The organism is Roseicella sp. DB1501 (genome assembly GCF_013112485.1).
Taxonomy (GTDB): domain Bacteria; phylum Pseudomonadota; class Alphaproteobacteria; order Acetobacterales; family Acetobacteraceae; genus Paracraurococcus.
In genome coordinates this window covers 1-112,755 of record NZ_JABFHG010000010.1, presented here as the reverse complement: position 1 = coordinate 112,755, position 112,755 = coordinate 1, and the positions used below count along the sequence as shown (strand labels likewise).

Annotated in this window: 102 protein-coding genes and 1 riboswitch (1 of these 103 only partly in view); of the genes, 59 read left to right on the top strand and 43 right to left on the bottom strand. The window is 72.5% G+C overall.

All coding sequences use genetic code 11. The features are described from left to right. From malQ to HJG45_RS19355, 6 genes are all read right to left on the bottom strand, one after another. Positions 1-380, bottom strand: the beginning of a protein-coding gene (malQ, locus tag HJG45_RS19380) for a 4-alpha-glucanotransferase (RefSeq protein WP_171614057.1). It extends 1,657 nt beyond the left edge of the window; the window shows 380 of its 2,037 coding nt (coding positions 1-380); the start codon lies at positions 378-380; the stop codon falls past the left edge of the window. Positions 381-393: 13 nt separating this feature from the next. Continuing rightward, complete coding sequence (treZ, locus tag HJG45_RS19375) at positions 394-2,190, bottom strand: malto-oligosyltrehalose trehalohydrolase (RefSeq protein ID WP_171614055.1); 1,797 nt, start codon at positions 2,188-2,190, stop codon at positions 394-396. Continuing rightward, entirely contained in the window at positions 2,187-4,292 is a 2,106-nt protein-coding gene (gene glgX, locus HJG45_RS19370; RefSeq protein ID WP_171614053.1) for a glycogen debranching protein GlgX, read from the bottom strand. Before glgX ends, treZ begins: the two co-directional genes overlap by 4 nt. 185 nt (positions 4,293-4,477) lie before the next feature. Then, positions 4,478-6,640: a 1,4-alpha-glucan branching protein GlgB gene (glgB, locus tag HJG45_RS19365; RefSeq protein WP_171614051.1), complete on the bottom strand. Its 2,163-nt coding sequence runs from the start codon at positions 6,638-6,640 to the stop codon at positions 4,478-4,480. After that, a complete protein-coding gene (gene treS, locus HJG45_RS19360) occupies positions 6,637-10,002 on the bottom strand; it encodes a maltose alpha-D-glucosyltransferase (protein WP_254452642.1) in 3,366 nt (1,121 codons plus the stop codon). The genes glgB and treS overlap by 4 nt, the downstream gene beginning before the upstream one ends. Further along, complete coding sequence (locus tag HJG45_RS19355; protein ID WP_368040639.1) at positions 10,002-13,220, bottom strand: maltotransferase domain-containing protein; 3,219 nt, start codon at positions 13,218-13,220, stop codon at positions 10,002-10,004. Before HJG45_RS19355 ends, treS begins: the two co-directional genes overlap by 1 nt. A 427-nt stretch (positions 13,221-13,647) precedes the next feature. Here HJG45_RS19355 and HJG45_RS19350 point away from each other — a divergent pair, with 427 nt between their 5' ends. From HJG45_RS19350 to HJG45_RS19330, 5 genes are all read left to right on the top strand, one after another. Then, the gene (locus HJG45_RS19350) at positions 13,648-13,839 is read left to right on the top strand and encodes an AtzG-like protein (protein WP_171614048.1); all 192 of its coding nucleotides are present in this window, start codon (positions 13,648-13,650) and stop codon (positions 13,837-13,839) included. Then, a complete protein-coding gene (locus HJG45_RS19345) occupies positions 13,836-15,275 on the top strand; it encodes an AtzE family amidohydrolase (protein WP_368040638.1) in 1,440 nt (479 codons plus the stop codon). The genes HJG45_RS19350 and HJG45_RS19345 overlap by 4 nt, the downstream gene beginning before the upstream one ends. Positions 15,276-15,370: 95 nt before the next feature. Next, positions 15,371-15,610: a cupin domain-containing protein gene (locus HJG45_RS19340; RefSeq protein WP_254452641.1), complete on the top strand. Its 240-nt coding sequence runs from the start codon at positions 15,371-15,373 to the stop codon at positions 15,608-15,610. 58 nt (positions 15,611-15,668) lie between these two features. Next, positions 15,669-17,003 (top strand): oxygen-independent coproporphyrinogen III oxidase, encoded by a 1,335-nt coding sequence (hemN, locus tag HJG45_RS19335; protein ID WP_171614046.1) that lies wholly within the window; start codon positions 15,669-15,671, stop codon positions 17,001-17,003. Between the two features lie 150 nt (positions 17,004-17,153). After that, positions 17,154-20,540, top strand: a complete 3,387-nt coding sequence (locus tag HJG45_RS19330) for a PAS domain-containing protein (protein WP_171614044.1) — start codon at positions 17,154-17,156, stop codon at positions 20,538-20,540. A 169-nt stretch (positions 20,541-20,709) separates the two neighbouring features. Here the strand turns inward: HJG45_RS19330 and HJG45_RS19325 are convergent, their stop codons facing one another. Then, a complete protein-coding gene (locus tag HJG45_RS19325) occupies positions 20,710-21,069 on the bottom strand; it encodes a response regulator (protein WP_171614042.1) in 360 nt (119 codons plus the stop codon). A 192-nt stretch (positions 21,070-21,261) separates the two neighbouring features. After that, positions 21,262-23,637 carry a xanthine dehydrogenase family protein molybdopterin-binding subunit gene (locus HJG45_RS19320; protein ID WP_171614040.1) on the bottom strand — a complete coding sequence of 792 codons (2,376 nt, stop codon included), beginning with the start codon at positions 23,635-23,637 and terminating at the stop codon, positions 21,262-21,264. A 145-nt stretch (positions 23,638-23,782) separates the two neighbouring features. On the opposite strand from HJG45_RS19320, the gene HJG45_RS19315 reads away from it, so the two are divergent. After that, positions 23,783-24,781, top strand: coding sequence for a tripartite tricarboxylate transporter substrate binding protein (locus HJG45_RS19315; protein WP_171614038.1), 999 nt, complete (start codon positions 23,783-23,785; stop codon positions 24,779-24,781). 225 nt (positions 24,782-25,006) lie between these two features. After that, positions 25,007-25,336 carry a multidrug DMT transporter permease gene (locus HJG45_RS19310; protein WP_171614036.1) on the top strand — a complete coding sequence of 110 codons (330 nt, stop codon included), beginning with the start codon at positions 25,007-25,009 and terminating at the stop codon, positions 25,334-25,336. 21 nt (positions 25,337-25,357) lie between these two features. On the opposite strand, the gene HJG45_RS19305 is transcribed toward HJG45_RS19310, so the two are convergent. The 3 genes from HJG45_RS19305 to HJG45_RS19295 all read right to left on the bottom strand — a co-directional run bounded on the left by HJG45_RS19305 (position 25,358) and on the right by HJG45_RS19295 (position 27,529). Then, a complete protein-coding gene (locus HJG45_RS19305) occupies positions 25,358-26,164 on the bottom strand; it encodes an N-acyl homoserine lactonase family protein (protein WP_171614034.1) in 807 nt (268 codons plus the stop codon). Positions 26,165-26,228: 64 nt separating this feature from the next. Further along, positions 26,229-27,131 carry an NAD(P)-dependent oxidoreductase gene (locus tag HJG45_RS19300; RefSeq protein ID WP_171614032.1) on the bottom strand — a complete coding sequence of 301 codons (903 nt, stop codon included), beginning with the start codon at positions 27,129-27,131 and terminating at the stop codon, positions 26,229-26,231. Beyond that, a complete protein-coding gene (locus HJG45_RS19295) occupies positions 27,131-27,529 on the bottom strand; it encodes a carboxymuconolactone decarboxylase family protein (RefSeq protein ID WP_171614030.1) in 399 nt (132 codons plus the stop codon). The genes HJG45_RS19300 and HJG45_RS19295 overlap by 1 nt, the downstream gene beginning before the upstream one ends. A 207-nt stretch (positions 27,530-27,736) precedes the next feature. On the opposite strand from HJG45_RS19295, the gene HJG45_RS19290 reads away from it, so the two are divergent. Both HJG45_RS19290 and HJG45_RS19285 read left to right on the top strand, forming a co-directional pair. Continuing rightward, complete coding sequence (locus HJG45_RS19290; RefSeq protein WP_171614028.1) at positions 27,737-28,594, top strand: metallophosphoesterase; 858 nt, start codon at positions 27,737-27,739, stop codon at positions 28,592-28,594. Between the two features lie 52 nt (positions 28,595-28,646). Then, positions 28,647-29,525, top strand: coding sequence for an alpha/beta fold hydrolase (locus HJG45_RS19285; RefSeq protein WP_171614026.1), 879 nt, complete (start codon positions 28,647-28,649; stop codon positions 29,523-29,525). A gap of 151 nt (positions 29,526-29,676) precedes the next feature. Here HJG45_RS19285 and HJG45_RS19280 read toward each other — a convergent pair whose 3' ends face one another. From HJG45_RS19280 to HJG45_RS19250, 7 genes are read right to left on the bottom strand one after another with little or no spacing between them, the layout of a single operon-like run. After that, positions 29,677-30,669, bottom strand: coding sequence for a GNAT family N-acetyltransferase (locus HJG45_RS19280; RefSeq protein WP_171614024.1), 993 nt, complete (start codon positions 30,667-30,669; stop codon positions 29,677-29,679). Positions 30,670-30,685: 16 nt separating this feature from the next. After that, entirely contained in the window at positions 30,686-31,888 is a 1,203-nt protein-coding gene (locus HJG45_RS19275; RefSeq protein WP_171614022.1) for a pyridoxal phosphate-dependent aminotransferase, read from the bottom strand. A 4-nt stretch (positions 31,889-31,892) separates the two neighbouring features. Beyond that, positions 31,893-33,095 carry a pyridoxal phosphate-dependent aminotransferase gene (locus HJG45_RS19270; protein WP_171614020.1) on the bottom strand — a complete coding sequence of 401 codons (1,203 nt, stop codon included), beginning with the start codon at positions 33,093-33,095 and terminating at the stop codon, positions 31,893-31,895. A gap of 55 nt (positions 33,096-33,150) precedes the next feature. Beyond that, positions 33,151-33,963, bottom strand: coding sequence for an ABC transporter permease subunit (locus HJG45_RS19265; protein ID WP_171614018.1), 813 nt, complete (start codon positions 33,961-33,963; stop codon positions 33,151-33,153). Positions 33,964-33,980: 17 nt separating this feature from the next. Next, the gene (locus tag HJG45_RS19260) at positions 33,981-34,841 is read right to left on the bottom strand and encodes an ABC transporter permease (RefSeq protein ID WP_368040637.1); all 861 of its coding nucleotides are present in this window, start codon (positions 34,839-34,841) and stop codon (positions 33,981-33,983) included. After that, positions 34,838-35,908 carry an ABC transporter ATP-binding protein gene (locus HJG45_RS19255; RefSeq protein WP_217362980.1) on the bottom strand — a complete coding sequence of 357 codons (1,071 nt, stop codon included), beginning with the start codon at positions 35,906-35,908 and terminating at the stop codon, positions 34,838-34,840. Before HJG45_RS19255 ends, HJG45_RS19260 begins: the two co-directional genes overlap by 4 nt. Before the next feature lie 4 nt (positions 35,909-35,912). Next, positions 35,913-37,013 (bottom strand): extracellular solute-binding protein, encoded by a 1,101-nt coding sequence (locus HJG45_RS19250; protein ID WP_171614014.1) that lies wholly within the window; start codon positions 37,011-37,013, stop codon positions 35,913-35,915. Between the two features lie 274 nt (positions 37,014-37,287). On the opposite strand from HJG45_RS19250, the gene HJG45_RS19245 reads away from it, so the two are divergent. From HJG45_RS19245 to HJG45_RS19210, 9 genes are all read left to right on the top strand, one after another. Then, positions 37,288-37,941: a hypothetical protein gene (locus tag HJG45_RS19245; protein WP_171614012.1), complete on the top strand. Its 654-nt coding sequence runs from the start codon at positions 37,288-37,290 to the stop codon at positions 37,939-37,941. 133 nt (positions 37,942-38,074) lie between these two features. Beyond that, positions 38,075-40,672 (top strand): glycosyl hydrolase family 28-related protein, encoded by a 2,598-nt coding sequence (locus tag HJG45_RS19240; RefSeq protein ID WP_171614010.1) that lies wholly within the window; start codon positions 38,075-38,077, stop codon positions 40,670-40,672. A 25-nt stretch (positions 40,673-40,697) separates the two neighbouring features. Then, a complete protein-coding gene (locus HJG45_RS19235; protein ID WP_171614008.1) occupies positions 40,698-41,000 on the top strand; it encodes a hypothetical protein in 303 nt (100 codons plus the stop codon). A 208-nt stretch (positions 41,001-41,208) separates the two neighbouring features. After that, positions 41,209-41,583 carry a hypothetical protein gene (locus HJG45_RS19230; RefSeq protein WP_171614006.1) on the top strand — a complete coding sequence of 125 codons (375 nt, stop codon included), beginning with the start codon at positions 41,209-41,211 and terminating at the stop codon, positions 41,581-41,583. Between the two features lie 147 nt (positions 41,584-41,730). After that, positions 41,731-42,459, top strand: a complete 729-nt coding sequence (locus tag HJG45_RS19225; protein ID WP_171614004.1) for a Crp/Fnr family transcriptional regulator — start codon at positions 41,731-41,733, stop codon at positions 42,457-42,459. A 102-nt stretch (positions 42,460-42,561) separates the two neighbouring features. Next, complete coding sequence (locus tag HJG45_RS28460; RefSeq protein WP_217362979.1) at positions 42,562-43,251, top strand: acetamidase/formamidase family protein; 690 nt, start codon at positions 42,562-42,564, stop codon at positions 43,249-43,251. 120 nt (positions 43,252-43,371) lie between these two features. Beyond that, the gene (locus HJG45_RS28455; protein ID WP_217362978.1) at positions 43,372-43,989 is read left to right on the top strand and encodes an acetamidase/formamidase family protein; all 618 of its coding nucleotides are present in this window, start codon (positions 43,372-43,374) and stop codon (positions 43,987-43,989) included. 154 nt (positions 43,990-44,143) lie between these two features. Next, complete coding sequence (locus HJG45_RS19215; protein ID WP_171614002.1) at positions 44,144-44,728, top strand: D-sedoheptulose 7-phosphate isomerase; 585 nt, start codon at positions 44,144-44,146, stop codon at positions 44,726-44,728. Positions 44,729-44,736: 8 nt separating this feature from the next. After that, a complete protein-coding gene (locus HJG45_RS19210; protein WP_171614000.1) occupies positions 44,737-45,270 on the top strand; it encodes an HAD-IIIA family hydrolase in 534 nt (177 codons plus the stop codon). On the opposite strand, the gene HJG45_RS19205 is transcribed toward HJG45_RS19210, so the two are convergent. After that, entirely contained in the window at positions 45,173-47,191 is a 2,019-nt protein-coding gene (locus tag HJG45_RS19205; RefSeq protein WP_217362977.1) for a glycosyltransferase, read from the bottom strand. The genes HJG45_RS19210 and HJG45_RS19205 overlap by 98 nt on opposite strands. A gap of 226 nt (positions 47,192-47,417) precedes the next feature. On the opposite strand from HJG45_RS19205, the gene HJG45_RS19200 reads away from it, so the two are divergent. The 3 genes from HJG45_RS19200 to HJG45_RS19190 all read left to right on the top strand — a co-directional run bounded on the left by HJG45_RS19200 (position 47,418) and on the right by HJG45_RS19190 (position 50,779). Next, entirely contained in the window at positions 47,418-48,620 is a 1,203-nt protein-coding gene (locus HJG45_RS19200) for a hypothetical protein (protein ID WP_171613996.1), read from the top strand. 183 nt (positions 48,621-48,803) lie between these two features. After that, positions 48,804-50,210 (top strand): M17 family metallopeptidase, encoded by a 1,407-nt coding sequence (locus HJG45_RS19195; RefSeq protein WP_171613994.1) that lies wholly within the window; start codon positions 48,804-48,806, stop codon positions 50,208-50,210. 161 nt (positions 50,211-50,371) lie between these two features. After that, positions 50,372-50,779 (top strand): MarR family transcriptional regulator, encoded by a 408-nt coding sequence (locus tag HJG45_RS19190; protein WP_171613992.1) that lies wholly within the window; start codon positions 50,372-50,374, stop codon positions 50,777-50,779. A 166-nt stretch (positions 50,780-50,945) separates the two neighbouring features. Here HJG45_RS19190 and HJG45_RS19185 read toward each other — a convergent pair whose 3' ends face one another. From HJG45_RS19185 to HJG45_RS19155, 7 genes are all read right to left on the bottom strand, one after another. Continuing rightward, a complete protein-coding gene (locus HJG45_RS19185) occupies positions 50,946-51,878 on the bottom strand; it encodes a glyoxylate/hydroxypyruvate reductase A (RefSeq protein WP_171613990.1) in 933 nt (310 codons plus the stop codon). Continuing rightward, positions 51,878-52,345 (bottom strand): hypothetical protein, encoded by a 468-nt coding sequence (locus tag HJG45_RS19180; protein ID WP_171613988.1) that lies wholly within the window; start codon positions 52,343-52,345, stop codon positions 51,878-51,880. The genes HJG45_RS19185 and HJG45_RS19180 overlap by 1 nt, the downstream gene beginning before the upstream one ends. Continuing rightward, positions 52,342-53,970: an ABC transporter ATP-binding protein gene (locus tag HJG45_RS19175; RefSeq protein ID WP_171613986.1), complete on the bottom strand. Its 1,629-nt coding sequence runs from the start codon at positions 53,968-53,970 to the stop codon at positions 52,342-52,344. Before HJG45_RS19175 ends, HJG45_RS19180 begins: the two co-directional genes overlap by 4 nt. Further along, the gene (locus HJG45_RS19170; protein WP_171613984.1) at positions 53,967-55,007 is read right to left on the bottom strand and encodes an ABC transporter permease; all 1,041 of its coding nucleotides are present in this window, start codon (positions 55,005-55,007) and stop codon (positions 53,967-53,969) included. Before HJG45_RS19170 ends, HJG45_RS19175 begins: the two co-directional genes overlap by 4 nt. 181 nt (positions 55,008-55,188) lie before the next feature. Then, positions 55,189-56,298 carry a microcin C ABC transporter permease YejB gene (locus HJG45_RS19165; protein WP_171613983.1) on the bottom strand — a complete coding sequence of 370 codons (1,110 nt, stop codon included), beginning with the start codon at positions 56,296-56,298 and terminating at the stop codon, positions 55,189-55,191. A 104-nt stretch (positions 56,299-56,402) separates the two neighbouring features. Further along, on the bottom strand, positions 56,403-58,265 hold the full coding sequence (locus HJG45_RS19160; protein WP_171613981.1) for an extracellular solute-binding protein: 1,863 nt from the start codon (positions 58,263-58,265) through the stop codon (positions 56,403-56,405). Between the two features lie 38 nt (positions 58,266-58,303). Next, positions 58,304-59,092 (bottom strand): inositol monophosphatase family protein, encoded by a 789-nt coding sequence (locus HJG45_RS19155; RefSeq protein WP_171613979.1) that lies wholly within the window; start codon positions 59,090-59,092, stop codon positions 58,304-58,306. 113 nt (positions 59,093-59,205) lie between these two features. Here HJG45_RS19155 and HJG45_RS19150 point away from each other — a divergent pair, with 113 nt between their 5' ends. Next, the gene (locus HJG45_RS19150; RefSeq protein WP_171613977.1) at positions 59,206-60,054 is read left to right on the top strand and encodes a prephenate dehydratase; all 849 of its coding nucleotides are present in this window, start codon (positions 59,206-59,208) and stop codon (positions 60,052-60,054) included. Between the two features lie 328 nt (positions 60,055-60,382). Next, the gene (locus HJG45_RS19145) at positions 60,383-61,864 is read left to right on the top strand and encodes a SulP family inorganic anion transporter (RefSeq protein ID WP_368040636.1); all 1,482 of its coding nucleotides are present in this window, start codon (positions 60,383-60,385) and stop codon (positions 61,862-61,864) included. Between the two features lie 168 nt (positions 61,865-62,032). On the opposite strand, the gene HJG45_RS19140 is transcribed toward HJG45_RS19145, so the two are convergent. The 3 genes from HJG45_RS19140 to HJG45_RS19130 all read right to left on the bottom strand — a co-directional run bounded on the left by HJG45_RS19140 (position 62,033) and on the right by HJG45_RS19130 (position 65,082). After that, positions 62,033-62,464, bottom strand: a complete 432-nt coding sequence (locus HJG45_RS19140; protein ID WP_254452640.1) for a DUF2237 family protein — start codon at positions 62,462-62,464, stop codon at positions 62,033-62,035. Between the two features lie 137 nt (positions 62,465-62,601). After that, positions 62,602-64,197, bottom strand: coding sequence for a phosphoenolpyruvate carboxykinase (locus tag HJG45_RS19135; RefSeq protein WP_171613973.1), 1,596 nt, complete (start codon positions 64,195-64,197; stop codon positions 62,602-62,604). 153 nt (positions 64,198-64,350) lie between these two features. Further along, positions 64,351-65,082, bottom strand: a complete 732-nt coding sequence (locus HJG45_RS19130; RefSeq protein ID WP_368040635.1) for a HugZ family protein — start codon at positions 65,080-65,082, stop codon at positions 64,351-64,353. A gap of 95 nt (positions 65,083-65,177) precedes the next feature. Between HJG45_RS19130 and HJG45_RS19125 the strand changes: the two genes are divergently transcribed. The 7 genes from HJG45_RS19125 (at position 65,178) to HJG45_RS19095 (ending at position 72,132) form a co-directional block, all read left to right on the top strand. Beyond that, positions 65,178-65,879, top strand: a complete 702-nt coding sequence (locus HJG45_RS19125) for a response regulator transcription factor (RefSeq protein ID WP_171613969.1) — start codon at positions 65,178-65,180, stop codon at positions 65,877-65,879. Between the two features lie 198 nt (positions 65,880-66,077). After that, the gene (locus HJG45_RS19120; RefSeq protein ID WP_171613967.1) at positions 66,078-66,668 is read left to right on the top strand and encodes a phosphatase PAP2 family protein; all 591 of its coding nucleotides are present in this window, start codon (positions 66,078-66,080) and stop codon (positions 66,666-66,668) included. 84 nt (positions 66,669-66,752) lie between these two features. Continuing rightward, entirely contained in the window at positions 66,753-68,429 is a 1,677-nt protein-coding gene (locus tag HJG45_RS19115; RefSeq protein WP_171613965.1) for a stimulus-sensing domain-containing protein, read from the top strand. A 362-nt stretch (positions 68,430-68,791) separates the two neighbouring features. Next, on the top strand, positions 68,792-69,724 hold the full coding sequence (locus tag HJG45_RS19110) for an NAD(P)-dependent oxidoreductase (protein WP_171613963.1): 933 nt from the start codon (positions 68,792-68,794) through the stop codon (positions 69,722-69,724). Between the two features lie 36 nt (positions 69,725-69,760). Further along, positions 69,761-70,729 (top strand): tripartite tricarboxylate transporter substrate binding protein, encoded by a 969-nt coding sequence (locus tag HJG45_RS19105; protein ID WP_171613961.1) that lies wholly within the window; start codon positions 69,761-69,763, stop codon positions 70,727-70,729. Positions 70,730-71,095: 366 nt separating this feature from the next. Next, the gene (locus HJG45_RS19100; RefSeq protein ID WP_171613959.1) at positions 71,096-71,374 is read left to right on the top strand and encodes a hypothetical protein; all 279 of its coding nucleotides are present in this window, start codon (positions 71,096-71,098) and stop codon (positions 71,372-71,374) included. A 56-nt stretch (positions 71,375-71,430) separates the two neighbouring features. Then, positions 71,431-72,132, top strand: coding sequence for a hypothetical protein (locus HJG45_RS19095; RefSeq protein ID WP_171613957.1), 702 nt, complete (start codon positions 71,431-71,433; stop codon positions 72,130-72,132). Between the two features lie 218 nt (positions 72,133-72,350). Here HJG45_RS19095 and HJG45_RS19090 read toward each other — a convergent pair whose 3' ends face one another. Continuing rightward, positions 72,351-72,809 carry a DUF3237 domain-containing protein gene (locus HJG45_RS19090; RefSeq protein WP_254452639.1) on the bottom strand — a complete coding sequence of 153 codons (459 nt, stop codon included), beginning with the start codon at positions 72,807-72,809 and terminating at the stop codon, positions 72,351-72,353. A 130-nt stretch (positions 72,810-72,939) separates the two neighbouring features. Between HJG45_RS19090 and HJG45_RS19085 the strand changes: the two genes are divergently transcribed. The 5 genes from HJG45_RS19085 (at position 72,940) to HJG45_RS19065 (ending at position 77,537) form a co-directional block, all read left to right on the top strand. Further along, entirely contained in the window at positions 72,940-73,710 is a 771-nt protein-coding gene (locus HJG45_RS19085) for an RNA methyltransferase (RefSeq protein ID WP_254452638.1), read from the top strand. Next, complete coding sequence (locus HJG45_RS19080; protein ID WP_171613953.1) at positions 73,707-74,825, top strand: ABC transporter permease; 1,119 nt, start codon at positions 73,707-73,709, stop codon at positions 74,823-74,825. The genes HJG45_RS19085 and HJG45_RS19080 overlap by 4 nt, the downstream gene beginning before the upstream one ends. Positions 74,826-74,827: 2 nt before the next feature. After that, the gene (locus HJG45_RS19075; protein ID WP_368040634.1) at positions 74,828-75,595 is read left to right on the top strand and encodes an ABC transporter ATP-binding protein; all 768 of its coding nucleotides are present in this window, start codon (positions 74,828-74,830) and stop codon (positions 75,593-75,595) included. Positions 75,596-75,786: 191 nt separating this feature from the next. Further along, a complete protein-coding gene (locus HJG45_RS19070) occupies positions 75,787-76,809 on the top strand; it encodes an MlaD family protein (protein WP_171613951.1) in 1,023 nt (340 codons plus the stop codon). A 104-nt stretch (positions 76,810-76,913) separates the two neighbouring features. Further along, the gene (locus tag HJG45_RS19065) at positions 76,914-77,537 is read left to right on the top strand and encodes an ABC-type transport auxiliary lipoprotein family protein (RefSeq protein WP_171613949.1); all 624 of its coding nucleotides are present in this window, start codon (positions 76,914-76,916) and stop codon (positions 77,535-77,537) included. Positions 77,538-77,713: 176 nt separating this feature from the next. Here the strand turns inward: HJG45_RS19065 and apaG are convergent, their stop codons facing one another. From apaG to HJG45_RS28445, 4 genes are all read right to left on the bottom strand, one after another. Beyond that, entirely contained in the window at positions 77,714-78,130 is a 417-nt protein-coding gene (apaG, locus tag HJG45_RS19060) for a Co2+/Mg2+ efflux protein ApaG (protein ID WP_171613947.1), read from the bottom strand. 4 nt (positions 78,131-78,134) lie between these two features. Further along, positions 78,135-78,332: a hypothetical protein gene (locus tag HJG45_RS28450; protein ID WP_217362975.1), complete on the bottom strand. Its 198-nt coding sequence runs from the start codon at positions 78,330-78,332 to the stop codon at positions 78,135-78,137. Between the two features lie 123 nt (positions 78,333-78,455). After that, positions 78,456-79,688 (bottom strand): O-succinylhomoserine sulfhydrylase, encoded by a 1,233-nt coding sequence (gene metZ, locus HJG45_RS19050; RefSeq protein ID WP_171613945.1) that lies wholly within the window; start codon positions 79,686-79,688, stop codon positions 78,456-78,458. 62 nt (positions 79,689-79,750) lie between these two features. Further along, a riboswitch (SAM riboswitch) is annotated at positions 79,751-79,829 on the bottom strand. A 170-nt stretch (positions 79,830-79,999) separates the two neighbouring features. Continuing rightward, positions 80,000-82,660, bottom strand: coding sequence for a tetratricopeptide repeat protein (locus tag HJG45_RS28445; RefSeq protein WP_217362974.1), 2,661 nt, complete (start codon positions 82,658-82,660; stop codon positions 80,000-80,002). A 467-nt stretch (positions 82,661-83,127) separates the two neighbouring features. Between HJG45_RS28445 and rph the strand changes: the two genes are divergently transcribed. Beyond that, the gene (rph, locus tag HJG45_RS19040) at positions 83,128-83,850 is read left to right on the top strand and encodes a ribonuclease PH (RefSeq protein ID WP_171613943.1); all 723 of its coding nucleotides are present in this window, start codon (positions 83,128-83,130) and stop codon (positions 83,848-83,850) included. After that, positions 83,850-84,503 carry a non-canonical purine NTP pyrophosphatase gene (locus tag HJG45_RS19035; protein ID WP_171613942.1) on the top strand — a complete coding sequence of 218 codons (654 nt, stop codon included), beginning with the start codon at positions 83,850-83,852 and terminating at the stop codon, positions 84,501-84,503. Before rph ends, HJG45_RS19035 begins: the two co-directional genes overlap by 1 nt. On the opposite strand, the gene HJG45_RS19030 is transcribed toward HJG45_RS19035, so the two are convergent. Continuing rightward, on the bottom strand, positions 84,487-85,758 hold the full coding sequence (locus tag HJG45_RS19030; RefSeq protein ID WP_171613940.1) for an FAD-dependent monooxygenase: 1,272 nt from the start codon (positions 85,756-85,758) through the stop codon (positions 84,487-84,489). The genes HJG45_RS19035 and HJG45_RS19030 overlap by 17 nt on opposite strands. Before the next feature lie 365 nt (positions 85,759-86,123). On the opposite strand from HJG45_RS19030, the gene HJG45_RS19025 reads away from it, so the two are divergent. From HJG45_RS19025 to HJG45_RS19005, 5 genes are all read left to right on the top strand, one after another. After that, on the top strand, positions 86,124-86,462 hold the full coding sequence (locus HJG45_RS19025) for a P-II family nitrogen regulator (RefSeq protein ID WP_171614311.1): 339 nt from the start codon (positions 86,124-86,126) through the stop codon (positions 86,460-86,462). A gap of 37 nt (positions 86,463-86,499) precedes the next feature. Continuing rightward, on the top strand, positions 86,500-87,834 hold the full coding sequence (locus HJG45_RS19020; protein WP_171613938.1) for an ammonium transporter: 1,335 nt from the start codon (positions 86,500-86,502) through the stop codon (positions 87,832-87,834). Positions 87,835-87,943: 109 nt separating this feature from the next. After that, positions 87,944-88,753 (top strand): TorF family putative porin, encoded by an 810-nt coding sequence (locus HJG45_RS19015; protein ID WP_171613936.1) that lies wholly within the window; start codon positions 87,944-87,946, stop codon positions 88,751-88,753. 181 nt (positions 88,754-88,934) lie between these two features. After that, the gene (locus HJG45_RS19010) at positions 88,935-91,427 is read left to right on the top strand and encodes a DNA translocase FtsK 4TM domain-containing protein (RefSeq protein ID WP_254452637.1); all 2,493 of its coding nucleotides are present in this window, start codon (positions 88,935-88,937) and stop codon (positions 91,425-91,427) included. Further along, a complete protein-coding gene (locus tag HJG45_RS19005; RefSeq protein ID WP_171613934.1) occupies positions 91,427-92,038 on the top strand; it encodes a DUF4412 domain-containing protein in 612 nt (203 codons plus the stop codon). The genes HJG45_RS19010 and HJG45_RS19005 overlap by 1 nt, the downstream gene beginning before the upstream one ends. Positions 92,039-92,047: 9 nt before the next feature. Here HJG45_RS19005 and HJG45_RS19000 read toward each other — a convergent pair whose 3' ends face one another. Further along, positions 92,048-93,088 carry a hypothetical protein gene (locus HJG45_RS19000; protein ID WP_171613932.1) on the bottom strand — a complete coding sequence of 347 codons (1,041 nt, stop codon included), beginning with the start codon at positions 93,086-93,088 and terminating at the stop codon, positions 92,048-92,050. A gap of 180 nt (positions 93,089-93,268) precedes the next feature. Between HJG45_RS19000 and HJG45_RS18995 the strand changes: the two genes are divergently transcribed. The 6 genes from HJG45_RS18995 (at position 93,269) to HJG45_RS18970 (ending at position 98,379) form a co-directional block, all read left to right on the top strand. Continuing rightward, positions 93,269-93,910 carry an outer membrane lipoprotein carrier protein LolA gene (locus HJG45_RS18995; protein WP_174890513.1) on the top strand — a complete coding sequence of 214 codons (642 nt, stop codon included), beginning with the start codon at positions 93,269-93,271 and terminating at the stop codon, positions 93,908-93,910. Positions 93,911-94,116: 206 nt separating this feature from the next. Continuing rightward, on the top strand, positions 94,117-94,908 hold the full coding sequence (locus tag HJG45_RS18990) for a gamma-glutamyl-gamma-aminobutyrate hydrolase family protein (protein ID WP_171613928.1): 792 nt from the start codon (positions 94,117-94,119) through the stop codon (positions 94,906-94,908). A gap of 597 nt (positions 94,909-95,505) precedes the next feature. Beyond that, complete coding sequence (locus HJG45_RS18985; protein ID WP_171613926.1) at positions 95,506-96,192, top strand: fumarylacetoacetate hydrolase family protein; 687 nt, start codon at positions 95,506-95,508, stop codon at positions 96,190-96,192. Positions 96,193-96,303: 111 nt separating this feature from the next. Continuing rightward, positions 96,304-97,131, top strand: coding sequence for an exodeoxyribonuclease III (locus tag HJG45_RS18980; RefSeq protein WP_171614307.1), 828 nt, complete (start codon positions 96,304-96,306; stop codon positions 97,129-97,131). A 130-nt stretch (positions 97,132-97,261) separates the two neighbouring features. Then, a complete protein-coding gene (gene tsaB / locus HJG45_RS18975; protein ID WP_171613924.1) occupies positions 97,262-97,936 on the top strand; it encodes a tRNA (adenosine(37)-N6)-threonylcarbamoyltransferase complex dimerization subunit type 1 TsaB in 675 nt (224 codons plus the stop codon). Then, positions 97,933-98,379, top strand: coding sequence for a GNAT family N-acetyltransferase (locus HJG45_RS18970; RefSeq protein ID WP_368040633.1), 447 nt, complete (start codon positions 97,933-97,935; stop codon positions 98,377-98,379). The genes tsaB and HJG45_RS18970 overlap by 4 nt, the downstream gene beginning before the upstream one ends. A 52-nt stretch (positions 98,380-98,431) precedes the next feature. On the opposite strand, the gene HJG45_RS28890 is transcribed toward HJG45_RS18970, so the two are convergent. Continuing rightward, entirely contained in the window at positions 98,432-98,779 is a 348-nt protein-coding gene (locus HJG45_RS28890) for a sulfurtransferase TusA family protein (protein ID WP_171613922.1), read from the bottom strand. Here HJG45_RS28890 and HJG45_RS18960 point away from each other — a divergent pair. The 3 genes from HJG45_RS18960 (at position 98,778) to HJG45_RS18950 (ending at position 100,820) form a co-directional block, all read left to right on the top strand. Continuing rightward, positions 98,778-99,248: a MucR family transcriptional regulator gene (locus tag HJG45_RS18960; RefSeq protein WP_171613921.1), complete on the top strand. Its 471-nt coding sequence runs from the start codon at positions 98,778-98,780 to the stop codon at positions 99,246-99,248. The genes HJG45_RS28890 and HJG45_RS18960 overlap by 2 nt on opposite strands. Positions 99,249-99,420: 172 nt before the next feature. After that, positions 99,421-99,918 carry a Fur family transcriptional regulator gene (locus HJG45_RS18955; protein ID WP_171613919.1) on the top strand — a complete coding sequence of 166 codons (498 nt, stop codon included), beginning with the start codon at positions 99,421-99,423 and terminating at the stop codon, positions 99,916-99,918. Beyond that, positions 99,915-100,820: a GNAT family N-acetyltransferase gene (locus tag HJG45_RS18950; RefSeq protein WP_171613917.1), complete on the top strand. Its 906-nt coding sequence runs from the start codon at positions 99,915-99,917 to the stop codon at positions 100,818-100,820. Before HJG45_RS18955 ends, HJG45_RS18950 begins: the two co-directional genes overlap by 4 nt. A 19-nt stretch (positions 100,821-100,839) precedes the next feature. Here the strand turns inward: HJG45_RS18950 and HJG45_RS18945 are convergent, their stop codons facing one another. Continuing rightward, entirely contained in the window at positions 100,840-101,406 is a 567-nt protein-coding gene (locus tag HJG45_RS18945) for a carboxymuconolactone decarboxylase family protein (RefSeq protein WP_171613915.1), read from the bottom strand. Positions 101,407-101,546: 140 nt separating this feature from the next. Here HJG45_RS18945 and HJG45_RS29475 point away from each other — a divergent pair, with 140 nt between their 5' ends. The 8 genes from HJG45_RS29475 to HJG45_RS18905 all read left to right on the top strand — a co-directional run bounded on the left by HJG45_RS29475 (position 101,547) and on the right by HJG45_RS18905 (position 107,431). After that, on the top strand, positions 101,547-101,840 hold the full coding sequence (locus tag HJG45_RS29475) for an SH3-like domain-containing protein (protein ID WP_171613913.1): 294 nt from the start codon (positions 101,547-101,549) through the stop codon (positions 101,838-101,840). Beyond that, positions 101,837-102,202, top strand: coding sequence for an SH3-like domain-containing protein (locus tag HJG45_RS29470; RefSeq protein ID WP_171613911.1), 366 nt, complete (start codon positions 101,837-101,839; stop codon positions 102,200-102,202). Before HJG45_RS29475 ends, HJG45_RS29470 begins: the two co-directional genes overlap by 4 nt. Positions 102,203-102,245: 43 nt before the next feature. After that, the gene (locus HJG45_RS18930) at positions 102,246-102,845 is read left to right on the top strand and encodes a nitrile hydratase subunit alpha (protein WP_171613909.1); all 600 of its coding nucleotides are present in this window, start codon (positions 102,246-102,248) and stop codon (positions 102,843-102,845) included. A 105-nt stretch (positions 102,846-102,950) separates the two neighbouring features. Then, positions 102,951-103,379: a nuclear transport factor 2 family protein gene (locus tag HJG45_RS18925; RefSeq protein ID WP_171613907.1), complete on the top strand. Its 429-nt coding sequence runs from the start codon at positions 102,951-102,953 to the stop codon at positions 103,377-103,379. A 102-nt stretch (positions 103,380-103,481) separates the two neighbouring features. Beyond that, positions 103,482-104,852 (top strand): MFS transporter, encoded by a 1,371-nt coding sequence (locus tag HJG45_RS18920; protein WP_171613905.1) that lies wholly within the window; start codon positions 103,482-103,484, stop codon positions 104,850-104,852. A 203-nt stretch (positions 104,853-105,055) separates the two neighbouring features. Further along, a complete protein-coding gene (locus HJG45_RS18915; RefSeq protein ID WP_254452636.1) occupies positions 105,056-105,958 on the top strand; it encodes a DUF2272 domain-containing protein in 903 nt (300 codons plus the stop codon). Then, positions 105,955-107,073 (top strand): NADH:flavin oxidoreductase/NADH oxidase, encoded by a 1,119-nt coding sequence (locus HJG45_RS18910; RefSeq protein ID WP_171613903.1) that lies wholly within the window; start codon positions 105,955-105,957, stop codon positions 107,071-107,073. The genes HJG45_RS18915 and HJG45_RS18910 overlap by 4 nt, the downstream gene beginning before the upstream one ends. Before the next feature lie 61 nt (positions 107,074-107,134). Continuing rightward, entirely contained in the window at positions 107,135-107,431 is a 297-nt protein-coding gene (locus tag HJG45_RS18905; protein ID WP_171613901.1) for a DUF1330 domain-containing protein, read from the top strand. Between the two features lie 284 nt (positions 107,432-107,715). Here the strand turns inward: HJG45_RS18905 and HJG45_RS18900 are convergent, their stop codons facing one another. From HJG45_RS18900 to HJG45_RS18880, 5 genes are all read right to left on the bottom strand, one after another. Continuing rightward, positions 107,716-108,459, bottom strand: coding sequence for an SDR family NAD(P)-dependent oxidoreductase (locus tag HJG45_RS18900; protein WP_171613899.1), 744 nt, complete (start codon positions 108,457-108,459; stop codon positions 107,716-107,718). Positions 108,460-108,673: 214 nt separating this feature from the next. Continuing rightward, positions 108,674-109,480 (bottom strand): c-type cytochrome biogenesis protein CcmI, encoded by an 807-nt coding sequence (gene ccmI, locus HJG45_RS18895; RefSeq protein WP_171613897.1) that lies wholly within the window; start codon positions 109,478-109,480, stop codon positions 108,674-108,676. Then, positions 109,477-110,001, bottom strand: coding sequence for a cytochrome c-type biogenesis protein (locus HJG45_RS18890; protein ID WP_408902027.1), 525 nt, complete (start codon positions 109,999-110,001; stop codon positions 109,477-109,479). The genes ccmI and HJG45_RS18890 overlap by 4 nt, the downstream gene beginning before the upstream one ends. Then, positions 109,998-110,636 carry a DsbE family thiol:disulfide interchange protein gene (locus HJG45_RS18885; RefSeq protein ID WP_171613895.1) on the bottom strand — a complete coding sequence of 213 codons (639 nt, stop codon included), beginning with the start codon at positions 110,634-110,636 and terminating at the stop codon, positions 109,998-110,000. The genes HJG45_RS18890 and HJG45_RS18885 overlap by 4 nt, the downstream gene beginning before the upstream one ends. Further along, a complete protein-coding gene (locus HJG45_RS18880; RefSeq protein ID WP_171613893.1) occupies positions 110,633-112,597 on the bottom strand; it encodes a heme lyase CcmF/NrfE family subunit in 1,965 nt (654 codons plus the stop codon). Before HJG45_RS18880 ends, HJG45_RS18885 begins: the two co-directional genes overlap by 4 nt. Positions 112,598-112,755 lie beyond the last annotated feature (158 nt).

Below are 112,755 nucleotides of genomic sequence, written 5' to 3'. Positions count from 1 at the left end.
TGCGCATCGTCGAGATGCAGCCGGTGGTAGCCCGGCGTGGAGATGCCGGGCAGGCGCGGCTCGCCGCCCCAGCCGCGTTCGAGATGCCCCTCCACCCGGTCACCGCCCTCGATCTCCAGCCGGAAACGCTGGCCGACCGCGGCGCCGGGGATGTGCACGCCGTCCGGGCCGATGGTCATGGTGATCAGCGGCGGCAGGCGCTCGGCCAGCGCCTTGAGCGTCGCCTGCGCCTCGCCGGCATCGAGCGGCACGCCGATGGAGGCGAGCACGGCGCGCAGAGTCTCGGGCGCGACGTGCTTCTCCTCGCCGCGCACGTCACGCCAGGCGGTGGCGATGCCCACCGCCTCGGCCATGTCGCGCAGCTCCTGGTCCGTGGTCATGCCAGTCCCTTCGTCATCCGCCCGCCGCCGGTGGCGGCGACAGCAGGGCGATCGTGCAACGCGGCAGCAGCGTTCCGGTGGCAAGCCTGCCGGCGGCCCCGGAAAGACCCTCGAACAGCGTCTCGCCGCCCGCGCCGTCAGGCAAGGTGCAGGGAGCCGGCGCCTCGCCGAGATTGACGGCGAGGGTCAGGATGCTGCCATCGCCGAGGCGCCAGCGGGCCAGCACCGCCTTCTCCCCCACCGCCTGTGCGCCGAGGGCGCGCGCGCCCGGCAAATGCGGGACGATCCGCTCGCGCCGCAGCGCGAGCAGCCGCCGGTGCAGCGCCAGCACCGCATCATGCGGCGGCCGGCTCGCCTCCCCCGGGTCGGGGATGGAGTCGCGGAAGGTCTGCTCGGCATTGGGGTCCGGGATGCGCTCGCGCCGCGCCGGATCCTGGAAGGCGGCAAACTTGGCGAATTCCTTGCGCCGCCCGGCGGTGACCAGCGGCGCGAGCTCGGCATTGTGGTCGGTGAAGAAGAGGAAGGGCGCGCTGGCGCCCCATTCCTCGCCCATGAATAGCATCGGGATCTGCGGCGAGAGCAGCAGCAGCGCCGTCGCCGCCGCCAGCGCCTGTGGCTCGGCGAGGGCCGTGAGCCGCTCGCCGAAGGCGCGGTTCCCCACCTGGTCGTGGTTCTGCAGGAAGAGCACGAAGGCGGTCGGCGGCAGATGCGCCGAGGGCTCGCCGCGCTTCTCGCCGAGATGGGCGCTCACCTGCCCTTGGAAGAAGAAGCCCTCGGCCAGCACCTTGGCCAGCTTGGTTGCGCCGTCCTCGGCGAAATCCTCGTAATAGCCTTCGCGCTCGCCGGTCAGCAGCGGGTGCAGGATGTTGTGGCCATCATCGTTCCACTGGGCATCGAATTCGCCGGCGGGGCGCAGGTGATGCGCGCCGTTGCGCTCGTTCTCCAGCACCAGATGCACATGCCGGTCGGGGATCTCGCGCCGGATGCGGGCGGCGAGCGCGTCGAGCCAGGACTCCTCGGCGATGGCGTGCACCGCGTCGAAGCGCAGCCCGTCGAAGCGGTACTCGTTCAGCCAGTAGAGGGCGTTGTCCTCGAAGAAGCTGCGCACCGCCGGCTTCTTGAAGTCGATCGCGGCGCCCCAGGGAGTGTGGATGCCCTCGTCGAAGAAGGTCTTCGCATAGGCGTGCAGATAGGCGCCGTCCGGGCCGAAATGGTTGTAGACGACGTCGAGGAAGACCATCAGGCCGAGGCCGTGCGCGGCGTCGATCAGGGACTTCAGCGCCTCGGGCGTGCCAAGCGTGGCATCCGGCGCATAGGGCAGCACGCCGTCATAGCCCCAGTTCCGTTGGCCCGGGAAAGCGTTGATCGGCATCAGCTCGATGGCGGTGACGCCGAGTTCGGCGAGCCGCGGCAGCGCCGCCTCGACGCCGGCGAAGCCGCCCATGGTGCCGGCATGCAGCTCGTAGAGCACCGTCTCGTGCCAGGGCCGGCCCGTCCAGCCTGGCTGCCGCCAGGCATAGGCGCGGGGGTCGAGGACCACCGAGGGGTCGTGCACGTCGCCCGCCTGCAGCCGCGAGGCCGGGTCGGGCACGGCGAGGTCGGGCGAGACCCGGAAGCGGTAGCGGGCGCCGGCGCCGACGGCTGCGACCGCCTCGTGCCAGCCCTCCTCCTGCGCCGTCATCGGCTGCGGCGCTTGCCCTTCGACCTCGAGCGCCACCTCGGGCGCATCCGGCGCCCAGAGGCGGAAGCGCGTCCGGCCATCCGCGAGCAGCGTCGCGCCCCAGGCGGTTTCCTGCGCGAAGCCGCTCATGCCGCGGGCAGCCGCGCCGCGAGCAGAACGGCGCCGTGCGGCGCGACAGGGACGGCCTCATCCAGCACCGGCCGCTCCTCCGCTTCCGGATGGCCGCTGTCCAGCACCAGGGTCCAATCGAGCCGCGGCGCCGGCAGGGCAAAGGCATGCCCGGCGCTGTTGGCATTCAGCAGCAGCAGCGTCACCTCGACGCTGCCATCCTCGGCAGCAGCGGCGCGGCGCAGCGCGAGGGTGCGCCCCTCGGGATCGTTCCAGGCCTCGGGCGTCATGGCTCTTCCGTGCTGATCGAACCATGCAATGTCGTTCAGGCCGGGCCGGAGTTCCGTGACGCCGTGCAGGAAGATCGGCGGCCGCAGCGGGGCGAGGCGCCGCCGCAGGCCGATCAGGCGGGTGGCAAAGCGCTGCAGCGCCAGCGCCTCCGGCGTCGCCGCCCGTTCCCAGTCCACCCAATTCGTCTCGTTGTCCTGGTTGTAGGCGTTGTTGTTGCCCTTTTGGGTCCGCAGCATCTCGTCGCCGGCGAGGAGCATCGGCGTGCCGGCGGAGGCGAAGACGGTCAGCAGCATCGCCCGCAGCACCGCATGCCGGACGGCGAGGATCTCCGGGTCCTTCGTCTCGCCCTCGACACCCCAGTTGCGGCTGCAGTTCTCGCCGTGGCCGTCCCGGTTGTCCTCGCCATTCGCCTCGTTGTGCTTCTGCTCGTAGGAGACGACGTCGAGCAGCGTGTAGCCGTCATGCGAGGCGGCGTAGTTGACGCTCGCCCAGGGCCGGCGCCGGCGATGGTCGAAGAGCTCGGCCGAGCCGGTCAGCCGCGCCGCCAGCTCGGCCCGCATGCCGCGGTCGCCGCGCCAGAAGCGGCGGATGCCGTCGCGGAAGCGGTCGTTCCATTCGGCGAAGCCGGGCGGGTGGTTGCCGAGCTGATAGCCGCCCGGGCCGATATCCCAGGGCTCGGAGATCAGCTTGACGCGGGAAAGGACGGGGTCCTGACGCACCGCGTCGAAGAAGCCGCTGCCGGGATCGAAGCCGGTGCCCTCGCGGCCCAAAATCGTTCCGAGATCGAATCGAAAACCGTCGATGCGGTACTCCGTCACCCAGTAGCGCAGGCTGTCCATGACCATCTGCAGCACGCGCGGATGGCTGAGGTTGACGGTGTTGCCGGTGCCGGTGTCGTTGATGCAGTGCCGCTCGTCGCCCGGCATCAGCCGGTAGTAGGAGGCGTTGTCGAGGCCGCGCCAGCACAGCGTGGGGCCGAGCTCGCTGCCCTCGCAGGTGTGGTTGTAGACCACGTCCATGATGACCTCGATCCCGGCGCCGTGCAGGCGGCGCACGGCCACCTTCAACTCGTTGCGCATCCAGGATTCGATCAGGTAGCGCGGCTCCGGCGCGAAGAAGGCGAGGGTCGAGTAGCCCCAGTAATTCCGCAGGCCCTTGGCGACGAGGAAACGGTCCTGCAGGAAGGCTTGGATCGGCAGCAGCTCGATGCTGGTGATGCCGAGCCGCTGCAGGTGCTCGATCACCCGCGGATCGGCCAGCGCCCGGAAGGTGCCGCGCTCGCGCGGCGCGATATCCTCCCGCCGCATGGTCAGGCCGCGGACATGCGCCTCGTAGATGACGGTGCGGTCCCAGGGCACGCAGGGATTGCGGTCGTCGCCCCAGGCGAAGCTGTCATCGACCACCACGCATTTCGGCATGGCCGGGGCGCTGTCGCGCCGGTCGAAGGACAGGTCGGTGCGGCCGCCGCCTGGCCGGTAGCCGAGTAGCACGTCCGACCAGCGCAAATCGCCATGCAGCTGCTTCGCATAGGGGTCGAGCAGCAGCTTGTGCGGGTTGAAACGGTGGCCCCGGCGCGGCTCGTAGGGACCATAGGCGCGGTAGCCGTAGATCTGCCCGGGCCGCGCCTCGGGCAGGTAGCCGTGCCAGACCTCATCGGTGCATTCCGGCAAGGGCAGGCGGGCAATTTCCCGCCGCCCGGAGGGATCGAAGAGGCAGAGATCGATCCGCTCGGCATTCGCCGAGAAGACGGCGAAATTGACCCCGAGCCCGTCCCAGTTCGCCCCCAGCGGGTCGGGCCGGCCGGGATGCAAGCTGTTCGGAATGGGCGGCATACTATCCCTTCGGGCTGGACGTTCCATGCCCCGACCCGCCCTGCCGTCCCAGGCCTGCGGCCCGGAAGGGCAAGGTCAGGCGCTAGAGCATTTTCCGTTCACCTGCGTTCACGGCAAATGCTCTAGCCTGTTGTTTTCAGAGCATCTTCACCTGTTCGAGTGTTTCCATTCGAACGGGATCTGCTCTAGCTGCCGCCCTGCGGCACGAGGACAAGAACGGCGAGCGGCGGCAGGAACAGGTTGAGGCTTTCGCCGTAGCCGTGCGCCGGGATCGCCTCGGCCGTGATCCAACCACCGTTGCCGCTGTTGGTCCCGCCATAGGCGGCACCGTCAGAGTTCAACATCTCGTGCCAGGCGCCGCCGCGGGGAACGCCGATCCGGTAGTCGTGGCGCGGCAACGGTGTCATGTTGCAGACGACGAGGGCCGGCGGATCATCCGCGCCGCCGAAGCGCAGATAGGCGAAGACGCTCTGCGCCCGGTCGTCGCCGACCACCCAGCGGAAGCCCTCCGGCGAGGCATCCAGGCGGTGCAGCGCCGGCATCGCGCGATAGGCGGCGTTGAGGTCGCTCACCAGGCGCTGGATGCCGCGATGCCCGGCATCATCGAGCAGCGGCCAGGCGATGCTGGCATCGTGGTTCCACTCGGCCGGCTGGGCGATCTCGCCGCCCATGAAGAGCAGCTTCTTGCCGGGATGCGTCCACATGAAGCTCAGATAGGCGCGGAGATTGGCGAGCTTCTGCCAGGTGTCGCCCGGCATCTTCCCGAAGAGCGAGCCCTTCCCGTAGACCACCTCGTCATGGCTGAGGGGCAGGATGAACTTCTCGCTCCAGGCATAGACCAGGCCGAAGGTCATGCTGTCGTGGTGGTACTGCCGGTGCACGGGATCCTGCTCGATGTAGTGGAGCGAATCGTGCATCCAGCCCATGTTCCATTTGTAGTCGAAGCCGAGGCCACCTTCGCCGGTCGGCCGGGTCACGCCGGGCCAGGCGGTGCTCTCCTCGGCGATGGTGACGGCGCCAGGGCAGCGTTCCGCGACGACGGCGTTCATCTCCTGCAGGAAGGCGACGGCCTCGAGATTCTCCCGCCCGCCAAAGCGGTTCGGGATCCACTCGCCAGCCGGGCGGGAGTAGTCGCGGTAGAGCATGGAGGCCACGGCATCCACGCGCAGCCCGTCCACATGGTAGTGCTCCAGCCAATGCATCGCGCTGGCGAGCAGGAAGCCGCGCACCTCGTTGCGGCCGAAATTGTAGATCGCCGTGTTCCAGTCGCGGTGGAAGCCCTCGCGCGGGTCGGCATGCTCGTAGAGCGCGGTGCCGTCGAAGCGGTAGAGGCCATGCGCATCGGTCGGGAAATGCGCCGGCACCCAGTCGAGGATGACGCCGATGCCGGCGGCATGGGCGCGGTCGACGAACCGGGCGAAGCCTGTGGGCGGGCCGAACCGGGCGCTGGGCGCGAACATGGAGAGCGGCTGGTAGCCCCAGGAGCCGCCGAAGGGGTGCTCCATGATGGGCAGGAATTCGAGATGGGTGAAGCCCATGCCCTGCACATAGGGCAGCAACCGGTCGGCCAGCCGGTCCCAGTCGAGCGATTCGCCATCCGCGTCGCGCCACCAGGAGCCGGCATGCACCTCGTAGATCGAGATCGGCGCGCCCGGCGCCTGCGCCGCGCCACGCCGCGCCATCCAGGCCTCGTCCGTCCAGGCGAAAGGCGCTGGATCGAGGACGCGGGAGGCGGTGGCGGGCGGCAATTCCGTTGCCTGGGCGATCGGGTCGGCCTTCAGCGGCAGCAGCGCCCCGTCCGGCCCGACCAGCTCGTACTTGTAGACGGCCCCGGGCTGCAGGCGCGGGATGAACAGCTCCCACACGCCCGCTTCCGGCCGCAGCCGCATCGGGTGGCGCCGCCCGTCCCAGCCGTTGAAGTCGCCGACGACCGAGACGCGGCGCGCATTCGGCGCCCAGAGCGCGAAGCGCACGCCGGGCACCCCCTCCACCTCCATCGCCTGTGCGCCGAACACCTTGGCCAGTTCGAAATGCCGGCCCTCGCCGAAGAGATGCAGGTCGAGCGCCCCGAGGAGCAGGCCGAAGGCATAGGGGTCCTCGGTCTCCTGCGTCAGCCCCGGCCACTCGATCCGCAAGCGATAGGGCACCTGGCGCGACACCCGGCCGGAGAAGAGGCCGGCCGGATGCACCTTCTCGAGCCGGCCGATCTCCTCGCCGCCGTCGCGCGCCAGCACCACGACGCTGCGCGCCCCGGGCTGGAAGCTGCGCACCTCGCCATCATGCGGACCGAGGAGGGAGAACGGGTCGCCGTGGCGACCCGCGGCCAGCGCGTCATAGGACTGATTCATGCAGTGATCCGCTCCGCCAGGGAGGCAAGGCCACGCAGCGGCACACCGATCCAGGCCGGACGGTTCGCCGCCTCGTAGCGGATTTCGTACGCCGCCTTCTCGATCAGGAAGAGATCGAGCAGGGCAGCCTCGGCGTCCGCTGGCACCCAGGGATTGGGCGCGGCGGCCTCCGCCGCGTGATAGGCCTCGAGGAAGGCGTGCTCGGATTGCTGCTGCCAGCGGGCGATCAGCGCCGTGCGCCGCTCGGTGGGCGCGGCGGCCGAGGCGCCCGAGCCCTCCGTCGAGTTCGCCACATGCGCCACGTAGTCGAAGCTGCGCAGCAGGCCGGCGACGTCGCGCAGCGGGCTGCCCTTGGCGCGTCGCTCGGAGAGCGGCCGCGCCGGCTCGCCCTCGAAGTCGACGATGACGGCATCGCCCTGCGCCACCAGCACCTGGCCCAGGTGGAAGTCGCCATGCACACGCGTCTTCAGCGCGCCCGCCGCCGATTGCGCCAGCCGGTGCGTCGCCGCGCGCAGCGCATCGGCCCGCGCCAGCAGCCGCTCGGCGAGCGGGGCGATATCCTCCGGCAGCTCGCGCGAGCGCAGCAGCTCGAGCGCCGGATCAAGCTGTTCCAGCGCCCCCTTCGCCCAACCCTCGCGGTCCTGCTCCGTCGCCGTCTCCGGTGCGAAGGCCGGCTGGTCGGTCGGCTGCGCCAGGGCCGCGTGCAGCTCGCCCAGCCGGCGGCCGAGCGCGCCGGCGAAGGCCAGATAGCCGGCGAAGGGATCCTCCGGCGGCGTTTCGGTCAGCGCCGCCTCATCCACGGCCCGGCCAAGCCAGTCGAGCGTCCAGGCCCAGCCATCGCCCTGGTTGCGGACGAAGCCCTGGGCCAGCATCAGCGTGTTCGGCGTGCCATCCGGCGCGATGCGAACCACCTCGCCGAGCAGCGGCGCCGTATTGGCGAAGCCTGCCTCGGTCAGGTAGCGCGTCATCTCGGCTTCCGGATGGATGCCCGGATTGATGCGCCGGATGATCTTCAGCACCACCTGCTCGCCGTAGATGAGCGAGGAGTTGGACTGCTCGGCCGAGAGCCGGCGGATCTCCGGCGCTTCCGGCAGGGTCAGCTCGGCGAGGCGCGAGGTGGACCGGAAGTGGATCTCGCCGTCATCGGTCTTCAGCACCGGGCCATCGCGCAGCGCCTGCAGGATGGAGGGCGGGAGCCGGTTGTCGGCGAAGGCGTCGGTCAGGAAGCCGACCCGCCGACCCTGCCGCAGCCGCGTGAGGGCGAGCTGCGCCGGCAGCGGTCCGATGCCGTCGGTGTCCTCGACGCCGCCGAGCGGCAGCGCGTAGCGCTCGACCCGGCCCGGCAGCCTGGCCTCGACCTCGGCCATGACCACCGCGCCCTTCGCCTCGGGCAGGGCGGCGATGGCGGTCAGGCGGACGCCTTCCAGCGTCTCGCCCTTGGCGGCGAACCAGCGCCGCTTCGGGAGGTAGGCGGGCAGGATGTCCCGCTCGATCTCGCCGCGAACGGCGTCGCCAAGGAGTTCCTTCACGTCGGCCTTCAGGACAAGGGTTCGGAGGTCAGGCAACGGCTCGGGCGAGGGGGCGTGCCAGGGCGGCAGCGCCTTCTCGGTGGCAAGGACGAACCAGTAGAAGCCATAGGGCTGCAGGGTCAGCAGGTAAGGAAGCTGGCCGATCGGCGGGAAGCTCGTGCCACCCAGCATCTCCACCGGCACCTGCCCGCTGCAGGCGGAGAGGTCGAGCTCTACCGCCTGCGCCGAGCGGGAGAGGTTGAAGACGCAGAGGATGGTGTCGCCGTCGTATTCCCGCAGATAGGCCAGCACCTTGCGGTTCGCCGGATAGAGCAGCCGCATGCTGCCGCGGCCGAAGGCGCGGCTGCGCTTGCGCACCGCCAGCATGCGGCGCATCCAGTTCAGCAGGCTGTGCGGGTCGCGCGACTGCGTCTCGACATTCACCGCCTGGTAGCCGTAGAGCGGGTCCTGCAGCACCGGCAGGACCAGCGCCGCCGGATCGGCCTTCGAGAAGCCGCCATTGCGGTCGGGCGACCACTGCATCGGCGTGCGCACGCCGTCACGGTCGCGCAGGAAGATGTTGTCGCCCATGCCGATCTCGTCGCCGTAATAGATCACCGGCGTGCCGGGCATGGAGAGCAGCAGGCCGTTCATCAGCTCGATGCGGCGGCGGTCGCGCTCGAGCAGCGGCGCGAGCCGGCGGCGGATGCCGAGATTGATGCGCGCCCGCTTGTCGGCGGCATAGGTGTTCCAAAGATAGTCCCGCTCCCGGTCGGTGACCATCTCGAGCGTCAGCTCGTCATGGTTGCGCAGGAAGATCGCCCACTGGCAGCCATCCGGGATGTCGGGGGTCTGCCGCAGGATGTCGGTGATCGGGAAGCGATCCTCCTGCGCGATGCCCATGTACATCCGGGGCATCAGCGGGAAGTGGAAGGCCATCTGGCATTCGTCGCCGTTGCCGAAATATTGCTGCGTGTCCTCCGGCCACTGGTTGGCCTCGGCGAGCAGCATGCGGCCCTGGAAGCCCTGGTCGAGCTTGCTGCGGATCAGCCGCAGCACCTCATGCGTCTCCGGCAGGTTCTCGTTGTTCGTGCCCTCGCGCTCGCGCAGATAGGGCACGGCGTCGAGCCGCAGCCCGTCGATGCCGATATCGAGCCAGAAGCGCATCACGTTCAGCACTTCCGACAGGACGCGCGGATTCTCGAAATTCAGGTCCGGCTGGTGGCTGTAGAAGCGGTGCCAGAAATACTGCCCGGCCACCGAATCGAAGGTCCAGTTGGACTTCTCGGTGTCGAGGAAGATGATGCGCGTGCCGTCGTATTTCTGGTCCGTGTCCGACCAGACGTAGTAGTTGCGGTGCAGGGAGCCGGGCGGCGCGTTGCGGGCGCGCTGGAACCAGGGATGCTGGTCGCTGGTGTGGTTGATGACCAGCTCGGTGATGACCTTGAGGCCGCGGGCATGCGCCTCCCGCACGAAGCGGCGGGCATCCTGCAGCGTGCCGTAGCTCGGGTTCACCCCGCGATAGTCGGCGATGTCGTAGCCGTCGTCGCGCAGCGGGCTCGGATAGAAGGGCAGCAGCCAGAGCGTGTCGACGCCGAGCTCGGCGATGTAGTCGAGCTTCTGCAGCAGGCCGGCGAAATCGCCGACGCCGTCGTCGTTGGCGTCGAAGAAGCTCTTCACGTGCAGCTGGTAGATGACCGCGTCGCGGTACCAGAGCGGGTCGCGCGGATGCGTCGTGGCCCGCGACGCCGAGCCCGGCCCGCGGCGCGGCGGCGCGGCGGCCGGCTGGGCGGCCGCGCGCAGTTCGGACATGGAGGGGCTGAGATCCCGCCCGTCATCGCTGCGACGGGACATCACAGGCCCCCCGCCGGTCGCACCCGCCAGATCCCGAAGGGCAGGCCGCCGGGATCGAGCCGAAGCCGCTGCACTTTGCCGTGCCAGGTGAACTGCCAACCCGTCATCAAATCCTCCGCCTCCAGCGCCGCATGATCCGGCAGCCCCCATTCCCAGAGCGGCAGCTCGACCGCCGCCTCCTGGACGTTGTGCGGGTCGAGGCTGACGGCGCACAGCACCACGTTGCTCCGGTCCGCGGTGGCCTTCCGGTACCACAGGACCTGTTCATTGAAGGCGTTGTGGAAGGCGATGCCCAGATGGGTCTGCAACGCGGGGTTGGCGCGGCGGATCATGTTCAGGCGGGTGATCTCGTCCACGATGTCGCCAGGCCGCCGGTCCGGCCAGACGCGGATCTCGTACTTCTCCGAATCCAGGTACTCCTCCCGCCCCGGCAACGGCGTCGCCTCGCAGAGCTCGAAGCCCTGATACATGCCCCAGAGACCGGAGAGGGTGGTCGCCAGGAAGGCGCGGATGAGATGGCCGCCGCGGCCGCCGGTCTGCAGGAAGGGCGGGTTGATGTCGGGCGTGTTGACGAAGAAATGCGGGCGGAAGAAGTCGCGCTGCGCCGTCGTCGTCAACTCGGTCAGGTATTCCTGGATCTCCGGCTTGGTGTTGCGCCAGGTGAAGTAGGTGTAGGACTGGCTGAAGCCGACCTTGGCCAGCCGGTTCATCACCTTCGGCCGGGTGAAGGCCTCGGCCAGGAACACCGCATCCGGGCATTGCGCGCGGATATCGGCGATCAGCCATTCCCAGAAGGGGAAGGGCTTGGTGTGCGGGTTGTCCACGCGGAACAGCCGCACGCCCTGATCCACCCAGAAGCGCACCACGTCGCGCAGCGCCGTCCAGAGCGAGGGAACGGAACCCTCGTTGTAGAAATCGACGTTGACGATGTCCTGGTACTTCTTCGGCGGATTCTCGGCGTAGCGGAGCGAGCCGTCCGGCCGCCAGTCGAACCACTCGCGGTGCTGCTGCAGCCAGGGATGGTCCGGGCTGCACTGGATGGCGAAGTCGAGCGCCAGCTCGAGCCCGTGCTCCTTCGCCGCCGCGACCAGGCGGCGGAAATCCTCCAGCGTGCCGAGCTGCGGATGGATGGCGTCGTGCCCGCCCTCCTCCGAGCCGATGGCATAGGGGCTGCCGGGGTCGTCCGGCCCCGGCGTCAGCGTGTTGTTGCGCCCCTTGCGGAAAGCCCGGCCGATCGGGTGGATGGGCGGGAAGTACAGCACGTCGAAGCCCATTGCCCGGATATGCGGCAGGCGGCGGATGACGTCGTCGAAGGTGCCGTGCCGCGTCGCCTCGCCGCTCTGGCTGCGGGGGAAGAGTTCGTACCAGCTGGCGAAGCCCGCGCCGGTGCGCTCGGCATCGAGCGGCATCTCGGGGCTGCGGGCGCGGAAGGGGCGGTCGTCGGCCTCGGCCATGAGGCGCGCCGTCTCGGGCGCCATCAGCAGCGTCAGCCGCTCCTGGTCCGGCGCGCCCTGGAGGCGCTCGGCGAGGCCGGTCAGCGCGCCGCCGGCCCGCTTGCCGGCCTTGGTCACCAGGATGCGGCCTTCCTCCAGCTCGAGGCCGATCGGCACATTGGCCGCGTGCTTCTTCTCGAGCTCGTCGCGGAAGGTGGCGAAGGCGTCGCGCCAGGTCTCGACGGCGAAGAGGTAGCGCCCCATCCGCTCCAGCGGGAAGCGCGCCATCCAGCGGTCGTTGCCGAGCGGCACCATGCGGGTCTCGGACCAGGCCGTCTCGTCGACGGCGCGCCAGAGCAGGACGGCGCCGAGCTTGTCATGGCCGTCGCAGATCAGGTCGCAGGTGACCTCGACCACCTCGCCGACCGTGCGCTTGACCGGGAAGCGCCCGCCATCGACCGCCGGCGTCACCGCCTCGATGCCGATGCGCGGCGCCGCCGCGGCGGCCGCGACATCCGGCGCCGGCGTGGCCGCGGCGGCGGTGAGGATCGGCCGCGGCGGCTCCGCGGCATAGAGCCGCACCTCGCCGGCGCCGAGCTGCACCGTCGCGCCGGGCGCCAGCAGCCCGGCCGTCGCCGGCGAGACCGGGCGGAAGCGGGCGAAGGCGGCGCCGGCGCCGGGCAGCAGCGTGGTGAGCGCGACGCTGGCGCCGTTGTGCAAATCCGGATTGGCCAGGACCAGCGTCGCCGCCTGGGCCTCGCGCACATCCGGCGTGGCCGCGCGCAACAGCGCCACGACCGGGCCGCCGGGGCCGGCGAGGGGCCGCAGCTCCGCCTGCGTCATCACGCGGTCGGACAGCATGGCATTCGCCGCGCGCAGCTCGGCCGAGAGGTCGAAGCCGGCATGGTCGCGCAGCCAGTCCCAGTCCCCGGGCCGGTCGCGCGCCGGGTCGAGCGGCCGGCGGGCGCCGTATTCGAAGCCCATCGGCACCAGGATGCCGCTGCCGATGCCGCAGGCGAGGCGAAGCTGGCGCTGCGCCTCCCGCTCGGCGCTCCAGCTATCCGCGTTGCGGGCGGCGAGGCGCGGGCCGAAGGGGGGCTCCACCGTGGCGATCACCGGCGCGATGGCGGCGAGGCGCGCGGCCTCCTCGGTCAGCCAGCCGCCCTTCAGGTCCCACCAGCCCAGGCTGTCGAAGACGGCGGCGAAGCCGGCCTCGGCGAGCGGCGCCAGCGCGCCGGCCGGCACGCCGGCCGTCCAGGCGAGGAAGCGGCATTGCGGCAGGGCGGCCGTCAGCCGCCGCCACAGCGCGACGGGGACCTGGTGCGGGGCGTTGCAGCGAAAGCCGACGATGCCGGCCTCGGCGAAGCCGCGAAGCCGCTCCTCCCACCAGCCGCCGAGCGCCTCGGCGACGGCCGGATCCTCCCAGCGCGGGCGCACGGTGCCCTGCTCGGGCGGGGCATGCCGCGGGTCGGGCAGGCCGGACGGGCCATCTCCCTCGAACCAGGCGCGGTGCTCGGCGCGCATGGCGCCCTCGGCGGCGACGCGGTCGAGCACGATGTCGAGATAGAGGGCCAGGCCGGCGGCCTTCGCCTTGGCGGCAAGCTCGGCGAGGGTCGCGGTCGCGTCGCCGCTGGCCTCGAGGATGGGATGCGGCGCGCCCGGATCGGCCAGGTGGAAGATGTTCCCGGTGGGGCCGGCGGCGAAGGGCGGGGCGATCAGCGCCGTATCGAAGCCGAGCTCCGCCGCGCGCGCGAAGGCCCCATCCCACCTGGGCAGTGCGCCCACCAGGAGGGGATGCAGCAGATAGATGCGGGGCGCGGGCGGCCCGGCCACGGGCGTCGGCGCAGGCGCCGCGGCAGGAGATGACGCAGGCGCCGCGGCAGGAGATGACGCAGGCGCCGCGGCAGGCGCCGGCGTGGGCGTCGCGGCGGGTTTCGGCGCGGGCACCGCCTCGGCTGTCGCCGCGGGTGCCGTCATGGGCGCTGCCGCAGGTGACGGCGCGGGCGCCGTCACGGATGTCGCCGCAGGCGCCGCTGCTTTCGGCTTGCTGCCGCGTCGTGCTGCCATAGTGTCCCCCGTAGCCATGTCCGGCGCGAAACGCCCCGACACCCGATCGGCGCCATCACGGAGATTCACGGATGCGCGAGATGTGCGCCAGAGGGGGCCGGCATGAAACCGGCATGGCTTTGCCGGGACATCGATGGAGGCCTGCATGCTGGATCCCGATCGCTTCGACCCGGCCGCGCATGTCGCCGCGGTCACCCCCGCGGTAGGGTTGCGGCTCGACGCCGAGCGCCAGGCGCGGGTGGCGGCGGCGCTGGCGCTGGTGGCGCGGATCGGCGCCCCAGCCCTCACGCTCCCGCTCGACGAGACCGCCGAACCGGCGCCGGTCTACCGGCCGTGAGCAACCCCCCCATCGGCCCCTCCACTGGTCCAGCCCTCGCCCTCGCCGTCCGCATCCGCAGCGGCGAGACCACGGCGCGGGCGGTGACGGAGGCGGCGCTCGCCCGAATCGAGGCCCGCGGCCCTTCGGTGAACGCCTTCACCGCCCTGCTCGCCGACCGGGCAATGGCCGCCGCCGCTGCCCTCGATCGACGCATCGCCGCGGGCGAGACGGTCGGCCCTCTGTCCGGGGTGCCCTTCGCCGCGAAGAACCTGTTCGACCTCGCCGGCCTCCCGGCGCTCGCCGGCAGCCGCATCCGGCGGACGGCGCCGCCCGCGGCGCGCGATGCCTTCCTGGTCCGGCGATGGGAGGCGGCCGGGGCGATCTGCCTCGGCGCGCTGAACATGGACGAGTTCGCCTATGGCTTCACCACCGAGAACAGCCATGACGGGCCGGTGCGGAACCCGCACGACATGGACCACCCGCTGGGCCGCATCGCCGGCGGCTCCTCCGGCGGCTCGGGGGCGGCCGTCGCCGCCGGGCTGGTGCCGCTCAGCCTCGGCACCGACACCAATGGCTCGATCCGCGTCCCCGCCTCCCTGAACGGCATCTGGGGGGTGAAGCCGAGCTATGGCCGGCTCTCCCGGCAGGGCGCCTTCCCCTTCGTCCATTCCCTTGACCATGTCGGGCCCTTCGCCCGCAGCGTCGCCGACCTCGCCACCGGCTACGACGCGCTGCAGGGCCTCGATCCCGAGGACCCGGCGCAGGCGGCCGAGCCGCCGGCCCCGGTGCTGCCCGGCCTCGGCGCCGGCATCGGGGGCCTGCGCATCGCCGTGCTCGGCGGCTGGTTCGCGCGGCAGCAATCGGTGGCGGCGCGCGACGCCGTCGCCACGGTGGCGCGGGCGCTCGGCGCGACGGCGACGGTGGAGTGGACGATGGCGGAAGCCTCGCGCGCCGCCGCCTTCCTCATCACCTCGGCCGAGGGCGGCGCGCTGCACCTGCCGACGCTCCGCACCCGGCTCGAGGAATATGAGCCGCTGATCCAGGACCGGCTGCTGGCCGGCGCGCTGCTGCCGGCGGCCTGGATCGGCCAGGCGCAGCGGGTGCGGGCGCTGGCGCGCGACTCGATGCGGGCCCTGCAGCGGGACTGGGACATCCTGCTCGCCCCGGCGACGCCGGTGGCCGCCACGCCGATCGGCCAGGAGGTGCTGGAACTGGACGGCGCGACCCTGCCGCTGCGGCCCTCGATGGGCCTCTTCACCCAGCCGGTCAGCGGCATCGGCCTGCCGGTGATCGCCGCCCCGGTGCCGCGGGCCGAGGGCGCGCTGCCGATCGGCGTGCAGCTCATCGGCCGGCCCTTCGAGGAGGCGCTGCTGTTTCGCGCCGCGGCGGTGCTGGAAGCCTCCGGGCTCTGCGCCGCGCCTGTGGCGCCCGCCTTCGCGGAGGGGGCGTTCTGACCCAGCCCCGCTTCGGCCGGATTGGCGAGGGGCCAGCCGCCCCGGCGACCGGCGGCGAGACCTTCACCGAGCTGCTCGCCAGCGGCGGCGCGCGGGTGGAGCGCATCGCCTCCCTCGCCCAGGCCGGCCCGCCCGGCCAGTGGTACGACCAGGCGGGGGACGAGTTCGTGCTGCTGCTGGCCGGCGCGGCACGGCTCGGCTTCGCCGATGGCAGCGAGCGGGCGCTGGCGCCCGGCGACTGGGCGGTGATCCCCGCCCACTGCCGGCACCGCGTCGCCTGGACCGATCCGGCGCGGGAGACGCTCTGGCTGGCGGTGCATCTGCCGTCGCGATGACGGCCGCCCTTTGATCCGCCGCAAGGCGCGCACCCCGCCGCTGGCCGAGGATGGCGGCATGAGCAGGCCCATCCCCGTCGGCTATGCGCTGGCGAGACTCCCGCGCTACACTTCCTATCCCACGGCGCCGCACTTCGGACCTCTGGACGAGGCGGAGTACCGCGGCTGGCTGGCGGGCATCCGGCCGCAGGACACGCTCAGCCTCTACCTGCACGTCCCCTTCTGCCGGGCGCTCTGCTGGTATTGCGGCTGCCACACCGCCGTCACCCGCAATCCGGCCCGCATCGAGCGCTATGGTGCCGCCCTGCAACGGGAAGCCGGGCTGCTCGCCGCCGCGCTGCCCGCCCATGCCGGCCTCGCCGCCCTGCATCTCGGCGGCGGCACGCCGAGCATCCTCGGCGCGGCCGGCCTGCGCGCCCTGCTCGCCGAGCTGCGCCGCCGCTTCCCGCTCCGGCCCGATGCCGAGCTCGCCATCGAGCTCGACCCGCGGGTGCTGGACGAGGCGATCGTCGCGGCGCTCGCCGAGGGCGGCATCACGCGGGCCTCCCTCGGCGTGCAGGACATCGACCCGGCGGTGCAGCGCCGGATCGGCCGCCCGCAGCCCGCGGCGGTGGTCGAGCGCAGCGTCGCCTGGCTGCGGGCGGCCGGCATCCGCGGCGTCAACCTCGACCTGATGTACGGCCTGCCGGGGCAGGGCGCGGCGCAGGTCGCCGCCACGGCGCGCTTCGCCGCCGGGCTCGGGGCCGATCGGGTCGCGGTCTTCGGCTATGCGCATGTCCCCTGGATGAAGCCGCACCAGAACGCCATCCACGCCGATGCCCTGCCGGGCGCGCTGGAGCGGCTGCTGCAGGCCGAGGCGGCCGAGCAGGCGCTGGTGGCGGCCGGCTACCAGGCGATCGGCCTCGACCATTTCGCCCGGCCCGGCGACCCGATGGCGGCCGCCGCGCGCGAGGGCCGGCTGCACCGCAACTTCCAGGGCTACACCACGGATGCCGCGCCGGTGCTGCTCGGCCTCGGCGCCTCGGCCATCGGCAGCATCGCCGAGGCGGGCTATGCCCAGAACGAGCCGAACGAGCGCCGCTGGGTGGCGGCGGTGGAGGCCGGCACGCTGCCGGTGCGCCGCGGCCTGGCGGTGACGGCGGAGGACCGGCTGCGGCGGCACTGCATCGAGCGGGTGATGTGCGACTTCGCCCTCGACCTCACCGGCCTGCCGGGCGGGCTGCTGGCGGCGGTGCGGCCTGCCCTCGCGCCGCTCGCCAGCGATGGGGTGATCGAACTGACCGCCGAGCTGCTGCGCGTCACCGCCGCCGGGCGGCGCCATGTCCGGCACGTCGCCGCCTGCTTCGACGCCTATCTCGGCACGGGCGCCGGGCGGCACAGCGTGGCGGTCTGATCCCGGGCGACGTCGAGAGAAAGGAAGGATCATTACGTCACGCGGTCTTTGAGGCCGGACCGGGAACCGGACCGCAGCGCTCGGGTTTGACATCCAAGTGATTGCGCAGCATGGCGCCACGGGAGCCGTGCGGGAGTTCTTCTTCGGCCCATGGCGCTGTCGCATCCCCCCCTCCGCGTCATCCTTGCCGTCGGATTCGGCGGCATCGCCTTGCTGGCCGCGCTGGGCACCAGCGTGCTCGCCGGGCACGAGGCGGCGCGCCGCATCGAGGCGAGCCAGCACGAGGCGCTCGACGCCGCCGCATCGCGTCTCGCCGAGCGGCTCGACCAGGCCCTGTCGGCGCGCTGGCGCGACCTGCGGATCGTCGCCGGCCTGCCCCTGATACAGGACACGGCGGCCTCGCCGGCGCTGCGCCGCTCCATCCTGCGGCAATTGCACGACAGCTTCCCCGATTACGGCCTGCTCGCCCTGGTCGCTCCGGATGGCCGTGTGATCCTCGACAGCCGCGAGGCGATCGAGGGACGCGACCTCGCGAACCGGGCCTTCCTGCAGGCCGCGATGCTCGGCCCTGTGGTCGAGGACGTGCACGAGGCCGGGCTGCTGGCCGAGCCGCCGAAGGAGGCGCGGCCGCGGCAGCTGCTCGACCTCGCGGCGCCGGTCCGCGACGCGGCGGGCCAGGTGACCGGCATCGTCGTCGCGCAGCTTGATTGGCGCTGGATCGCCGCGCTGGTCGGCCAGAAGCGGCCAGGGGAGCCGGAGATGCTGATCCTGGCGCGCAACCGGGACGTGCTGCTCGGCCCCGCGCCGCTGCTCGGCCGCGCCCTGCCCGAGCTGGCGCCGGCGCAGGGCGCCACGGCCTTTCCCGATGGCGCCGGCTTCCTCGCCGCCAGCCGGGCGATGCCGGCCGATGGCAGCGATCCCGGGCCGGGCTGGCAGATCGTCGCCCGCCGGCCGACCCGCACGGCCCTCGCGCCGGCCCGGGCGCTGGAGCGCAACATCCTCGTGGTCGGCCTCGGGGCCAGCCTGGTGACCGCCCTGTTCGGCTGGGCCGCCGCCGCTTGGCTCGCCGGGCCGCTGTGCCGGCAGGCCGAGGCCGCGGTGCGGCAGCAGGCCGATGGCAGCCGCGACCCGCTGCCGCCCGGCAGCGGCTTCGCCGAGGCGGTGATGCTGGCACGCGCCTTCGACGGCCTGCTCGGCGATTGCCGCCGCTCCGAGGCGGCGCTGGCCGAGAGCGAGCAGCGGCTGCGCCTGGCGCAGCGGGCCGGACAGATCGGCGCCTATGAATGGGACATCCTGGCCGATACCGGCAAGGCCACGCGCGAATATGCCGCGCTGCACGGCGAGATCCTGCCCGAGGGCGACCAGACCTGGCCGGGCCATTACGCGCATTGGCTGGCGCGGCTGCATCCCGAGGACCGGCCGCTGCTGCGCCAGCGCCTCCGCCGCATCCTCGAGCAGCCCGGCCCCTTCGCGCTGGAATACCGCATCCTGCTGCCGGATGGCCGGGTGCGCTGGTTGCACGACCGCGGCGAGATCCTCGCCGACGCGGCCGGCCGGCCGGCGCGCGCCCTCGGGGCGGTGCGCGACGTCACCGCGCGGCGCGCGGCCGAAGACGCGCTGCGCGAGAGCGAGACGCGGCTGCGCCTGGCGCAGGAGGCGGGCGGGATCGGCATCTGGGACCTCGACCTCGCCAGCGGCCGGCAGGTCTGGTCGGAGCGGCAATACGCGCTCTTCGGCCTCGACCCGGCGTTGCCGCCGCCCGACATCGCCGCGGTGGCCGCCCGGCTGCACCCGGCGGACCGGGCGGCGCTGCTCGCGGCGCGCGACGCGGTGCTGGCGGGGGAGGAACGGAGCCTCTCGGCCGAATTCCGGATCCACCGCGCCTCCGACGGGTCCGAGCGCTGGCTCGCGGCCACCGGACGGCTGCTGCGCGACGCCGCCGGCCAGCCGGTCCGCATGCTGGGGGTGAGCCGCGACATCACCGAGGCGCGTCTCCACGAGGCCGAGCTGCGCGCCATGCTGGAGGCCAACCCGATCGGCGTCCTGCGCGGCGACATCCATGGCCGGATCCTGGATGCGAACGACGCGGCGCTGCGGCTGCTCGGCCATGACCGGGCGGCGCTCGCGGCCGGCGCGCTGCGCTGGGATGCGCTGACCCCGCCGGAATGGCTGCCGGTCGACGCGGCGAAGATCGCCGAGGCGCGCGAGAGCGGCATCTCCCAACCCTATGAGAAGGAGTACCGGCGGCCGGACGGCACGCTCGTGCCGGTGCTGATCGGTTTCACCCTCATCGGCGAGGCGCGCGAGGAGACCATCGCCTTCATCCTCGACCTGACCGACCGGAAGCGGGCGGAGGCGGCGCTCCTCGCCGATAAGGCGGCGCTGGAGCAGGCCGTCGCCGCCCGCACGGCGGAGCTGGCGGCGCGCGAGGGCGAGCTGCGCCGCATCTACGACCGCACGCCGGCGCCCTTCCACTCGGTCGATGCCGAGGGCCGGCTGCTGCGGGTGAGCGAGGAATGGCTCGCCTTCCTCGGCTACCGGCGGGAGGAGGTGCTGGGCCGGCGTACCGGGGAGTTCATGCTGCCCGAGAGCGCGACGCGCTGGGAGGCGGCACTCGCCCGGCTGAAGGAGACCGGCGACGAGGTGCGGGAGGTGGAGTACCGCATGCGCCGCGCCGACGGGCAGGTGGTCGAGGTGCTGCTGCGGGCCCGCGCCGACCATGACGCGGAGGGCCGCTTCCGCCTCAGCTACTCCGTCCTCTTCGACATGACCGAGCGCAACCGGTCGGAGGCGCGGCTGCGCGAGGCGCAGAAGCTGGAGGCGCTCGGCCGCATCGCCGGCGGCGTCGCGCACGACTTCAATAACCTGCTGCAGGTGCTGGACGGGGCGCTGCAATTGCTGGCGGACAATGCCGAGCGGCCGGACCGCGTGCGGCGCTATGCGGGGGTGGCGCTGCAGGCGGCGGAGCGCGGGGCGGTGCTGACGCGGCGGATGCTCGCCTTCGCCCGGCGGGACCGGCTGGCGGCCGAGCCGGTGACGCTGCCCGCGCTGCTGCAGGGCGTGGCGACGCTGCTGCATGGTCCGCTCGGCTCCGCCATCCGGCTGGAGATCGTGGCCCCGCCCGGCCTGCCCGCGGTGCAGGCCGACCGCTCGCAACTGGAACTGGTGCTGTTCAACCTCGCCCTGAATGCGCGCGACGCCATCGAGCAGGGTGGCCGGATCCGGCTGGAGGCCGCCGCCGAGCGGCTGGGCACGGGCAATCCGCAGGGCTTGGCGCCCGGCGCCTATGTGCGGATCCGCGTCGCGGATTCCGGCCATGGCATGGATGCGGCGACCCGCGCCCGGGCCACCGAGCCCTTCTTCACCACCAAGGAGACGGGCCAGGGCAGCGGCCTCGGCCTCGCCATGGCGCATGGCTTCGCGGTGCAGTCGGGCGGCGCGCTGCAGATCGAGAGCGTGCCGGGGGAGGGGACGGTGGTCTCGCTCTGGCTGCCCGAGCGCGTGCCTGCCCAGGGCCTCGCCGCGGCGGCGACCTGAGGCCGCCGGTCCGCATGGCCCCCTGATCGGCGCGGGCGATGCCGAAGCGCCGCCTCATACCAGCGGTCCGGTCCCTTGACCGGTCCGAGGCCCCGAACAGGGCCTGCGGCTTATGCTGCGAAGCCAAGCGAACCGGAGGTTTGCGCCCGGCGCCCGAGGGGCGTCGATATTACCCGCAGAGCCGGCCGAGAGCGGCGGTCAGGTCGTCGGGGTCATAGGGCTTGGCGAGCACCGGCACATGCGCGTGGCTCGGCGGCAGGCCCTCGGCGCCATAGCCCGTCGCAACCACGAAGGGCACGCCCCGCTGCGCCAGGACATCGGCGACCGGAGTCGAGGTTTCGCCGGCAAGGTTGAGATCCAGCACCGCGACGTCCGGATTCTCCTTGCTCAGCAGCGACAGGGCCTCGGACACCGTCGCGGCGGGACCGACCACGGCCGCGCCGGCATCGAGAAGGGCATCCTCGACCAGCATCGCGACCAGAGCCTCGTCCTCGACGACGAGCACCCGGCGTCCCGTGAGCCTTGTCATGCCTGCACTCCCTCCTCGGCCACCGGATTCGACGAACCCGATCCGGCGCGCAACGCGACAGCACATGGCCGGGGGCCTTGGTTCCCAGGCCGGTGCCGCGATGGCCGTCGCGCGCCCCTATTCGATGATTTTGCAACCATTCCATGGTGCATGGAATGGGTTACACACGCAAATGGCTATGTCCTCCAGGCCTCACGCCGCGGCCTTCGCATCGGCGATGGCGCGCCAGACCCGCTCGGGCGTCGCCGGCATGTCGATATGGGTGACGCCGAATTCCGCGAGCGCATCGACCACGGCATTCATCACCGCGGGCAGCGAGCCGGCGCAGCCGGCCTCGCCGCAGCCCTTGGCGCCGAGCGGATTGGTGCGGCAGGGCGTCGGATGGCTGAGGAAGCCGAAATCCGGCAGGTCGCCGGCGCGCGGCAGGCAGTAATCCTGGTAGCTGCCGGAGAGAAGCTGCCCTTCCTCGGAATAGGCGACCTTCTCCATCAGCGCCTGGCCGATGCCCTGGGCGATGCCGCCATGCGCCTGCCCCGCCACCATGAGCGGATTGACGATGACGCCGAAGTCGTTGACCGAGGTGTAGCGCACCACCTCGACATGGCCGGTCTCCGGCTCGACCTCGACCTCGCAGATGTGGCAGCCGTTCGGATAGGCCATCGGCGCCTCGCCGAAGACATGCCGCACGTTCAGGCTCTCCGGCATGTCGGGCGGCGGGTTGTTGGCGGTGCGGATGCGCTCGGCGAGCTCCATGATTCCGATGCTGCGATCGGTGCCGGCGATGGTGAAGCGGCCGAGCCCCTGCGGGTCCCGGTCGAACTCGATATCCTCGACCGAGGCCTCGAGCATATGCGCCGCCGCCGTCCGGCCCTTCTCGATGACGAGCTGCGCCGCCTCGACGATCGCCGCTCCCGAGGCCATCAGCGACTTGGAGCCGCCGGTGCCGCCGCCGGCGATCAGCAGGTCGGAATCGCCCTGGACCAGGCGGATGCTCTCGAAGGGCACGCCGAGGGCTTGGTGCAGCACCTGGGCGAAGGGCGTCCAGTGGCCCTGGCCGTAATCCAGCGTACCGGTGATGATGGTCACCGTCCCATCCGCCTCGAAGCGGATCTCGCCCTGTTCCTTCATCGGCGGGGCGGTGCATTCGAGGAAATTGCCGATCCCCCGGCCGCGCAGCCTGCCGCGGGCCTGGCTCTCCGCCTTGCGGGCCGGGAAACCCTCCCAGTCCGCGGCCTGCAGCGCCTGCTCCAGCACCGCGGTGAAGTCGCCGCTGTCATAGACCGAGCCCGAGGGCGCGCTGAAGGGGAAGGCGTCCGGCTTGATGTGGTTGATCCGGCGCAGCGCGATGGCGTCCCGGCCGGTCTCCCGCGCTGCCTGCTCCAGCAGCCGCTCGAAGAAGTAGTTCCCCTCGGGCCGGCCGGCGCCGCGATAGGCCGAGACGGGCGTGGTGTTGGTGACGAGGCATTTCGTCGTCACCTCGATCAGCGGCGTCGCGTAATTCGACTGGATGTTCTTGACGAAATTGCCGGTGCCCATCAGCGGCGCCACGGTGGAGAGGTAGCCGCCCATATTGGCATAGGCGGTCAGCCGCACCGCGAGCGCCCGCCCCTCGGCATCGAGGGCGAGCTCGGCATCCACCTCGTGGTCGCGGCCATGGCTGTCGGAGAGGAAGGAGCCGGTGCGCTCGTCGGTCCACTTCACCGGCTTGCCGAGCAGCTTCGCCGCATGCAGCAGGCAGAGATATTCCGGATAGGCGCTGGCCTTCATGCCGAAGCTGCCGCCGACATTGCCGGTCAGGATCCGCACCTTCTCCGGCGGCACCTTCAGCACGTCGTTCGCCATCTGGTTCTTCAGGCCGAAGACGCCCTGGCTGCCGACATGCAGCGTGTAGCGGCCGGTTCCGGCATCGTACTCGCCGATCGCGCTGCGCGGCTCCATGGCGCAGACCACGATGCGGTTGTTGCGGATGGAGAGCTTCGTCACATGCGCGGCCGCGGCGAAGGCCTCGGCCACCTTGCCGGCATCGCCGTAATGGAAGTCGAGCACGCAATTGCCGGGGATGTGGTCGTAGAGAAGCGGCGCGTCCGGCGCCGCGGCGGCGGCGGCGTCGGTGACCGCGGGCAGCACGTCGATATCGACGAAGACCGCCTCCGCCCCGTCCTTCGCCGCCGCCCGGCTCTCGGCCACGACGAAGGCGACCGGATCGCCGACGAAGCGGACCTTGTCGGCGGCCAGCGAGGCGCGCTCGATGTTGCGGAGCGGCGAGCCGTCGGCATTCTTCAGCGGCAGCACGCAGCGCATGGTGCCGTAGCCATGGCCCTCGAGGTCGGCGGCGGTGTAGACGCCGACCACGCCCGGCACCTCCTTCGCCGCCGCCGTATCGATCCCGCGGATGACGCCATGGGCATAGGGGCTGCGGACCATCACGGCGTAGAGCTGGCCGGGGAGGCTGATATCGTCGGTGTAGCGGCCGCGGCCCTGCAGCAGGACCGGGTCCTCGTTGCGCGGCACGGCCTGGCCGACGCCGAATTTCAGGCGCGTGGCATCCGGCATGGTGCTGTCGGGCATTCGTCGCTCTCGGCTGCTGGAATGGGTGGGGTCGCCGCCAAGCCTAGGCCAGCTTCGCGTCGGACGCGACCCCACAGCCCCGCCGCATTGACACCCCATCGCCTCTCCCGGAGCCTGCCCGGCACGAGGATGGGATGGAACGGCCATGCGGATCGGACGGCGAGGCGCGGCGGGCGTCCTGGCGGGGCTGCTGGCCGCGACCGGGCCAGGGCCAGGGGGAAGGGCAGGGGCAAGGGCAGCGGCGGAGGACTGGCCGACGCGGCCGCTGCGGCTCGTCGTGCCCTTTGCCCCGGGCGGCGCCTCCGACCTGCTGGCGCGGCTGCTGGCGGAGCGGCTGGGGCCGGCGCTCGGGCAGCCGGTGGTGGTGGAGAACCGGCCCGGCGCCGGCGCGACCATCGGCGCGGATGCCGTGGCCAAGGCGAAGCCGGACGGCACCACCTTGCTCTACGGCACGCCGGGCCCGCAGATCGTCAATCCGAGCCTGATGCCCAGCCTGCCCTATGATCCGGAGCGCGACTTCACCCCCGTCGTCAGCCTGGTCAGCGCGCCGAACCTGCTGGTGGTGAACCCGGCCCTGCTGGTGCGGAGCGTGCCGGAGCTGATCGCGCTGGCGAAGGCGCGGCCGGGCGAGCTGACCTTCGGCAGCTCGGGCATCGGCGCCTCCTCCCACCTCGCCGGCGAGATGCTGAAGCTGCGCGCCGGGATCGAGGTCACGCATGTGCCCTTCCGCGGCAGCGGCCCGGCGATCCAGGAGCTGATCGCCGGCCGCATTTCCTTCCTCATCGACACCCTGCTGCTCTTCGTCGAGCACCGGGCGAGCGGCGCGGTGCGGGCCGTCGCGGTGGCGAGCGCGCATCCCTCGACGCTGATGCCCGACCTGCCGACCATCGCGGAAACCCTGCCGGGCTTCGATTCCGCGGCCTTCAATTACCTCGCCGGGCCGGCCGGGCTGCCGGCGCCGGTGGTCGCGCGGCTCAATGCCGAGACCAACCGCATCCTGGCCGAGCCGGGCTTCCGCCGCCGCCTGGCCGAGCTCGGGCTCGAGCCGATCGGCGGCCGGCCCAAGGAGACCGCGGCCACCATCCGCGGCGAGGCGGCGCGCTGGCGCGAGGTGATCCAGGCGGCGCATATCCGCATCGAATAGGCGCCGGCTTCGCGGCATGCCGATGGCCCGACTGCGTGATCGCATGCGGGCCCGTTCGGGGCCCCGGACCGGTCGAGCGACCGGTCCGTTGGTCTGCGGCGGCCAAGCGGCTAGACCATGATCCGTTCACCCGGGTTCGCGGACCATGGTCTAGCTTGTTGTTGTGTCGCGTGATTCACGCCTTCGATGTTTCCACCGCGGGCGATCACGCTCTAGACCCTCGGGATGCAGGTCTATATCGCGGCGCTGATCCTTCTCTCCCTCGCCGGCGTCATCGAGGCGCGCTGCTCGACACCCGGGCTGCGGCCATCGGCGGCGGTCGCCGACCGCGTCTTCCACTTCATGGGCCGCGCCGCCTTCGGCTTCTGGCTGTTCCTGCTCGGCTGGGGGTTCTGGAAGCTGCCCTGGTCGCAGCCGGTGGCCGGGCTGATCCTCTCGCTCGGCGCCAATGCCCTGCTGGTGCGGGGCGGGGCCCGGCCCTACTGGCCGGGCCTCTCCATGGGGCTGGCGCTGCTCGGCTTCTTCCTCGTCACGGTGGTGCTGAACCGGATCTGAGCGAGGCGAGCCGGCGCCGCCTCAGCCAACCGGCGGCAGGTGCAGGGCGACGATCTCGCCATCCTGGCCCGGCACCGCCGGGAAGCGCGCGCGCACCGCCGGGTCGTGGCCCGGGATCACCCGCGTCTCGTCGCCGCCGGCGAGGCGCTTCGCGATGCGCCAGCCCTGGGTCATGGCGCCGAGGTCGAAGATGATCGGGAAGGGGTTGCCGGTGGCGTTGTTGGCGTAGAAATGCATGGCGTCCGAGGCCAGCACCACCGGCCCGCGCGCCGTCTCCACCCGCACCACCTGCAGCCCGTCCGAATGCCCGCCGACGCGGTGCACGGTGACGCCCGGCGCCACTTGGCCCTCGCCGTCGTGGAACTGCACCTTGTCGGCGAAGAGGGCGCGCACCATGGCGACCACATGGTCCGCCTCGAAGGGCAGGCGGATGCAGGCGGTGCACATGTGCCGCCCCGTGGCGAAGGCCATCTCGCGGTCCTGAATGTGGATGCGCGCGCCGGTGAAGATGTCGATGCTGCCGGCATGGTCGTAGTGCAGATGCGTCACGACCACGTCGCGCACCCGGGCCGGGTCGCACTCCATGGCGCGCAGGCTGTCGGCGACGCTGCGGTTCAGCTTGCGGCCGCGCCTGGCGGCGCAGGCGGCGTCGAAGCCGGTATCGACGACGATCTCATGCCCCTCGGCGTTGCGCACCAGCCAGACATAGTAGTCGAGCGGCATGGCGTCGTGCGGGTCGGCGACCGGCAGCAGGAAATTGCTCTGCGCCTCGCGCTCGTGGCGGCCGTAGCGGATGGCGTAGATGTCCCATTGGGGCGCTGTCGTCATCGGCGGTCCCTTCCTCCCGGTATCGTTGCTGCATGGGGCCCGGCGCGCGGGCGCCGGGCCGGTATCACTTGTTGCCGCCGAGGATCTCGCCCGCGAGCTTCTCCGAGAGCTGGGCAAGGGCGGTGTGGTTGTGCCCCGGGCCGAGCGAGGCCAGCGCCGCGGCCCACATCTCCCGGCAGAGCGCCGAGAAGGGGACCGGCGTCTCCGTCTCCCGCCCCACCTCGAGCGCGATGCCGAGATCCTTCACCATCAGCTCCAGCGCGAAGCCGTCGTCGAAGCGGCGGTTCAGCACGTATTGCTTGAACTTGCGCTGGCTGCTGTTGCTCATGCCCGAGGAGGCGTTGAGCACGTCCACCATGGTGGCGGGGTCGAGCCCGAAGCGCTGGCCGATCAGCAGCACCTCGATCCCCATGAGGAAGGTGCCGGCCGAGGAGAGGTTGTTCAGCGCCTTCATCGCCTGGCCGGCGCCGACGCCGCCGCAGCGGTAGAGGCTGCTGCCCATCGCCTTCAGCACCGGCTCGGCGCGGTCGAGCGCCGCCGCCTCGCCGCCCAGCATGATGGCGAGGTCGCCGGACTTCGCCCGCGGCACGCCGCCCGAGACCGGTGCATCGATCATCGGGATGCCCCGCTCGGCCAGCCGCGCCGCGATCTCGCGCGTGCGGGCCGGCTGGCCGCTGGTCATGTCGATGACCAGGGTCCCCTCGGCCAGCGCCGGCATGACCTGCGCCGCGACCTCCGCCACCTGCTTGCTGGTGGGCAGGATGGTGACGAGGGCATCCACCCCCTTCGCCGCCGCGGCCGGGTCGGCCACCGCCGTGCCGCCCACCTCGCCGGCGAATTGCGCGCCGCGGCCGGGCACCGCGTCGCAGACCACGAGTTCGAAGCCCGCCTTCACCAGGTTGGCCGCCATCGGCCAGCCCATGTTGCCAATGCCGACGAAGCCGATGCGCCTGATGGGGGAGGGCATCACTTCTTGCCCGGCAGGGCACCCTCGGCGACCAGCACCTCATGCGCCGCCTTGAAGGCGTCGAGGCCGGCGGGAATGCCGCAATAGGCCGTCGCGTGCAGCAGCACCGCCTTGATCTGCTCGACCGTCAGGCCGTTGTTCAGCGCGCCCTTCACATGCAGCTTGATCTCGGGCGTCTTGCCGAGCGCGGTCAGCATGGCGAGGTTCAGCATGGAGCGGGTCTTGCGGTCCAGCGTCGGGTCGCCCCAGGCCCAGCCCCAGGCCCAGGCGGTGGTGGCGCGCTGGAAGGACATCATGAACTCGTCGGCCTTGGCCATCGAGCTGTCGACATAGTCCGGTCCCAGCACTTCGCGACGGATGGGCAGGCCCTTGTCGAACAGGGCGCTATCCTCGGACATGGCATTCCTCCTGGCATCGGGGCCGGAAGGCTCGCGCGGGCGGCGGCGGCGGTCAACCGGCCCCGGCCAACCAACCATGCCCGGCCACCCCATCAGCGATGGCGAACCCGGGCGGTGCCCGCCTGTTGAGGCGGAACCATGCGAGGCAGGGCCATGCCGCCGAACCATACCGCCTGGCGTCGCAGCCGCGGCCTCCCGGGCTGAGCGATGTACCGCATCGCGCATCTCTCGGACCTGCATTTCGGCGCCGAGCGCCCCGAGGTGGTCGCCGCCCTGGTGGCGGAGCTGCGGCGCGCCCCGCCGGACCTCGTCGCCATCAGCGGCGACCTCACCATGCGCGCCCGGCATGAGGAGTTCCTCGCCGCCCGCCGCTTTCTCGACGGCTTGCGCTCGCCCGTCCTCGCCGTCCCTGGCAACCACGACCTCGTCAATTACTGGCGGCCGCAGCGCTACCTGCATCCCTATGCCCGCTGGCGCCGCTACGTCGCGCCGGAGGTCGAGCCGGTCTTCCGGGATGGCCGCGTCGGCGTCGTCGGGCTGAACACGGCGCGGCGCGCCGGCCTCTACCTCGACTGGTCGCGCGGCCGGGTGAGCCGCGAGCGCCTGGCCCGCTGCGAGGCCCGGCTGGCGGCGCTGCCGCCGGGCCTGGTGCGGATCGTCGTCGCGCACCATCCCTTCCTGCCGCCGCAGGCCGACCCGATGGCGCGGGCCGTCGGCGGCGCCGCCCGGGCGCTGGCCGCCTTCGCGCGGGAGGGGGTGCGGCTGGTGCTGTCCGGGCATCTGCACGTCGCCGACATCGCGCAGCCGGCCCGCGAGGCCGGCGTGCGGGCGCATGGCACCGCCGCCGCCAGCACCCGCGCGGAAGGGCCGCTGACGGTGGTGCTCTCGGCCACCACCACTTCCCGCCGGCTGCGCGGCGAGCCGAATGCCTTCAACGAGATCCGCATCGCCCGGGATGGCGGCGTCGAGGTCTTCGCCCGCGCCTGGGACGGAGAGGGCTGGGCAGCGGTGGCGCCGCAGGCGACGGACGCGGCGCCCTCCGTCGCGGTGGTGCCGGCCCCTTGACCGCTGGCCGGGTGGTCCGGCGCGTTGCAGGATGCCGCCGGAGGAGGCGCCGATGTTCTTCGAGGGGTTCACGCTGGAAACGCGCGAGGCGAACGGCCAGCGCATCCGCCTGCGCCGGGGCGGGGAGGGACCGCCGCTGCTGCTGCTGCACGGCAACCCGCAGACCCATGCCATGTGGCATCGGGTGGCGCCGGCGCTCGCCAGGCGCTTCACCGTCATCGCGCCCGATATCCGTGGCTACGGCTTCAGCGGCAAGCCGCCGGTCACGCCGGACAGCCGCCACTACGCCAAGCGGGAAATGGCGAAGGACGTGGTGGCGCTGATGCGCGACCTCGGCCATCCGCGCTTCCGCCTGGTCGCGCATGACCGCGGCGCCCGCGTCGCGCACCGGCTGGTGCTCGACCATCCGGAGGCGGTCGAGACGCTCTGCACCATGGACATCATCCCGACCCTGGCGCATTTCGAGCGCACGACGATGGAATTCGCGCTCGGCTACTATCACTGGTTCTTCCTCGCCCAGCCGCATGACCGGCCCGAGCGCATGATCCTGCGCGACACGGAGGACTGGTTCGACCTGCACACGGCGCGCGAGCCGAAGGACAAGGGCTTCTTCCACCCCGAGGCGCGGGCGGACTACCTGGCGGCGCTGCGCGAGCCCGGCACCGTCGCCGCCATCTGCGAGGATTACCGCGCCGCGACGGCGATCGACCTCGAGCACGACCGCGCCAGCCGCGCCGCCGGGGAGAAGCTGCGCTGCCCGCTGCTCGCCCTCTGGGGCGCCAAGGGCGCGATCCCGCGCTGGTACGATGCGCTGGCCATCTGGCGCGACTACGCCGCCGGGCCGGTGGAGGGCGGGGCGGTCAACAGCGGGCACTACCTCGCCGAGGAGGCGCCGGAGGAAGTGCTGGCGCGGCTCGACCGTTTCCTCTGATACCGGCGTGCATTGATGTTGCCACATCGATGCCCTCACTCGCCGGCGCCACCTCCGGTGGCTTGGCTGCGCCACACTGGCGGCGGCGCCCGTTCGGGCGCTCAGCCGGCTGCGCCGGCTGCACGCCAGGATTGAAGCAAGCCCGTCGCCGTCAGGGATCGAGCCGCTTCCAGAAGATCATGGTGGCGTGCTCGGCGCCGGCGGCATCCAGGGCGAAGCCGGGGATGATACCCACCTCCTGCCAGCCCATGGCGCGGTAGAGCGCCTCGCCCTCGCTGCCCGCCAGCGTGTCGAGCACCAGCAGTCGCCGGCCGAGCCGCAGCGCCTCGGCCTCGATCCGCCGCATCAGCGCCCGGCCGATCCCGCCGCGGCGGGCGGCGGGGTCCACCAGCACCTTGGCCACATCCGCGCGGTGCGGCTGGTTCTCCGGCATGTCGAGGATGAGCTGCGCCGTGCCGACCAGCGCACCCTCCTGCCAGGCGGCGAGCAGCAGCTTGCGCCCGCCCGCGACATCGGCCGCGACCCGGTGCCAGAAGGCGCGGGCGCGCGCCGGCGCCAGCGGCGGCAGGAAGGAGACGCTGGCGCCGGCCTCGACGCAACCCGCCAGGATCTCCGCCAGGCGCCGCTCGGCGCTGGCGGCGCCGGCCGCGTCCAGCACCTCCACCGCGACGCCGCGGAGCGGCTTGGCGTAGCGGAACTCGATGGAATGCGAGAGGTCGTCCAGCACCCGGACCGGGCCCTGCCGGAGGAAGGAGTGCTTCTCGTAGAAGGCATGCGCCCGGTCGAAGCGCGTATCGGAGAAGAGGAGGAGGCGCTCGGCGCCGCCGGCCCGGGCCCGCGCCTCGGCGGCGGCGAGCAGGGCCGCGGCGAGGCCGCTGCCGCGCGCCCCGGCCTCGACATAGAGGCGGCCGATCTCCCACGCGCCCGGTTCAGGGCCCGGCCGGGCGGCGATCATGCCGACCACGCGGCCGTCCCGCTCGGCGGCCCAGAGCGCGCCGCCCGCCGCCGCGTAGTGGCTGGCCAGGGCCCGCAGCTCCGGCAGCTCGCCATCGACATCGAGGACGCAGCCCGGATACTCGGCCCAGCAGGCGCCGATCAGGGCGACGAAGCCCGCGGCGTCGTCATCGCGGCCTGGTCGCAGCATCGGGCGGCCCACTGGTTCAGGACAGCTCGCGGCAGAATTCCTGAATGCGGCCGCAGGCCTCGGTCAGGCTCGCCGTATCGGTGGCGTAGGAGATGCGCATATGCGGCGACATGCCGTAGGCCGCGCCCTGCACCGCCGCCACATGCTTCTCCTCGAGCAGCGCTGCGACGAAATCGGTATCCGTCTCGATCTGCCGTCCGCCCTTGGTCCTCCGGCCGAGGCAGCCGGCGATGTTCGGGAAGACATAGAAGGCGCCCTCGGGCTTGTGGCAGGTGACGCCGGGCGCGGCGTTCAGCATCTCGACCGCGAGGTCGCGCCGCTGCTCGTAGATGCGGCGATGCTCCTCGACCAGCTCCTGCGGCCCGTCCAGCGCCGCCGCGGCCGCCGCCTGGCCGACGGTGGAGACGCCCGCCGTCGCCTGGCCCTGCATGTTGAACATGCCCTTGATCAGCTTGGCCGGCCCGCCGCCGAAGCCGATCCGCCAGCCGGTCATGGCATAGGTCTTGGAGCAACCGTTGACGGTGAGGGTGCGGTCCTTCAGCCCCGGCGTGACCTCGGCGATGGTCGAGAAGCGGTGCCCGTCATAGAGCAGGTGCTCGTACATGTCGTCCGACAGCACCCAGAGCTGCGGATGCCGCAGCAGCACCTCGCCGATCTCGGCGAGCAGCGCGCGCGAGGGCACGGCGCCGGTCGGGTTGCCGGGGAAGTTCAGCATCACCCATTTGGTGCGCGGGGTGATCGCCGCCGCGATATCCTCCGGCCGCGGCAGGAAGCGGTTGTTCTGCGGGCAGGAGACGGTGACCGGCACGCCGCCCGGCACCTTCGCCATGTCGGCGTAGGACACCCAGAAGGGCGAGGGGATCACCACCTCGTCGCCCGGGTCGAGCGTCGCCATGAAGGCGTTGAAGATGACCTGCTTGCCGCCATTGCCGACGAGGATCTCGCCCGGCCCGTAGTCGAGCTTGTTGTCGCGCTTGAACTTGCGCGCGATCGCCGCCTTCAGCGCCGGCGTGCCGCCCTGCGGCGGGTACTTGGTGTCGCCCGAGAGGGCGGCCTGGTAGGCGGCCTCGATGGCGTGCCGGGGGGTGGCGAAATCCGGCTCGCCATTGGCGAGGCTGATGACGGGGATGCCCCGTGCCCGCATCTCCCGCGCCTTCGCCGTCATGGCGGCGGAGGGCGAGACCTGGACGTTGGCGAGGCGCTGGGCGAGCTCGGGCATCGGCCTAGTTCAGCCCTTCGCAGAAACGCCGGATGCGCGTGCAGGCATCCTGCAGCGCCTCGTCGCTGGTCGCGTAGCTGATGCGGAAATAGCCGGGATACATGAAGGCGGCGCCGTGCACGCAGGCGACCCCCTCCTCCTCGAGCAGGGCGAGGCAGAAATCCTCGTCCGTCTCGATCCGCTTGCCCGATTTGGTGGTCTTGCCGATGCAGCCCTGCATGGAGGGGAAGACGTAGAAGGCGCCTTCCGGCTTGTGGCAGCGCAGGCCGGGGGCGGCGTTCAGCATCTCCACCACCATGTCGCGGCGGCGCTTGTAGGCCACCTTCATGGTCTCGATGCCGTCCTGCGGCCCGGTCAGCGCCTCGACCGCCGCGGCCTGGCTGATGCTGCTGGTGTTGCTGGTGGACTGGCTCTGCAGCTTGTCCATCTGCTTGATGAGATGCGCCGGCGCGCCGGCATAGCCGATGCGCCAGCCGGTCATCGCATAGGCCTTGGAGCAGCCGTTCATCGTGACCGTGCGGTCGCGCAGCCGCGGCTCCACCTCCAGCACCGTCGCCGGGCGGAAGCCGTCATAGGCCAGCTTGTTGTAGATGTCGTCGGTGAAGACCCAGACATGCGGGTGCTTCATCAGCACGTCCGTCAGCGCCTTCAGCTCCGCGGCGGAATAGGCGGCGCCGGTCGGGTTGGACGGGTTGTTGAGCAGGAACCACTTGGTCTTCGGCGTGATCGCCGCCTCGAGCTGCTCCGGCCGCAGCTTGAAGCCCATATTCTCGTCGCCGCGGACGATCACCGGCTTGCCCTCGGCCAGCTCGACGATGTCCGGGTAGGAGACCCAGCAGGGGGAGGGGATGATCACCTCGTCGCCCTGCTGCACGGTGGCGAGGAAGGCGTCGAAGATCACCTGCTTGCCGCCGGTGGCGATCAGGATCTCCTCCGGCTTGTAGTCGATGCCGTGATCCGCCTTGAAGCGGGCGGCGACGGCCTGGCGCAGCGCCGGCGTGCCGGCGACGTCGGTATACTTCGTCTCGCCGCGCTGGATGGCGGCGATGGCGGCATCCTTGACGTTCTGCGGGGTGTCGAAATCCGGCTCGCCGGCAGCCAGGCCGATGACGTCCTTGCCCGCCGCCTTGAGGGCCCGCGCCTTGCTCGTCATGGCGATGGTGAGCGAGGGGGAGATGCGGTCGAGGCGGTCGGCGATCAGCTTCATGGGGTCCTGCCGGACATGCGGGGAGGCCGGACCCTAGCTGCGCCCCCCCGATGCTTCAACCCGCGCTGTCGCCGACCCGGCCATTCCGCCCGAGAATGAGTGCCGCCGCGCCGGCCAGCAGCGCGGCGAGGCCGAGCACCATCGCGGCCAGCGCGTTGATCTCCGGCGTCAGCCCCATGCGGAGCTGGGAGAAGACCAGCATCGGCAAGGTCGTCCCCGCCGGGCCGGAGACGAAGCTCGCCACCACCACGTCGTCCAGCGACAGGGTGAAGGCGAGCAGCCAGCCCGCGGCGAGCGCCGGGGCGATCAGCGGCAGGGTGACGGTGCGGAAGACGGCGAAGGGCCCAGCGCCGAGATCGGCCGCTGCCTCCTCCAACGCCGGGTCCAGCCCGGCGAGCCGCGCCTGCACCACCACCGCCACATAGGCGAGGCCGAGCGTCGCATGCGCCAGCAGCACCGTCCCCGCCCCACGTCCGGGCGCCCAGCCGAAGGCGGCCTCGGCGGCGCCCTGCAGCACCACGAAGAGCAGCAGCAGCGAGAGGCCGGTCACCACCTCCGGCAGCACCAGCGGCGCGCCGGCCAGCAGGCCGAACAGCGCGCGGCCGCGGAACCGGCCGAAGCGGGCCAGCGCCCAGCCCGTCAGGCCGCCGAGCAGCACGGCCAGCGTCGCGGCGCCGGCGGCGATCCGCAGCGAGAGCCAGGCGGCCTCCAGCATCCGGTCGTTCGCCGCCAGGGCGCGGAACCAGCGCAGCGAAAGCCCGCCCCATTGGAAGGGGATGCGGTCGGCGCTGAAGGCGTAGCCGACCAGCAGCAGGATCGGCAGCCAGAGGAAGCCGAGGCCGAGGACGAGGCCGATGCGACTGCCCATGCCACCTGGGAACCACCTCATGGCGCCCGCCGCCCGGAGAGGCGCTGGAACAGGCTGATCGGCAGGACCAGCAGCGCCAGCAGGGCGAGGGCCAGCGCCGCGGCCAGCGGCCAGTCGCGGTTCTGGAAGAACTCCACCCAGAGCGCCCGGCCGACCAGCATCGCCTCCGGCGGGCCGAGCAACTCGGGGATCACGAATTCCCCGGCCGCCGGGATGAATACCAGCAGGAAGGCGGCCAGCGCGCCGGGCAGGGAGAGCGGCAGCGTCACGGTGCAGAAGACCCGCCAGGGCCGGGCGCCGAGATCGGCTGCCGCCTCCTCCACCGTGCGGTCGCGCCGCAGCAGCGTCGCGGCCAGCGGCAGCACGGCGAAGGGCAGATAGGCATGCACCATGCCGAGCAGCATCGCCCCCTCGGTATAGAGCAGCGGCAGCGGCCCCGAGGTCAGGCCCGCCGCCTGCAGCAGGCGGTTCACCCAGCCGCCGTCGCGCAGCAGCCCGATCCAGGCGCCGAGCCGCGGCAGGAAGCCGGTCCAGAAGGGCAGCAGCACGAGGGAAGCGAGCGGCATCTGCCAGCGCGCCGGGCTGGCGGCGATGCCGAGCGCCATCGGATAGGCCAGCGCCAGGCAGCAGGCCGCGGTGGCGAAGGCGACCAGGAGCGAGCGGAGGAAGGCATCCAGGTAGTACTGGTCCGCGACGAGGCTCCGCAGCGGCTCGAGCGTGCCCTGCCAGCCGGCATCGAAGGTGAAGGGCGGGCGGAAGGGCGGCACGCCGGCCGCGCTCTCGGAGAGTGCGATGCCGGCCAGGATCGCGACCGGCGCCGCGACCAGCAGCAGCAGCCAGAGCAGGGGCGGCAGCAGCAGGAGGGCGCGGCGCATCATGCGGCGAGCGGCACCAGGCTCTCGGCCGCCCAGGCCAGGCTGACCGTGGCGCCGGGCGCGGGCGGCGAGGCCCCGGCGGGCAGGGCGACGCGCCATTCGCCGCCCCCCGGCAGCGCCACCACCAGCATCCAGCCATCCCCGCGATAGGCGAGATCCTTCACCCGGGCGGCGATGCCGTTCTCCGCCGGCGGCGCGCCGGCGAGGAGGCGGATGCGCTCCGGCCGCAGGGCGAAGGCCGCCGCCGCGCCGGGCGGCCCCAGGATGGCCAGCGCCGGCGGGGCGGGGCGGAGCCGGCAGCCGCTCGCGCAGGTCACCGCGCCATCCGCCTCCAGACGCCCCTCCAGGATGTTCGCCGCGCCGAGGAAGGTGGCGACATGGCGCGTCGCCGGCCGTTCGTAGAGCGCCTGCGGCGAACCGAGCTGCGCCAGCCGGCCGCCCTCCATCACCGCCACCCGGTCGGCCAGGGCCAGCGCCTCGCCCTGGTCATGCGTCACCATGACGAAGCCGGCGCCGGTCGCCCGCTGCAGGGCGCGCAGCTCCAGCCCCGTGCGCTCGCGCAGACCGGCATCGAGCGCCGCCAGCGGCTCGTCCAGCAGCAGCAGGGGCGGGCGCTTCACCAGGCTGCGGACCAGGGCGACGCGCTGCCGCTGCCCGCCCGAGAGCTGCGCCGGGCGGCGGCGCTCGAGCCCCGTCAGCCCGACCAGCGCCAGGGCCTCGGCGACGCGGCGGGCGATCTCGCCCCTCGCCACCCCCTCGCGCCGCAACCCGTAGGCGACGTTGTCGAAGACCGAGAGATGCGGGAACAGCGCATAGCTCTGGAAGACCAGGCTCACCGGCCGCGCATGCGGCGGCAGACCAGTGATGTCGCGCCCCTGCAGCAGCACCCGCCCGGCATCGGCCGGCTCGAAGCCGGCGACGATCCGCAGCAGGGTGGACTTGCCCGAGCCGCTGCCGCCGAGCAGGGCGAGGAACTCCCCCGGCATGACATCGAGGCTCAGCCCATCGAGGGCGAGCGTCGCGCCGAAGCGCCGGGTGACGCCTTCGAGGCGCAGCAGCGGCTCGGCCAAGGCGTCAGCGGCCCGTCCGGAAGCGGTTCCAGAGCCGGCTGCGCAACCGCTCCGCGCCCTGGGCCGGCGTGCCGGGGACGAAGGCATGGGCGAGGGCGGCCTCGGGCGGATAGACGTTCGGATCCTCGCGCACCGCCTCGGCCACCAGCGGGCGGCTGGCGGGGACGGCGTTCGGGTAGCGCACCTTGCTGGTGATGGCGGCCATGATCTCGGGCTGCAGCAGGAAGTCGATGAAGGCGAAGGCGGCCGCGGGGTTCGGCGCATCCGCCGGCACGGCGAGCATGTCGAACCAGAGATGCGCGCCGCCCGGCGGCACCAGGTAGCGCAGCTCCACGCCCTTGCCGGCCTCCCGCGCCCGGGCGGCGGCCTGGATGACGTCGCCGCTATAGGTCAGGGCGGCGCAGATCTCGCCGCTCGCCAGCATGTCGAGCATCGCGCCGGAGCCGGGGATGGCGCGCAGATGCGGCCGGATGGCGAGCAGCGCCTGCTCGGCGGCGCGGAGGTCGGCGGGATCGGCCGAGTTCGGGTCCTTGCCCAGCCAGGCGAGGACCGAGGGCAGCACATCCGTCGCGCTGTCGATCACCGCGAGGCCGCAGGAGGCAAGGCGGGCGGCATTCTCCGGCTTCAGCAGCAGGTCGAGCCCGCCGGTCAGCGGTGCCTCCGGCCAGAGCGCCCGTACCCGGTCCAGCCGCACCCCGAGCCCGACCGTGCCCCAGAGATAGATGGCGCCGAAGCGGTTGCCCGGATCGGTGGCGGCGACGCGCTGCATCAACGCCGGATCGAGGTTCCGCCAGTTCGGGATGCGGGCGCGGTCGAGCGGCTGCAGGGCGCCGGCGCGCACCAGCCGGGCGAAGGTCGGCTCGCTGGTCGGGACGACGATGTCGTAGCCGGAGCGGCCGGCCGAGAGCTTCCCCTCCAGCGTCTCCAGGCTGTCATAGACGTCGTAGCGGATGCGGATGCCGGTCTGCGCCTCGAAGCGGGCGATCACCGCCGGGTCGATATAGTCGCTCCAATTGTAGACGTTCAGCACCGTCTCCGCCGCGGCGGCGCGGGGGAGGAGCAAGGCGGGCAGCAGCAGGCAGGCGAGCAGGACGAAACGGTGCATCAGCCATCCCGTTCGGATCGGAGGGAGAAGGCGAGGCTAGCGCGGATCACGCATGCTTCCGACCGGCAATCGGCGGCCATGCCGGCCGGTTGTTAGGAGCTTTTTCCTTGACGCTGGGGATCGTTTCCGAATAACACAGGCAAGCCGACGGCCGAACCGCGCCCGAAGCTCCCCCGCACCATCCACGCCCGCCGCCGGCGGCATCCCCGAGGAGCGCATTCGCGCCCCGCGGGGTGTCGTCGCGACCGGGTGCTGCCGAGACGGAGAGAACCCCGTGCCCTTCAGCCCGGCCAGCTTCAACGCGTTGATCCAGACCAGCGCCTTCAACCTCTGGCACTACCGCACCGCGGACACCCGCGCGATGGTCAGCGCCGACGGCTATTTCGCCCCGGTCGCCGCGAGCCTGCAGCCGGGCGACCTGATGGTGCTGCAGACCGTCGATGCCATGGCGATCGTGCCGCTGCGCAGCAACGACACGCTCGGCCCCGGCGTCACGCTGGACGGTACGGTCGGCCCGGTCAGCCTGCTGCGCGCCTCCGCCCAGGGCTTCCGCTTCGGCCAGGCCGCCTCGGCGGTGGTGCGGACCATCCTGCTCGCGCCGATCGCGGCCGGCATCCTGGTCGGCGGCAGCATCCCCGTCTCGGCGAGGGTCGCCGGCCCGATCAGCCAGGTGGTCTTCAGCCTCCGACAGGCCGACGGCACGCTGGTGCCGCCGGCCAAGGTGGTGACGGTGCAGGGCGGCCAGGCGGTGGCGAGCCTCGCCGCGCCGCCCTCCGGCAGCGGCTACCGGATCCGCGTCGAGGATGCCGCCGACCCCGCCATCGCGGCGCTCTCCGGCAGCTTCAGCGTCGCGCCGGAAACCGGGCTGCTGCTCGACGAGGTCGCGGATGTGCTGCTGACCGAATCCGGCAACCGCCTGCGGCGCTGACCGCGACGCCTTTCGCCCCCACCCGTCCCGCCGCTTCGCCGCCCCGCCTCCCGGGCGGCGCGCCGGCCCCATTCCCGCCCGCGCCGCGCCGGTCCTCCGGCCCGCCGCGCGCGCCCATCCGGACCGGAGACCGATGCCCGACGTCAGGATCAGCGAGCTTCCCGCCGCCAACGCCCCCGCCGACACGGATTTCGCGCCGTTGGTGCAGTCCAGCGGCGGCTTCTCCGAGACGCGCCGCGCCACCCTCGCCCAGCTCCGCGGCGCCGTGCTCGCCGATCGCGGCGCGCATGTGCGCGACTACGGCGCCGTCGGCGACGGCGTCACCGACGACGCGCCCGCCATCCAGGCCGCGATCAACGACCTGAAGGGCAAGGGCGGCGGCACGCTCAGCTTCGGCCCGCATGTCTACCGCATCGCCTCGGCGATCAGCATCTACGGCGCGACCATCCGGCTGCAGGGTGCGGGCTTCACCGAGGGGCCGGGCCCCGGCCAGGGCACCTGGCTGCGGATCGACAGCACGGGCTTCACGCCCTTCACCTTCACCGGCGACATGGCCCGCGGCTCGGCGGTGCGCGACCTCGCCGTGGTGCAGCAGCACAACGCCGCGCAGGATGCGGGCTGGGCGCCGACCGGCTACGACTATGTCTTCCGGGTGGAGGATTGCTACGGCGGCGTCGATTTCGACAACGTCTTCCTCTGCGCCGTCAATCGCGGGATCTATGCGCGGAATTCCGGCCGGGTCGATATCCGCCGGCTGCGCGGGCAGGTCTTCACCACCGGCGTCGAGATCGACCAGTGCTATGACATCCCGCGCATCCATAACCTGCATTTCTGGACCTTCTGGACCAGCGACGACGACGTGGTCCGCTGGCAGCAGGCCAATGGCGACGCCATGGTCTTCCGCCGCTGCGACGGCGTCTTCATCGACCAGGCCTTCGTGCTCGGCTACCGGAGCATGTTCCGCTTCGCCTCCTCGACCGCGGGCGTGACGACGAAATTCTACATCGGCCAGGCCTATGTGGATTTCTGCCAGTACGGCGTCTGGATCGAGGGCGGCGGCACGGATGGGCAGATCGCCAGCCTCACCCATCAGGGCGAGATCTTCAACGCCGGCGGCCCGCCGCTGGCCGGCGGCATCGGGCTCTACGTCAACGCCTCCAACACGCGGCTGCATGTCGGCAACCTGCGCGTCGACGCGGTGGAGGACAATGCCGTCCGGGTGAACGGCACGGGCAACCGGCTCGACATCTTCTCGCTGCGCTGCGCGCGCTACAACTACCGCAACAACGGCGCGACGGCGATCTACCTCGCCGATAGCGGCAGCGGCACGGCGAACCAGCTCTATCTTGGCGCGCCGCCGCTGCTCGAGCGCGGCAATGGCGGGGCGCTGGTCAATGCCGGCACCAATGCGCTCTGCGCCGCCGGCGCGCCGGCCGGGCGCGTGGCCCGGCCCGGCTTGGCGCTGGGCAGCGCCGATACCGGCCTCTTCCAGCCCGGCACCGGCAGCCTCGCTCTGGCGGCGGGCGGGGCGGAGGTGCTGCGCGCCACCAGCGCCGGCACGGTCACGCTCGGCGATGCGCCGGGCGCGCATGCGCTGGAGGTGGCGACCCCGGTCTCGGGCGCCAACCACCTGACGGTCAGCGGCGGCGCGACGGGCAGCCAGGTCGCGCTGCAGGCGCAGGGGATCGATGCCAACATCGATCTCAGCCTCGCCGGCAAGGGCAGCGGGCTGCTGCGCACCGCGACGCCGCCGACCGCCGATGCCTCCACCGCCGTCGCCACCACCGCCTGGGTGCGGGCGCAGGGCTATTCGACGGGCGGCGGCACCGGCGCGGTCTCGAGCGTCGCGGGCCGGACCGGCGCCGTCACCCTCGCGGTCGCGGATGTCGCCGGCGCCGCGCCGCTCGCCTCGCCGGCGCTGACCGGGACGCCGACCGCCCCCACCCCGGCCGCGACCAACAGCAGCGCGGCGCTCGCCACCACGGCCTTCGTCTGGTCGCGCCCGGCGCAGCGGCAGCCGGCCGATGCCTCGGCGAGCGGCGGCAATGCCCGCGGCAGCAACGCCACGGACTGGCAGGGCAGCCGGGACCAGGCGACGCAGGTGGCGAGCGGCGCGCTGGCGGCGATCGGCGGCGGCGCCGGGAACACCGCCTCGGGCACCGGGGCGGTGGTCGCCGGCGGCAGCGGCAACGTCGTGGGTGGTGCCTATGGCTGGGTGCCGGGCGGGGCCCAGGCGGATATCCGCGGCACCTATGGCCGCGGCGCCTGGTCGAGCGGCGCCTTCAGCACCGCCGGCGACGCCCAGGCCGGCGAGTTCCTGCTGCGCCGGCAAACCACGGACAACGCGCAGACCGTGCTGACCACGGATGGCCAGGCGCCCGGCGCGGGCAACCTGGCGACGCTGCCGAACAACGCCGTCTACGCCGCAAGGCTGATGGTGGTGGCGCGGCAGATCGGCGGCAGCGCCGGCACGGCGGGCGATTGCGGCTGCTGGATCCGCGACGTCCTGGTCAAGCGCGGCGCCAGCGCCGCCGCGACCACCGTGCTGGTCCCCGGCACCTCCACCCTCGTCGCCCCGACCGCCGGCGGCGATTCGGCGGCGAACAGCGCCTGGAAGATGGGCGTCGGCGCCGACACCACGAACGGTGCCCTCGTCGTCACCGTCCAGGGCGAGACGAACAAGACCATCAACTGGGTCGCCCGCATCCTCTCGGTCGAGGTCGTCGGCTGACCCCCCCAACCGTGGAGCCCCTCCCATGGCCCTGATCAAGCCGATCGAGATCCGCAACACCGGCCTCGTCGCCACCTATTGGCGGTTGACGCACTGCCAGATCGACCACGCCGCCGGCATCGCCGAATTTCGGCTGCACGGCTACCCGACCCGCGAGGCGCGCCTCGCCGGCAAGGCGCCGCTGCCGGCCATCGCCTTCCGGGTCGAGGCCGGGACGCTCGGCCTGCCGGACCTGCATGCGGTGACCAGCACGGCGCTCTACGCCGCCGCGCGCAGCCAGCCGGCGTGCGACGGCGTGGTCTGGTTCGCCGATGCCGAGGAGGGCTGAGGCCACGCGCCTCCCGCCGCCTGCCATCCCGGAGGCCTGGCCGTCACGCAGGCTTGCACGAAGCCTGACCTACGGCCGGCGCAGCCGGCTGAGCGCCCGAATGGGGCCGCGACCTGTGTCGCGTAGCCAGGCTGCAGCAGGCAGCGCCGGCGACCGAGGGCATCGATGGGGCACCATCGATGCATTTCCGCACCATAGGAGAGTGAGCATGCCCGATCTCACCGATTACGCGAAGAACCTCCTCGGCCGCGCCCTCTGCGCCCGCGCGCCCGCCCTGCCGAGCCAGGTCTATCTCGGCCTCGGCAACGGCGGCAGCGACGCCACCGGCCTGACCGGCGAGCCTGCCGGCAACGGCTATGCCCGGCAGCGGGTGACCTTCACCGGCACCGGCGCGCAGCAGAACACGGACGCCATCCGCTTCACCTTCACCGCCGCCGCCGGCACGATGACCCATGTCGGGCTCTTCGATGCGGCGAGCGGCGGCAATGCGCTCACCTGGTCGGCGCTGTCGCAGCCGGCCGCGGTCACCGGGCCGGGCAGCGTGACGCTGAACGCCGCCTCGCTGGTACTGGGCGCGAGCTGAGGCGGCGGGCGGCACGGCCCCAGCCGTGCCGCCAGGCGCCGCCTCCGGCGGGGCGCGAACATGCCTGACCGGATCGGTCCGCATGGGCTGCGACTTGTATCCGAGGATGGCGCTCAGCTACCTTGCGGCTGAGCCTCGGAGACCGCCTTGAACCCGTTTGACGCCGCGCAGCATGCCCCGGAGAGCCGGGTCCAGATCTGCGATCGTTGCGGCAGCCGCATCGCCGGCCTGTGCCAGCCGCTCGACGCCGCGGCGCTGGACGAGATCTCGGCGGAATCGCAGCAGGTCGTCATGCCCGCGCACAGCACCATCTTCCGCGAGGGCGATGCGGCCGGCAAGGTCTTCACCCTGATCGAGGGCTTCGCCAAGCTCTCCCGCCTGCTGCCGGATGGCAAGCAGCAGGTGGTCGGCTTCCGCTTCGCCGGCGACGTCATCGGCTACACCACCCTCGCCGCCTATCCCTTCGATGCCGAGTTGCTGACCGAGGCGCGGATCTGCCGGCTCGAGCGGCGGCAGCTCGATGCCTTGCTGCAGCGCTACCCGAAGCTCGAGCGGCGCATGCTCGACCTCTGCGTGCAGGAGCTCACCGCGACGCAGGAGCAGCTCGTTACCGTTGGCCGCCGCTCCGCCGAGGCGCGGGTCGCCGCCTTCCTGCTCTCCCTCGTCGAGGCCGGCCGCCGCCGCGGCGCGGTGCCGCAGGTGCTGGAGATGCCGATGACCCGGGCGGACATCGCCGATTTCCTGGGCCTGACGCTCGAGACGGTGAGCCGCAGCCTGACCGCCTTCCGCAAGCGCGGCTGGATCCGCGAGCCGATGCACCACCGGGTCGAGCTGCTCGATCCCGAGGCGATCTCGGCCCTGGCTGAGGGCCTCTGAGCCGGGCCTTTCCGCCCCGCGCATCCGTCCTTCCCTTTGGCACCTTCCCCTGGCACCGCCCTTGCACCATCCCCGGCGACCCAGAGCGAGGGGAGAGGGCGGATGTGCCAGGGTGACGATCCGAATTGCCGCGATTTCGAGAAGCATCGCCTCGATTTCCGCACCGGCCTCGCCAAGGAGCGCCGGTCCTTCCTGAAATCCGGCTTCGCCGCCTCGGGCGGCGCGGCGGCGCTCGCCACGGCCGGCATCTCCCTCGTGCCGCCCGCCCTGGCCCAGGCCTCGGCCGCGCGCGGCGGGGCGGGGCCGCGGCTGCACAGCCTGCCGGCGAATGCCGAGACGGTGCATTGGGGCTATTTCAGCAAGAGCCTGGCGCCGCGCCTCGAGGTCAGCTCGGGCGATTACGTCACCATCGAGACGCTGACGCATCACGCCAATGACGATGCCGAGCGCATGGTCCAGGGCGATCCCGGGGCCGAGAGCGTCTTCCTCTGGACCAAGGACAAGAAGGGCGTCATGCGCCGCGGCGCCGGGCCGGGCGATGGCGGCGGCCTCGGCGTGCATATCTGCACCGGGCCGGTCGCCGTGCGCGGCGCCGAGCCGGGCGACGTGCTGGAGGTGCGCATCCTCGATGTCGCGCCGCGCCCCTCGGCCAATCCCGCCTTCAGGGGCCTCGCCTTCGGCAGCAACGCCGCGGCCAATTGGGGCTTCCACTACAAGGACCTGCTGACCGGTGAGAAGCCGCGCGAGGTGGTGACGATCTACGAGCTGGACGCCACCGGCAGCCGCAACTAGGCGAGCGCGGTCTACAACTTCAAATGGGTCCCGGTCACCGATCCCACCGGCAAGCTGCACCCGACTATCGACTATCCCGGCCTGCCGGTCGATCACGGCCGCACCGAGCGGCGCTTCGGCGTGCTGAAGAACATCCGCGTGCCCATCCGGCCGCATTTCGGCACCATGGGCCTGGCGCCGAAGGAGGCGGATGTCGTCAATTCCATCCCGCCCAGCTACACCGGCGGCAACATCGACAATTGGCGCATCGGCAAGGGCGCGACCATGTACTATCCGGTCGCGGTGCCGGGCGCGCTGCTCTCGGTCGGCGACCCGCATGCCAGCCAGGGCGATTCCGAGCTCTGCGGCACCGCCATCGAATGCTCGCTCACCGGCACCTTCCAGGTCATCCTGCACAAGAAGGCGGATCTCGGCGGCACGCCGCTCGAGGCGCTCGACTTCCCGATGATCGAGACGGCCGAGGATTGGGTGATGTCCGGCTTCAGCTACCCGAACTACCTGGCCGAGCTGGGGCCGGACGCGCAGAACGCGATCTTCGCCAAATCCTCCATCGACCTCGCCATGCGCGACGCCTTCCGCAAGATGCGCGGCTTCCTGATGCATGCGAAGGGGCTGACGGAGGACGAGGCGATCTCGCTGATGTCGGTCGCCGTCGATTTCGGCATCACCCAGGTGGTGGACGGCAATTGGGGCGTGCACGCCATCATCAAGAAGAACGTCTTCGCCGGGCAGGCCTAGGACGTCCCCACGGCGCCGCTGCCCGGCGCAGCAGGGGCCCCGGTGAGTCCCTCCTGGGCCGGCATCCGTCACAGCCTGTCGCGGCGGGGCAGCGGGAAGCGACAGGCGACGCGATTCGCGCTAGAGCATCGGCCCAGCCACAGACGGGGATCCGATGCCCGCCGAGATCCGTGACGCCATCCTGGCCGCCGCCGAGAGCCTGCGCCGCCTGGCCGGGGATGCGGCAGCGGTCGAGACCATCGAGGCCATCGCCGAACGCTCCGTCGCCGCCCTCGCCGCCGGGCGCAGGATCCTGCTCTGCGGCAATGGCGGCAGCGCCGCCGATGCGCAGCACTGGGCGGCGGAGCTGGTCGGGCGCTTCCATTACGACCGGCCCGGCCTGCCGGCGATCGCGCTCACCACCGACAGCTCCATCCTGACCGCCATCGGCAACGATTATGGCTATGATCGCGTCTTCGCCCGGCAGGTGGAGGCGCTGGGCCAGCCCGGCGACCTGCTCTACGCCCTCTCCACCTCCGGCCGTTCCCCCGGCATCCTGGCGGCGCTGCGGGCGGCGCGGGAGCGGGGGATGGGGACGATCGGCTTCACCGGCGCCGGGGGCGGCGCCATGCCCGAGCTTTGCGACCTTTGCCTGCGCGTCCCGGCCGAGGCCACGCCCCGCATCCAGGAGGCGCATGAGGTCGCCGGCCACCTGATCTGCGAGCTGATCGAGCGGCGGCTCTTCCCGCAGGCCGGCTGAGCCGCCCCATGCCGCGCCGCGCCCTCTTCCTCGACCGCGACGGCATCATCAACATCGACCACGGCTATGTGCACCGGCGCGAGGATTTCGTCTTCGTCGAGGGCATCTTCGACCTCGCCGCGGCGGCGGCGCGCCGGGACCTCGCCCTCGTCGTCGTCACCAACCAATCCGGTATCGGCCGGGGCCTTTATACCGAGGCGGAGTTCCAGGCGCTGATGCGCTGGGTCGCCGGCGTCTTCGCCGCCCACGGCACGCCGCTCGCCCGCATCGAGCATTGCCCGGACCATCCCGACCGGGCCACGGAGCGCCGCAAGCCCGGTCCCGGCATGCTGCGGGACGCCGCCGCCGCGCTCGGCCTCGACCTGCCCGGCTCGATCATCATCGGCGACCAGATCAGCGACATGGAGGCCGGGCGGCGGGCCGGGCTGCGGACCCGGCTGCTGGTCAGCGACCATCCCGCGGCGCCGCCGGCGACGCTGGTGCTGCCCTCGGTGCGGGCGGCGGCGGCGTGGCTGGCCGTGCCGGAGGCACCCGCGCCGTGAGCCAGGGCGCCCACGGCCTCTCCCGCCGCGGCTCCCGCGCCAGGGCGCAATGCGCGCCGTCCAGGCTCATCCAGCGGCTGTAGAAGGGATCGCGCAGCAGCGTCTCGCCCCAGCGGCGCTTCATATAGGCGATCTCGCGGGCGAAGCGGCGCGCCTTCTCCGGCGCATGGTCCTTCCCGCGCGAGGCGGATTCCAGGTGGTAGAGCTGTGCGAAGGGCGTCCAGAGAATGCGCCAGCCCGCCTCGCGGATGCGCAGGCAGAGATCGATGTCGTTGAAGGCGACGGCGAGGTTCTCGGCATCCAGCCCGCCCACCGCCTCATAGACCGAGCGGCGCAGGGCGAGGCAGGCGCCGGTCACCGCCGCGACCTCCCGCACCAAGGCGAGGGAGCCGAAATAGCCGGAATCCCCCGGCGGGCTGCGCAGCAGGTAGTGGTCGGCGACGCCGCCGATGCCGATGACCACGCCGCCATGCTGCAGCCTGCCATCGGCATAGAGCAGCTTGGCGCCGACCGCGCCGACCTCAGGCCGCATCGCCTGGCCGACCAGCTCGCGCAGCCAGCCCGGCTCGATCACCTCGATGTCGTTGTTCAGCAGCAGCAGCACCTCGCCCCGCGCCGCGGCGGCGGCCTCGTTGTTCAGCGCCGCGTAATTGAAGGGGCCGGGCGAGGCCAGGATGCGCACCCGCGGATCGGCGCGCAGCCGCTCGAACAGCGCCAGCGTCTCCGCCTCCTCGCTGCCGTTGTCGAGGATGAGGAGCTCGATCGCCGGATAGTCGGTCTTGTGCAGCACGCCCTCGGCGCAGGCGGCGAGCAGCGCGGCGCGGTCGCGCGTCGGGACGATGACGGAGACCAGCGGCGCCGGCTCCGGCAGCGGCCAGACCACCCTTGTGTGGGAGGGGGCGAGGGGGGAGGGCTCCAGCCGCGCCGCGACGCCCTGCGCCGCCAGCAGGTCGGCGACCGCCCGCCGGCTCGCCGCCGTGCAGCGCTCGAGCTGCGCCTGGGAGAAGCTGTCCGCCTGGCCGGTCTGCCGCCAGTGATAGAGGATGGCCGGGATGTGCCGCACCCGCGCCGGGCCGACCGCCGCCGCGGCGCGCAGGGCGAGGTCGTGGTCCTGGCTGCCCTCCAGCCCCTCGCGCAGCCCGCCCAGCCGCTCCAGCAGGTCGCGCCGGTAGACGCCGAGATGGCTGACGAAATTCTGCCCGAGCAGCAGGTCGGGGTCGAAATCCGGCTTGAAATAGGCGCCGAAGCGCTGCCCCTCGGCGTCGAGCTTGTCCTCGTCCGAGTAGAGGACCGCCGCCTCCGGGTCGGCCTCGATCGCCGCCGCCACCTCGTAGAGCGCCGTCTCGGCCAGCAGGTCGTCATGGTCGAGCAGCGCCACGTAGTCGCCCCGCGCCAGGGCGAGGGCGCTGTTGCTGGCGGCCGAGATATGGCCGTTGCGCTCCCGCCGCATCCAGCGCAGCCGCGGCTCCTCGGCGGCGATCTCGGCCAGCACCCGCGCCACATGCGGCGAGGGCGAGGCATCGTCGGCGATGCAAAGCTCCCAATGCGGCCAGAGCTGGGCCCGGACCGAGGCGATGGCGGCGCGCAGCAGCGGCTCCGGCGTCTCATAGGCCGGCATCACCACCGAGATCAGCGGCGGCGCCGGCATGGCGGCGATATGCGCGCGGATCGCGGCGCGGTCCGTCTCCCGCAAGGTGTCGAAGCGGGCGATCCAGCGGGCATAGCCGCGCCGGTCCTCGGGCTCGTAGCGGCCGGTGGGCGGCTCGCCGACCAGCCACTGCGCCAGGCCGGCGAGGCGGATGCGCAGCGGCAGCACCCAGTCGGGCAGCATCCCCCAGGCGCCGCGCCAGATCCGGTGCAGGACCTGCCGCGGCCCCTGCATCCGGCTGCGCGGCGGCGGCTGCCCCCCAAGGGGCGGCACAGGGGGCGCCACAGGCGGTGTCGGGACGGGGGCTGGCTTGGGCGTCGCTGGCATGCGGGGGCGGGTAATGCCTGCCGCCGGGAGGGGAAACAGCGGGTGGGTCACGAAAGCTTGATGCGGGGTTTGACGGCCCGCCCGGCGGCGACCATTGTCCGGCCCGTCGCAGCCTGCCCCTTGGGGCCGGCTCGCGCCGCCATCCGCATCCCCCTCTCCGAAGGTTCCGCCCATGCCCACCGCCGCGCGGCCACTCCCGGCCGCGGCGCCCGAGCCCTATGTGCTGACGCCGCTGATCCTCGACCCGCCCGGCCTGCGCCGGGCCGTGCATGGCTACAGCACCGCCGGCACCTGGCGCCGGCTGGCCTGGCGGATCGGGCAGGTGCTGGCGGAGGTGGCCGGCGCCCTGCCGCAGGATGCGCTGCGGCGGGCGCGCGGCGGCGCCCCGCCGCTGCTGCGGCTGGAGGCGGGCACCGATCCGCGGGCCGGGGCGCGGTCCGTCGCGCTCTACGTGCATTTCGCCGCCTCCGGCCAGGTCTCGGAGATGGTGCGGCGGCAGCTCGCCATGCTCGCTGGCCAAGGCTTCGCCATCGTCTTCATCACCATGGCCGAGGCGGTGCCGGAGGCCGACTGGCAGGCGGCGCGGCAGCATTGCGCGCTGGTGGCGCAACGGCGGAATTTCGCCCGCGACTTCGGCGCCTGGCAGGACCTCGCCGCCGAGGCGCGGCGGCGCTGGCCCGGCGCCACCGAGCTGCTGCTCGCCAATGACAGCGTGCTCGGCCCCATCCTGCCGCTCGATCCGGTGCTGGCGGCGCTGCGCGGCGGCGGGGAGGGGCTGTTCGGCCTCACCGAGAGCATCCAGGGCGGGCCGCATCTGCAGAGCTACTTCCTGCTCGCGCGCGGCGGCGCGGCGGTCGCCGACCTGTTCCGCTTCCTCCTCGCCATGCGCATGAGCCATTCGAAATGGCTGGTCGTGCAGCGCGGCGAGCTGCGCGTCGCGCGCTGGATGCGGGCCCGCGGCCACCAGGTCGCGGCGCTGTTCGGCTATCGCCGGCTGATCGAGGCGACGCTGGCCGATCCGGCGGAGCGGGCGCAGCTCGCCGCCTCCCACCCGCTGCTGCGCGCGCTCGAGCGCATGCCGGTGGCCGAGCGCGACGCGCTCTTCGCCACCCAGCCGCTGAACCCGACGCATCATTTCTGGCTCGCCCTGGTGCGGCGGCTCGGCTTCCCCTTCCTGAAGACGGAGCTGATCCGCCGCAATCCCGGGCGGCTGCCGGGGGTGGAGGGCTGGCCGGCCCTGGTGCCGGCGGCGGCGCCCTGCCCGGTGCCGGTGATCGAGGCGCATCTGCGGATCATGGATTCACCGGCAGCCGGTACTTCGGCGAACGATCCCGCAGCGCAAGGCACTGGACAGGAATCACGTAACACCGCATGAATTCCCCGGAAGTATTTCGGCTCCGGGGCATTGCCGCCAGGCAAGGCCGAGGGGCAGGCCCGCTTGCGCCGGGAGGGTGCCGCCGTTGCCGGTGGAATGCCCTTGAAGGTTCCTCGCGGGCCCAATGAAACGGGGAGCGTCGTGGCCGCGGTCGCGGGGCGACTTGCCGGTATGGGAGACCGCATGACCCTGGGCGCGCTGCTCGATTGCCTCGCTTCGCCGGATGCGGCGGCCCTGCCGCTGCATTGCGTCGCGCCGGCCGGGCTCGAGGCATGGCGTGCGGGATTGGCGCCCTCGGTCGCGGCCTTCCTCGATGCCTCCGGCTTCACCGCCGCCGCGCAGCAGATTCGCCTGCTGCCGGGTGGCGAGGGACTCGCCGGCGCCGTGCTCGGGCTCGGCGCCGGGGCGGTCACCCCCTGGTCCTTCGGCGGGCTGCCGACCGGCCTGCCCGCGGGCAGCACCTGGCGCCTGGCCGCGCCCGGGCATGCCGCGGAGGCGGTGCTCGGCTGGGGGCTGGGGGCCTATCGCTACACCCGGTTCAAGCCCGCCCCGCAGGCCCCGGCGCGGCTGGTCGCGCCGGAGGGCACGGAGCGGTCGCGGCATGTCGCCGAGGTCACCTGGCGGGTGCGGGACCTGATCAACGCCCCGCCCAACCTGCTCGGCCCGGCCGAGCTGGCGGAGGCGGTCGCGGCGCTGGCGGCGGCGCATGGCGCGCGTTGCGAGATCATCGAGGGACAGCGGCTGCAGGACGGCTTCCCCGCCCTGGCGGCGGTCGGGCGGGCCAGCCCGCGGGCGCCGCGGGTGGCGGTGCTGGAATGGACGGCGCCGGAGGCGCCGGACGGGGTGCCGCTGGTCGCGCTCTGCGGCAAGGGCGTGTGCTTCGACACCGGCGGGCTCGACCTCAAGCCGGCCTCCTCCATGCTGCGCATGAAGAAGGACATGGGCGGCGCCGCGATCCTGCTCGGCCTGGCCGAGCTGGTCATGCGGCTGCGCCTGCCGGTCCGGCTGCTGCTGCTGGTCGGGGCGGTGGAGAATGCCGTCGCGGGCAATGCCTTCCGGCCGCTCGACGTGCTGCGGACGCGGGCCGGGCTGACGGTCGAGATCGGCAACACCGATGCCGAGGGGCGGCTGGTCCTGGCCGATCTGCTGGCCTGCGCCGCGGAGCGCGCGCCGGACCTGCTGCTCGACTGCGCGACCCTGACCGGGGCGGCGCGGACGGCGCTCGGCCCCGACCTGCCGGCGCTTTTCACGCCCGATGACACGCTGGCGGCCCTGCTGCAGGAGGCCGGCGAGGCGGCCGGCGACCCGGTCTGGCGGCTGCCTTTGCACGCCGATTACGATTCCTGGCTCGACAGCACCGTTGCTGATATGAACAACATGTCAGGACGCCCCATGGCGGGCGCCATCATCGGCGGGTTATTCTTGCGTCGATTCGTCCCGGCCGGCCTGCGCTGGGCGCATTTCGACGTTTATGCCTGGAACGACAACAACAGGCCGGGAAGGCCGGAGGGGGGTGAGGCACAGGCACTGCGGACGCTTCTGGGCGCCCTGGAAACTCTGTTCGGTGGCATACCGGGGCCGGGCCGGTAACGAGACCGAGATGGGGTGGAAACTTTTCGGGGCAGACGGCTCTCAACACGCCAGGATGCGTTACCCGTCTGTAGTGCCTTTGACACTCATTGTACCGGCGGGACACGGGCGTTCCGGTCCGGTCAGCACAAGAGCCCATTGCGGGCGAGGGGATTAGAGCTATGGCGGTACAGAGCAATCCCGACCAGCTGGTCGGCATCCTCCGGGACACGGTCGTCGCCCTGGTGCGGCGGGACGGACCCGATCTCTCGGCGCGTCAGCTCGGCGTGTTCCTGACGGTCTACCTGACCGACGGGCCGCATACGGTGCGTGGCCTGGCGGCGGAGCTGAACGTCTCCAAGCCGGCCATCACCCGGGCGCTCGACCGTCTCGGCGAACTCGACCTGGCACGCCGCAAGGTCGACCCGATGGACCGCCGCAGCGTGATCGTGCAGCGGACGCTGAAGGGCACCGCCTTCCTCCGCGACATGCGCCAGATCATGTCCGAGGCTGAGACCCATCTGCGCGACATGCCGGTGGGCGAGGCCGTGGCGGCGAATGCCGATCCGGGACAGCGTCGCGCGGGGTAATAAGCGTGGCGGCCCGCCTTCCGGGCGGGCCGGGTCTTGGTGCGGTCCCTGGCCGCGCTTGCGCCGTCGCCCGCCTACCTATGCCTGTCCGCTCATGCCTGTTCGCTCACCGGGGGGTGAGGTAGTGACGCGTGGCCGGGCAGCCGTGCTTTGGCGGGGTGGACGGTCAGTAGCCGGCGGCGAAATCGACCAAATTGAGCAGCGGCCGACCCTCCCGGGCGCGATGGATGTTCTTCACCACCTGCGGTGCGGCGCTGCGGGGGATGGTGATGCTCGCCGCATGCGGCGTCAGCACCACCTTCGGATGCCCCCAGAAGGGATGCTCGGCCGGCAGCGGCTCGGGCTCGAAGACATCGAGCGCGGCGCCGCCGATCTGGCCCGACTCGAGGGCGGCCAGCAGGTCCGGCTGCACCACATGCCCGCCGCGGGCCCCGTTGATGAGGAAGGCGCCGCGCGGCAGCAGGGCGAGGCTCTGGGCATTGATCACCCCGCGCGTCTCCGGCGTCAGCGGCAGCAGGCAGACCAGGATGTCGCTCCGCCCCAGCATGGCGGCGAGCCCCTCCGGCCCGTGGAAGCCCTCGACGCCCGGCACCTGCTTCGGCCGGCGCGACCAGCCCATCACCGGGAAGCCGAGATGCAGCAGCAGCCGGGCCGCGGCGGTGCCGAGCTCGCCGAGGCCGAGGATGCCGATTCGCCGGCTGGAGGTCTCCGGCGCCGGCAGCTCCTCCCAGATCCGCTGCGCCTGCTGCGCCCGGTAGTCCAGATCCTGCCGGTGGAAGCGCAGCACGTTCAGCAGCACCCATTCGGCCATGCCGGTCGTCAGCCGCTCATCCACCAGCCGCGCGACGGGAATGCCGGGCGGCGGCCCGGGCGACCGCAGCAGATGGTCCACGCCGGCGCCCATGGAGACAATCAGGCGCAGATTCGGGTAGCGCCGCAGCTCCGCCATGTCATGCGCGGTCCAGACCACCGCCGCCTCGATCCCGGCCGGGTCGCCCGCCTCGGGGAACATCCGGATCTCGAGCGACGGGTCGAGCGCAAGGAGGGCCTCGCGCCAGTCCTGCATCGCATTCGCCTTGGTCGAGAGCAGTACCGCCATCACCCCTCCTGCATCACGCTGTCCCGGGGCTCGGCCCGGGGGTCGGTCTCGAGTCCCTCGGGCAGGGCGCGCACCCAGGCGCGCCAGTCGTCGCGCCGCGTCGCCGCGCGCTCGCTGCCATCCGGCAGCCGGGCATAGAGGCTGAGCGCGCCCTGCGCCCACCAGGCGTCGAAATGCCGGGCATCCGCCAGCACCAGCGCCGCCGTGCGCTCGAAGACGCCCTCCTTCACCTTCGGCATGTGCCGGCCCAGCCACCACCAGCAGCCGGCGGCGAGGATCACGGCGCCAAGGTAGAAATGCACCAGCGCCGTGCCGGCGAGCGAGGCGACCAGGATGGCGCCGGCCGGCACGACGTTCTCCATGGTGCGGTAGACCGGGCTGCCCGGGCTGTTCATGCGCCGGATATCGACGCCGAGCTTGGCCTGCCCGCCATCCAGCAGGCTCCGCAGCCTTTCGAGCTCATTCATCCGCGCGTCACCCCCTCCACGGCCCGCAGGTCGAAGGCGGCCGCCATGAGGGCGCGGGTATAGGGCGCAACGGGGGCAGCGGTCAGCCTCTCGGCCTCGCCTTCCTCCACCACCTGCCCGTCCTTCAGCACGATGATGCGATGGGCGAGGGCGCGGACCACCCGCAGGTCGTGCGAGATGAACAGATAGGCGAGGCGGTGGCGCGCCTGCAGCTCGCGCAGCAGCTCCACCACCTGCGCCTGCACCGAGACGTCGAGCGCGCTGGTCGGCTCGTCGAGCACGACGAGGCGCGGCTTCAGCACCAGGGCGCGGGCGATGGCGATGCGCTGGCGCTGGCCGCCGCTGAACTCATGCGGGTAGCGCCCGGCCATGGTGGGATCGAGCCCGACCTCGGCCAGCGCCGCCGCCACCGCCGCCTCGCGCCCGGCGCGCGACAGGCCGGGCTCGTGCACCTCCAGCCCCTCGCCGATGATCTCCCCGGCCGAGAGCCGCGGCGAGAGCGAGCCATAGGGGTCCTGGAAGACGATCTGCATGCGCCGCCGCAACGGCCGCAGCGCGGCGCGCGAGAGGGGCTGGATGTCCCGCCCCTCGAAGGTGATGGCGCCCTCGCTCCCCTCCAGCCGCAGCAGGGCCAGGCCGAGCGTGGTCTTGCCGCTGCCGCTCTCGCCGACCAAGCCCAGCGTCTCGCCCTCGCGGATCGAGAGGCTGACGCCGTCCACTGCCTTCACATGGCCGGTGGTGCGGCGGAGCAGGCCCTGGCGGATGGGAAAATGCACCCGCACCGCGTCGCCGCGCAGCACCTCGGCCGCGCCGTCGGGCACCGGCGCCGGGCGGCCGCGCGGCTCGGTGGCCAGCAGCATGCGCGTATAGGGATGGCGCGGCGCGACGAAGACGGCGGCGGCCTCGCCCTGCTCCACCGCCTCGCCATCCTTCATCACCACCACATGGTCGGCATGGCGGCGGACGATCTGCAGGTCGTGGGTGATCAGCAGCATCGCCATGCCGAGGCGGCGCTTGAGGTCCTGCAGCAGCTCGAGAATCTGCGCCTGGATGGTGACGTCGAGCGCCGTGGTCGGCTCGTCGGCGATCAGCAGCTTCGGGTCGTTGGCGAGGGCCATGGCGATCATCACCCGCTGCCGCTGGCCGCCCGAGAGCTGGTGCGGGAAGGCGCCGAGCCGCGCCTCGGCATTCGGCAGGCCGGCCTCGTGCAGCAGGTGCAGCACGCGGGCGCGCAGCGCCGCGCCGGCCAGCGGGCGGTGCAGGGTGACCGCCTCGCCCACCTGCCGGGCGATGCTGTGCAGCGGGTTGAGCGAGGTCATCGGCTCCTGGAAGACGATGCCGGCGGTGCCGCCGCGGAGCTGCCGCAGCCGGCGCTCATCGGCCTGCAAGACCTCGGTGCCGTCGAGCCGGATGCGGCCCGTGGGCGTGCGGCCGCCCGGCGGCAGCAGCCGCAGCGTCGCCAGGGCGGTGACCGACTTGCCGCTGCCGCTCTCGCCGACCAGCGCCAGGGTCTCGCCCGGCGCCACGGTGAAGGAGACGTTGCGGACCACCCGGCGGCTGCCGAAGGCGATCGAGAGATCCTCGACCGCGAGCAGCGGCGCGGCGGGCGAACCGGGCGCGTTCACCGCGTCGCCCCGCTCGGCAGCTTGCGCGGATCGAAGGCGTCGCGCACCGCCTCGCCGACAAAGATCAGCAGGGTCAGCACACCGCCGAGGACGATGAAGCCGGTGAAGGCGAGCCAGGGGGCCTGCAGGTTGTTCTTGCCCTGGCCGAGCAGCTCGCCGAGCGAGGGCGAGCCCGGCGGCAGGCCGAAGCCGAGGAAGTCGAGCGAGGCGAGGACGATGACCGAGCCCGAGAGGATGAAGGGCAGGAAGGTCAGCGTCGCCACCATGGCGTTCGGCAGGATGTGGCGCGTCATCAGCCGGGTGTCGGAGACGCCCAGCGCCCGGGCGGCGCGGACATAGTCGAGGTTGCGGCCGCGCAGGAACTCGGCCCGCACCACGCCGGTCAGCCCCATCCAGGAGAAGAGCAGCAGGAAGATCAGCAGGGTCCAGAAGCCCGGCTCGATGACGCTGGCGAGGATGATGAGCAGGAAAAGCTGCGGCATGCCCGACCAGATCTCGATGAAGCGCTGGAAGAGCAGGTCGGTCAGCCCGCCATAGAAGCCTTGCACCGCCCCGGCGGCGATGCCGAGCACGGAGGAGACGATGGTCAGGGTGAAGCCGAAGAGCACCGAGATGCGGAAGCCGTAGATGACGCGCGCCAGCACGTCTCGCGCCTGGTCGTCGGTGCCGAGCCAGTTGCGCGCGCTCGGCGGCGAGGGCGCCGGCTGGCCGAGGTCGCGCACCACCGTGTTGTAGGCATAGGGGATCGCCGGCCAGACCATCCAGCCCTGCCGCGTCACCTCCTGCACCAGGGTCGGGTCGTGCCAGTCCGCCTCGGTCGGCAGCCCGTCCGGGATGATGTCGCTCTCGGCATAGTCGGCGAGGACGGGGAAGAACCAGCGGCCATCGACGCGCGCCACCAGCGGCCGGTCATTGGCGATGAACTCGGCGAAGAGGGTGACCGCGAAGAGGGCGAGGAAGATCCGAAGCGACCAGACCCCGCGCCGGTTGGCCTGGAAATTGGCCAGGCGCCGGCGGGTGAGGGGGGAGAGGGTCATTGTGCGGATGCCGGCGCCCCGGATGCGTTTCCGCATCCGGGGCCCCTCAGACGCCGGGCGCAAACCTCCGGTTTGCTTGGCTTCGCGGCATAAGCCGCGGGCCCCGTTCGGGGCCTCGGACCGGTCGGGCGACCGGTCCGCTGGCAGGACGCGCAAAGGCCTGGCGGGCCGGCGCGCCCGGTCACCGCCGCGCCTCGAAGTCGATGCGCGGATCGACCAGGGTATAGGTGAAGTCGCCGACGATCTGCATGATGAGGCCGAGCAGGGTGAAGACGTAGAGGGTGCCGAACATCAGCGTGTAGTCGCGGCGCATCGCCGCCTCGAAGCCGAGCAGGCCGAGCCCGTCGAGGGAGAAGATGATCTCGACCAGCAGCGCGCCGGTGAAGAGGATGCCGATCAGCGTCGCCGGGAAGCCGGCGATGATCAGCAGCATGGCGTTGCGGAAGACATGGCCGTAGAGCACGCGCGTCTCGCCCGCCCCCTTGGCCCGCGCCGTCACCGTGTACTGCTTGTGGATCTCGTCGAGGAAGGCGTTCTTGGTCAGCATGGTCAGCGTGGCGAAGCCGCCGATCACCAGGGAAAGGGTCGGCAGCACCATGTGCCAGGCATAGTCGGCCGCCCGTTCGAGGAAGGGCGCGTCCTGCATGTCGGGCGAGAGCAGGCCGCGCAGCGGGAACCATTGCAGGAAGCTGCCGCCGGCGAAGAGCACGACGAGCAGGATGGCGAAGAGGAAGCCCGGGATCGCGTAGCCGACCAGCACCACCGCCGAGGTCCAGAGATCGAAGCGCGAGCCGTCCCGCACCGCCTTGCGGATGCCGAGCGGGATGGAGACGAGGTAGATGATCAGCGTCGACCAAAGGCCGAGGGAGATGGAGACCGGCAGCTTCTCGAGGATGAGCTGCGAGACGGGCCGGTCGCGGAAGAGCGAGCGGCCGAGATCGAAGCGGGCATAGCCCCAGAGCATGTCGAGCAGCCGGTCCTGCCAGGGCTTGTCGAAGCCGAAGGCCTTCTCGATCTCGGCGACAACGGCGGGGTCGAGGCCGCGGGCGCCGCGATAGCGGGTGCCGCTGCCCTCGCCGGACTCGTTGCCGGAGCGCCGCTGCGGCCCGAGCTCGCCCTGGCTCTCACCGGAGAGGCGGCCGAGCGTGCTGCCGGCCTGGCCCTTCAGCTCGGCCAGCATCTGCTCCACCGGGCCGCCGGGGGCGAATTGCGCGACGGCGAAGTTGATCAGGATGATGCCGAGCAGGGTCGGCACCACCAGCAGCAGGCGGCGGAGGAGATAGGCGCCCATGGTCAGAGCGTGATCGCGTGAGGGGGAAACACCGAAACGCGTGAATCGCGCGATCCAGCGACAACTAGAGCGTGGGCCATGAGCGGATGCGAATGGATCATGCTCTAGGGCTTGGTCTGCTGCGCTTCGCGCTTGCCCTGTTCCACCGTGCCGACGCGGGCCGGCTCCACCCACCAGCTGTCGAGCGCCAGCGCGAAGCGCGGGTTGCGCGGCGGCCGGCCGAGCTTGTCCCAATAGGCCACCCGGAAGGTCCGGCTGTGCCAGTGCGGGATCATGTAGTCGTTCCAGAGCAGCACGCGGTCGAGCGCCCGGGTGCGGGCGACCAGCTCGGCGCGGTCCGGCGCGGCGATGACCAGTTCGACCAGCGCATCCACCACCGGGTTGCAGATGCCGGCGACGTTCTGGCTGCCCGGCTCCTTCGCCTTGGCGCAGGTCCAGTAGTCGCGCTGCTCGTTGCCGGGGGAGAGGCTCTGGCCCTGGCTGTCCACCGTCATGTCGTAGTCGAAGGCGTCCATTCGCACCTGGTACTGCGCCGGATCCACCGTGCGCACCCGCGGCTCCATGCCGAGCCGCTGCAGATTCTGCATGTAGGGCAGGGCGACGCGCTCGAAGCTCGGCCCGTTCAGCAGGATCTCGAAGGCGAAATTCTCGCCCCGGGCATTGACCAGCTTGCGGTCCTTCACCGTCCAGCCGGCCTGGCGCAGCAGGTCGAGGGCGCGGCGCAGCCCCTCGCGGTTGTTGCCCGAGCCGTCGGTGACCGGCAGCCTGTAGTCCTCGGTGAAGAGCCGGTCCGGCACCTGGCCGCGATACGTCTCCAGGATCTCCAGCTCGCGGCCCTCGGGCACGCCGGAGGAGGCGAGCTCGGAATTGGAGAAATAGGAGGTGGTGCGGGCGTAGCTGCCGTAGAAGAGGTTGGCGTTCATCCACTCGAAGTCGAAGACCTCGATCAGGGCGCGGCGCACCCGGGCATCCTGGAAGAGCGGCCGGCGCAGGTTCATGGCGAAGGCCTGCATGCCGGTCGGCAGCTCGTGGCGGATCTCGTCGAGCTTCACCAGGCCGCGGCGCACCGCCGGGAAGTCATAGGCCGTCGCCCATTCCTTGGCGATGTTCTCGGTGCGGAAGTCGATCTGCCCGGCCTTGAAGGCCTCCAGCGCCACGGTGCTGTCGCGGAAATACTCGTAGCGCATGGTGCCGAAATTCGCCGTGCCCTTCATGGTCGGCAGGTCGCGCGCCCAGTAATCCTCCACCCGGCGATAGACCAGGCTGCGCCCCGCCTCGAAGCGGTCCAGCCGGTAGGGGCCGGAGCCGAGCGGGATGTCGAGCGTCGGCCGGGCGAAGTCGCGCCCTGCCCACCAGTGCTTCGGCAGCACCGGCATCTGGCCGAGGATGAGCGGCAGCTCGCGGTTCTCGCTGGTGGCGAAGCGGAAGACGACGCGCTGCGCATCCTCGGCCGCGACGCTCGCCACATCGCCCCAATAGGCGCGGTAGAAGGGCCGGCCGTGCTCGCGCAGCGTGTTGAAGCTCCAGACCACGTCCTCGGCGGTGACCGGCCTGCCGTCGTGCCAGCGCGCCTCGGGCCGCAGCAGGAAGGTGACGCCCTTGCCGTCCGCCGGCATCTCGATGCTGCCGGCGAGATGCGCGTATTCCGTGCTCGCCTCGTCGCTGCTCTCCTTCAGCAGCGTGTCGTAGAGATTGGCGAGGCCGACCGCGGCGGTGCCGCGCAGGATATACTGGTTGAAGCTGTCGAAGCTGCCGAGCGCGGTCAGCGCGATCTCGCCGCCCTTCGGCGCCGCCGGGTTCACCCAGGGCCAGTGCGGGAAATCCGCCGGCAGGGCCGGCTCGCCGAGCAGCGAGACGGCATGCAGGCGGCGGCTGCCATCCGGGCCGGCGGGCGTGGCCGCGCGGGCCCGGCCGGCGAGCAGCGCGGGAAGGGCGATCGGGGTGGCCAGCAGGTCGCGGCGGTTCATGCCGGCAGGATGGGGGTTCGGACCCCCGGCGGCAACCGTCACGCGGCGCCGAGCAGCCCGACCGCCTCGGGCAGCAGGGCGGGATCGCCGACCGCCAGCACCCGGCCATCGGCCTCGAGCGTCAGCGCCTCGCCGCGCCAGCCGGTGACCCGGCCGCCGGCCCCTTCGATCACTGGGACCAGCGCCGCCCAGTCCCAGACCTGCATCGTGCTCTCGCAGACCGCATCCACCAGGCCGAGGGCGAGCAGCCCATAGGCGTAGCAGTCGCCGCCCCAGGTCAGCCGCCGCGCCGCGCCGCGCAGCCGCTCGAAGCCCGGCCGGTCGGCGGGGGCGAACATGTCCGGGCTGGTGCAGGAGAGCTCGGCCTCGGCCAGCCGGGCGCAGGGGCGGCAGCGCGGGGTGCCGCCGAGGGGCGCGCGGAAGCGGGTCGGCTGGCCGGCGAGGCCGATCCAGCGCTCGCCGGTCACCGGCTGGTCGATCAGCCCGAGCACCGGCCGGCCGCGATGCAGCAGGCCGATCAGCGTGCCGAAGAGCGGCCGGCCGGTGACGAAGGCGCGGGTGCCGTCGATCGGGTCGAGCACCCAGAGCCATTCGGCCTCGGCCCGCTCCCGGCCGTATTCCTCGCCCCAGAGGCCGTGCGCCGGGAAGCGCTCGGCTAGCAGGGCGCGCATCGCCCGCTCGGCGCCGCGATCGGCCTCGGTCACCGGGCTGGCATCGCCCTTGGCCTCCACCAGCAGGGGCGAGCGGAAGAGCGGGCGGATGACCTGGCCGGCCAGGTCGGCGGCGGCCTCGGCGGCGGCGAGCAGGGCGGGGTCGAGCGCCGTCACGCGCCGCGCCCCGACCCGGTGCCGCGATCCATCCCCAGCATCCCCGCCTCCCGGTTTGCGCCGCAACAGGGGGGCGATTAGAAGCAGCGCACCCTTCTGTCCACGGCGGCCGCATGTCGAACCTCATCGCCTTCCAGGGCCTGCCCGGGGCCTATTCCGACCTCGCCTGCCGGGCCGCCTATCCCGGTTGGCGGACGCTGCCCTGCGCCAGCTTCGAGGCGGCGATGGATGCGGTGCGCGGCGGCGAGGCGAAGCTCGCCATGCTGCCCTGCGAGAACTCGCTGGCCGGCCGGGTGCCGGACATCCACCGCCTGCTGCCCGAGAGCGGCCTCGCCGTGGTGGGCGAGCATTTCGAGCGGGTGGAGCACTGCCTGCTGGCGCCGAAGGGGGCGACGCTCGGCTCGCTGAAGCGCGCCCACAGCCATCCGGTCGCGCTCGGCCAGGTCCGCACCATCCTGCGCGAGCTGCGGCTGGAGCCGGTGATCGAGGCGGATACCGCCGGCGCGGCGCAGATCATCGCCGGGCGCGGCGGCACCGAGGATGCGGCCATCGCCTCGGCGCTCGCGGCCGAGACCTACGGGCTCGAGATCCTGCGGCGCAATGTCGAGGATGCGGCGCACAACACCACCCGCTTCTATGTCTGCGCCCGCGACCCGGCCTGGCCGCCGGCGGATGCGACGGATTGCGTCACCACCTTCGTCTTCCGGGTGCGCAACATCCCCGCCGCGCTCTACAAGGCGCTCGGCGGCTTCGCCACCAACGGCGTGAACATGACGAAGCTGGAGAGCTACATGCTCGACGGCGAGTTCACCGCGACGCAGTTCCTCGCCGATGTCGACGGGCATCCGCACCAGCCGCCGGTGCAGCGGGCGCTGGAGGAGCTGGCCTATTTCTCGCGCGAGCTGAAGGTGCTCGGCGCCTACCGGGCGCATCCGCACCGGCTGGCGCATCAGGGGCGCTAGGTCTTTCCCCGCGACGTCGCTGCGCGCCGTCGCGGGGGCCCCGGAGATTCGCAAGGGGCCCGAGAGGCATCACAGCCTGTCGCGGCAAAGCCGCGCCAGGGCAACGGGTGGCGACTGGGGCAGGGGCTAGGCGACATGGATGGCGGCGATCGCGTGTTGCGGCGCAGCATCGGCTGGCCTAGGCTCGGGGTATGCTTTCCTGCCGCGCATCCCCCAAGGGTCGGACCGAGCCGCCGTAAGCGCCGGGCCATCGCCCGCCTGCTGGCCATTCCTCCCTTTTCGTTCCTGCGCCGCCGCCCCTCCCGGGCGCTTTCCGGAAGCACGCCCCGTGTCCCTCTCCCGCCTGCGCGCCGAATGGGCGCCGAACGTCACCCGTGACCTGCTCGCCGGCACCGTCGTCGCCCTCGCCCTGATCCCGGAGGCGATCGCCTTCTCGATCATCGCCGGCGTCGATCCGAAGCTCGGCCTCTACGCCTCCTTCTGCATCGCCGTCGTCACCGCCATCGCCGGCGGGCGGCCGGCGATGATCTCGGCCGCGACCGGCGCGACCGCCGTCGTCATGGTCTCGCTGGTGAAGGAGCACGGCGTCCCCTACCTCTTCGCCGCCACCGTCCTGACCGGGGTGATCCAGCTCCTGGCGAGCGCGCTCCGCCTCGGCGACCTGATGCGCTTCGTCTCGCGCTCGGTCATCACCGGCTTCGTCAACGCGCTGGCCATCCTGATCTTCATGGCGCAGCTGCCGGAGCTGGTCGGCCATGGCCCGGCGGTCTATGCCATGGTCGCGGCCGGGCTCGGCATCATCTACCTGTTGCCGCGGCTGACCACCGCCGTGCCCTCGCCGCTGGTCGCCATCATCCTGCTGACCGGCTTCGCCATGGCGACGGGGATGCCGTTCCACACTGTCGGCGACATGGGCGCGCTGCCCTCCGAGCTGCCGCATTTCGCCCTGCCGGTGGTGCCGCCGACGCTGGAGACGCTGCGGATCATCCTGCCCTATGCGCTGACCCTCGCCATGGTCGGGCTGCTCGAGAGCCTGATGACGGCCGCGATCATCGACGAGATGACGGACACCGCCTCGGACAAGAACCGCGAATGCGCCGGGCAGGGGCTGGCCAACATCACCTCCGGCCTGTTCGGCGGCATGGCCGGCTGCGCCATGATCGGCCAGTCGGTCATCAACGTCTCCTCCGGCGGGCGCGGGCGGCTGTCCTGCCTCTGGGCCGGCCTGTTCCTGCTGTTCCTGATCGTCGTGCTCGGCCCCTGGGTGAAGCAGATCCCGATGCCGGCGCTGGTCGCCGTCATGGTCATGGTCTCGATCAACACCTTCCAGTGGCGCTCGCTGCGGAGCCTGGTGACGCATCCGCGCAGCTCCAGCGTCGTCATGCTGGCGACCGTCGCCGTGGTGCTGGCGACGCATGACCTGGCGAAGGGCGTGCTGGTCGGCGTGATCCTGAGCGGGCTGTTCTTCGCCCAGAAGGTGTCGCGCTTCTTCGGCGTCGACTCCACGCTGCAGGAGGCCGAGGGGGTGCGCACCTACCGCGTCACCGGGCAGATCTTCTTCGCCACGGCGGAGGCCTTCCACAATGCCTTCGACTTCCGCGAGGCGCCGCGGCGCGTCGTCATCGACGTGCGGGACGCGCATTTCTGGGACCTGACCGGCGTCAACGCCCTCGACCGGGTGGTGCTGAAATTCCGCCATCACGGCGTGCCGGTCGAGATCGTCGGCATGAACGCGGCGAGCCGCAGCCTGGTCGAGCGCCTCGGGCGGCACGACAAGCCGGGGGCGGCGCTGGCCGGCGGAGGGCACTGAATTCTTCCCACGAAACCGCTGCGCGGCTTCGCGGGGGACCCGAGAGGTCGCCTCAGGCCCGGGGCGCGTCACACCCTGCTGCGGCAGGGCGGCGATCGGCGACAGCCCCGCAGATGCCGGCGCCGCCCGTGGAACCCGGTCTGGCGGTGGGCAGGGGCCGCGCCGGGGTCACGCCTCGACCGCATGCGCCTTCAAATCATTGAGGCTGCAGACCTCGAGCGCCGCGATATGCGTCGCCTCCAGCAGCACGTGCGGCGCCTGGCCGGCGCTGCGCGCCTCCTCCCAGCGCGCGGCGCAGAGGCACCAGCGGTCGCCGGGCCTGAGGCCGGGGAAGCCGTGATCCGGCCGCGGCGTCGAGAGGTCGTTGCCCTGCGCCTTGGAGAAGGCGAGGAAGCCCGCCGTCATCTCGGCGCAGACGACGTGCAGGCCGAGATCCTCCGGCCCGGTGTTGCAGCAGCCGTCGCGGAAGAAGCCGGTCAGCGGCGCCACCGAGCAGGGCAGCAGCGGCCCGCCCAGCACGTTGCTCGCCGGGGGCTCGCCCCCCGGCCCGCGCCGCCCCGGGCCAAGCCCGCCATCCGGCATCTCAAGGATCCCCTTCATGATAGCGGACCGGTCGCTTGGCCGGCCCGAGGCCCCGAACGGGGCCCGCCACGAATGCGGCGAAGGCCCGGGCGAACCGGAGGGTCGCGCCCGGCATCCGAGGGGGCCTGGCCGCTGGCACGGCCAGGCCCGTCGCATCAGGCGGCCGCGCGGATGGCGACGGCCTTGACCTCCTCGTCGACGGCGCCGGCGAAGCTCTCGAAATTCGCCTCGAACAGCCCGACCAGCTTCTTCGCCGTCGCGTCATAGGCCGCCTTGTCGGCCCAGGAATCGCGCGGGTTCAGCACCTCGGCCGGGATGCCCGGGACCGATTTCGGCATCATCAGGCCGAAGAAGGGGTCCTTGACGAACTCCACCTTGGCCAGGCTGCCATCCAGCGCCGCGCGGAGCAGGGCGCGGGTGTGCTGGATGCTCATGCGCTTGCCGGTGCCATAGGCGCCGCCGGTCCAGCCGGTATTGACCAGCCAGCAATCGGCGCCGTCGCGGGCGATCCGCTCGGCCAGCATCTTGCCGTAGACCTCGGGGTGGCGCGGCAGGAAGGGGGCGCCGAAGCAGGTGGAGAAGGTCGCCTGCGGCTCCTTGCCCAGCCCCTTCTCGGTGCCGGCGACGCGCGCCGTGTAGCCCGAGAGGAAGTGGTACATCGCCTGCGCCGGGGTCAGCTTGCTGATCGGCGGCAGCACGCCGAAGGCATCCGCCGTCAGCATCACCACGTTCTTCGGCAGCTTGCCCTGGCCGCCCGGCACCGTGTTCGGGATGAAGTCGAGCGGGTAGCAGGAGCGGGTGTTCTCGGTCAGCCGGTTGTCGTCGAGGTCGAGGGTGCCGAACGCGTCCGCCACCACGTTCTCGAGCACCGCGCCGAAGCGGTGCGAGGCGGCCCAGATCTGCGGCTCGGCCTCCTGGCTCAGCTTGATGACCTTGGCGTAGCAGCCGCCCTCGAAGTTGAAGACGCCCCTGTCGCTCCAGCCATGCTCGTCATCGCCGATCAGGCTGCGCTCGGGGTCGCTGCTCAGCGTCGTCTTGCCGGTGCCCGACAGGCCGAAGAACAGCGCCGTGTCGCCGGCCTTGCCCTGGTTGGCGCTGCAATGCATCGGCAGCACGCCCTGCGCCGGCAGCAGCCAGTTCATGACGGTGAAGATGCTCTTCTTGATCTCGCCAGCATAGGAGGTGCCGGCGATCAGGATGGTCTTCGCCGCGAAGGAGAGGGCGATGCAGGTGCCGGTGCGGCAGCCATCCGTGGCCGGGTCGGCCTCGTATTCCGGGGCGTGCAGGATGGTGAAGTCCGGCGTGAAGCCGGCCAGCTCCTCCCGCGCCGGGCGGATGAACATGTTGCGGGCGAAGAGCGCGTGCCAGGCATTGGTGGTCACCAGCCGCACCCGGATGCGGTGCGCCGGGTCGGCGCCGGCATAGAGATCCTGGGTGAAGAGCACCGGGCGGGCGCCGAGCCAGGCGCGCACCTTCTCCGAGAGGCCGCGGAACTTCTCCGGCGCCATCGGCTGGTTGATCTTGCCCCACCACACCGCGTCATGGACCTCGGGGTCGTCGACCACGAACTTGTCCTGGACCGAGCGGCCGGTATGCACGCCCGTCACCGCCATGAAGGCGCCATCGGCCGAGAGCCGGCCCTCGCCGCGGCGAAGGGCGTGGTCGTAGAGGCCGGGGGCCGTCAGGTTGGCGTGGACGTCGGACCGGGTGGTGACGCCGGTGCCGGCGAGGGCGGTCTCAGCCAAGGTCATAGAAACTCCTTTGGGCGGGCCCCCGGGGAGTGCTGCAGCGCCAGCGCATCCGGGGCAGGCCCGCTGTGTCCAAGCTCTCGGAGGCTAAATTGCGGCGGCTGTTAAGGGTTGTAATACAACCGCTGATACCGATGCGCAACGGACGCCTGCGCCTCATGCTGGGCGAACCGCCCGTATGGCGCGAATCAATTCGTCGCGGACCCCGCCGGCATCGACGACCGGAGCGCTGAAGTTAAGCCGCAGCACCCGTTCCTCCTGCGCCAGCCAGGCGCCGTCCGGATCGACCGCCGCCAAGCGCCACGGACCCGATTCACCACCCTTGGGCCCGCCGCCTGGCAGGCCGGCGGCGATCTCGGCCATCGCGCCGGCATGGTCGGCGTTCACATGGTCGATGATGCCGGCCTCCGCCGCGGCGAGGGTGGCGACCACGGCGGCATCGGGCAGCAGCGCCTCCCGCCGCAGCCGCACCGCCCGGGCGAAGCCGCCGACGAGCTGCGCCGAGCCGGGCGTGACCCGCCACAGGGCGAAATCGCCGAAATCGGCATAGAGCGCGGCATAGGGATGCCGGGCGAGGAAGCGCGCCTTCAGCGGCTGCGCCTCCCCGGCCGGGACCGGGGCGGCGAGGCCGGTCAGCGTCACCCGCGGCGTGGTCTGCGGATTCGCCTCCGCCGCCACCCCCTGGAAGAGCAGGGCGCAGCGCGGCTCGGCTTGCAGCTGCCGGGTGTGTTCCGAGAGCGAGGAGAGCAGCAGCAGCACCGTCAGGTCCGGGGCGGCGGCGGGGGTGACGAGGCTGACGAAGGGCTGGCCGGCGGCCTGGGTCGCCAGGCTGGCCGAGGCGGCGCCGCGGATCAGCTGTCGCGCCTCGAAGGCGGGGTTGTCGGTCACCATCTCGCTCCCGTCCGGGTTGCGCCACAATCCCGCACCATATCTGAGGCATGGACTCCCCATAAGGATCGGGTTCAGCCCGCCGGAGACAATGCATGCCTGCCACGATCGCCCTGGTGGATGACGACCGCAATATCCTCACCTCCGTCTCCATGACCCTGGAGCAGGAGGGCTTCCAGGTCCGCACCTACACGGATGGCGAGAGCGCCCTGCAGGGCCTGCTGGCCCGCCCGGCCGATCTCGCCGTGCTCGACATCAAGATGCCGCGCATGGACGGGATGGAGCTGCTGCAGCGGCTGCGCCAGCGCAGCGCCATGCCGGTGGTCTTCCTCACCTCGAAGGATGAGGAGGTGGACGAGCTGATGGGGCTGCGGCTCGGCGCCGACGACTACATCACCAAGCCCTTCAGCCAGCGCCTGCTGCTCGAGCGCATCCGCGCCCTGCTGCGCCGCAACGAGGCGAGCCGGGCCGAGGGCAGCGGCGCCCCGCCCTCAGGCGTCATCACCCGGGGCGAGCTGGTGCTGGACGAGACCAAGCACACCTGCAGCTGGAAGGGGCACGACATCCAGCTCACCGTGACCGAGTTCCTGCTGGTCAAGGCCCTCGCCCTGCGGCCGGGCATGGTCAAGAACCGCGACCAGCTCATCGACGCCGCCTATGGCGAGAACATCTATGTCGACGACCGCACGATCGATTCGCATGTGAAGCGGGTGCGTAAAAAATTCCGTCAGGTCGACAACGACTTCGCACAAATTGAGACCCTCTACGGTATCGGCTACCGCTACAAGGAGAGCTAGGGCCGGGCGCGGGCGTGGCTCCGCTCGGGGAACAACCTCCGCTCGGGGAACAACGGCGACAACGACAGAACGACGGCTGGAGGGGGAGGCGCCGGCCGGGCCGCGAGGTCCGGCGGGGCGGTCTCATGTCTTGTGATGGACTTGCCGCGGCCGCCCCCATGGGGGCCGCCGGCGGTACGATGGGGATCCTTGGCGCGCATGTGGGTGGCCCTGCATTACCTGACGGATTTCGCGGATCTCGGCCTGATGCTGCCGCTCACCGCGTTGACCGCGCTCGCCCTCGTGGCCTTTGGCCGCTGGCGGGACGCGCTCGCCTGGTCGCTCGCGGTCGGCGGCACCTTCTCCGCCATGGCGGCGCTGAAGGTGGCGATGCAGCTCTGGGGCGGCCTCGCCGCCGCGACCAACCTCAACAGCCCGAGCGGCCATACCGCGGCGGGCATGGTGGTCTATGGCGGGCTGCTGCTGCTGATCCTCGGCGGCACGGTGCCGCGGCTGCGGCTGGCGCTGCTCGCCGGCCTCGTCTTCGGCGGCTTCTTCGGCCTCACCCGGCTCTGGCTCGAGGTGCATACGGTCGAGGACGTGGTGGTCGGCGCCCTGGTCGGCCTCGCCGGGGTGACGGCGCTCGCCTGGCTCAGCGGCCTCGCCCGGCCGGCTGCGCCCGTCCGCACCCGCGCCGCCATCGCCGCCGTGGCCCTGCTCGGCACCCTCGTCTTCCATGGCCACCGGATCGGCGCGGAGAACGAGTTGCAGGCGATCGCCGCCGAGATCCGCGCCGGCCTGCGCATCTGAGCCGCCGCGGCCGGCCCATGTCATCCGTCGCGTTCAAATCCGGGCCCGATCCGCTATAGCTTCGCGGGCCCATCAGGAACGCCCATGCCCGACCTCGGCCTGCCGTCCGAGACCGCCGCCCAGGCGAGCCCCGCGCCGCCGTCGCGCCGCCGCTGGGTCTCGCCGCTGCTGCGGCGCATCCTGCTGCTGAACATCCTGCCGCCGGCGCTGCTGGCGGCGGCGATGCTCTATCTCGACCAGTACCAGAACGGGCTGCTGGCCGCCGAGGTGGAGGCGATGCGCACCCAGGCGCGGATCTATGCCGGCGCCATCGCCGAGGCCGCGACGCGGATGCAGGACGACCGCGCCGTGCTGGTCCCCGAGATCGCCCGGCCGCTGCTGCGCCGGCTGGTCGATCCCTCGCCCAACACCCAGGCGCGGCTCTTCGACAATACCGGCCTCGTCGTCGCCGACAGCCGGGTGCGGGAAGGGGCGGGGGGCGCGGTGGTGACCGAGCCGCTGGCGCCGCCCGAGCCGCGCGGTGCCTTCTCCCTGACCGTCGCCGGGCTCTACGACCGGCTGCTCTCGCTGCTGCCGCGCGGCGGACGGCCGGATGTCGAGGTGGACGTCAACCCGGACGCCCCCTCCTTCGACTGGCAGCCCAATCTCGGCCCCGACCGGCGGGAGGAGCTGCGCCTGGCGCTGGAGGGCGGCGTGACGCCCTATATCCGCCGCACCGCCGATGGGCGGCTGCTGGTCTCGGTGGCCGAGCCGGCGCGGCGGGGCAACCAACCGGTCGGCATCGTGCTGCTGACGCGCGAGGCGCGCGAGGTGGACCAGCGGCTGTTCGAGATCCGCGCCAGCGTGCTCGGCATCTTCGGCGTGGCCCTGGTGGTCACCGTCGCGCTCTCCTTCTACCTGGCGCAGACCCTGGCCAGCCCGATCATGCAGCTCGCCGGCAGCGCCGCCGCCATGCGCCAGGGCGAGGGCCGCACCGGCAGCGTGCCGGGCGGGCTGCTGCGGCGCGAGGACGAGATCGGCATCCTGGCCCGCGACCTGCAATCCGCCGCCCGCGACCTCTGGGCCCGGATCGACACCAACGAGCGCTTCGCCGCCGATGTGGCGCATGAGCTGCGCAACCCGCTGACCAGCGTGCGCAGCGCCATCGAGACGCTCCGCCGGATCGAGAACCCGGAGCAGCAGAAGCGGCTGCTGGCGATCATCGCCGAGGATGCGGTGCGCATGGACCGGCTGATCGCCGACATCTCCGACAGCTCGCGCGTCGATGCCGAGCTGTCGCGCACCGCCGCCGTGCCGGTCGACGTGGCGCCGATCCTCTCAACCCTGGCCGAGCTGCACGACGCGACGCGCAAGGAGGAGGACCCGGCGGTGGCTCTCGAGGCGCCGGCCGAGGGCCTCGTCGTGCGCGGCGTCGAGGGGCGGCTGGTGCAGGTCTTCCGCAACCTGCTCGGCAACGCGCTCTCCTTCAGCCCGGCGCAGGGCCGCGTCCTTGTCCGCGCCCGCCCGGCCGGCGCCGTGGTCGAGGTGGTGGTGGAGGATGAGGGGCCGGGCATCCCGGAGGCGAAGCTCGAGCACATCTTCGAACGCTTCTATTCCGAGCGCCCGAGCGGCGAGCGCTTCGGCCAGCATTCCGGCCTCGGCCTCTCCATCTGCAAGCAGATCGTCGAGGGGCTGCGCGGCACCATCGCCGCGGAGAACCGCCGCGACGCGGCCGGCAAGGTGACCGGCGCGCGCTTCATCGTGCGGCTGCCGGTGGCCTAGATCCCCGCAAAACCGCTGCGCGGCGTTGCGGGGGGGCGGTGGAGGCGCTTCCCGCCCCAGATCCGTCACGGCCGGCCGCGGCAGGGCAGCGGGCAGCGACGGCTTTGCCGGGCGCTTTCAGGGAGCCGGCGCGAGCGCGGGCGGCATCGCCGCGTGCCGTCCGATGCGGCGCGACGCGTTCCACGATCCGGGGCGAGGCCCGCCCCCGCCGCGCCAGCCGCCGGCCTCGCCCGGCTGCCGCGCGCGAGGCCCGCACGGGATGCTGGGCGCGGCGCCATCCGTCGCCCTATATGGATCCTGCAAGGAGACCGGGACGGTGGCGTCGCCGCGGCGCCGCCGCCGGGAGGCAGGACGGGCAGCGCATGGGCCAGATCGTGATAGCCGAGTTCATGGACGAGGCGGCGGTGGAGAGCCTGCGCGCGGCGCATCCGACGCTCTACGACCCGCATCTGGTCGACCGGCCGGAGGCCTTCCGCGCCGCGCTCGCCGGGGCGCGGGCGCTGATCGTGCGCAACCGCACCCGCGTCGATGCCGCCCTGCTCGAGGCGGCGCCGGAACTGCGCGTGCTCGGCCGGCTCGGGGTCGGGCTCTACAACATCGACCTCGCCGCCTGCCAGGCGCGGCGGATCGACGTCATCCCCGCCTCCGGCGCCAATGCCGATGCGGTGGCGGAATACGTCATGCTGGCGATCGGCACCCTGCTGCGCGGCGTCTTCGGGGCCAGCGCCGAGGTCGCCGCCGGCGGCTGGCCGCGCGACCGGCTGATCACCGGCCGGGAGATCGCCGGCAAGACGCTCGGCATCATCGGCTTCGGCGATATCGGCCGGCGCGTGGCGAAGCTCGCCGACGCCTTCCGCATGCGCATCCTTGGCCATGACCCGCTGCTGCCGGCGACCCATGCCGGCTGGGCCGAGACGCGGACGGAGATGGTGCCGCTCGACGACCTCCTCGCCCGCGCCGATGCGGTGACGCTGCACGTGCCGCTGACCGCCGAAACGCGTGGCCTCGTCTCGGCGGCGCGGCTGGCGCTGATGAAGCCCGAGGCGGTGCTGGTGAATGCCGCGCGCGGCGGCGTGGTGGAGGAGGCGGCGCTCGCCGCGGCGCTGCGGGAGGGGCGGCTCGGCGGCGCCGCGCTCGATGTCTTCGAGACCGAGCCCCTGCCGCCAGGCTCGCCGCTCGCCGGCCTGCCGAACCTGCTGCTGACGCCGCACATCGCCGGCGCCACGATCGAGAGCAATGCCCGCGTCTCCTCGCTCATCGCGGCGCGGGTGCGGGTGGCGCTGGCGATGTGCTGAGCCGGCGGCGGCCGGACGGTTTCAGGGGAGGGGAATATGCAGGTGCATCGGCTGCGGCGACGCGGCCTGCTGGCGGCGAGCCTCCTCGCCGCCGCCGCCGGGCCGCTGCCGTCCGGACCATTGCGGCTGTTGCTCGGCTTCCCGGCCGGCAGCGGGCCCGATGTCCTCGCCCGGCTGGTCGCCGAGGGGCTGAAGCCCGCCCTGCCGGCCGGCGTGGTGGTGGACAACCGGCCCGGCGCGGCGGGGCTGATCGCGGCGCAGGAGGCGGCGCATGCGGCGCCCGCCGATGGCTCCGTGCTGCTGCTCGGCGAGGTCGGGCAGCTCGCCATGGCGCCCAGCACCTATGCGCGGCTGCCCTACGACCCGGCGCGGGACTTCGCCCCCGTCGCGGCGCTGGCCGCGGCCGATTTCGCCTTCGTCGTGCCGGCCGGCCTGCCGGCGCGCGACCTCGATGCCTGGATCGGCTGGGCGAATGGGCAGGCACAGCTCTCCCTCGGCACCTTCGGGGCCGGCACGCCGGGGCATTTCGGCGCCGCCATGCTCGCCGCCGCGTCCGGGCTGGCGGCCGAGCCGGTGCATTTCCGGGCGACCGGCGATGCCATGGGGGCGGTGCTGAACGGCACGGTGCAGGGGATGTTCGCGACGGTCGCGGTGGTGGCGCCGCATGTGGCGGCCGGCCGGCTCGCGGCGCTGGCGGTGACCGGGCCGGAGCGGGCGCCGCTGCTGCCCGCGGTGCCGACCCTGGCCGAGCTCGGCCGGCCGGCGCTCGGCTTCAGCGCCTGGTTCGGGCTGGTGGCGCCGGCCGCGGTGCCCGGGCCGGTGCTGGCAGCGGCCGAGGCGGCGGTGCTGCGGGCGATGGCCGAGCCCGGCCTGGGGGCGCGGCTGCGGGAGGCCGGGTTCCGGCCGATGCCGATGGGGCGGGTGGAATTCGCGGCGATGATGCAGGCGGAGCGGGCGCGCTGGGCGGAGGTGGTGCGGGCGACGGGGTTTCGGGCGATCGAGTAGGGAGGGGCGAAGGCCCGAGCAACCGAAGGCTTCCACCCGGCGCCTGAACGCCGTTGCAAACTGATTGCCGATCAGCCGCTAGCGACCCGGTGCAGACCTTCTAGTCCAACCTGATAAGGTTGGGGACGGAGGCAGAGCGGCCACGCATCCAGCACCTCAATGCAGGTCGGCTAGCGGTACGCCGCATTGGTAGGCTGCGACAGTATAGGAAGCCGGCGAAGGCCTAAGAAATTCTTGTTAGGGTGGAAGAGGCCGTCCGGCAGTTTGGGCGTTTTTGGTGGCGTCACCCGGCAGACCGTCGATGAGAGAGTGACACTTGGAACGAGCATACTGACTGTCTAATGCCCAGCCTGGAGGGAATACGGAGTGGAAACACCTCGCAAAGCAACTTCAAACGAAGAGCGGAACAAAGATTACATAGACGGCAACCATATGGTGTTTGATGATGATCTCGATATGGGCCACGTACAGAAATACTATACCGAGGCATCGCTTGTAATTACAGGAAACCTGACAGTATTCGCCACGAGTGTCGCGCCGGGCGATGGCACGTTGACGGCGGAGAAGCTGATCGGATCGGATGGTCGAGTCTTTGTTTTCGTCCGTGCACCCACTCGGAAGGAGAAGGCCAGCCTCTACAGGTAAGGCGGACGCACACTACCAGAGGGGAAGTTTGCTGTTGCCCGTCGAAAGTTCCGAGCATGAAGAAGCTGAAGGCTTTCACAAAGCGCATGCGCGATAAAGACGAGGCCGCCGTCGCAGTGGTTGCCGACATCATCGGCTCGGTGTTGCCTTACGGGGGCAATGTAATTGCCTTCGCGCTGAAGAAGGGTCTCGCCATCGCCCGTAGCCGGAGTGTCGCCATTCTTAGTGAGGAGTTGCCGGCGAAGAAGCCTACCCCTGAACAAGCGGAGCAGCTCGCGCCCATGGTGGCGATTCACGCCCGCATGGCGATGGAGGGTGAGGCCGACGAGAGCCTCCGGCTGCTGGCGCGAGTCATCGCCGGGCAACTCGAGCAGGGGGAGCTGCTGCCGGCCGAGTTCACCTCCTATGCCCGCATCCTGTCCGGCATGCGCCAGGTCGAGATCGTCGCGCTCGGTGAGTTCTATCGGTGCTGGCAGGACGCCGAAAGAGAGGCGACACAGCTAGCAAGTCTGGAAGAGCGCGGGAATGCGGTCGAGCTCAGCGCCAACAAGGCGATGGCCGAGCGCCTCATCCCTAGAGTGGTCGCTGACCATGGGGAACTGAAGGCGCTATTCTCCAGCCTGATGCGCACCGGTCTCCTTATCACAACGCCGACGGCGTCCGGCGGGGATCGCTACCGACCCGCGAGCCTGTTCCACCGACTGAACCAGCTGGCCTCGCTGGAGGTGGTGGAAGGAAACCCATCCGATCCAGCATAAGCGTAGGTACGGCCCTCGGCGAGCCTCGTACCGCGACGCGGCTCCAACTTAGGTCACGGCGCCCAACTGAGCTTCCGAAGAAGGACAGCCGCTCACGGATAGACCTAGCCACCGGGATGGGTTGGGAAATCTCGATTCTGCGTCCGTTACCGCGCTTGGGGCGGACATCCGCGCGCCACCCCTTAACAGCCGCTTATCTGCCCATCTCAAACTCCCCCTCACACCGCGAAAAACCTGATCCGCACGCAGTCCGGCTCCCGCTCCCCGAACCCGAGAAACAGGCTCCGATGCAGCCAGGCATGCGCCGGCGCCTCGGTCTCGAAGACCGGGGCGGTGCGGAAGTAGACTCGCTCCGGCGGCACCCGCTCGCCGCGCAGCAGCCGCGCCTGGTCCTCCGGCGAGGCATGCCGGAGGCCGCGATTGACCACATAGACCAGCGCCCCGTCCGCCAGGCGCAGGCTGTAGCGCGCCACGATCTCGGTGACGCCGTCGGGGCGGACGAGCTGAAAATCCGCGCCGCCCGGCAGCACCTCGCCAGCCAGCCGCGGCCCGCTGACCCGGCCGCCGAGGATCGGCACGATCCGCCGCTCGCCCAGCGGCCCGGCGCCGATCCGCTGCACCGGCGCCACCGCCACCTCGGCCTCGCCGATGAACTCCATGCCCGGCGCCTCGGCCATGCCTGCCCCCTCCCTTGCCTCCGGCGGCAGCATGCGGCCCCGGCGCCGCCGGGGGCAACCGCGCCCGCCCTCCACCGCGCTCTCCCCCGTGCTCTCCACCGGGGCGCCGCGGCATGCGACACTGCGGCCCATGTCCGACGCGCCCTTCCTCCCGCGGCCGCCCGAGCCGAACCGCATCTGCGGCGCGGCCCCGGTGCGCGCGCTGTTCCTGCGCCGGCCGCAGGCGGTGCTCCGCCTCTTCTACACCGAGGAGCGGCGGCGCCTCGCCGGGCCGCTCTGCCAGCATCTGGCGCGGACCCGGCGGCCCTACCGGGAGGTGCCGCCGGCCGAGCTCGCCCGCATCGCCGGCACGCAGCACCATGGCGGCATCTGCGCCGTCGCGGTGGCCCGCTTCGCCGCGCCGCTGCCGGGCCCCGCCCTGCCGGCCGGCTTGCCGCCGGCACCGCTGCTGCCGGTGCTGGACGGCATCGGCAACCCGCACAATCTCGGCGCCATCGCCCGCTCCGCCGCCTTCTTCGGCGCCCGCGCCCTGCTGCTCTCGGGCGATCCGCGCCAGGCCGATCTCTCGGACGCCGCCTTCCGCACCGCCGAAGGGGGGCTCGAGCATCTGGAGGTGCTGCGGGCGCGCGACCTGCCGGCCCTGCTGCGCGGCCTGCGCGGGCGCGTCCTCACCCTCGCCGCGGTCGCCGCCGGCGGCGCGCCGCCCGAGGCGGTGCCGCGCGACCGGCCCATCGCCCTCGTGCTCGGCAATGAGGAGCAGGGCCCGCCGCCGCCGACCCTCGAGGCCTGCGAGGCGCGGCTGACCCTGCCCGGCAGCGGGCTGGTCGAGAGCCTGAACGTTGCCGCCGCCGCCGCGGTGCTGTTCCATGCCCTCGGGGCGGTTCCCCGCAGGGCAGCATGAGCGGCAGCACGGCCTCGCCGGCGCGACTCGAGAGCGACCGGGACGGCGCGGGCCGCCGGCTGGCCTTCCACGGGGCGCTGGACGCCGCCGGCGCGGCGCGGCTGTGGTCGGAGGCGCAGCGCGCGGCGCGCGGGGCGCGGCCGCTCATCCTCGACCTCGCCGGCCTCACCGCGCTCGACACCGCCGGGGCGGTGCTGCTGCTGCGGCTGGAGCGCGAGGCGGGCCGGGCGGAATGGCGCGGCCTGCCGCAGGGCCCGCTGCAGGCGCTGGTGGAGCGGACCCGCACCGCGCTCGACCAGCCGCAGCCGAAGCCGGCGCCGGCGCTGCCCTTCCTCGGCCGGGTCGGCGAGGCCGCCTGGGACTGGGGCCAGGGCATGCTCCGCCAGGTCATCTTCTTCGGCGAGGCGCTGGTCGGCACCGCCGGCACCCTGCGGCGGCCCTGGCGGCTGCGCCTGTCGGAGGTGCTGCGCCATCTGGACGAGGCGGGGCTGCGCGCCTTCGGCCTGACGGCGCTGCTCGGCTTCCTGATCGGGCTGATCCTCGCCTTCCAGTCCAGCATCCCGATGCGCCAGTTCGGCGCCGAGATCTTCATCCCAAACCTCGTCGGCATCTCGCTGCTGCGCGAGCTCGGGCCGCTGATGGCCGCCGTCATCCTCTCGGGCCGCACCGGCTCGGCCTATGCCGCCGAACTGGGGACGATGACGGTGAACGAGGAGATCGACGCGCTGCGCATCATGGGCATCGACCCCATCGCCTGGCTGGTCCTGCCGCGGCTGCTGGCGGCCATGCTGGTCATGCCGGTCCTCGCCCTGGTGATGAACCTCTCCGGCCTGCTCGGCATGGGGACGGTGATGGCGACGCTCGGCTTCCCGCCCGTCGCGGTGATCAACCAGCTGCAGAACTGGGTGCGGTTGAAGGACCTGATCGGCGGCCTCTCCAAGGCGGCGCTCTTCGGCCTGGCGATCGGGCTGGTCGGCTGCCGCGCCGGGCTCGGCGCCGGGCGCGGCCCGCGCGCGGTCGGCGATGCCGCGACCGCGGCGGTGGTGGGCGGCATCATCTCCATCGTCCTGCTCGATGGCGTCTGCGCTATCCTCTTCTTCCGGCTGGGCTGGTAGCCGTGGCGGAGTCGAAGGCGGGCGAGGCGGTGATCCGCGTGCGCGACCTCGCGGCGCGCTTCGATGGCCGCACGATCTTCGAGCATGTCAGCTTCGAGGTGCGCCGGGGCGAGGTCTTCGTGATCCTCGGCGGCTCCGGCTGCGGCAAGTCGACGCTGCTCAAGCACATGATCGGCCTCTACCCGCCGGCCGAGGGCAGCATCGAGGTACTGGGCGAGCGCATGGACCGGCTCGAGGGGGCGGCGCGCACCGCGCTGCTGCGGCGGATCGGCGTGATGTGGCAGTCGGGCGCGCTCTTTGGCTCCTCGACGCTCGCCGAGAATGTCGAGGTGCCGATCGAGGAGCATACCGACCTGCCGCCGGAGGCGCGGGCGCTGGTCGCGCGCGTCAAGCTCGGCCTGGTCGGGCTCTCCGACGCGGCGGGGCGGTTGCCGGCGGAGATCTCGGGCGGCATGGCCAAGCGCGCCGGCATCGCCCGGGCGATGGCGCTCGACCCGCCGATCCTCTTCCTCGACGAGCCCTCGGCTGGGCTCGACCCCATCACCTCGGCGGGGCTGGACGCGCTGATCCGGCAGATCGCGCGCGATCTCGGCACCACCTTCGTCGTGGTGACGCATGAGCTGCAATCGATCCTCGCCATCGGGGATCGTTGCATCATGCTGGACAAGGAGGCTAAGGGCATGATCGCCGAAGGCGACCCCCGGCGCTTGCGCGAGGAGAGCGACAACCCCGTGGTCCGGGCCTTCTTCCGACGCGAGGTCCTGGAATGATGGCGGGCGCAGGGGGTTCCAGCTGGCGGCCCGCAGGGCCGAGCGCCCGAACGGGCGCCGCGGCTTATGCCGCGAAGCCAGGCCGTGCGGAGGCACGGCGCCCGGCGTTTGAGGGGCAGGACGGTGAAGCCGTCCTGCGCCTGGCATGAGCGGTCCGGGGGGCGAGCCGCTCCGCGACGGGAGGGCCTGACATGGCGCAGTCCAACAGCCTCTATTTGCGCGTCGGCGCCCTCGTGCTCGCCGGGCTCGCGCTCGGCATCGGCTTCGTGCTCTTCCTCACCGCCGACCGGCTGGGCTCCGACAACCAGCAATTCGAGACCTATATCCGCGAATCCGTGCAGGGACTCGAGGTGGGGGCGGCGGTCCGCTACCGCGGCGTCAGCATCGGCCGCGTCTCGGAGATCGGCTTGGTCTCGGCCGAGTACCGGCGCCCGTCGAACGATCCCTTCGGTGCCGCGTTCCAACTCGTCTATGTCCGCTTCGCCATCGACAACAACCGGATCGGCGAGACGCCGAATGTGGAGGAGGCGATCCGTCTCGGCCTGAGGGTGCGGATGGCCTCGCAGGGCATCACCGGCGTGAGCTATCTCGAGCTCGATTTCGTCGATCCGCAGCGCTTCCCGCCGCGCGTCGTGCCCTGGCAGCCGCGCTACCCCTACATCCCGGCCATTCCCTCGACCGTCGCGCAGGTGCAGAACGCCGCCGAGCAACTCCTGCAGAAGCTGCAGGAGGTGAACCTGCCCGCGCTGCTGGACAACGTGGTCGGCCTCGCCGCGGACATGCGGCACCAGTTCCAGGATGGCGACCTCGCGGCGACACTGCGCGAGGCCTCCGGGCTGCTGCGCGACCTGCACGTCGCGGTGAACCAGGCCGACGTGCCCGCCATCGCCGGCGAGCTGCGCGGCGCCGCGACGGATGCGCGTCAGCTCCTCGCCGGGCGCGAGGTCAAGCAGGCGCTCACCAACCTCGCCACCGCCACCGCCGAGCTGCGCACCGCCTCGCAGCGGCTGCCCGGCAGCGTGACCAACCTGGACGCCACCATGCGCACCGCCCGCAGCGTCACCACCGACATCCAGGCCGAGCTCGCGCCGATCCTGCGCGACCTGCGCGCCGCCGTCGCCAATCTGCGCGACACGACGGAGCAGCTGCGCCGCAATCCCTCGCAGGCGATCTTCGGCGCGCCGCCCCCGGCCCCTTCCGGATCCCGCCGATGACAGAGCGCACGACCTTCCGACCTGCGGCCCGCGGGGCCGGGCGCCCGAAGGGGCGCCGCCGCGTGTGCAGCGACGCCAAGCCGCGCGGCGGCGCGGCGTCCGGCATGAGACGCCGCGGCCTCCTGCTCCTCGCCGCCGCGCTGCCGGGCTGCAGCGTGCTGCCCAACCGGCCCTATCGCGAGGTGGAGCGCTTCGTCCTCGCCCCGGCGCGACCATCCGGTCCGCCGCCGCCCCGCACCGGGCGGGTGCTGCTGCTGCGCACCATGCGGGCGGCGCCGGGCCTCGACCAGCGGGGCCTGCGCATCCTCGGCCCGCGCGGCGAGGTGACGGTCTCCTTCTGGTCGGAATGGACCGCGCCGCCGGTCGACCTGGCCGAGGAGGCGCTGCGCCGCTGGCTGCTGGCGAGCGGGCGGTTCCGCGCCGTCACCGCGCCCGGCTCGCGCCTGCGGGCCGATGTCATCCTCGAAGCGGAGCTGACCCGGCTGCAGGCCGAGCCGGGCGAGGGCATCGCCCGCGCCGGCCTCTCCGGCCTGCTGCTCGACAATGGCAGCACCGAGAACCGCGTGCTGGGGCAGTTCCCGGTGGAGGGCACGGCGCCGCTGCCGGGCGGGGTGCAATCCCCGGACAGCCTGGCCCCGGCCGATGCCGCTGCCGGGATGAGCGCGGCGCTCGGCGTCGCCCTCGGCCGGCTGGAAAGCGCGGTCGGCGCGGCGCTGGGGCGGCGGTAGCTTTCGGCGGGCCTGTCCGGGGCCTCGGACCGGTCACGCGACCAGTCCGCTGGTATGATGGCGCTCATCAGAACCGTCGCCGCCCGTTGCCCTGCCGCGGCTTCGCGGGGAATTTAGGGCGTGATCGCTTGAGGTGGACTCACCGAAACGCGTGAATCACGCGATCAAACAACGGTCTAGTGCACCGCGTTCGGCTGGAAGGGGCTGTCGAGGCTGAAGCCCGGGATCTCGACGTCGAAGGTCTCGCCGGTCTCCGCCGCGACCATGTGATAGGTGCCGCGCATGAAGCCCGAGGGCGTCGCCAGCGGCGTGCCCGAGGTGTATTCGAAGCTCTCGCCGGGATCGAGCACCGGCCGCTCGCCCACCACCCCGTCGCCATGCACCCGCTGGGTGCGGCCTTGGCCGTCGGTGATGAGCCAGGTGCGCTTCAGCAGCTGCACCGTCCGGCGGCCCTCATTGGCGATGGTCACCCGATAGGCCCAGGCATAGTGGCTGCGCGCCGGCTCGGACTGGTCGGCGAGGTAGTAGGTGCGGACGGTCACGCGCACCTCCTCGGTCACGGCCGTCCAGACGGGGATGCGGGCATCGGCCATGGCGTCAGGCCCGGCGCAGCGCGGCGGTGGCGAGGCCGGCGCCGATCAGCAGGCTGCCGCCGAGCCGGTCGCGGCCGCGCCGCAGCGCCGGGCGCCGCACCGCGCCGCGCGACGGGCCGATCACCAGCAGGATGGTCGGCCCCGGGATCAGCAGCAGCGCGATGGCGGCCGCCGCGAAGGCGGCCCAGGTCTCGAGGCTCATGGACGCATCCCCACCTGTCGTTGCGGCCGGCAGACCCGGCGCGGCCCTCTTGCCGGGCGCCGGGCCGGAGAGTGCCACGGCCCGGCGCCCGCCGCCACCGGTCGGGCGGCGTGGTCCGGCGCGCTACCTGGCCTGGCCGGCCGCCGCCAGCGCCTCGTCCAGATCCTCGAGCAGGTCGGCCACGTCCTCGAGCCCGACGGAGAGGCGGATGGTGCCGTCGGTGATGCCGAGCCGCGCCCGTTCCTCGGCGCCGATGCGCATATGCGTCGTCGTCGCCGGATGGGTGACCATCGACTTGCTGTCGCCGAGATTGTTCGAGATATCGATCAGCCGCAGCGCGTTGCAGAAGCGGAAGGCCGCCGCCTTGGCGCCCTCCGTCCTGGCGTCGCCCGGGCCGGGCTTCAGCTCGAAGGTGACGAGCGTGCCGCCGCCCGCCATCTGCCGCCGCGCCAGCGCCTGCTGCGGATGGTCGGCGCGGAAGGGGTAGAGAACGCGGGCCACCTCCGGCCGCGCGGCCAGCGCATCGGCGATGGCGGCGGCGCTGCGGCTCATTGCCTCGATGCGGAGCGAGAGCGTCTCCAGCCCCTTCAGCACCACCCAGGCATTGAAGGGCGAGATCGCCGGGCCGGTGTTGCGGGTGAAGGGCTGCAGCACCTCCTCCACCCACGTCTTGCTGCCGAGCACGGCGCCGCCGAGCACGCGGCCCTGGCCGTCCATGTGCTTGGTGCAGGAATAGACGACGACATCGGCGCCCAGTGCCAGCGGCTTCTGCAGCAGCGGCGTGGCGAAGACGTTGTCCACCACCACGATCGCCCCCGCCCGGTGCGCGAGGGCGGCGACGGCCGGCAGGTCCACCATCTCCAGCATCGGGTTGGAGGGCGTCTCCAGCAGCACCAGCGCCGCGGGCTTCGCAAGCGCGCGCTCCCACTGCGCCAGGTCGGCGCCGTCGACGAACTCGCTCTCGATCCCGTAGCGCGGCAGCAGGGTGGAGACGATCCAGTGGCAGGAGCCGAAGAGCGCGCGCGAGGCGACGACGCGGTCGCCGGCCTTCAGATGCGAGAGCATGGCCGCATGCACCGCTGCCATGCCCGTGGCGGTGAGGCGACAGGCCTCGGCCCCCTCCAGCGCGGCGAGGCGCTGCTCGAGCATCGCGACGGTCGGGTTGCCGAAGCGGGAATACTGGAAATGCGTGGCGGTGCCGTTGAAGGTCGCCTCGGCCTGCTCGGCAGTCTCGTAGACGAAGCCGGAGGTGAGGAAGAGCGCCTCGGAGGTCTCGTCCTGGTCGCTGCGCATGGTGCCGCCGCGGACCAGCAGCGTGGCGGGACGGAGCGGGCGGGGCGGCAGGGATCTGGACATGCGGTGGGACACCTTGGCGACGCGGCGGTGTCCGGCCCGATGAACGGGACGGGGGCAGGGAAGCAATGCCCCCGACGGCCGTTTAGCGCGCTTGTTTTACCTCGCCGCAAGCTGGCCGGACAAATCGCGAGAGATGGCCGCGGCCATCGGGGGGGAGGGATAGGCCCGCCCGACCCGGCGGGTCAAGATGCCGGTCGGGGCGCCGCCGGCGCATGGCCGCCCGCCCCGCGCCGCAACAAGGGGCCGCCCGGATCGCCGCCGCGGCGTCCGCCGGCGCTGCCTGAAGGCGGCAGGACGGCCAGCCCCGTGGATCAGTTCTCGCCCAGTTCGGCGCGGAGCCTGTCGCGCAGGCGGGTTGCGATGTCCATGTCGTAGGTCGCGTCGAGCCGGGTGTATTCCTCCAGAGCGCCCTCGACATGCAGCAGCGCGCGTCGCAGCCGGGCCGGCTCACCGTGTTGGGCGGCGAGGCTCGCCTCGGCCAGGGCAAGGTTTGCCGTTGTCCGTGCCCAGCGGTAGGGCGCGCGCTCGCGGGTGCGTTCCTCCAGCGCCGCCTCGTAGGCTGCCACCGCCTGCGGCAGGGCTTCGTCGTCGCCGCGCTCACCGAGCATCAGCAGCGCGTTGCCGAGATTGTTTTGCGTCATTGCCCAGTCGAGCGGCACGCGCTCACGGGTGCGTTCCTCCAGCGCCGCCTCGTAGGCCGCCACCGCCCGCGGCAGGGCTTCGTCGTCGCCGCGCTCACCGAGCATCAGCAGCGCGTTGCCGAGGTTGTTCTGCGTCGTTGCCCAGTCGAGCGGCACACGATCGCGGGTGCGTTCCTCCAGTGCCGCTCTGTAGGCCGCCACCGCCCGTCGTAGGGCCTCGTCGTCGCCGCGCCTGCCGAGCGTCGCCAGCCCGTTGCCGAGGTTGTTCTGCGTCATTGCCCAGTCGAGCGGCACGCGCTCACGGGTGCGTTCCTCCAGCGCCGCCTCGTAGGCTGCCACCGCCCACGGCAACGCCGCCTCGTCGCCGCGCTCACCGAGCGCCAGCAGCGCGTTGCCGAGATTGTTCTGCGTCGTCGCCCAGGCGAGTGGCGCACGCTCGCGGGTGCGTTCCTCTAGCGCCGCCCTATAGGCCGCCACCGCCCGCTGCAGCGCGGCCTCGTCGCCGCGCTCACCGAGCATCAGCAGCGCGTTGCCGAGGTTGTTCTGCGTCATCGCCCAGTCGAGCGGCACACGTTCGCGGGTGCGTTCCTCCAGCGCCGCCCCATAGGCCGCCACCGCCAGTGGCAGGGCCTCGTCGTCGCCGCGCTTACCGAGCGTCAGCAGCGCGTTGCCGAGGTTGTTCTGCGTCATCGCCCAGGCGAGTGGCACACGCTCGCGGATGAGCTCCTCCAGCGCTGCCCCGTAGGCCGCCACCGCCCGTGGCAGTGCCGCCTCGTCGCCGCGCCCGCTGAGCGCCAGTAGCGCGTTGGCGAGGTTGTTCTGCGTCATCGCCCAGGCGAGTGGCGCACGCTCGCGGGTGCGTTCCTCCAGCGCCGCCCCGTAAGCCGCCACCGCCCGCTGCAGCGCTGCTTCGTCGCCGCTCTCGTCGAGCCTCGCCAGCGTGTTGCCAAGATCATTCTGCGTCGTCGCCCAGTCGAGCGGACGGACCGCCCGCGGTGCCAGCGACAGGGCTCGGTCATAGGTGACGAGCGCTTCGCGAAGCGCCGGGTTGTCACCATACTCGCCTCCTTGGGCCTGCATTCTGTCCGCTGCGAGCAGCAGGTATCCCCACGCCGCCTCGGCATCGAACCCCACCAGCGCCGCCGCCTCCTCGTACAGCGCCGCCGCCTCGCGATAGCGCAGCGCCAGCGCGGCGACCTGCGCCTCCTCCGCCGCCAGCCCGGCCTCCTCCCGCGCCGTCTGCTCCCGCAGCGCCCGCAGCCGGCCGCGGCCCTCCGCCAGCACCGCCCGGGCGGCGTCGAGGTCGCCGGTGTCCAGCAACCGGCTCGCCCTGGCCCGGGCCGCCGCGGCTTCCGGCCGGTCATTGCCGCGACGGTCCAACTCGGCGCGGAGGGCGACATACTCCTCCGCCTTGGCCGCCAGCCGGGCCTCGATCGCCGCCTCGGCCACGCCCGTCTCGCCCATGCGGGCGAGCAGCGCCCGCAGCACGTCATGCGGCACGCCCTTGTCGCGGGCGATGGCGGCCAGCAATTCGGCATGGCGCGCCGCCGCCAACCGCGCCTCCCGCGCCTGGGCGTCCTCGACGCGGCCAAGCCCCGCCTCGATGCCGCCGAAGCGCTCGGCCAGCGCCTGCACGCCCTCCGCCGTGTCGAAGCCCAGCCCCTCGATCCGCGCCAGCGCGCCGGCCGTGAAGATCGCCTGGAAGGGTCCGGGCTGCGAGATCGCCTTCGTCACATGCGCGCCATAGGCGTCGAGGAAGCGCGGCAGGGCATCGGCGCCGTGGCGGAACTGCGCCTCGAAGGCCGGCGGCAGGGGCTGCGGGGCCAGGCGGGCGCGCAACTCCTCCAGCACCGCCGTCTCGACCATGCCGGCGATCTGCTCGGCGACGGTGGCGGAGGCGAGGCCGGTGCCCGGCCCGGCCAGGATGCCCTGGATGGCGGCGCCGAGCGGTGCGGTCAGGTCCTCGTTGACCGAGACCTCCGCCCCCAGCGCATGGCCCTGCACCTCCCGGCAGAAGGCGAGGGCGCGCTCGGCGAAGGCAGGGTCGGCATCGGGGCGGCGCGCCGCGAAGTCGCGGATGACGCGGTCCAGGGCCTGGATCTGCGCCTGCCGCACGCCGCGGGCGACGTCGTGGTTGGCCGGCAGGCCGCGCAGCCGGGCGAGACGGTCCCGCACCTCGCCGAGGAGGCGGCCGGCGGCCCGGTCGGCGACACCGCCGGCGATGCCGGCGGCGAGCACGCTGGGCACGCCGCCGCCCATCCAGGCCAGGCCGGCGACCGCGCAGGCGCTGATCGTCGTGCTGGCCAGGGAAGTTGCCGTCGCGCGGTCCATAGCCTCCACGGCGTTGCGATGCTGAGAATAGTCAAGTGTCGTGGCGAGGCGTGCAACCGCCGCGAAAGGCGGCGGGTGGTCGTCCTTGAAACGAAACAATATTCCTCTTATGTTCCGCGGGCTGATGCCGGAGCCGCCGCCCATGGCCCAGGACCGCCCGCCACCGCTCCCGCCCCGTCGGCCGGTCCTTCCGCAGAGCGGGGCCGGGATTTGTCGGCATGTGGCATGGGCGGGCGGGCAGGCGCGGCCCGGCATCGGGCCTGCCGCCGCCGCCCGACCCTTTGCCCGATTCTGCGCGGCGTCTTCCGCCCTGGCCGCCTCCGTCCATCGCCGCGATCCGGACCGGGGCCTTTGTCCGAATCCCGCCTCTCCGCCCATGCGAGGGGGTATTTGTCCGAAACCCGCAGCCCCGCCCGGGCAGCCCGCGCCCCTTCGCGCCCTTCCGCCCCCATGCTAGGCCGCGCCGCATGACCCGTCCCTCCGGCCGCGCGCCCGACGCCCTTCGCCCCGTCATCCTCGAGCCCGGCATCGCCCGCCATGCCGAGGGCTCCTGCCGCATCCGCATGGGCAACACCGAGGTGCTCTGCACCGCCTCGGTCGAGAGCCGGGTGCCGCCCTTCCTGCGCGGCACCGGCCAGGGCTGGGTGACGGCGGAATATGGCATGCTGCCGCGCGCCACCCACACCCGCAGCGACCGCGAGGCGGCGCGCGGCAAGCAGTCCGGCCGGACGCAGGAGATCCAGCGCCTCATCGGCCGCAGCCTGCGCGCGGTGACGGATCTGAAGGCGATGGGCGAGATGGCCGTCACCCTCGATTGCGACGTGCTGACCGCCGATGGCGGCACCCGCTGCGCCAGCATCACCGGCGCCTGGGTGGCGCTGCACCTCGCCTTCCGCCACTGCATGAAGATGAACGTCCTCTCCAGCATGCCGCTGAAGGACCAGGTGGCGGCCGTCTCCTGCGGGATCTGGCAGGGCGAGCCGGTGCTCGACCTCGACTACGACGAGGACAGCAAGGCGCAGACGGATGCCAATTTCGTCCTCACCGGCCGCGGCGGGCTGGTCGAGGTGCAGGGCACGGCCGAGGGCGAGCCCTTCTCCGAGGCGCAGCTCCTCTCCCTGCTGAAGCTCGCGCGCCAGGGCACCGACCAGCTCTTCCGGCTGCAGCGCGCCGCGGCCGGGATCGGCTGATGCCCGGGGCCGAGGCAGCGGGCGGCCTGCATCGGCGGCTGGCGCCGGGGCGGCTGGTGCTCGCCAGCCACAATGCCGGCAAGCTGCGCGAGGTCGCGGCGCTGGTCGCGCCGCACGGCATGCAGGTGGTCTCGGCCGGCGAGCTCGGCCTGCCGGAGCCCGCCGAGACCGAGGACAGCTTCCTCGGCAATGCCGGGATCAAGGCGCTGGCGGCCGCGCGCGCCGCCGGCCTGCCGGCGCTGGCCGATGACAGCGGCTTCTCGGTGGCCGCGCTCGGCGGCGATCCCGGCGTGCGCACCGCGGACTGGGCCGAGCAACCGGGGGGCGGGCGGGACTACGCCATGGCGATGGCGAAGGTCGCGGCGCTGGCCGCGCCCCATGCCGACCGCGCGGCCTGGTTCACCTGCGCCCTCGTCCTCGCCTGGCCGGACGGCCATGCCGAGGGCTTCGAGGGGGTGGTGCGGGGCCAGTGGGTGCACCCGCCGCGCGGCACCCGCGGCTTCGGCTACGACCCGATGTTCCTCCCCGAGGGCCAGGCCGAGACCTTCGGCGAGATGGACCCGGCGGCGAAGCACCGGATCAGCCACCGCGCCCGCGCCTTCGCCCTGCTGGCCGCGGCCTGCCTGCCGCCGGCGGTCAGCCCGCCCGCATGAGCGGCTGGCCGGCGAGGAGGCCCGTGACGCCCGGCCCCAGCCCCATGGCCTGGCGGGCGAAGCCGCGCTTCAGCGCCGGCAGCCGGTCGACGGCGGCGATGCCGAGCCGCCGGGCCCAGCGCACCGGCGCGATGTCGTTGCCGAAGAGCCGTTCCAGCGCGTGCATGCCGGAGAGCATCAGCAGCGTGTCCGGCCGCCGCCGCGCCTGGTAGCGGGCGAGCACCGCCGGCGCGCCCGGATCGGCGCCGAGGCTCCAGGCCTCGATCACCGCCTCGGCCAGCGCCGCCACGTCGCGGAAGCCGAGGTTGAGCCCCTGGCCGGCGATCGGGTGCACGCCATGCGCGGCGTCGCCGATCAGGGCGAGGCGGGTGTCGGTCCAGCGCTCCACCAGCAGGGCCGAGAGCGGATAGGACCAGCGCCGGCCGATCGGCCGGATGGCGCCGAGATGCGGGCCGAGCCGCCGCGCCAGCTCCCGCCCGAAGGCGGCCTCGTCGAGTGCCAGCATCCGCTGCGCGATGGCCGTGCGGTCGGCCCAGACGAAGGCCGAGGCATGCGGGAAGGCGGCACTGCCGAAGCCGCCCGGCCCGGCAAGGGGAAGCTGGGCGAAGGGGCCGTTCGGCAGGAATTGCTCGAGGGCGATGTTGCGGTGCGGCGCCTCATGCGCGAAGGCGCCGACCATGCCGATCTGGTGGTAGTCGAGCACCGCGGTGCGGATGCCGGCCTGGCGTCGCAGCGGGCTGTTGCGCCCTTCCGCCGCGACGACGAGGCGTGCGGTCAGCGTCTCGCCGGTCGAGAGGCGGATGGTGGCGCCCTCCGTGCGGCGCTCGACCGTCGCCCTGGCCGGCGCGAAGACCCTGAGATGCGCCATGCCCGGCAGGCGGGCATTCAACCCGACGCGCAGGCTGCGCGCCTCCACCATGTAGCCGAAGGGCTCGTCGGAGACCGCGGCGGCGTCGAAATGCAGGGCGAGGGGCGAGGGCGGCTGGCCCGGCCGGCCATCGGCGACGCGGATGCCGAGGATGGGGCAGGGACGCTCGGGCAGCCGCTCCCAGATGCCGGCCGCCTGCAGCAGCCGCTGCGAGGTGAGGGCGATGGCATAGGCGCGCCCGTCGAAATCCTGCAGCTCCATCGGCGGCAGGGGCTGGGTGTCGACGACGGCGGTCGGCAGGCCGGCGGTGGCGAGGGTGGCGGCCAGGGTCGCGCCGACCGGGCCCGCGCCCAGGATGCAGACTGCGACGTCGGAGGCGGATGTCATGCCGGTTCCTCCCATCGCCGCCGGGGGCGGTCAAGCGTGACCCTCCGTTCCGCCATTGCCCAACAAGCGGGCATCTGACCCGAAAGCCGGCATATCCTCGGACTGCCGTTGCCGCCCCCGCTTGCAAAAGGTGTGGTTGCGAAAACGGCATGAATCTGCCCGGCTGCAAGCTTGGCAGGCATCGATGCGACCTCGCGAGAGAGGGGGAGGGGGGGAGGCGAGCAGCGCTGCCGCAGGCGGCGACCCCCGCTGCCATCCGCCATCGGCCCCGCTCGCCGGGCGGTGCGGCCGGCGGGCCGGCAGCGTGGGATTGGCACGGGATTTGAAAGGTGCCGCTGCCGGATACGCAGGAGGGATGCGGGCCGATGAAGCTGGTGATGGCATTCATCAAGCCCTTCAAGCTGGACGAGGTGCGCGACGCGCTCACTCCGCTCGGTGTGCAGGGGCTGACGGTGACCGAGGTGAAGGGCTTCGGCCGCCAGAAGGGACAGACGGAAATCTACCGGGGGGCCGAGTACCAGGTCAGCTTCCTGCCAAAGATCAAGATCGAGGTGGTGGTTCCCGCCGACCTGTCCGATGCGGTGTGCGAGGCGATCGCCAAGGCCGCCCGCACCGACAAGATCGGCGACGGCAAGATCTTCGTCCTCGATGTCGAGCGGGCGCTGCGCATCCGCACCGGCGAGACCGACGAGGCGGCGCTCTAGGGCCGCCAAACTCCCAGAACGAACAGAGGATCACACGATGAGGATGCCCGCACGCGTGCTGGCCGGCCTTGGCCTGGCGCTGCTCGCTGCCGCGCCGGCCCTGGCGCAGGACGACGGCCCCAAGATCGATACCGGCGACACCGCCTGGATGCTCACCTCCACCGCCCTGGTGCTGATGATGACCATCCCGGGCCTGGCGCTCTTCTACGCGGGCATGGTCCGCAAGAAGAACGTGCTCGCCACCATGATGCAGAGCTTCGCCATCACCGCGCTGGTGACGGTGGTCTGGAGCATCATCGGCTACAGCCTCGCCTTCGGCGAGGGCAACGCCTATGTCGGCGACCTCTCCAAGCTGTTCCTCAGCGGGGTCGCGGAGAACTGGGACAAGCCCTTCACTCTGGGCACGGGCGATGCGGCGGTGGCCTTCACCATCCCTGAGACCGTCTTCCTGACCTTCCAGATGACCTTCGCGATCATCACCCCGGCCCTCATCACCGGCGCCTTCGCCGACCGGATGAAGTTCAGCGCGCTGGTGATCTTCAACATCCTCTGGACCATCCTGATCTACAGCCCGGTCGCCCACTGGGTCTGGCACCCGAATGGCTGGATCTTCGGCCTCGGCGCGCTCGACTTCGCCGGCGGCACGGTCGTGCACATCAATGCCGGCGTGGCCGGCCTGATCTGCGCCATCACCCTCGGCAAGCGGCTGGGCTACGGGCACGACAACATGTCGCCCTTCAACCTGGCCCTGGCGGTGATCGGCGCGAGCCTGCTCTGGGTGGGCTGGTTCGGCTTCAATGCCGGCTCGGCCGGCGGCGCGGGCGCGCGTGCCGGCATGGCCATGCTCGTCACGCAGATCGCCGCGGGCGCCGCGACCCTGTCCTGGCTCTTCGCCGAATGGGCGACGAAGGGCAAGCCGAGCGTCCTCGGCGCGATCTCGGGCGCGGTGGCCGGCCTCGTCGCCATCACCCCGGCCTCGGGCTTCGTCCTGCCGGTCCCGGCGCTGATCATCGGCCTCGTCGCCGGCCTCGCCGGCTTCTGGGGCGCCACCGCGCTGAAGCACATGTGCGGCTACGACGACAGCCTCGACGCCTTCGGCGTGCATGGCGTCTGCGGCATCGTCGGCTCGCTGCTGACCGGCGTCTTCGCCTATGGCGCGCTCTCCGCCACCACGGCGGCGCCGGAGGGCGTCTCGGGCAGCTTCGACCAGTTCATCATCCAACTCGAAGCGACCGCGGCGGTCTTTGCCTACTCGGCGATCGGCACCTTCATCCTCCTCAAGATCACCGATGTGATCGTCGGCCTGCGCGTGGCCGAGGACGAGGAGCGGGAAGGGCTCGACGTCACCCAGCACGGCGAACGCATCGCCTGAGCCCGGCATGCGGGGGAGGGGGCCGGACCCCCTCCCTTTTTTTGGCAGCCGGGAAAGTTGCCTGAGCCGAACGGATCGCCGTTCCAACCGATACAGGGACCAGGGAATCATGATCGACTTGTCCGGGCTGCTGACGCGGCCCGCCGCCTTCCTGCGAGGGGCGGCCCTCGCCGCCGCCGCGCTCGTCCTGCCCAGCCTGCCGGCCGCGGCGCAGCAGCAGATCGACTCGCTCGGCCTGACCGTGACGACGACGCCGGCGATCTCGAACGACTACCTGTTCCGCGGGATCAGCCAGACCCGCAACAACTGGGCCTATCAGGCGACGCTCGACGTGCAGCACGAGAGCGGCGTCTATGTCGGCGCCTTCCTCTCGAACGCGAAATTCCTCGCCAACCCCTGGAACGACACCCGCCAGGAGCTGGACCTGATGGCCGGCTACCGCTTCGCGCTCGGCGGCATCAATTTCGACATCGGCTATATCGGCTACACCTATCCGGGGCAGGACAAGGCGCCGGGCACGCAGCTGAACGAGTATCAGGAGATCGCGGTCAAGGCGAACTACACCATCGATCCGGTGAAGATCCTGGCCGCCTACAACTACTCGCCCAATTTCTTCGGCCGCTCCGGCACCGGCCATTACGTCGAGGGCGGCGTCGACGTGACCCTGCCTTTTGAGCTCACCGCCTCCGGCCGGCTCGGCTATCAGTGGATCCAGAAGAACCCCTTCTTCGGCACGCCGGACTATCTCTGGTACTCCATCGGCATCTCGCGCGAGATCTACTGGGGCGTGACCGCGACGGTCGCCTGGTACGACACCAACATCAGCAAGAACGAATGCGCGCCGGTGGCCGACCGGGCGACGGGCGGGCAGCGGATCTGCGAGGGGCGGGTGCTCTTCACCCTCAGCAAGATCTTCTGATCGCCGCATCGGGGGGATGCCGGATGAGGGGCGCTGGCCTGGCGGCCGGCGCCCCGTCTTGCGTCCGGGCCCCACCGCGGCGCCGCGTTAGATTCGGGGCCGGCACGGACGACATCTCGCTTTCTCAGGGCGTTGCGGGTTAATCTTCGCGTCTCCTTCCAGCCGGATCCTCGCCGCGCCCATGTCTGCGACCCGCGCCTCCATGTCCTCGTCCCAACTCTCCGGGGTCCGCCGCTTCGCCTCGCCCGCCGTCAAGGCGGCGATCCGGCGGCGCCTCTTCGAGGTCCTCGGCCTCGTCTGCGGCCTGACCGGCCTCGCCCTGCTGGTGGCGCTCGCCAGCTACGACCCGGCCGACCCCTCGCTCTCCACCGCCACCACCCGGGCCGCGACGAACCTCGCCGGCCCGGCCGGCGCCGTGCTGTCGGACCTGCTGCTGCAGGGCTTCGGCTGGGCGGGGCTGCTGCCTGGCCTGGCGCTGCTCGCCTGGGCCTGGCGGCTGGCGACGCATCGCGGCCTCAGCCTCTTCCCCGCCCGGCTGGCGGCGCTGCTCGCGGCGCTGCCGATCGGCGGCGCGGCGCTGACCCTGGTGCCGCTACCGGCCCCGGCCAGCGCCGGGCCCGGCGGCGCCGGCGGGACGATCGCCGCGCATGCCCTGCACGACACGGCCGAGGCGCTGCTCGGGCCCTTCGGCGGGCTGGTGGCGAGCGTGACGCTGCTGGCGGTGACCCTGCTGCTGGCCATCGCCGCCCTCGGCCTCTCGCCGGCGGAATGGGTCCGGGTCGGCCGCGCCGCCCGCGACTCGGCCACCGGCCTGACGCGGGCCGGCGGTGCCGGGGCCCGCGGCGCGGCGGGGCTGCTCGCCCGGCTGGGCCGGCCGCTCGGCCGCGTGCTGCGCTGGCGGGTGCGGCGGCCGGCCGCGCCGGCACCCGATCTCGCCGCGGTGCTGCGCGCCGCCGATGCGGCGGCCGAGCAGCGCCGCCCGGCGCGGGCCCCGAGCGTCCCGCCGCCGCGACCGGCGCGCGAGCCGGAGCCCGAGGCGGAGGAGGCCGCCGCCTCGCGTCCCGCAGAGCGGGCGCCGCCGCGCATCGCCGCCCCGGCGCCGCCGCCGCGCACCGCCAGGCCAGCCCGGCAGGAGGTGCAGCCCCTGCTCGGCGAGGAGCCCTGGCGGCTGCCGCCGCTCGAGCTGCTGCAGGAGCCGCCGGCCAAGCGCGTCGGCCGGCCGAGCGAGGAGGCGCTCAGCGCCAATGCCCGGCTGCTCGAGCAGGTGCTGGAGGATTACGGCGTCCGCGGCCGCATCGCCGGCATCAATCCCGGGCCGGTGGTCACGCTCTACGAGCTGGAGCCGGCGCCGGGCACCAAATCCGCCCGGGTCATCGGCCTCGCCGACGACATCGCCCGCAACATGCACGTCACCGCGGTGCGCATCGCGACCGTGCCAGGGCGCAACGTCATCGGCATCGAGCTGCCGAACGCCAAGCGCGAGACGGTCTATTTCGGCGAGATGATGGGCTCGGAGGACTGGCAGCGGCATCCCGGCCGGCTGCCGCTGGCGCTGGGCAAGGATATCGGCGGCCTGCCGGTCATCGCCGACCTGGCCCGCATGCCGCATCTGCTCATCGCCGGCACCACCGGCTCGGGCAAGTCGGTCGCCATCAACACCATGATCCTCTCCCTCCTCTGGCGCTTCGGGCCGGAGGAGTGCCGCTTCATCATGATCGACCCGAAGATGCTGGAGCTCTCGGTCTATGACCGCATCCCGCATCTGCTGGCGCCGGTGGTGACCGAGCCGCCCAAGGCGATCGGCGCGCTGAAATGGACGGTGCGCGAGATGGAGCGCCGCTACCGCGCCATGTCGCAACTCGGCGTCCGTAACATCGCAGGCTACAACGAGAAGGTCGGCGAGGCGCGGCGGCGCGGCGAGGTGCTGACCCGGCGGGTGCAGACCGGCTTCGACCCGGAGACCGGCAAGCCGGTCTTCGAGGACCAGCCGCTGGTCCTGGTGCCACTGCCGATGATCGTCGTCATCATCGACGAGGTCGCCGACCTGATGATGGTGGCGGGCAAGGAGATCGAGGCCGCGGTGCAGCGCCTGGCGCAGATGGCGCGCGCCGCCGGCATCCATGTGATCATGGCGACGCAGCGGCCCTCGGTCGATGTCATCACCGGCACCATCAAGGCCAATTTCCCGACCCGCATCTCCTTCCAGGTGACGAGCAAGATCGACAGCCGCACCATCCTCGGCGAGATGGGCGCCGAGCAGCTGCTCGGCCAGGGCGACATGCTGCACATGGCCGGCGGCGGCCGGGTCAGCCGCGTGCACGGGCCCTTCGTCTCGGATGGCGAGGTCGAGAAGGTGGTCGAGTTCCTGCGCGCGCAGGGCGAGCCGGCCTATGTCGAGGAGGTCACCGAGACCGAGGAGGAGGAGGGCGGCGACGGCCTCTCCCTCTCCGGCATCGCCGGCGCCTCGGATTCGGAGAAGAGCCTGTTCGACCAGGCGGTCGACCTCGTCAGCCGCGAGGGCAAGGCCAGCACCTCCTTCATCCAGCGCCATCTCAACATCGGCTACAACCGCGCCGCCAAGCTCATCGAGCAGATGGAGAAGGAGGGCGTGGTCGGCCCCGCCAACCATGTCGGCAAGCGCGAGGTGCTGGCCCGGCGCACCCAGGAGGATTGATGCGCCGGCGCCCGAAGGTCCCCTCGCTGCTGGCGCCTTTGCTGGCTCTGGCGGCGCCGCCCGTGGCGGCGCAGGAACGGCCGCTGCTGCAGCCGAGCCGCGACGTCGCCGTGACCTATCGCGTGACCAGCGGCGAGGCCACTGGCCGCAGCCTGCAGATGGCCTGGCTGGCCGGGGCGCGGAAGCTGCGCGTCGAGGCACCGGGCATGCAGGGCTTCTCGGTGATCGACCAGAAGGCGCAGCGCATGCTGCTGGTGATGGAGCGCGAGCGCGCGGTGGTGGAGGTGCCGCCGGCCGCCGGCGGCACGCTGCTGCCGACTGAGCCGCCGGCCAATGCCCGCTTCACGCGCGGCGGCAGCGCCACCATCGCCGGCCTCGCCTGCACCGTCTGGCACTACGAGGACGGCCAGGCGCGGGGCGAGACCTGCTTGACGGCGGATGGCGTCATGCTCCGCAGCAGCGGCACGGCCGGCGAGCGGAGCGGCACGGTCGAGGCGGTCTCGGTCGCCTATGGCCGGCAGGACCCGGCCCGCTTCGAGGCGCCGGCCGGCTATCGCAGCCTGGCCCTGCCACCTGGCGCGGTGCAGGGAACGCCGCGGCCGGCGCGCTGAGGTATTGCCCTATGCCGTCCCTTCTGGTTGCGGCTGGCGGGGCGTGAGGCCGAGCAGCAGCCGCGCCAGGCGGATCTGCCGCGGCAGCGCCGCCGGCGGCAGGCGCAGCGCCGCGGCGAGCACCGGGCTGGCGGCCTCGACCGCGGCCCAGGCCTCGCCGAAATGCGGCGTGGCGAGCGCATTGCCGAGCGCCCCGGCCGGCAGGCCGAGACGCACCGCCCAGCGCCGGAAGGCCGCCGTCTCGGCCGCGACGAGGCCGGTCCCCTTCCGCCAGAAGCCGCGCAGGGCGCGGCGCGCCTGCACCCGGCGGCGCCAGGCGAGGACGGGCTCGATCGGCGCCGGCGGCAGCACCGCCTCGACCCGCATGCCCTCGACATGGCGGAGGCGGGCATCCTGCCGCCGCAGCGCCGCCGGCAGGCCGGCGAAGCCCTCCGCGCCGGGCGGCATGCCGCCGATGCAGGCCAGCAGCCCGGCGCGGAGGGCGAAGCTCGCCGCCGTCTCCTGGCCATGCGGCGGCGCCGGATCGGCCGAATCGGGATCGAGCCGCGCCGCGAGGGCGGCGAGCAGGGCGGCGTAGCGGGCCGCCGGGTCGGGCGTGCCGGGCGGCGGCACCGCCTCGCCGAACACCGCATCGGCGCCGCCGGCGAGGCCGGCCATGGCGCGTTCCAGCCAGTGCGGCTCCGGAATTGCCTCGGCCAGGGTGGTGAGCACCGGCGTCTCGGGCCCGGCCCATTCGGCGGCCTGGGCGAGGGCGCTGCGCAGCGCCGCGTCCCGCGCCGCGACCGGCGGGGCGAGGCTCACCAGGAAGGGCAGGGAGGGGCCGAGGCCCTGCAGCACCTCCCGCACCGGCGCGACCGGGCCGTCCGGCACCACGACCGCGCCGAAGGCGCCCGGCGCCAGCCAGAGCCCGTTCCCGCTCCGCTGCAGCGACAGCGCGCAGAGGCAGCGCGCGAGCGCGGCCGGCTGCGTGCCCGCGGCGAGCGCGACCACCGCCCGGGGGCGGGTCGCGGTGCTGGAGGTCGCCGCGAGCTGCGGCAGGAGGAAGGGCATCGGGCCGGATACTGCCAGGTGATGGTGAAGGAACGCCTCAGGCCGTCACTCGTCACACAGCAGGCGCCGGAGGGGGAGTCACGCCCCTGTCACGCGGCTTCACGTTGCGACAATCTTCGCCATCCCTGGCGGGCGCTGCGGGGCTTTCCCGGCGGCGGCGCCCGGTCCACATGAGGGGTGATGCTGCGCCGATCCCTGCTCGCCCTTCCCACCCTGTTGCTGGCTCCGCCGGTCCTTGCCCCCGCGGCGCTTGCTCAGTCGCGGCCGCTCTCCGACCGCGACAGGGCCGATGTCGCCCGCGCCGAGGCCTGGCTGAACCGCCTGACCAGCCTGAAGGCGCGCTTCCTGCAGATCGCCCAGAACGGCGCCTCGGCCGAGGGCACGGGCTGGATCGTGCGGCCGGGCAAGATGCGCTTCGAATACGACCCGCCGGAGCCGCTGCTCCTCGTCGCCAGCTACGGCCAATTCTTCTACTTCGACCGCCAGCTCAGGCAGGCGACCACCCTGCCGATCGGCGCCACGCCGCTCGGCATGCTGATGCGCGACGACCTCCGCCTCTCGGGCGACGTCACTGTCAGCCGGGTGGAGCGGGGCGGCGGGATGCTGCGGATCACGCTGTTCCGCACCGGCCGCGCCGCCGAGGGGCAGCTCACCCTGGTCTTCGCCCAGGACCCGGTCGAGCTGCGGCAATGGGCCGTCGTCGACGCGCAGGGCCAGCAGACGCGCGTGACGCTGTCCCAGCCCGAATATGGCGGGCGCTTCCCCTCCATCCTCTTCGATTTCAACGACCCGCGCTTCCGCGAGGAGCTGGGGATCCAGTAGCCGCGGCGGGAGCCCTGCGCCGGTGCCGGCGCTGCCATGCGGCATTCCCTGGTCGGCGCCGCCGCGGGGCGCCTATCTCCGGTGCGGAGCGCTTGGCGGGGCCGTGATCAAGTCAAGGAAGCGGTCAGGGATTGGCGCGAAACCTGCATCACTATTCGCGCCGGCATCTTGATCGTGCCGCAATCGGGGATGAAGCTGGAACCGTGATGAAAGCGCTCATCGGTATTTCCTGCTGCATGAAGGCCTTCGGCATCTTCGCGACGCCGAACCACGCGGCCTCCGACAGCTATGTTCGCGTGGTGCTCGGCCCGGTCGGCGGCATCCCGGTGCTGCTGCCGGCGGCGGGTGAGGCGATGGCGCCGCAGATCCTGCCGCGGCTCGATGGCCTCATCCTCACCGGCAGCCGCTCGAATGTCTGCCCCGAATTCTATGCCGGGCCGCCGCATGCCGAGGGCACGCCGGAGGATCTGGCGCGCGACGCCACCACCCTGCCGCTGATCCGCGCCGCCATTGCGACGGGCGTGCCGCTGCTCGCCATCTGCCGCGGCTTCCAGGAGCTGAACGTGGCGCTCGGCGGCAGCCTCGACCAGCGGATCCAGGACCTGCCGGGCCGTATCGACCACTCGACCCCGGCCGACCAGCAGCTGCCGCGCATCCGCGTCGCCAAGGCGCATGGACTGCGGCTGCAGCCGGACAGCCTGGTGGCCGAGCTCGCCGGCCGCACCGAGCTGATGGTGAACTCCCTGCACAACCAGGGCATCGCCCGCCTGGCGCCGCGCCTGGTCGCCGAGGCCTGGGCGCCCGATGGCACCATTGAAGCTGTGCGTGTAAAAGATTCCATCAATTTCGCCTATGGCGTGCAGTGGCATCCGGAGTATGACTGGGAACGCGATCCGGTCAGCCGGGCGCTGTTCGAGCGCTTCGGCGAGGCAGCCGCCCGTTCCGCCGCCCGCCGGGCCGAGCCCCACCGGCAAGCGCTGGCGCAAGCGGCGGAATAGCAACATCCAATTGTCGGCTACCGCGGTTGCGGTTGTTTCCGGTCACAGTTACGCGACCTCTGGGCGATATGGCGGTCTCGCATGCCTGTGTCGCGCAAAGGCTTTTGCTTCTGCGCCCCGTCCTCGCTAATATCCACAGGCCAACCCGCCTATAATGGGTTGGTGGCCGAGGCCGGTTTCCCCTGCCGGCTCGCCCGACCTTTCCGATCGGAAGCAAGCAACAACGGCGCCCGGACACCCCCCTGTCCGGGCGCTTTTTTTTGCTTTTTGCCGTTTCTCCGCAAGTTAGCCGATCTACTTGATGTACGACGCCAAGTGAACCCCGCTTCTCGGGCAGAGCATTTCGGCACTGCCCCAGGACGGCCGGCCCTTCCGTTCGCGTCTGCCCCGCCGTCGCGGCGACCGCCGGCGTCGGCGGGCGGCGGCCTGGCCCGGCGTTTCCCGTGCTGGCGGCGGCAGGCTAAAGACTGCGACCGGCGCGGCGCGGCCGTCATGGATCGCCGCCGCGCCGGATCCCAGTCCCGGGCGACGTGACATTCCGGACGGCCGCGGCCGCTCCGGGGGCTCGCCGCCTCGCTTGCAGGAGTGCCACGCGGCATGTCCGATTACGTCATCGCCCCGCCGGTCATCGCCGCCCTGCCCATCAAGGGCAGCCAGCAGATGTTCCCGGTGCGCCGGATCTTCTGCGTCGGCCGCAATTACGCCGAGCACGCCATCGAGATGGGCAGCGACCCGACCCGCGAGCCGCCCTTCTACTTCACCAAGCCGGCCGATGCGCTGGTGGTGGCCGATGCGGACATGCCCTACCCGCCGATGACGAAGCAGCTCCACCACGAGATGGAGCTGGTGGTGGCGATCGGCGCGGCCGGCGCCGACATCCCCGTGGCCGAGGCGATGGGGCATGTCTGGGGCTATTGCGCCGGCCTCGACATGACGCGGCGCGACCTGCAGAACGAGGCCAAGAAGACCGGCCGCCCCTGGGACATGGGCAAGGGCTTCGACAATTCCGCGCCGATGGGCGCGCTGGTCCCGGCCAAGGGCGTCGACGTCTCGAAAGGCCGGATCGAGCTCAGGGTCAATGGCAAGGTGGTGCAGTCCTCCGACCTGTCGAAGCTGATCTGGTCGGTGCCGGAGGTGATCTCGAACCTCTCGCATCTCGTGCGCCTCGCGCCCGGCGACCTGATCATGACCGGCACGCCGGAGGGCGTGGCGGCGGTGCAGCGGGGCGACCTGCTGGAGGGCATCGTCGAGGGCGTGGGCGAGGTGCGCACGCGCATCGTCTGACGGCGCCGCCCGTGGGGCCTCGCCGCGGCAGGGCCTGTCCGGCCGGGGAAGGGCCAAGGGAAGGAGCCGGGAAGCATTGTGGCCGCTGCCGCTGGCGACTATGCCCTTCCCATGCCGACCCAGCACGCCGGGCGACCGCTCCGCATCGCCACCTGGAACATCAACTCCGTCCGGCTGCGCCGCGGCCTGCTGGCGGAGCTGGTGAAGGCGCTCGATCCGGACGTGCTCTGCCTGCAGGAGACCAAGTGCCCGGACGAGCTCTTCCCGCTCGAGGACATCCGCGCCTTCGGCTTCCCGCACATCGCCCATAAGGGCATGAAGGGCTACAACGGCGTCGCCATCCTCTCGCGGCTGCCCCTCACCGTGCGCGCCGAGGAGCCGGACTGGTGCCGCCGCGGCGACTGCCGGCACCTCGCCGTCTCGCTCGACGCGCCGGGCGGTCCGCTCGAGCTGCATGATTTCTACGTCCCGGCCGGCGGCGACCTGCCGGACCGCGAGGCCAATCCGAAATTCGCCCACAAGCTCGACTTCGTCGCCGAGGCCACCGCCTGGTCGGCGGCGCGCGGCGCCCGGCCGCGCAGCGTGCTGGTCGGCGACCTGAACATCGCGCCGCTCGAGCATGATGTCTGGAGCCACCGGCAGATGCTCGGCATCGTCTCGCACACGCCGGTCGAAGTCGAGGCGCTGACCGGCTGGATGCAGGCCGGTGCCTGGCACGACGCGCTGCGGCATTTCGTGCCGCCCTCCGAGAAGCTCTACACTTGGTGGTCCTACCGGGCGCGCGACTGGGAGGCCTCGGATCGTGGCCGCCGGCTGGACCATCTCTGGGTCAGCCCGGACCTCGCCGGCGCCTTGTCGCGTCACGCAGTGCTGAAGCCGGCGCGGGGCTGGCCGCAGGCCAGCGACCATGTGCCGGCCATGATCGAGCTTCTCCTGTAGTGACCTGCCCGCGCCGGCAGCGACATTGCCGATCATCGTCGCGTGCGATCTCATATCGTTCGTGACACGAAAGGCCCGTGGGCGATAGCATGTCGCTCCGGGTGAACGACCCGGCCCAGGAACCCGTCCGGTGTGGATTCTCGCCCTCGACGCCTCCCTTGCCCGTTGCTCGGCCGCCGTGCAGGCCGATGCCGCGATCCGCGCCCAGCACCTCCTCGATGCCGATCGCGGCCAGGCCGCGGCGCTGCCGCCGATGGCGCAGGCGGTGCTGCGCGAGGCCGGCATCGCCGCCACCGACCTCGATGCCGTCGCCGCCGTGGTCGGGCCTGGCAGCTTCACCGGTATCCGCGCCGCGCTCGCCCTGGCCCAGGGAGTCGCGCTCGCGGCCAGCCTGCCGGTGCTCGGGGTGACGACCGGGGAGGCGCTGGCGGCGGCGCTGCCCGCCGCGGCCCGGGCGGGCCGGAGCATCTGGTCGGTCGTCGACAACCGCCGGGGGCGGGTGGTGCTCGAACGCTTCGCTGCGGGGGCGTCGGCGGCGGAGGGGCTGCCCGAGGTGCATGCCATCGAGTCGCTGCCGCTGCCGGGCGGGCCGGTCATCCTGGTCGGCGACGCCGCCGAAGCGGTCGCTGCCGCGCTCGCGGCCCGTGGCGCCCAGGTGGAGGCGAGCGCCAGCCGCCAGCCGGAGGCCGCCGCGGTGGCGCGCGTCGCGGCGCTGCGCCTGACCGGCCGCCTGCCGCCCCTCGCGGCGCGGCCGCTTTATGTCGAGCCGCCGGCGGTGCGGCAGCCCCTCGCCAGCCCGGCGTGACGCCCGGGCCGGCCGGCGCGGCGGAGGCGGCGGCGCTCGCCGCGCTGCATGCCGAGGCTTTCCCGCCCGCCGAGGCCTGGGGGCCGGATGCGATCGCGCTGATGCTCGGCCTGCCCGGCGCCTTTGGGCTCTGGATCCCGGAGGCCGGCTTCGTGCTGGCCCGCGCGGCGGGCGGGGAGGCGGAGATCCTGACGCTCGCGGTGCGGCCGGCGGCGCGCCGACAGGGCCACGGCGCCCGCCTGCTCGCCGCGGCGCTGGCCGGGGCGGCGGCGCGCGGCGCGGCGGCGATGTTCCTCGAGGTCGCCGCGGGCAACGCGCCGGCGCAGGCGCTCTATGCCGGGCAGGGCTTCGCCGAGGTGGGCCGGCGGCGGCGCTACTATGCGGATGGGTCGGATGCGCTGGTGCTGCGCCGCGACCTGCAGCCGGCGCCTGCCAGGAAGTAACGGCCGTGCGGCGGCGCCGTGGATATTGCGGCCGGACGCAGCGAGACCGGCTTCAACCCTTGCGCAGCAGCAGCAGCATGGTGCCGTCGGCGAGCTCGCGCTCGGCCAGCACGGCATGGCCCTGCTCGCGCGCCGTGCGGGGCAGGTTGCGGCGGGGCTCCTCGCCGCGGAGGCGCAGCAGCAGGGTCTGGCCGCTCTGCATCCGATCGAGAGCGAGTCGGGTGCGCACGAAGGTCATTGGACAAGTGTCGGTGGTGATGTCCAGCTGATGATCGCTATTGAATTCTTGTTCGGCGATAGAGTCCAACGGAAGATGCCCTTTGAAACGCCGGAACGTATTGCGAAACCATGTGAGGGGGTAGTATAGCTCGCCCGCCGACAACGGGAAGATACGTCGCATGGCTGAAGATTCGCCCTCTGCCGACCTGCTGGGACTGACAGCCGAAATCGTCGCGGCTCATGTCTCTAACAATCCGGTGGCGTTGGGAGACCTCCCGAACCTCATCCAGGAGGTTTATCGTACGCTATCCTCTGTAGGACAGCCCGTGGCGAAGCCACAGCCCGAGCGTCCACAACCGGCGGTGCCGGTCAAGAAGTCGATTACACCCGAATACCTGGTGTGTCTGGAGGATGGGAAGAAGCTGAAGATGCTGAAGCGGCATCTCCAGACCTCTTACAACATGACCCCCGAGCAGTACCGGGAGCGTTGGGGCCTGGCGCCGGACTATCCTATGGTCGCGCCGAACTATGCCAAGCATCGCTCCTCGCTGGCCAAGAAGATCGGCCTCGGCACCAAGCCGCGCGGCCGCCCGGCCCGTGGGGCGCGGCGCGAGGCGGCGGCGGCCAACCCGGCGATGAAGGTCGGCTGAACCGGCCGACCGGCGCGCCCGGCCCTGGATCCGTCTCGCGCCCGGACCATCCTGGCCTGTCGCGCCTCCGCCATGGTGGCGAGCGGCGGGGGAGGCTATGGTCCCGGCCCTGAAGGAAACAAGGTGGCCGGTTCGCCGGCCATCGCGCATCAAAGGCCGAATCTGAAGCCGCATGGACACGCCCGCTTCCGCCGACCGCGAGGGCATCTCCCGAATCGAGAGGCTGTGCATCGAACGCGGCCTCAAGATGACCGGGCAGCGGCGCCTGATCGCCCGCGTCCTCTCCGAGAGCGCCGACCACCCGGATGTCGAGGAGCTGTACCGTCGCGCGCATGAGCGCGACAGCCACATCTCCATCGCCACCGTCTACCGGACCGTCCGGCTGCTCGAGGAGAAGGGAATCCTCGAGCGTCACGACTTCGGGGGCGGCCGCGCCCGCTACGAGCCCACCGAGCACGGGCCGCACCACCACCTGATCGATGTCGATACCGGCAAGGTGATCGAGTTCGCCGATGAGCGGCACGAGGTGCTGGCGCGCGAGATCGCCGCGCGGCTCGGCTTCGAACTCGTCGACCACCGGCTCGAACTGTTCGGCCGTCGCTTCCCGGACCCGGCGCCGGAGCCGGGCGCCGGCCGCCGCAAGCCGCGCAACGGGCGCGACCCGGCATGAGCAGCCTCGCCAGCGAGGCCGGGTTCGGCGAGCTGCGGGCGGGCAATCTCGGGGTCCGGCTCGCCGAGACCGAGGCCGAGATCGATGCCTCCCTCGCGCTCCGCTACCGCGTCTTCTACGAGGAGATGGGGGCGCATCCGGATGCCGCGACGCTGGCGAGCGGCCGCGACCGCGACGAGTATGACGCGGTCGCCGACCATCTGCTGGTGCTCGACCACGACCTCGGCGAGGGCGCCGCGGCGGTGGTCGGCACCTACCGGCTGATCCGCCGGCCCGCGGCGGCCCGGATCGGCCGCTTCTACTCGGCCGCGGAATACGACCTGCGGCCGCTGCTCGCCCTCAGCGGCGAGATCCTCGAGCTCGGCCGGTCCTGCGTCGATGCGCAGCACCGCACGCGCGGCAGCATGCAGCTGCTCTGGCGCGGCATCGCCGCCTATGTCTTCCACCACCGGATCGGGCTGATGTTCGGCTGCGCCAGCCTGCACGGCACCGATCTCGACGCCCTCGCGCCGGCGCTCACCTTCCTGCACACGCACCACCTGGCGCCGCTGGCGATCCGGCCGCGCGCCCTGCCCGAGCGCTACGTGCCGATGAACCGCCTCGATCCGGCGACGCTCGACCTGCGCGCGGTGGTGCAGGAGCTGCCGCCCCTGGTGAAGGGCTATCTGCGGCTCGGCGGCTTCGTCGGCGACGGCGCCGTCCTCGACCAGCAGTTCAACACCACCGATGTCTGCATCGTGGTGAAGACCGACCTGGTCACCGAGAAGTACGCCAAGCATTACGAGCGCCGGCATGTCGCCGACGGCCAGGACCATGTCAGCTTCCGCTCCGACATGAGCGCTCCGCCGGCGGGGCTGATGGGCGGCCCCATGCCGCGGGACATGGATCGCGACCCGCTCTGAGCCGGGCGCCCGGCGGCGCTCAACCCGGCTCGGGCACCGGCACGTCGAAGCCGTTCAGCGTGATCGAGACCAGACAATACAGGCCGACGAGATAGACCAGCTCGGCTGCCGCATCCTCGCCGAAGACCTCGACCCCCTGCTTCCAGATCAGCTCGGGCAGCGCCCCGCCCCCGACCAGGGCGGCGGCGATGTCATAGGCGACCGCTTCCTCCCGCGTCAGGTCGGCGGGCCGCTGGCCGGCAACGATGGTGGCGAGCTTCGCATCCGGCAGGCCGCGCTGCTCGGCCGCGATCACATGCGCGTAGAGCTCGTAGGCGGCGCGGAAATGCGCGCCGGTGACCAGGATGGCGACCTCGCGCACCGGCCGCGGCAGCGCGGTCTCGAAGGAGAGGGTCTTGGTCAGCTCCCAGATCGGCCCGCCGATCCGCGGCCAGCGAAGCCAGGGATTCCACGGCCCCATCAGCGCGCCATCCGGCGCGACGGTGGCGAAGCCTTTGAAGTTCTTGTCGATGCCGGCGCGCATATCGTCATAAAGCGGCTTCTGCGCGGCATCGAGCCGGTCGGGCGGGGTCAAGGGCAGGCGCATGGATCGGGGCTCCGGGCATGGGACCTGTCCGGGTAAACGCACGCCGCCGGCCTTTGCCGCATGGCAGCATGCATCCGGACCCGCCGCGGCGCCCCCAGGCCTGTTCCCAGGCCGGGCCGTCGCGGGTTAGCCTTTTCCCCATGAGCGACCCCGCACCGACCCCCGCCATCCACGACATGGGCGGCCTCAGCCGCTTCCGCTGCAGCGCGGTCGAGCGCGACGAGGCGCCGCCGGATGCCTTCGGCAAGCGGGTGGACGCGCTGCGCCAGATCCTGGCGCAGAAGGGGCTGATGACGGTGGACGAGCTGCGGCGCGGCATCGAGGCGATCCCGGAGCCGGAGTATTTCGCCCTTACCTATTACGAGCGCTGGCTGACCTCCATCACGGGCCTGATGCTGGAGAAGGGCGTGGTGACGCCGGAGGATCTGGCATGAGCGCCGATCCTGCCCCTGATCCTACCCCTCGCTTCGCGCCCGGCGCGCGGGTCCGCGTCCGGGATGCCTGGCCGGAGCGCCGCCGCCTGCCCTCCGGCGCCCCCTCCTGCCACATCCGCACGCCGCACTACCTGCGCGGGCGGGAGGGCGAGGTGCAGGCGGTGCTCGGCGCCTTCGCCAATCCCGAGGACCTCGCCTTCGCCCGCCCGGCGCCGCGGCGCCTCCTCTACCATGTGCTCTTCGCGCAGCCGCCGATCTGGCAGGAGGGCGGGGAGGGTGACACGCTGCTGGTCGAGATCTTCGAACATTGGCTGGAACCGGCCCCGGAATCGGCCGATGCGTCCGGCAAGGAGGCTGCGTGATGTCCGATGAACAGGCGGCTGCCCGCTCCCCCGGGAGGCCGGCATGAGCGCCCCGGCCCGCGCCGAGAGCCTCGCCCGGCTGGAGCGGCTGGTCGCCGCGCTGCGCGCCAAGGGCCTTGTCAGCGAGGAGGAGCTGGCGGCGATGCAGGCCCGCACCGACCGCGCCAGCCCTGAGATCGGCGCCCGCATGGTGGCCCGCGCCTGGCTCGACCCCACCTGGCGGGCGCTGCTGCTGCAGGACGGCGCCGCGGCGGCGGAGCGCATGGGCGTCTCCATGGCCGGCGCGCCGCCGCTCGGCGTGCTGGAGAACCGGCCCGGCCTGCATCACCTGGTCGTCTGCACCCTCTGCTCCTGCTATCCGCGCGCCGTGCTCGGCTACCCGCCGGGCTGGTACAAGAGCTTCGAGTACCGCTCGCGCGCGGTGCGGGACCCGCGCGGGGTGCTGGCGGAATGGGGCACCACGCTGCCGGCGGGAACCAAGGTCCGGGTGGTCGACAGCACGGCGGATTACCGCTGGATGGTGCTGCCGATGCGCCCCGAGGGCACCGAGGGCTGGTCCGAGGACCAGCTCGCGGCGCTGGTGACGCGCGATGCGCTGGTCGGCGTCGCGCTGCCGCAGGTCCCGGCCCGGGCGGCGGCCTGAGGGGAGGGCGCGGGGCGCCTGACGGGGCGGCGTAGCGGACTCGCCGCCGGCGGGCGGCAGGCCCGATCGCGGGGAACGCGGCGGGCGGCGGGAGGAGAGAGGGGCATGAGTGACGAACTGATGGCGCTGACGGCGCTGAGCCGCGCGCGGCAGGACGAGCTCTATGCCTGCTATGCCAGGGGCGACCGCGCCGCGGTCCTGGACGCCCTGGCCGAGGATGTCGTCTGGACCTCGGCCGCCTGCCCGGGCATCCCCTGGGGCGGTACGCATCGCGGCCGCGCCGGGGTCGAGGCCTTCTTCGCCGCGCTCGACGCCGCCCTCGCCGTCACCTCCTACACCGTGGAGCGGGTGATCGCCGACGGCGAATGGGTCACGGTGCTCGCCGAGGCGCGCGGCCGCGTGCATGCGACGGGGCGGGAGATCGTGCTGGCCAAGACCGACATCCTGCGCCTGCGCGATGGCCGTGTCCTCGAATTCCGCGAGCTCTACGACACCGCCGCCGTGCGGGACGCGCTGCAGGCGCCGCGCGCCTGATCCACGGCCGATGATGCATCATGGTGAGCGCAGGACGGTTTCACCTTCCTGCCCCTCGAACGCCGGGGCGTGGGTCGGGGCAGCGCCTCGCCAGGCCACGGCATGAACGAATCCGGCCCGCGCCCCTCGCTGCCCGTCGAGGCCGACGGCCTGCCCATGCCGCGTCGCCTCTGGGCGGTGGCGGCAGTCTCCGTCTCCATCGCCATCACCGTGCTCGACAGCTCGATGGTCAACATCGCGCTGCCCGGCATCGCCCGCACCCTCGGCATCTCGCCGGCGAGCGCGACCTGGTTGCTGAACGCCTATCAGCTCACCGTGGTGACGACGCTGCTGCCGCTCGCCTCGCTCGGCGAGACGCTCGGCTTCCGCCCGGTCTTCCTCTGCGGCTTCGCGCTGTTCGGCTTGGCCTCGCTCGGCTCGGCCCTGGCGCCGGATTTCGAGACGCTGCTCGCCTGCCGCATCCTGCAGGGTCTCGGCTCGGCGGCGGTGATGAGCCTGACGGCGGGGATGATCCGGCACATCTACCCGCTGCGGCTGCTCGGCCGCGCCATCGGCTTCAACGCCATGGTGGTCGCCGTCGCCGGCGCCTCGGCACCCTCGCTGGCCGCCGCCATCCTCACCGTGGCGCCCTGGCAGGCGCTGTTCGCGGTGCATGTGCCGGTAAGCCTTCTCGGCATCGCCATCGGCTGGCGCTCGCTGCCCGACCATGCCGGCAGCGGGCGGCGCTACGACTGGCCGAGCGCCTGCCTCAACGTCCTGACCTTCGGGCCGGTCTTCCTCGGCATCGACCTCATCCTGCACGCGACGCTGCCCGCCGTGCTGCTGGTCCTGCTCGGCCTTGCCTGCGGCACGGCGCTGGTGCGGCGCCAGCTCAGCCAGCCGGCGCCGCTGCTGCCGATCGACCTGCTGCGGATCCGGGTGATCGCCTTCTCCGTCGCCGCCTCCATCTGCGCCTTCTCCGCCTGGTATGCGAGCTATGTCTCGCTGCCCTTCCTGCTGCAGGGGGCGGGGATCAGCACGGCGGGCACCGGGCTGATCATGACGCCCTGGCCGCTCGGCATGGCCTTCGGCGCGCCGATCGCCGGCCGGCTCTCGGACCGCGTGCCGACCGCGCTGCTCTGCGCCTTCGGCATGGGGGCGATGGCGGTCGGGCTCGGCGTGGTGGCGAGCCTGCCGCTGCTCGGCAACGGGCTGATCATCGGCGCCATGATGGCGCTCTGCGGCGCCGGCTTCGGCTGCTTCTCGACGCCGAACAACCGCACCATGCTGAGCTCGGCGCCGAAGGCGCGGGCCGGCGGGGCGGGTGGGATGCAGGCCACGGCGCGGCTGCTCGGCACCACCCTCGGCACCACGGTGGTGGGGCTCTGCTTCCAGATCGCCGGGGCGGGCGGACCGCGCGTGGCGCTGCTCGTCGCCATCGGCTTCGCGCTGGCCGCCGGCGCGCTCAGCCTGACGCGGCGGCGGATGGGGTGAGGGTACGGGCAAAAAAAGGGGCCGGTGGTTGCCCACCGGCCCTAAGTGGCGATCCGTAGCCCGACCCCAGGTCGCGGCCAGGATCACTGGGAGGAGACGTCCAAGGCATCGCCTGAACATCCATACTATGGTTCACTCACATTTGAGTGAAAAGAAGATTCTTATGACAACGAAGTAAGCCGGTGCGCGGACGGTTCATGGCGATGGTGCAGCATTCTGATGAAGGCGGCGACGCAGCCGGGGCCGGTCCGGTCGGTGCCCGGCGCGGCCGCGTCGCCCCCTTCGCCGGCCTGGCGCGGCTGGCGCAGGCGCTGCTCGCGGCCTGCATCCTCGCCGCCTGCGCCGGCGCCCCGGTGCCAGTGCCGCCGCTCGCCTACCCGCCGGCGGCGCGGGAGCGGATGCTGCGCGTCGCCCTGGCGGAATGGGCGGAATGGGGGCGGATCGAGGTCACAGCCGGCGAGCACCCGCCGACATGGCATGCCGAGAGCGATCCGGCCAACTTCCCCCGCATCCTCGCCTATTGGCGCGCCGTGCCGCAGGATGAGGGGGCGATCGCGCTGAACCGCCGCCGCTACGCCGCGGCCCTGGCCGGGCAGCCGGAGGGCCTGCGCCTCTGGCAGGATCCCTACTGGTCGGCGGCCTTCGTCAGCTACGTCATGCTGGCCGCCGGCATCGACCGGCGGGAATTCCCGCCCAATGCCGCGCATTCCGCCTATGTCGACGCGCTGATCGCCGACGCCCTCCGCTACCCTGAGACGGCGCTCTTCCTGCCGCGCTCGCCGCAGGAGATCGCGCCGCAGCCGGGCGACCTGCTCTGCGCCGATCGCGGCCGCAACCCGATCCTGGACTGGCGGCAGCGCGCCGCCGATGCCGGCCGCTTCCGGCCCATGCATTGCGACATCGTCGTCGAGGCCGGCCCTGGCCATGTGGACGCGATCGGCGGCAATGTGCTGGATGCCGTGACCCGCACCCGCTTCGCCGCGGATGCGGCGGGCATCCTCCATCCCGCACCGCCGGGCGCGCCGGTGTTCTTCGCCGTGTTCGAGAACCGCCTCGGCCGCCTGCCCCCCTGGAGCGGACCGCCCCTCAGGAGCGAGACACCATGACCGACCTGTTCGAGCCGCTGACCCTGCGCGGTGTGACGCTGCGCAACCGCATCGGCGTCTCCCCGATGTGCATGTATTGCTGCGGCGGCGATGGCAAGCCGACCGAGTGGCACCTGCAGCACCTCCTCTCCCGCGCCGTCGGCGGCGCCGGGCTGGTGATGACCGAGGCGGCGGCGGTGACGCCGGAGGGGCGGATCTCGCCCGACGACCTCGGCATCTGGGGCGACCAGCACCTGCCGGGCCATGCGCGGCTGGCGGGCGGCATCGCCGCGCTCGGCGCGGTGCCGGCCATCCAGCTCGCCCATGCCGGGCGGAAGGCGAGCCGCAACGCCCCCTGGCTGCATGGGCCGGCGCCGGCGGCGAAGGGCTGGACGCCGCTCGCCCCCTCGGCCGAGGCCTTCGGCGACTATGCCGTGCCGCGCGCCATGACCGAGGCGGAGATCCTCTCGACCATCGAGGCCTTCGCCGCCGCGGCGAAGCGCAGCGTCGCGGCCGGCTACCGCTTCATCGAGCTGCATGCGGCGCATGGCTATCTCGGCCACCAATTCCTCTCGCCGCTCTCCAACCGCCGCAACGATGCCTGGGGCGGCGATTTCGATGGCCGCGCCCGCTTCGTGCTGGAGATGACGCGGGCGGTGCGCGCCGCCATCCCGGACGCGGTGGCGCTCTGCGTCCGCGTCTCGCACACCGACTGGGTGGCGGGCGGCTGGACGACGGAGGAGACGGTCGAGCTCTCCCGCCGGCTGCGGGCGCTCGGCGTCGATATGGTCGATGTCTCCTCCGGCGGGTTGCATCCCGACCAGAAGATCGCGCTCGGCCCGGGCTACCAGGTGCCGGGGGCGCAGGCGGTGCGGCAGGGGGCGGGGCTGCCGGTCGCGGCGGTCGGCATGATCACCGAGCCGGCGCAGGCCCAGGCGATCCTCGCCGAGGGGCGGGCCGACCTGATCCTGCTGGCCCGCGCCCTGCTGCGCGATCCCTACTGGCCGCTGCATGCCGCGGCGGCGCTCGGCCGCACCCGGGCGCTGGCGGTGCCGCCGCAATACGAGCGCGGCTGGAACACGCTCGGCGCCATGGAGCGGGACGACGATCTCGCCGAGGCGATGCCAGCGCTGTAGCGGCGGGCGGGCGGGTCGGGCAGCATGCCCGGGGAGGAAAAGGTCCAGGGAGGAGCCCGCCATGCCCGCCTATCTCATCGCCTCGATCAAGGTCACCGATCCCGAGGGGTTCGGCGAGTATGTCCGCCAGGTCCGCCCGATGGTGGCGTGCTTCGGCGGCCGCTACCTGGTCGGTGGCAGCGCGTTCGATGCGGTCGAGGGAGAACCGGCTCCCGACGTGCTGGCGGTGCTGGAATTCGCCGACATGCCGGCGCTGCGCGCCTTCTACGACAGCGCCGACTACGCGCCGCTGCTGACGCTGCGGCAGGCCTCCACGGTTTCGCACGTCGTCTTGGCGGATGGGGTGCCGGCGCGCTGAGCCGCGGCGCGGGGCAGGGCAGGAGACGAGGCTGCCCGCCTGCCTGCTGGCCCATCTCCGGGGGCGCGACCCGGTGAAGTTCGCCGAGTCCCGCGACACGGTGGCGCCGAGGATCGCCCCTTCGGCGGCCCTTCCCTGATCCGCAGCCCCGACTACGCCTCGCTCGTCGCCCTGCGCCTCCCGTTGTCCTGCCGAGGCTTTGCCTCGGCAGGCTGTGACGTATCCTGGACCCGGGGCGAATCACGAGGCCCCCACGACGGCGCGCAGGGGCGTCGTGGGAGATGCTATAGCATCTGCCCGCCATCGACGATGATGGTCTGCCCCGTCACCCAGCGCGCGGCGGGGGAGGCGAGGAACATCACCACCTCCGCCACCTCATCCGGCGTGCCGAGCCGGCCGAAGGGAATGCCCGCCAGGATGGCGTTGTAGAGCTTCGGGTCGCTGCTCTTGCGCGCCTCCCAGGAGCCGCCGGGGAATTCGATGCTGCCCGGCGCCACGGCATTGGCGCGGATGCCCTTCGGCGCATACATCGCCGCCTGGCTCTGGGTGTAGTTGACCAGCAGCGCCTTCACCGCCGCATAGGCGGGCGTGCGGATGCTCGGCCGGAAGCCGGAGATCGACGAGACGTTGACGATGCAGCCGCGGCTCGCCTCGAGTCGGGGCAGGGCGGCATGCGTCGCCCGCACCGTCGCCATGACATCCACCGAAAGCCCCTGCGCCCAGTGCTCCTCGGTATCCTGGCTGCCGAAGCCGGAGGCGTTGTTCACCAGCACGTCGATGCCGCCCAGCGCCTCGCCCGCCGCCGTGACATAGGCGCGCACCGCGGCGGCGTCGCCGAGGTCGCAGGCCGCCGCATGCGCCGGGACGCCGAGCGCCGCGATCTCGCCCCGCACCGCCTCCAATGGCCCGGCGGTGCGGGCGCAGACCGAGACCGCCGCTCCTGCCCCGGCGAAGCCGAGCGCGATCGACCGGCCGATGCCGCGGCTGCCGCCGCAGACGACGACGCGCTTGCCCTGGAATGCCTGCATGCTCCGCTCCTTCCGGATGTCCCGCTGCAGGCTGGCCGATGCCGCCCCGGCCGCAAAGCCCATCCGGGCTATCGGTGCCGATCCCGGCGCCCGTTGCCCCCATCGCCTCCCGTTGCCTGCCGCGGCTTCGCCGCTTCAGGCTGTGACGGATCTGGCCCATGGCGCGGATCCCAGAATCCCCGCGAAGACGCGCAGCGGCGTCGTGGGGAATATCCTAAGGCAGTGTGCTCAGCCGCCGCTCGACCATGGCGCGCCAGGGCGCATCGGGCGGCGCGTCTGCCAGCAGCGCCCGCCAGGCCGCCTTGGCGCTTTCCGGCCGGCCGGCCTGCGCCTCGGCCAACCCGGCCAGGAAGCGCAAGCCGACATGGCCCGGCGCCCGTGGCAGGGCGGCGGCGAGCAGGTCACGCGCCTCCTCGCTGCGGCCTTCCTCCAGCAGCACCTGGGCGAGCTGGCCGGTCAGGTCGGCATCGAACCCCGCGGCCAGAGCCTTGCGATAGGCCTCGGCGGCGGCGGCGAGGTGGCCGCGGCCGCGCTCGGCATTGGCGAGCAGCGCCCAGCCATCCCGCGCCTGGGGGCTGTCGGGCGGCAGCTGCGCCAGGCGCGCGCGCAGATCGTCGAGCAGCCGGTCGTCGCGCGTCGTGATCTCATGCCGCAGCGCATAGGGGGCCGAGGGCATCTCCGGGATGCCGCTGCGCAGATAAAGGCCGAGGGCGAGGGCGGGCACCGCGACCAGCGCCGCCGCCAGCACCCAGCGGCTGCGCCGGTCCTCCATCAGGCCCGTCTCCGCCGGGGCGGCGAGCAGCCGGCGCTGCACCTCGAGCACCGCGGCGCGGTGCGCCGCCTCGTCGAGCCGCCCCGCCTCCTTCTCCCGCCCGAGCTCGGCGAGCTGGGCGCGGTAGAGGGCGAGATCGGCCTCGCGCCGGCCGCGGGCGCGGGGCGGGCCGCGCAGGGTCGCGGCAAGCGGCAGCAGCGCGGCCACGGCCAGCAGGCCGAGGGCCAGCCAGACAGCGAGGCCGCTCACCGCCCGCCGCCATCCTCGAGGGCCTGCAGCCGGGCCCGTTCCGCCGCCGAGAGCTCGGGCGTGGCCTCGGCCCCCCCTCCTGGCATCGCGGCGCGCTGGCGGCGGCGCATGGCGAGGATCATGCCGAGGCCGAGGCCGAGGGCGATCGCCGGCATGCCCCAGAGGGGCCAGGTCTCCGGCTTCACCGGCGGCCGCAGCAGCACGAAATCGCCGTAGCGGGCATGCAGGTAGTCCATGATCTCGGCATCGCTGCGCCCGGCCGCGACCTGCTCGCGCACGATGTGGCGCAGGTCGCGGGCGAGGTCGGCATCGCTGTCCTCGATGGACTGGTTCTGGCAGACCATGCAGCGGAGCTCGCGGCCGATCTCCCGCGCCCGCTCCTCCTGCGCCGGATCGGGCAGCATCGCGGCGGGGTCGCCGACCGCAGCGCTTGCCGGCGCGATGGCGGCGAGGGCGAGGCCCATCGCCAGGAGCAGGCCGGGCCCGAGGCGCCGCAGGGTGGGGAGGCGAATGCCGGTCATGCGTAGCGGCGCAGCAGCGGCTGCAGCTCCTGCGACAGGGTGTCCTCGGTCAGCGGCCCGGCCCAGCGCCAGCGGATGATCCCCTGCCGGTCGATCAGATAGGTCTCCGGCACGCCGTACAGCCCCCAGTCGATGGCGACGCGCCCCGGCTGGTCGACGCCGAGCCGGGCATAGGGCGTGCCGTGCCGTTGCAGGAAGGCGAGGCTGTCGGCCGGCTTGTCCTTGTAGGCGACGCCGAAGATGGGCACGCCCTCGCGCGCCAGGCGGGTGAGCTGCGGATGCTCGATCAGGCAGGGCACGCACCAGGAGGCGAAGAAGTTCACCAGCACCGGCCGCCCCTGGCCGCGCAGGTCGGTGGCGGCGAGGCCGGGGCGGTCGGTGCCCTCCAGCGGCGGCAGGGTGAAATCGGGCGCCGGCTGGCCGATGAGGGCCGAGGGCACGCCCTTCGGGTCGTAGCTGCCGCTGCCGAGGCCGCGCAGCATGGCGTAGAAGCCGGCCCCGGCGGCGACGGCGGCGGCAAAGGGGGCGAGCAGCAGCAGCCGGCGGCGGGAGGGCGCGGCGCCCGATGGGGCCTCTGGTGCGGCCCCTGGCGCGGTATCCGGCGCGGCGGCGCCGCGGTCCCCGACCGTGCTCATGCCCGTGCCCCGGCGCCGGCCGCCCGGGCGGCGGGGGCCGAGACCCGCATGCGGCGGTCGCTGAGCGAGAGGCCGCCGCCGAGCGCCATGATGGCGCCGCCGATCCAGATCCAGGGGGCGAGCGGGTTGTGGTGCAGCCGCAGCACCGCGCCGCCCTCGCGTTCCTCGCCCAGCACGGCGTAGAGATCGGCGAGGCCGGTGGTGTGGATCGCCGCCTCGCTCGTCGTCATGCGCCCGACCGGGAAGCTGCGTTTGTCGGGCTCCAGCACCGCGACCAGCCGGTCGCCGTCCCGCACCTCGACCCGCGCCCGCCGCGCCGTCCAGTTCGGCCCCTGCACGGTGGTGATGCCGGTGAGCCGGTAGTCGAGCCCGGCGAGGACGACCGATTCGCCCGGCTTGAGCAGCGCCAGCCGGTCGGTCGCCAGCCCCATGCCGGCCAGGCCGAGGATGGTGACGCCGAGCCCGGCATGCGCCAGCGCCCCGCCCCAGGCGGCGCGCGGCAGGCCGCGGGCGCGCGACCAGGCGGCGCGCGGCCGGCTGAACAGCGCGGTGCGGTCGGCGAGATCGGCCAGGGCCGCGGCGATCAGCCAGAGCCCGGCGCAGGCGCCGAGCGCCGGGCCGAGCCGCTGCCCCTCGAGCGCGAGGCAGGCCAGGAAGCCGGCCAGCCCGGCCAGCGCCGCCCACCACAGCCGCTGCAGCACCGGCCAGAACCGCGCCCGCTTCCAGGGCATCACCGGCCCGAGCCCCATGGCGCCGATCAGCGGCACGGCCAGCGGCAGGGTGGCGGTGTCGAAGAAGGGCGGGCCGACCGAGATCTTCTCCTTGAGGATCAGGTCGGCGAACATCGGGTACAGGGTGCCGGCCAGGACCACCGCAGCGATCGAGCAGAGCAGCAGGTTGTTCAGCACCAGCGCGCCCTCGCGCGAGAGCGGGGCGAAGATGCCGGTGGGCGTCAGCGCCGCGGCCCGCCAGGCGAAGAGCAGGAAGCCGCCGCCGATGAAGGCGGCGAGCAGGCCGAGGATGAAGATGCCGCGCGCCGGATCGTTGGCGAAGGCGTGCACGCTGGTCAGCACGCCCGAGCGCACCAGGAAGGTGCCGAGCAGGCTCATGCCGAAGGCGAGCAGGGCGAGGAAGACAGTCCAGGTCTTCAGCGCCTCCCGCTTCTCGACCACGACGGCGCTGTGCAGCAGGGCGCAGCCGGCGAGCCAGGGCAGCAGGGAGGCGTTCTCCACCGGGTCCCAGAACCAGTAGCCGCCCCAGCCCAGCTCGTAATAGGCCCACCAGGAGCCGAGGGCGATGCCGAGGGTGAGGAAGCTCCAGGCCGCCAGCGCCCAGGGGCGCACCCAGCGGCCCCAGGCGGCGTCGACGCGGCCCTCGATCAGCGCCGCGACGGCGAAGGCATAGGTGACGGCGAAGCCGACATAGCCGAGGTAGAGCAGCGGCGGATGGAAGGCGAGGCCGGGATCCTGCAGAACCGGGTTCAGCCCCTGGCCATCGGGTGCCGGCGGCCAGACGCGGTCGAAGGGGTTCGAGGTCGCCAGGATGAAGCCGAGGAAGCCGGCGGCGATCAGCGCCAGCACCGCCAGCACCCGCGCCTGCAGCGCCGAGGGCAGGTTGCCGCCGAAGCCGGCGACGGCGCCGCCGCAAAGGGCGAGGATGAGCACCCAGAGGACCATCGAGCCCTCGTGGTTCCCCCAGGTGCCGCTGATCTTGTAGAGCAGCGGCTTCGCCGAATGGCTGTTCTGCACCACATTGGCCACCGTGGTGTCGTTCGCTACATAGGCCCAGACGAGGCAGGCGAAGGCGGCGCCGACCGCGATCAGGATGCCGGCGGCGAGCGGCCCGGTCGCCGCCATCAGCCGCGCCTCGGCGCGCTGCGCTCCCCAGAGGCCGAGCCCCACCTGGGCGAGCGACAGGGCGAGGGCGAGGGCGAGGGCGAAATGCCCCAGTTCCGGAATCACGCCATGGCTCCTGGGTGGGCTGTGTTCGGGCTCACGAGCCGCTCCGTGGTGCTGGCGCGGCATTGGGCTGGTTGACCTCGAGGGTGTTCCAGGTGGCGGCGGCGGGGGGTGGTCCCTCGGCTGGGTTCCAGTGGCCGCTCCGCTTCAGCGCCTCGGCG

Coding starts and splice junctions, on each gene's coding strand:
- treZ (WP_171614055.1), bottom strand. CDS start 2,190: ATGAGCGGCTTCGCGCAGGAAACCGCCTGGGGCGCGACGCTGCTCGCG.
- glgX (WP_171614053.1), bottom strand. CDS start 4,292: ATGCCGCCCATTCCGAACAGCTTGCATCCCGGCCGGCCCGACCCGCTG.
- glgB (WP_171614051.1), bottom strand. CDS start 6,640: ATGAATCAGTCCTATGACGCGCTGGCCGCGGGTCGCCACGGCGACCCG.
- treS (WP_254452642.1), bottom strand. CDS start 10,002: ATGTCCCGTCGCAGCGATGACGGGCGGGATCTCAGCCCCTCCATGTCC.
- HJG45_RS19350 (WP_171614048.1), top strand. CDS start 13,648: ATGCTGGATCCCGATCGCTTCGACCCGGCCGCGCATGTCGCCGCGGTC.
- hemN (WP_171614046.1), top strand. CDS start 15,669: ATGAGCAGGCCCATCCCCGTCGGCTATGCGCTGGCGAGACTCCCGCGC.
- HJG45_RS19330 (WP_171614044.1), top strand. CDS start 17,154: ATGGCGCTGTCGCATCCCCCCCTCCGCGTCATCCTTGCCGTCGGATTC.
- HJG45_RS19325 (WP_171614042.1), bottom strand. CDS start 21,069: ATGACAAGGCTCACGGGACGCCGGGTGCTCGTCGTCGAGGACGAGGCT.
- HJG45_RS19320 (WP_171614040.1), bottom strand. CDS start 23,637: ATGCCCGACAGCACCATGCCGGATGCCACGCGCCTGAAATTCGGCGTC.
- HJG45_RS19315 (WP_171614038.1), top strand. CDS start 23,783: ATGCGGATCGGACGGCGAGGCGCGGCGGGCGTCCTGGCGGGGCTGCTG.
- HJG45_RS19310 (WP_171614036.1), top strand. CDS start 25,007: ATGCAGGTCTATATCGCGGCGCTGATCCTTCTCTCCCTCGCCGGCGTC.
- HJG45_RS19305 (WP_171614034.1), bottom strand. CDS start 26,164: ATGACGACAGCGCCCCAATGGGACATCTACGCCATCCGCTACGGCCGC.
- HJG45_RS19300 (WP_171614032.1), bottom strand. CDS start 27,131: ATGCCCTCCCCCATCAGGCGCATCGGCTTCGTCGGCATTGGCAACATG.
- HJG45_RS19295 (WP_171614030.1), bottom strand. CDS start 27,529: ATGTCCGAGGATAGCGCCCTGTTCGACAAGGGCCTGCCCATCCGTCGC.
- HJG45_RS19290 (WP_171614028.1), top strand. CDS start 27,737: ATGTACCGCATCGCGCATCTCTCGGACCTGCATTTCGGCGCCGAGCGC.
- HJG45_RS19285 (WP_171614026.1), top strand. CDS start 28,647: ATGTTCTTCGAGGGGTTCACGCTGGAAACGCGCGAGGCGAACGGCCAG.
- HJG45_RS19280 (WP_171614024.1), bottom strand. CDS start 30,669: ATGCTGCGACCAGGCCGCGATGACGACGCCGCGGGCTTCGTCGCCCTG.
- HJG45_RS19275 (WP_171614022.1), bottom strand. CDS start 31,888: ATGCCCGAGCTCGCCCAGCGCCTCGCCAACGTCCAGGTCTCGCCCTCC.
- HJG45_RS19270 (WP_171614020.1), bottom strand. CDS start 33,095: ATGAAGCTGATCGCCGACCGCCTCGACCGCATCTCCCCCTCGCTCACC.
- HJG45_RS19265 (WP_171614018.1), bottom strand. CDS start 33,963: ATGGGCAGTCGCATCGGCCTCGTCCTCGGCCTCGGCTTCCTCTGGCTG.
- HJG45_RS19260 (WP_368040637.1), bottom strand. CDS start 34,841: ATGATGCGCCGCGCCCTCCTGCTGCTGCCGCCCCTGCTCTGGCTGCTG.
- HJG45_RS19250 (WP_171614014.1), bottom strand. CDS start 37,013: ATGCACCGTTTCGTCCTGCTCGCCTGCCTGCTGCTGCCCGCCTTGCTC.
- HJG45_RS19240 (WP_171614010.1), top strand. CDS start 38,075: ATGCCCGACGTCAGGATCAGCGAGCTTCCCGCCGCCAACGCCCCCGCC.
- HJG45_RS19235 (WP_171614008.1), top strand. CDS start 40,698: ATGGCCCTGATCAAGCCGATCGAGATCCGCAACACCGGCCTCGTCGCC.
- HJG45_RS19230 (WP_171614006.1), top strand. CDS start 41,209: ATGCCCGATCTCACCGATTACGCGAAGAACCTCCTCGGCCGCGCCCTC.
- HJG45_RS28460 (WP_217362979.1), top strand. CDS start 42,562: ATGTGCCAGGGTGACGATCCGAATTGCCGCGATTTCGAGAAGCATCGC.
- HJG45_RS19215 (WP_171614002.1), top strand. CDS start 44,144: ATGCCCGCCGAGATCCGTGACGCCATCCTGGCCGCCGCCGAGAGCCTG.
- HJG45_RS19210 (WP_171614000.1), top strand. CDS start 44,737: ATGCCGCGCCGCGCCCTCTTCCTCGACCGCGACGGCATCATCAACATC.
- HJG45_RS19200 (WP_171613996.1), top strand. CDS start 47,418: ATGCCCACCGCCGCGCGGCCACTCCCGGCCGCGGCGCCCGAGCCCTAT.
- HJG45_RS19195 (WP_171613994.1), top strand. CDS start 48,804: ATGACCCTGGGCGCGCTGCTCGATTGCCTCGCTTCGCCGGATGCGGCG.
- HJG45_RS19190 (WP_171613992.1), top strand. CDS start 50,372: ATGGCGGTACAGAGCAATCCCGACCAGCTGGTCGGCATCCTCCGGGAC.
- HJG45_RS19185 (WP_171613990.1), bottom strand. CDS start 51,878: ATGGCGGTACTGCTCTCGACCAAGGCGAATGCGATGCAGGACTGGCGC.
- HJG45_RS19180 (WP_171613988.1), bottom strand. CDS start 52,345: ATGAATGAGCTCGAAAGGCTGCGGAGCCTGCTGGATGGCGGGCAGGCC.
- HJG45_RS19170 (WP_171613984.1), bottom strand. CDS start 55,007: ATGACCCTCTCCCCCCTCACCCGCCGGCGCCTGGCCAATTTCCAGGCC.
- HJG45_RS19165 (WP_171613983.1), bottom strand. CDS start 56,298: ATGGGCGCCTATCTCCTCCGCCGCCTGCTGCTGGTGGTGCCGACCCTG.
- HJG45_RS19160 (WP_171613981.1), bottom strand. CDS start 58,265: ATGAACCGCCGCGACCTGCTGGCCACCCCGATCGCCCTTCCCGCGCTG.
- HJG45_RS19150 (WP_171613977.1), top strand. CDS start 59,206: ATGTCGAACCTCATCGCCTTCCAGGGCCTGCCCGGGGCCTATTCCGAC.
- HJG45_RS19140 (WP_254452640.1), bottom strand. CDS start 62,464: ATGAAGGGGATCCTTGAGATGCCGGATGGCGGGCTTGGCCCGGGGCGG.
- HJG45_RS19135 (WP_171613973.1), bottom strand. CDS start 64,197: ATGACCTTGGCTGAGACCGCCCTCGCCGGCACCGGCGTCACCACCCGG.
- HJG45_RS19125 (WP_171613969.1), top strand. CDS start 65,178: ATGCCTGCCACGATCGCCCTGGTGGATGACGACCGCAATATCCTCACC.
- HJG45_RS19120 (WP_171613967.1), top strand. CDS start 66,078: ATGTGGGTGGCCCTGCATTACCTGACGGATTTCGCGGATCTCGGCCTG.
- HJG45_RS19115 (WP_171613965.1), top strand. CDS start 66,753: ATGCCCGACCTCGGCCTGCCGTCCGAGACCGCCGCCCAGGCGAGCCCC.
- HJG45_RS19110 (WP_171613963.1), top strand. CDS start 68,792: ATGGGCCAGATCGTGATAGCCGAGTTCATGGACGAGGCGGCGGTGGAG.
- HJG45_RS19105 (WP_171613961.1), top strand. CDS start 69,761: ATGCAGGTGCATCGGCTGCGGCGACGCGGCCTGCTGGCGGCGAGCCTC.
- HJG45_RS19095 (WP_171613957.1), top strand. CDS start 71,431: ATGAAGAAGCTGAAGGCTTTCACAAAGCGCATGCGCGATAAAGACGAG.
- HJG45_RS19090 (WP_254452639.1), bottom strand. CDS start 72,809: ATGGCCGAGGCGCCGGGCATGGAGTTCATCGGCGAGGCCGAGGTGGCG.
- HJG45_RS19085 (WP_254452638.1), top strand. CDS start 72,940: ATGTCCGACGCGCCCTTCCTCCCGCGGCCGCCCGAGCCGAACCGCATC.
- HJG45_RS19080 (WP_171613953.1), top strand. CDS start 73,707: ATGAGCGGCAGCACGGCCTCGCCGGCGCGACTCGAGAGCGACCGGGAC.
- HJG45_RS19070 (WP_171613951.1), top strand. CDS start 75,787: ATGGCGCAGTCCAACAGCCTCTATTTGCGCGTCGGCGCCCTCGTGCTC.
- HJG45_RS19065 (WP_171613949.1), top strand. CDS start 76,914: ATGAGACGCCGCGGCCTCCTGCTCCTCGCCGCCGCGCTGCCGGGCTGC.
- apaG (WP_171613947.1), bottom strand. CDS start 78,130: ATGGCCGATGCCCGCATCCCCGTCTGGACGGCCGTGACCGAGGAGGTG.
- HJG45_RS28450 (WP_217362975.1), bottom strand. CDS start 78,332: ATGAGCCTCGAGACCTGGGCCGCCTTCGCGGCGGCCGCCATCGCGCTG.
- metZ (WP_171613945.1), bottom strand. CDS start 79,688: ATGTCCAGATCCCTGCCGCCCCGCCCGCTCCGTCCCGCCACGCTGCTG.
- HJG45_RS28445 (WP_217362974.1), bottom strand. CDS start 82,660: ATGGACCGCGCGACGGCAACTTCCCTGGCCAGCACGACGATCAGCGCC.
- rph (WP_171613943.1), top strand. CDS start 83,128: ATGACCCGTCCCTCCGGCCGCGCGCCCGACGCCCTTCGCCCCGTCATC.
- HJG45_RS19035 (WP_171613942.1), top strand. CDS start 83,850: ATGCCCGGGGCCGAGGCAGCGGGCGGCCTGCATCGGCGGCTGGCGCCG.
- HJG45_RS19030 (WP_171613940.1), bottom strand. CDS start 85,758: ATGACATCCGCCTCCGACGTCGCAGTCTGCATCCTGGGCGCGGGCCCG.
- HJG45_RS19025 (WP_171614311.1), top strand. CDS start 86,124: ATGAAGCTGGTGATGGCATTCATCAAGCCCTTCAAGCTGGACGAGGTG.
- HJG45_RS19020 (WP_171613938.1), top strand. CDS start 86,500: ATGAGGATGCCCGCACGCGTGCTGGCCGGCCTTGGCCTGGCGCTGCTC.
- HJG45_RS19015 (WP_171613936.1), top strand. CDS start 87,944: ATGATCGACTTGTCCGGGCTGCTGACGCGGCCCGCCGCCTTCCTGCGA.
- HJG45_RS19010 (WP_254452637.1), top strand. CDS start 88,935: ATGTCTGCGACCCGCGCCTCCATGTCCTCGTCCCAACTCTCCGGGGTC.
- HJG45_RS19005 (WP_171613934.1), top strand. CDS start 91,427: ATGCGCCGGCGCCCGAAGGTCCCCTCGCTGCTGGCGCCTTTGCTGGCT.
- HJG45_RS19000 (WP_171613932.1), bottom strand. CDS start 93,088: ATGCCCTTCCTCCTGCCGCAGCTCGCGGCGACCTCCAGCACCGCGACC.
- HJG45_RS18995 (WP_174890513.1), top strand. CDS start 93,269: ATGCTGCGCCGATCCCTGCTCGCCCTTCCCACCCTGTTGCTGGCTCCG.
- HJG45_RS18990 (WP_171613928.1), top strand. CDS start 94,117: ATGAAAGCGCTCATCGGTATTTCCTGCTGCATGAAGGCCTTCGGCATC.
- HJG45_RS18985 (WP_171613926.1), top strand. CDS start 95,506: ATGTCCGATTACGTCATCGCCCCGCCGGTCATCGCCGCCCTGCCCATC.
- HJG45_RS18980 (WP_171614307.1), top strand. CDS start 96,304: ATGCCGACCCAGCACGCCGGGCGACCGCTCCGCATCGCCACCTGGAAC.
- HJG45_RS18960 (WP_171613921.1), top strand. CDS start 98,778: ATGGCTGAAGATTCGCCCTCTGCCGACCTGCTGGGACTGACAGCCGAA.
- HJG45_RS28890 (WP_171613922.1), bottom strand. CDS start 98,779: ATGCGACGTATCTTCCCGTTGTCGGCGGGCGAGCTATACTACCCCCTC.
- HJG45_RS18955 (WP_171613919.1), top strand. CDS start 99,421: ATGGACACGCCCGCTTCCGCCGACCGCGAGGGCATCTCCCGAATCGAG.
- HJG45_RS18950 (WP_171613917.1), top strand. CDS start 99,915: ATGAGCAGCCTCGCCAGCGAGGCCGGGTTCGGCGAGCTGCGGGCGGGC.
- HJG45_RS18945 (WP_171613915.1), bottom strand. CDS start 101,406: ATGCGCCTGCCCTTGACCCCGCCCGACCGGCTCGATGCCGCGCAGAAG.
- HJG45_RS29475 (WP_171613913.1), top strand. CDS start 101,547: ATGAGCGACCCCGCACCGACCCCCGCCATCCACGACATGGGCGGCCTC.
- HJG45_RS29470 (WP_171613911.1), top strand. CDS start 101,837: ATGAGCGCCGATCCTGCCCCTGATCCTACCCCTCGCTTCGCGCCCGGC.
- HJG45_RS18930 (WP_171613909.1), top strand. CDS start 102,246: ATGAGCGCCCCGGCCCGCGCCGAGAGCCTCGCCCGGCTGGAGCGGCTG.
- HJG45_RS18925 (WP_171613907.1), top strand. CDS start 102,951: ATGAGTGACGAACTGATGGCGCTGACGGCGCTGAGCCGCGCGCGGCAG.
- HJG45_RS18920 (WP_171613905.1), top strand. CDS start 103,482: ATGAACGAATCCGGCCCGCGCCCCTCGCTGCCCGTCGAGGCCGACGGC.
- HJG45_RS18915 (WP_254452636.1), top strand. CDS start 105,056: ATGGTGCAGCATTCTGATGAAGGCGGCGACGCAGCCGGGGCCGGTCCG.
- HJG45_RS18910 (WP_171613903.1), top strand. CDS start 105,955: ATGACCGACCTGTTCGAGCCGCTGACCCTGCGCGGTGTGACGCTGCGC.
- HJG45_RS18905 (WP_171613901.1), top strand. CDS start 107,135: ATGCCCGCCTATCTCATCGCCTCGATCAAGGTCACCGATCCCGAGGGG.
- HJG45_RS18900 (WP_171613899.1), bottom strand. CDS start 108,459: ATGCAGGCATTCCAGGGCAAGCGCGTCGTCGTCTGCGGCGGCAGCCGC.
- HJG45_RS18890 (WP_408902027.1), bottom strand. CDS start 110,001: ATGACCGGCATTCGCCTCCCCACCCTGCGGCGCCTCGGGCCCGGCCTG.
- HJG45_RS18885 (WP_171613895.1), bottom strand. CDS start 110,636: ATGAGCACGGTCGGGGACCGCGGCGCCGCCGCGCCGGATACCGCGCCA.